The sequence below is a fragment of the Mesorhizobium sp. ES1-4 genome, assembly GCF_020164745.1.
Taxonomy (GTDB): Bacteria; Pseudomonadota; Alphaproteobacteria; order Rhizobiales; family Rhizobiaceae; genus Mesorhizobium.
The window spans coordinates 1-109,955 of the sequence record NZ_JAIUGV010000007.1; the positions used below are offsets into that span (position 1 = coordinate 1).

The following is a 109,955-nucleotide window of genomic DNA, read 5'->3' on the forward strand; positions in this document are numbered from 1 at the left end:
CCACTCCGTCTCGGCTTCGCCGAGCCACCTCTCCCCCCTCCGGAGGGAGAGGAAGGAACGCGCTTGGCGAGGTCGCGGCTTTCCCCTCTTGTCTGCCAGCCGTCTCCGCTGCAAGGGATCGGTGGGACTTCGAGTAAGAGCGACGCGTTTGCCCGGGGCTTCGCGTTTCACCAGCGGCTTCCCCCACTCCGTCTCGGCTTCGCCGAGCCACCTCTCCCCCCTCCTGAGGGAGAGGAAGGAACGCGCTTGGCGAGGTCGCGCCTTACTCCTCTTGCCTGCCAGCCGTCTCCGCTGCAAGGGATCGGTCGGATCTCGAGTAAGAGCTATGCGGCTGTCTGCGGCTTCGCGTTTCACCAGCGGCTTCCCCCACTCCGTCTCGGCTTCGCCGAGCCACCTCTCCCCCCTCCGGAGGGAGAGGAAGGAACGCGCTTGGCGAGGTCGCGCCTTTTCCTCTCCCCCGTCGATCGGGGGAGAGGTGTCGAGCGCAGCTCGACGGAGTGGGGGTCGACCCGTGGCGCGATCGTTCTACTTCATCGACCGGAATCCGTTAGGGTGCCGCTTATGGGTGCTGTCCCGCCAGGTTGCCAAGAGTCGCCAGGCACAAAAAAACCCGGCTCAAGGCCGGGTTTTTCAAGCGATCCCTGTCAGCCGAGCCTCAGCTCACCTTGGTCTGCGAGGCGGCCTGGTCCTCGGCGATCTTCTGCTGGAACATCTGGGCGAAGTCGATCGGGTCGAGCATCAGCGGCGGGAAGCCGCCATTGCGCGTCGCCTCGGCGATGATCTGGCGGGCGAAGGGGAACAGCAGGCGCGGGCATTCGATGAACAGGATCGGCAGCATGTGCTCCTGCGGGAAGCCCGAAATGGCGAAGACGCCGCCATAGACCAGCTCGACGTTGAACAGCACTTCCTGGTCGAAGGAGGCCTTGGCGTTCAGCGTCAAATTGACGTCGAACTGCTTGTCGGAGAGCGGATTGGCGTTGACGTTGACGTTGATGGCGATGCCGGGGGCCTTGTCGCGGCCGCGCAGCGAGTTCGGCGCGCCGGGGCTTTCGAAGGAAAGGTCCTTGACATACTGGGCCAGGACGTTGAGCGACGGCTGCGCCGCGTTGCCGTTTCCGTTGGCGCCGACCGGCGCGTCGTCATTGCTGGCCATGAGCCTGATATCCTTTTGCCTGGGCAGCGTTGCTGACCGAATTGAAATCGGGCGTTCGCTACCATGGCCGGCATGACAAGACAAGGTTTGCCGCCTTTTGGCCGGAGAGGGCCGAGACTGTATCGAGATTCAGGTCAGGCCGAGTCGAAAATGGTGGTTTTCGAGAACCGGAGCGGAGCGTACTTTTTGTACGTGAGCACCGGAAGCGCAGGAAGCCGCCATTTGCAGGCCGGCCTCACCTGAATACCGATACAGTCTCAGTCGTCCTTCAGCCGCCGCCACGGCGAATTATGGTCCGGGCCGCGCCTCAGGTCTTCCTCGCGCGAGTAGTCGCCGTCGTCGAGGTCGATGACCTTGTCGCGCTGCCGGCGGAAGCCGCCGGTGGAGAAACTGGTGGCGACGACGATGCGGCCCTTGAGCCTGCTCCAGGCAAGGTCGCGCACCGGCGGCAGGAAGAGGAGCAGGCCGATGATGTCCGTGATGAAGCCGGGGATGATCAGAAGGATCGCCGCGACCACGATCATGGCGCCGTGGGCGAGCTGCCGGCTGGGGTCGCGGCCGGCGTCCATTTCGGAACGGATGCGGGTCATGACGCCGAAGCCCTGGTGCCGCAGCAAAAGCACGCCGGCGAAACTCGAGGCCAGCACCAGGCCGACCGTCGCCAGCGCGCCGACCTCACGGCCGACGACGACGAAACCGGCGATTTCCAGCAGCGGAAGCGCAAGCAGAAGGAGGGGAAGCAGCGAAATGCGCAAGTCTTTACCGACCATTCGATTGTTTGTCGCGCCGGCGACCAATCGCCGCTGGCATCGAGGCTGTTAGATAGGTATGCCTGCCTTGGATTTGAATGATTGCGCCTTGCGTTCTATATGCTTTGAATGGTGAACGCTATGCGACCGCGGCCTGTTGGCTGGACGGTCCGGCCTAGAGGCAGGGATTGATTGGCGGAAAATATGGGCTTCTTCGACTTCGGCACGATTTTCTTCCTGATCGCGGCGGTGGTGATCTTCTTTCAGCTGCGCAACGTGCTGGGCCGCCGGACCGGTAGCGAGCGGCCGCCCTTCGATCCCTATACGGCGGCGCGTACCGACAAGGACGCCACGCAGAAGCCCGAAAATGTGGTTTCGCTGCCGCGCAAGCGGGCTCCCGGCGAGCCTGCGCCGGCCGACGCCTATGCGGCGATCGACGCCTTTGCCAAGCCCGACACCGATCTCAACAAGGGCCTGCGCGCCATCAAGGACAACGACCCGTCCTTCGACCCGAAGGGGTTCGTCGACGGCGCCAAGATGGCCTATGAGATGATCGTCATGGCCTATGCCGACGGCGACCGCAAAACGCTGAAGAACCTTCTGTCGCGCGAGGTCTTCGACGGCTTCGTCGCCGCGATCGGCGAACGCGAGGCCAAGTCGGAAAAGATCCAGTCCTCCTTCGTCGGCATCGACAAGGCCGATATCGTCTCGGCCGAGATGAAGGGCGGCGAGGCGCATGTGACGCTGCGCATCATCAGCGAGCTGATCTCGGCGACGCGCGACAAGGCCGGAACGGTCATCGACGGCGATCCGGAAACCGTGGCCGAGGTCAAGGATGTCTGGACCTTCGCCCGCGACACGCGCTCGCGCGATCCGAACTGGAAGCTCGTCGCCACCGAAGAAGAAGACTGAACCCTGGAACAGGCGGGCTCCGGTGTCGCTGTCGCCTCTCCTTGTCGAAAGGTCCTTCGGCGATCTACCCGGCTGGGGTGACGACGACCATCTGCCGGCCTTCGAGGCTTTTCGCCGGTCCGCCTTCCATGTGCTGGTGAAACCCTATCGCGGCGGTGCGCTCGGCGTCGATTTCAGCGCCTTCGCCGAGCCCTATGCGCAGGCACGCGCCGGCGCCCCGGCGAACCGGTCGGAGGCCCGCGCCTTCTTCGAACGCCACTTCGTCCCCATGCTGGTCCGGGCGGAGGCCAACGCCGGGCTCGTCACCGGTTTCTACGAGCCTCAAGTCGAGGCCTCGCCGGTGCGCACGGACCGTTTTGGCGTGCCGCTGCTGTCGCGGCCGGCCGACCTCATCGATGTCGACGACGCCAACCGACCCGCCGGGATGGATCCCTATCTCGCCTTCGCACGCCGGACGCCGGACGGGCCGGCCGAATATTTCGACCGCGGCGCCATCGAGCGCGGCGCGCTCGCCGGCCAGGGGCTGGAGATCGCCTGGCTGGCCGACAAGGTCGATGCCTTCTTCATCCATGTGCAAGGGGCGGCACGGCTCGCCATGACCGACGGGCGGCTTTGCCGCGTCACCTACGCCGCCAAATCCGGCCAGCGTTTCACCGGCCCGGGAAAGGTGTTGAGCGAGCTGGGCGAAATCCCGCTGGCGGAGGTGACGATGCAGTCGATCCGCGCCTGGTTGAAGGCGCATCCGGAGCGCGTCGACGAGATCCTGTGGCGGAACCGCTCCTATATCTTCTTCCGCGAGGCCGCCGTGGATGATGCATCGCTGGGGCCGATCGCGGCCGCCAAGGTGCCGCTGACGCCGGGCCGCTCGATGGCCGTCGACCGGCTGCTGCACACATTCGGCACGCCTTTCTACATCGACGCGCCGACGCTCACGGCATTCGACGCAAGACCGTTCCGGCGGCTGATGATCGCGCAGGATACCGGCTCGGCCATCACCGGGCCGGCGCGCGGCGATCTGTTCGCCGGCTCCGGCGATGCCGCCGGCGAGATCGCAGGCGTGGTGCGCAACGCCGCCGACTTCCATGCGCTGGTGCCGCGCGCGCTGGCCGGGGGCGCACAATGAGCAAGCGCGGGGATAAACTCAGCGAGGACGACCGGGTGCTGTGGAACCTGGTGGCGCGCACCGCCAAGCCGCTCAAGGGCCGCGCCGCCATCGACATTCCGGAGCTGGCCGCCGACGCCAAGCCACCAACGCCGCCGCAACCGGGCCAGCCCACGGCCAATGCGGCGGGCGTGGCAAGGCCGAAGGTCCAGCATGTCACCCACCGGCTCGACGAGCCGACGCTGGACAAGCTGTCGAAAGGCCGGTTGCCGATCGAGGGCCGCGTCGACCTGCATGGCATGACGCAGGACGAGGCCTATTCGCTGCTGTTCTCGTTCCTGCACCGGGCGCATGCCGGCGGCATTCGCTATGTGCTGGTCATCACCGGCAAAGGGTCGTCCTCGGGCGGCGATGGCGTGTTGCGGCGCGCCGTGCCGGCCTGGCTGTCGACACCGGCGTTCCGGCCGCTGGTCTCCAGCCACGACCATGCCGCCCGCAACCATGGCGGCTCCGGCGCGCTCTATATCAGGCTGCGGCGGGTGGCGAGGCCGGGCGCATGACGCCGTTCGGCGAGAGGCTGCGGGCGCTGAGGACCGAACGCGGCGTCAGCCAGAAGGACATGGCGGCGGCGATCGGCGTCAGCCCCGCCTATCTCTCGGCGCTGGAGCATGGCCGGCGCGGCGCGCCGACCTGGACGCTGATCCAGAAGATCATCGGCTATTTCAACATCATCTGGGACGATGCCGAGGAGCTGGCGCGGCTCGCCGAAGCCTCGCACCCGCGCGTGAAGCTCGACACGGCGGGCCTGTCCCCCGCCGCCACCGAGCTTGCCAATCTGCTGGCCGAAAACATCGAGAAACTCGACGAGGCGGAACTGCGCCGCGTCACCGCGTCGATCCGCAAGGCGCTCAGCCAACCGAAGTAACTGGCTTTATGCGGATTCCGGGCGTCCCCCGATTGCAAGACGGTGCCCGCCGGCCGCAGCCAGCGGGCAGCCGGAGCGAGATCAATACTTGCCGGCCGTGCGGCCGTTGGGGTTGCCGCCATTGTTGCCCGGGCGGCCATTGTCGTGGTGGTCGCGGCCGTTGCCGCCGCCGAGGCAGTCCGAGGCGCCTGCAGTGCCACAACAACGGCCGGCCCAAAGGTCGTTGAGCGTGGTCTTGACGCAGCTCGTGTCGGTCTGACCAGCCAGAGCGGATCCGGTCAGGGCCGATACCGCGACGGCGGCGAGGAGGGTGTTGCGCAGGAAAGCAGTCATTTGAAGTCTCCATGGTTTGTTTCTGTCGTCCACGGCTGTGTGTCGCCGGGCGGGACGAATTGGTTCACGGAGAGATGGAGACGATTTTCGGGAGGGCCCCAAAGGGAGCGGTGAGTCAAATGCAGTGCGGCTATGGCAGAGGCCCAAGAGATTGGCGGAAGCCTCCACGGTTTCGTCATCCACGGGCGGAGCGGGAGCGAAGCGGACGCGCAGACCCGAGGATCCATGCCGCGACCTGCGAACTCCGCAGCGGTGCAGAATGTAGTGATATAGCCGCACCCAATCCTAGGCCGCCGTGTTTTTTGTTGGTGTCACGGCATGGATCCTAGAGCGGTTCAGCGTCTGATAGAATCGCTGAACCGCTCTAACTCTTTGTTTTCACGCAATTCCGGACGGAAAACCGCTACGCACTTTTCCTGGAATTGCTATAGGGTCTCCGCGACGTCGCTTCGCGACTGCTGCGCCCTAGGATGACGAAGCGCTGGGGCGGCGCCGCCTCAAGCGGTCTCCCACTGTCGGCCCTTACTCCACCGACCCCACCAAAACCTGCTGGCCGCCGCGGATCGAGACCCAGCGGCCGGTGTTGTCAATTGCCTGGCGCTTGAGGAAGCGGTAGCCGGTCTCGTCCCAGGGCTTGACCTGGTCGTTCAGGTTGTCGAGCACGTAGTCGCCCCTGTCGGTGCGCACCGTCAGCACGGCGTGGCCTTCACCGTCGGGCTTGCGCACCACGGTTATCAAGAGATCGGCGAGCGACACGCCCATGCGGGACAGCTGGCGCCGCTTTTCCAGCACGTAGTCCTCGCAGTCGCCGACGCCCTTGTCGGGATAGGCCCAGACCTCGTCCTCGCCGTAGATGTCCATGTCGCTCATCGGCTTGACGGCGGCATTGACCCTGGCGGTGATGTTGACCAGCTTGCGCATGAACCCTTCGGTCAGGGCCGCCGGCGCGAGGTTGGCCGGGCGGATCGAGCATTCGCCGGGACGCTGCTTGCAGAAATCATAGTGGCCGATCGGCTGCGAGGTGAGGCCTCCGGTCGCCATGGCGCCCGATGCCCAGGCCGGTGCCATCCAGCCTCCCATTGCCGCCAGCCCGGCTGCCGCGCATACGCGCAGCCTTCGCATGGTTGAGGAATTCATTGTCCCCGCTCGCCCTGTTGTTAACGAAACGTTAAGGGCGATTTACACTCCGTGTCAATTGAGACGTCGGGCTGAATTGCAGCATGGTTACCCGCGGGGGCGCACAGCGGCACTTGTGCAACAGAATCGGACCGGCGGCCCGGTTCCGTTCAAAGCCGGCTAGCGCTTGGCGGTGCGGACCAGCTTCGGCTTCACCGCGACGCGGTTCTGGCGGCCATAGCTGGTGATGAAGTCGACGATGCGCGGCACGATCTCGGAGCGGAAGCGCGAGCCGTTGAAGACGCCGTAATGGCCGACCGCAGGCTGCATGTAATGCGCCTTCCTGTCGGCGGGGATGTTGACGCACAGATCCTGCGCCGCCTTGGTCTGGCCGAGGCCCGAAATATCGTCGTTCTCGCCCTCGACCGTGAACAGGGCAACGTTGCGGATTGCGGACGGATCGATCCTGGCGCCGCGATGCATCATCTCGCCCTTGGGCAGCGCATGGCGCACGAAAACGGTGTCGACGGTCTGCAGGTAGAACTCCGCCGTCAGGTCCATCACCGCCAGATACTCGTCATAGAAGTCGCGGTGCTTCTCGGCGCTGTCGCCGTCGAACTTCACAAGGTGCATGAAGAAATCCTTGTGGGCGATGATGTGGCGGTCGAGGTTCATGCTCATGAAGCCCGAAAGCTGCAGGAAGCCGGGATAGACCTCGCGGCCGAAGCCCGGCACCGGCCAGGGCGCGCGCATGACGACGTTGTCGCGGAACCAGTCGATGCCTTTTTCCTCGGCGAGCAGATTGACCGCCGTCGGGTTGCGGCGGGTGTCGATCGGCCCGCCCATCAGCGTCATCGTCGAAGGCACGAAGGGGTCGCCCTTCGCCTCCATCAGCGCCACGGCGGCAAGCACCGGCACGGAAGGCTGGCACACCGCCATCACATGGGTGTCCGGACCCAGCGTGTGCAGCATGTCGATGATGTAGTCGATATAGTCGTCGAGATCGAAGCTGCCATCTGCCATCGGCACCATGCGGGCGTCGACCCAGTCGGTAATGTGGACATCGGCATGGGGCAGCATGGCTTCCACCGTGCCGCGCAGCAGCGTGGCGTAATGACCCGACATCGGCGCCACGATCAGCAGTTTCGGGTCGGCCTTGCGCCCGGCGGGAACGGCGCGCTCGAAATGGACGAGATTGCAGAACGGCTTCGACCAGACGGTCCTTTCGGTGACCGCGACGGTCTTCCAGTCGACCACGGTCTTGGCCAGGCCGAATTGCGGCTTGCCGTAGCGGCGCGTGGTGCGCTCGAACAGTTCGGCGCCGGCGGCGATCGATCGGCCCCACGGGGTGTGCGAAACCGGGTTGAGCGGATTGGAGTAGAACAGCCGGACCGCATCGGCATAGAGCCGCGCCGGCTGCAACGCCGCATGGTTCATCTCGTAGAGCTGGTAGAACATCCGTTACCCCGCTGCTGCCTGCGACCGAAGGGACGACGAGCAGCGCCGAGCCTTGAATGTCTCGCGGGGAGGTTAACAACTAATTGCTGCGACGCAATACGTCACGTCGCGTGAGCAATGCTTCTTTCGTGCAATGCCTTGGAAACCGGCCCCGGACGGCGCAGCCGGCTCAATGTGCGCTGCCGAAATGTGTAGGATATGTGTCAGGCCCGACCATGATTCGCTGAATAGTCCCGTTTGCTCCGCTGAACCGCGGTCCGGGACGGATCATGGCCAGGAGACGTTTGATCAGACGCGCGCCATGCAGACCGACGTCTGGCCGGAGTCGACGAAGCCGAGCTGGCTGGCGGCGCCTCTCGACAGGTCGAGCACGCGGCCCTTGATAAAGGGACCACGATCGTTGATGCGCACGACGACGCTGCGGCCGTTGTTCTTGTTGGTCACCCGCAATCTGGTGCCGAAAGGCAGCGTGCGGTGGGCGGCGGTCATCGCCGAGGGGTTCATGCGCTCGCCAGACGCGGTTCTCGAGTGCAGCGCGTACCAGGAAGCACGGCCACATTGGCCGGCGGCGGTTGCGGAAGCGGCGGAGGCGCCGGCCATCAGGCCAGCAGCGATCGTTACCGCGACAAGCGCGGTCTGTTTTGGTGTATTCATGCTTTGGGGAGGGCTCCGTTTTTGACAGACCCAGCCGTTAGGTCGAGAATAAGGCGGGAAATGCGGCAGTGATCTGGCGGTTCCGTGGCGTGTCCACACGTTTGGAGTCACCGGGTAACAGTCTGTCAGAGAGTTTTTGGCGCGCCGGCACTAATTTTGGATCCTGTTTCCAATCGGCATGAAGGACTTTCATGACAAGATCGGGCAGTGATCTTCAAGTAGAAGTCCGCACGATCTGGACGCTTCCTTAGGCTCTTTCATCGTGGCGATAGCGCCGCAATCGATCGACTTGAAAAATGGGATTCGACAATGAGACTGAGCAAAACTCTGCTGGCCAAGAATCTGCTGGCGTTGATCGTGCTGGCTATCGGGGCTGTGTGGTCGCTGCAAGGCATCGGCGTCGTCGGCGGCAGCTTCATGACCGGCCAGTCGCAATGGCTCTATATCGGCCTCGCCGTCATGGTGGCTGGCCTGGCTGGGCTGGTGTGGGCGAACCGCTCGCGACGATAAGCTTCGAGCAGGAGGTGGCGAATCTTCCCGCATCGATGCTTCTGGTTCCGTCAGGCCTCTCAACCCCGTCGGGCAGCGTGGCGTGCTCGCTTCCGTGATCGCACCATTGTCGGCTGGGTGCGGTCTGGTATTTATCCGCTGCAGCCCTATGTGGACGGAATAACTTCCGTTCTTAACTATAAAGTCGCAGGACTAAGGTCTTGCCGCCTGTTGGGCCTAGGTCCGAGGGGCCTTCAAACGTTCCGGGCTTGTCCATTGGACGTTCCGTACTTTAGTCAATTGAGATATATGTGTGGCTGGACACCAACCTCTTGCAAGGAGGCGCGCTGTTCCAGCCTGCGGCGTCCTGATTTGCCTCGGAATCCGCGTTTCGAGCCAGATTTCTATTTAACTCCCAGAGGCCGCTTTCGCCCGGATTGCGATTTCAAGTTGGCCATGAGCTAACCGGCGGGGAAAAGATGGCCGGTGCGGGGATGCTTGGGTTGGAAGCGGGTCGCACCGGCCATGCGGGTTAGGCTTCGATTGGGATCGTCCCCGCACGACCAAGCTATACGTATATTAGCTATCTCTCAACTAAGACTGAAGTCCCTCCCACCACAAGCCGGTGGGATGGCGCCCGGCCACCCTTTCGAAGAAAATGCCAAGTGGTTTCGAAGAGGCGATATGGTTCGTTGAACGTCCGGCCGGCGGGCAAGCAATTGCGAGGCCGTTGAAACCGGCGTTCCACGGCGCTCACCTTCCTCGTTGACGGGATTCAACCGTGGAATTTCATTCCCCGTCTGGCCGCCGGATTGGCACGATCTATCTTCTTTCCAACTGCGATCGGCTGGAAAAGACGCTAGGTTGACCCACGGAGGCTCCGACATGAGCGAGCACAGAAAAGCCACGGCCGACAGCGCCGTCTCGGACAGCACCCGCTTGGAGAGCGCCCCCTCGGGCAGCGCCCCCTCGGAGAGCGCAATGTCGCGCCTGCGCCCGCCCTATGCCTCCGTGCTCGACCTGATCGGCCAGACCCCCATCGTCGAGCTGACCAAATTCGACACCGGAAAATGCCGGCTGTTCATCAAGATCGAGAGCCAGAACCCCGGCGGCTCGATCAAGGACCGCATCGCGCTGTCGATGATCGCGGCCGCCGAGAAGGATGGCAGGCTGAAGCCCGGCGGCACCATCGTCGAGGCGACCGCCGGCAACACAGGGCTTGGCCTTGCGCAGGTCGGCATCCCCAAGGGTTACCGCATCATCCTGGTGGTTCCCGACAAGATGTCGCGTGAAAAAATCCAGCACTTGCGCGCGCTCGGCGCGGAAGTGCGCATGACGCGCTCCGATGTCGGCAAGGGTCATGCCGAATACTATCAGGACATGGCGCAGAAGATCGCCGCCGAACTGCCCGGCGCCTTCTACGCCAACCAGTTCGCCAACCCGGCCAACCCGCTGGCGCATGAAGCGACGACCGGCCCGGAAATCTTTTCGCAGCTTGACGGAGATGTCGACGCGGTGGTGGTCGGCGTCGGCTCCGGCGGCACGCTGACCGGGCTTGGCCGCTACTTTGCCAAGGTGTCGCCGAAGACGGAGATGGTGCTGGCCGACCCGGTCGGCTCGGTGCTGGCGCCGCTGATCAAGACCGGCAAGATGGAAGAGGCGGGCAGCTGGACCGTCGAAGGCATCGGCGAGGACTTCGTGCCGCCCAATGCCGACCTGTCGCTGGTCAGGAAAGCCTATTCCATCAGCGACAAGCAGAGCATGCTGGCGGTGCGTGATCTGCTGTCACGCGAAGGCATCCTGGCCGGCTCCTCGTCGGGCACGCTGCTGTCGGCGGCGCTGCGCTATTGCCGCGAACAGACAGTGCCCAAGCGCGTCGTCACCTTCGTCTGCGACAGCGGCAACAAATACCTGTCGAAAGTCTTCGACGATATCTGGCTGGCCGAGCAAGGTCTGGCCGACCATGAACAGCATGGCGACCTGCGCGACCTCGTCATGCGCTCGCCCCGCACCGGCGACATCGTCTATGTCGGTCCTGACGAAAGCCTGCTCAACGCCTATGGCCGCATGCGCCGCTCCGATGTCTCGCAACTGCCGGTTCTGGACGAAGGCAAGCTGGTCGGCATCGTCGACGAGAGCGATATCCTCGCGCATGTCGACGGCCCCTATGACGGGCGCTGGGAGCGCTTCAACGGCCCGGTGCGCTCGGCGATGACCTCCAACCTGCACACGCTGCAGGCGAGCCAGACGCTGGACACGCTGCTGCCGGTCTTCGACCGCAACGAAGTCGCCATCATCTTCGACGGCGACGAGTTCGTCGGCCTGATAACCCGCATCGACCTGATCAACCATCTGAGGCGCCGCGCAAAATGACCACATCCGGCAAGAACCGCCTGGCCTTCTCCACCCGCACGATCCATGGCGGCCAGAGCCACGACCCGCTGACGGGCGCGGTGATGGTGCCGATCTACGCCACCTCGACCTATGGCCAGCAATCGCCCGGCGTGCACAAGGGCTTCGAATATGCCCGCAGCCAGAACCCGACGCGCTTCGCCTTCGAGCGCGCCGTGGCGGACCTGGAAAGCGGCTCGGCGGCCTTCGCCTTCGCCTCGGGGCTGGCGTCGATCGCCACAGTCCTCGAATTGCTCGATTCCGGCGCCCATATCGTCGCCACCGACGACATCTATGGCGGCTCGTTCCGGCTGATGGAGCGGGTGCGCAAGCGCTCGGCCGATCTGCGGGTGAGCTTCGTCGACTTCACCGACCTCGCGGCGGTCGAGGCGGCGATCCGACCGGAGACCAAGATGCTCTGGGTCGAGACGCCGACCAACCCGCTGCTGCGCATCGTCGACCTCGAAGGCGTTGCGGCCCTGGCGAAGCGCAGGGGTATCCTCTCGGTCGCCGACAACACCTTCTGCAGCCCCTATATCCAGCGGCCGCTGGAACTCGGCATCGACATCGTGGTCCACTCGACGACCAAATATCTCAACGGCCATTCCGATATGGTCGGCGGCGTCGCTGTCGTCGGCGACAACAAGGATCTCGCCGACCGGCTGAAATTCCTGCAGAACGCCATCGGCGCTATATCCGGCCCGTTCGACAGTTTTTTGGCGTTGCGCGGCTTGAAGACCCTGGCGCTGAGGATGGAGCGCCATTCCGCCAACGGCCTGAAAATCGCGCAGTGGCTGGAAGCCCGCAGGGACGTGCGCCGGGTCATCTATCCGGGCCTCGGCAGCCATCCGCAGCACGCCATAGCCGTCCAGCAGATGCATGCCTTCGGCGGCATGATCACGGCCTTGCTCGATCGCGACCTTGCCGGCACGAAGCGCTTCCTCGAGCGTACGCGTCTGTTCACGCTGGCCGAGAGCCTCGGCGGTGTCGAGAGCCTGATCGAGCACCCGGCGCTGATGACGCATGGCTCGATCCCGGCCGAGAAGCGGGAAGAGATCGGCATATCGGATTCGCTGGTGCGGCTGTCGGCGGGGATCGAGGATGGCGACGACCTGATCGCGGACCTGGAGCAGGCGTTGGGGGGTTAAGCGCTATCAATTCGTCGAGGTCCGCGCTGCCCCTCACCTGCCTGCCGGCACCCGCTCCCCGTAAACGGGGCGAGGGCTCTGTCGTCGATGGTTTCGCCAATCGCCGGCGTTGCGGGATAGGCGCCGACGTTGCGACCAGCCCTTTCCCCGTCACTATACGGGGAGAAATGTCCGGCAGGACAATGAGGGGCGGCGCCGACGCCCGGTGATCACACTCCAGTCCCGGTTGACCCTGAACCTCATCTGCCCGAATTGTAGCGCCCCAACCCCCGGCCCCGGACGCCATGGCGACGCGCGAACCACCCAAACCCACGGACGCACCCCTCACCTTCGCGGTGCTGGTCTTCCCCGGCTTTCCGATGATGGCGTTCAGCTCCGTCATCGAGCCTCTGCGCGCGGTCAATGTCTTGGCGAAGCGGGAATGCTACCGATGGATCATCGTCGGGGCGACGGAAGGGACGGTCGAGGCTTCCAACGGCGTCGTCATCCAGCCGGGTTTTTACGCCGAGGCAGCGCCCAAGGTGGACCGCATCGTCGTCTGCTCGGGCGGCGACGCCGATCATCTCGTGGCCGAGGACGCGGCGAGCTGGATCCGCCGCAGCCTGCGCGCCGGCGCCCATATCGGCGCGGTGGCGGACGCGGCCTTCTTCCTGGCGCGGGCCGGCCTGCTCGACGGCCATGCCTGCACCTTGCACTGGACCAGCCAGGCCGCCTTCACCGAGGCCTTCCCCAACATCGAGCTCAGGCGCGATCTCTATGTCATCGACCGCAAGCGTTTCACTTCGGCCGGCGGCGTCGGCAGCCTCGACATGATGCTGGAGATCATCACCCGCGATTACGGCGCCGAGCTTGCCGCCGGCGTCGCCGAATGGTTCGTGCACAGTCCCTTGCGATCGAGCGTCGACCGCAAGCTGATGCCGTTGCGCCTGCGCACCGGCGTCCAGAACGAATTGGTGCTGTCGGCCATCGCCATCATGGAGGACGCGGTGGAGGAACGGCTCGGCATGGCGGAACTGACCCGGAAGCTCGGCGTGTCGTCCGACAAGCTCGAACGGAGCTTCCGCACGGAGCTCAGCATCTCGCCCAACGGCTACTACCGGCGGCTCCGGCTGAAGCGCGCCGCCGATCTGCTGGCGCATTCGACGCTCGCCGTGCGCGACGTGGCGCTGGCCTGCGGCTTTGCCTCGATGTCGAGTTTTGCCCGCGCCTTTCGCGAGGAGCACGGGCATGCGCCAAAGATGGCGCGGCGGCGTTAAGGGGCCGCGTTCTACGAGGCCCCCTCATCCGGCCGCTACGCGCCCACCTTCTCCCCGGCGGGGAGAAGAGGTTGGCGCCGGCGCTGGTAGTCTCCTCCCCCTCGGGGAGAGGTCAGCCGAGTGAAGCGGAGGCTGGGTGAGGGGCAGCGCCATACGTTCCAGAGCGGCATCCCGCACAACACACGCGGTTTTCCGCACAATGCTTCCGTCCCACCTACGCCATGGTCTGGACTTGCAACCGATCCAAGGTCAGGTACCCATGAGCATCGTCGTATTCGACCCCGACAGCACCGAGGACGTCGACTTCAAGGACCGCATGCGTCACCCCGCGGCCGCCGATGCGGCCGGCGGCATGTGGCTTTCCGACACCGAGCCGTCCTTCATCGATGCCGACGCGCTTCGAAAAGGTCGGCTGGCGAAGCTACGCGGCTGGATGCGCGAGGCCGGCTATGGCGGTGTCGTGCTGTTCGACCCCTACAACCAGCGCTATGCCACCGGCTCGCGCAACATGTTCGGCTATTTCCTGCGCAACTCGACCCGTTATTTCTTCATTCCGACCGAAGGGCCGATCGTGCTGTTCGAATATCCGCAGAGCTACCATGTCTCCATGGTGCTCGACACGATCGACGAGGCGCGTCCTTCCAAGCTCGTCTGGTCGTCCGTGTCCGGCCGCGACGACGAGACCGCCGGCCCGTTCGCCGACGAGATCGCCGAGCTCCTGAAGAAGCACGGTGGCGGCTCGATGAAGCTCGGGCTCGACCGCTGCAGCCATCTGCAGGCGCTGGCGCTGGAAAAACGCGGCTGCGAGGTTCGCGACTGCCAGGGTGAAATCCTCGCGGTGCGCGCGGTGAAGACGCCGGAGGAAGTGAAATGCCTGCAGGTGTCGATGGCCGGCGCCGAGGCCGCCGTCTATGCCGTGCGCGAGGCGATCAAGCCCGGCGTTTCCGAAAACGAGCTGTTCGCCCTCATGTATGGCGAGGTCATCCGCCAGGGCGGCGAGTTCATCGAGACACGGCTGCTCACCTCGGGCCAGCGCACCAATCCGTGGTTCAACGAGGCCAGCGGCCGCAAGATCAGGCCCGGCGAATTGCTGGCGCTCGATACCGACACGATCGGCTGCTACGGCTATTATTCGGATTTCTCGCGCACCTTCCGCTGCGGGCCAGGCAAGCCGACGCCTTACCAGAAGTCGCTCTACCGCATGGCGCACGACCAGGTTCAGCACAACATATCGATCGTGAAGCCCGGCATGGCCTTCCGCGAGATCGCCGAAAAGGCCTGGAAGATCCCGGAGCGCTTCGTCGACCAGCGCTACACCTCGGTCATGCACGGCGTCGGCATGCATGGCGAGACACCGTTCATCGCGCATGCCATGGATTACGAGACCTATGGCCGCGACGGCCATATCGTGCCAGGCATGGTGGTGAGCGTGGAAAGCTATATTGGCGAGAAGGGCGGCCGCGAGGGCGTCAAGCTGGAGGACGAGATCCTGATCACCGACACCGGCACGGAGCTTCTGTCGCGCTTTCCCTATGAGGACGAGTTCCTGGAGAAAGAGGTTTGACCTCCGCTGCTCCACTAGGTGACGTTGCCTTCACGGCTGGCGCGAACGCCCATCGCTTCGTCATCCTAGGGCGGAGCAAGGAGCAAAGCGACGCGGCGCAGACCCTAGGATCCATGCCGCGACTCCAACGTGTCGCCACTGAGCAGAATTCTGCTCCGCTGTACCCTTCGACAAAGATCACGGCATGGATTCCAGGGTCTTCGCGACGCCGCTCCGCGGCTGCTGCGCCCTGGAATGACGAAGTCGCGGGGCCTTTTCGGACGATCGTCCAAGCCTGCGCCAACAGGCCGAGAGAAACAGCGTTAGCCGGAAAGCCCCACGCATGAAGGCTCCCATCTCCATCAAGCACCGCACTGTCGCTGCCGTGTTCATCGACCTGCAGGAAGAGCACCGGCAGGACCCGCGCTACCTTGTCGAGGGCTACGGAGAAATCCTCGCCAACGTCCAGCGCCTGCAGGCGGCGGCGCGCGAGAACCATGTGCCGCTCCATCACTGGGCCTATATCGTCGATCTGGACAGCCAGAACCGGCCCTTTCATCCGGTCGGCGAAGATGGCAAATCGGCCTTTTCCGACAAGAGCGACCCGCTGACCCAGATCTGCCATGAGGTGGCGCCGGCCGAAGGCGAGGCGCTGCTGATCAAGGCCGAGGCCAGCGCCTTCCGCTCGGGACCGGCGGCCGATCGGCTGAAGACTTCCGGCATCGAATGGCTGGTTGTTGCCGGAGTCTGGACCGAGGCCTGCATCGACGCCACCGTGAAGGACGCCGTGAGCAAGGGCTTTCGCGTGCTGCTGGTCAAGGATGCCTGCGGCAGCGGCAGCGCGGCCATGCACCAGACCGCCATCCTCAACCTTGCCAACCGGCTCTATGGCGGCGCCGTCATCGACACCGACGGCGCCTGCCGGCTGCTGGCCGGCGGGACGGTCACCGTCTGGCAGGTCGAAGGCTCGGTACCCCTGCGCTTCACCTTCGAAAACGCCGCCCGTCTTTATGCCGGGCTTTGACGTGCCCGCAGGATCGAGATGAACAGCCGCGGCAAATATGGACCATGGCTCGACCCGGCGCTATGGGCCTATATCGACAGCGTCAACGCCTGGTACCCGCCCGAGATCGCCGGCCTGCCGGTCGACAAGCAGCGCGCGGTTTACAACCGCATGTGCCGGGCCTTCCGCCAGGACCGTCCGCCCGGGGTCAAGGCCGTCGACGCCCTGGTCACCGCTTCCAGAGCCCTGGTCGCCGCTTCCAGACATGACATACCCATCCGCCGCTACCGGCTCGCCGGCGCGACGCCGCGTGCAAGGGTGCTCTACTTCCACGGCGGCGGATTCATCCTCGGCGGGCTCGAAAGCCATGACGACATCTGCGCCGAAATCTGCGCCGGCACCGGCTACGACGTGCTGTCGGTGGACTACCGGCTGGCGCCGGAGCACCTTCACCCCGCCGCCTTCGACGATGCGCTGGCGGCTTTCGAATGGGCCGCGGCAGGCAGCGACCTGCCGCTCGTGCTGTGCGGCGAAAGTGCCGGCGGCAATCTGGCGGCGGCGGTGGCGCAAGCCGCGCGTCACCATCCGCGCGCCGCGATCGGCCAGGTGCTGATCTATCCCGGTCTCGGCGGCAACGAGGCCCTGGGCTCCTATGTCGAGCACGCCGATGCGCCGCTGCTGTCGACAGGCGATGTCGCCTTCTACCGCGACGTCAGGTCGGCCAGGAAGCAATCGCCAGACGATCCGACCTTCTCGCCGTTGCGCGACACCGACTTCTCCGGCCTGCCGCCCACGGTGATCGTCACCGCCGAGTGCGATCCGCTGTCGTCGGACGGCGAGGCCTATCGCGACCGCATCCTGCAAGCCGGCGGCAAGGCCTGGTGGCATGAGGAGCCCCGGCTCGTGCACAGTTTCCTGCGCGCCCGCACGACGGTGCCGGCCGCGGCGGACGCCTTCGCGCGCATCATCGCGGCGGTCGCCGCGCTGGGCAGGGGCGAGTGGCCCTACTGAGGGCGCTTTTCTCCGGACGGGCCTATGAGGACAGCGCCCGGTCGACTTCCTGGGGGAAGGCTTTCAGCCACAGCGCCTTTTCGCCGAGCGTGGCGACCATGGCGGCGTGTGCCGCGCGCTCTGCTTCTGTCAGGCGCGGCAGCAGCGGCGCAGGGCGCTCGGCGACGATGATTTCGATCTGGCGGACATTCTCGCCGCCCCTGGCGGCCCCGGCAGTGCTGTCGAGAACGAGAGCGGCCTGCTTGCCGCCGATCAGCTCGATATAGACCTCGGCCAGCAATTCGGAATCGAGCAGGGCGCCGTGCTTGGTGCGCTTCGTATTGTCGATGCCGTAGCGCCGGCACAGCGCGTCGAGCGAATTGGGGCCCATCGGGTGTTTGCGGCGCGCCAGGGCCAGCGTGTCGACGACAAGCCCGTTATCGACGGGTGGGTGGCCGAGCCGGCCGAATTCGACATTGAGGAAACCGATGTCGAACGTGGCATTGTGGGCGACCAGCTTGGCGCCTTCCGTGAACTTCAGCCATTCCTCTGCGATTTCGGCGAAGCTCGGCTTGCCCGCGAGATCGGCGGCGCTGATGCCGTGCACGGCCTGCGCCTCGGCATGGATCGCGCGCCCCTGAGGGTTGATATAGTAATGGAAGGTCCTGCCGGTCGGGAAACGATTGACCAGCTCGACGCCGCCAAGCTCGATCACGCGGTCATCGCGCGAATCGAGGCCGGTGGTTTCCGTATCGAAAATGATCTCACGCATCGAATCAGGCCGCTCCTTGGGAGCAGAATCGACAGACCGGAACAAAATGGCAATGGGCAATGCCTCTTTTCCTTCTCCCTTGTGGAGAAGGTGGATCGGCGCGTAGCGCCCGCCGAGACGGTTGAGGGGTGAGCTACGGAGCACCGGATTCGCCAAGCTGGAGCACCCCTCTCCGACCTCGCTTCGCGAGGCCACCTTCTCCACAAGGGAGAAGGGAAGGGGTTAGCGGCCAGAACCTCCCTTGAGTTCGGCAATGATCGCCGCTACCTGCGCCCGCGCGGCGTCCAGCCCCTGGCCGGTGTCGACGACGAAATCGGCAAGCCTGCGCTTTTCCGCATCCGGCACCTGCCTGGCCAGGATCGACGCCAGTTTTTCTTCCGTCATGCCGGGCCGTGCCAGTACGCGTTCGCGCTGGACTTCGGCTGGCGCGGTGACGACGACGACCTTGTCGACGCGGCCACGGCCGCCGGTTTCGAACAGCAGCGGGATGTCGAGGACGACGATCGATTCGCCAGCGTTACGATGCCTGGCCAGGAAGGCGTCGGCGTCGGCGCGGACCAGCGGGTGGACGATCGCCTCGAGCTTTTTCAAGGCCGCGGCATCGCCGAGCACACGGGGGCCGAGTTTTGCGCGGTCGACGCTTCCGCCAGTGGTGGTGCCGGGAAAGGCGGCTTCGACCAGGGGGGTCGCCTTGCCGGCATAGAGGCGGTGCACCGTCTCGTCGGAATCGTGCACCGGCACGCCGGCCTCGGCGAACATCCTGGCCGTCGTCGACTTGCCCATGCCGATCGAGCCGGTAAGGCCGAGCACGATCATTGTTGCGGCGCCAGGGATTTGGGCACGAGGTCGGCAACGACGAGCGCGCGAAGTTCCGGTGTAACCTTCGGCCTGACGCCGAACCAGCGCTCGAAGCCGGGCACCGCCTGGTTGAGCAGCATGCCGAGCCCGTCGACCGTCTTCAGCCCCCGTGCCCGCGCGGCGGCGAGCAGCGGGGTTTCGAGCGGCACATAAACAATGTCGTTGACCACGGCGTGGTCGGGCAGGAGCGCCGGGTCGGCGGGCAGGCCCTCATTGCCCAGCATGCCCAGCGCGGTGGTGTTGACCAGCAGCCCGGCGTCGCGCAGCAGTTCGGCGGTGGCGGCCACTTCGTGCGCCGAGACGCCGGCGCCGAAGCGGTCGCGCAACTCGATCGCCCGGGCGAGCGTACGGTTGACGACGCGGATGTCCTTGAGGCCGCGCTGTTTCAGCGCGTGGATGACGGCGCGGGAGGCGCCGCCGGCACCCAGCACCACGGCCGGGCCGTTGGACGCCCAGCCCGCGGCATGGTCGTCGAGATTGGCGGCAAAGCCATGGCCGTCGGTGTTGCCGCCCCACAAGGTGCCGTCCTCGAGCCACAGCGTGTTGACGGCGCCGATCTCGTCCGCCGCATGGTCGCGGCGCGCGACCCGGGCAAAGGCCGCCTCCTTGTGCGGGATGGTGACGTTGCCGCCGCGATAGCCATTGGCCTGCAGATTTGCCAGGAAATCGGCGAAGTCCCGTGGCGGCACGTCGATCGCCCGGTAGCTGCCGTCAATGCCATGCTCGGCCAGCCAGTGGCCGTGGATCATCGGCGAGCGCGAATGTTTTATCGGGTGGCCGGTGACAAAGGCCTTCCTGGCGGTTTCAGCCATCGATGGCACCCAGTGCGCGGAGCTCCGCCAGCAGCGGCAGCAGCGGCAGGCCGACAATGGTGAAATGGTCGCCTTCGATCTTTTCGAACAGCTGGATGCCTTCGCCTTCGACCTGATAGGCGCCGACGCTGGCCAGCGCCTTGGCGCCGACCCGGGCGAGGTGACGGCCGATGAAGGCGGGGTCGAGCTTGCGCATGGTCATCGAGGCGATGCCGACATGGCGCCACAGCACCTGGCCGTCACGCGCCAGCACGGCGGCGCTGTTAAGCTGATGGGTCTTGCCCGACAGCGCCAGGAGATGGCGGCGCGCGCCTTCCATGTCGGCCGGCTTGTGGAACAGTTCGTCACCGAGCGACAGCGTCTGGTCGCAACCAAGCACCAGCGCGCCGGGCCTGCGCTCGCTGACTTCGGTGGCCTTGGCTTCGGCGAGGATGAGGGCGACATCCTCCGGCGAAACGCCACTGCCCTGCAAAGGCGCCTCGATCGTCCGCTCGTCGACATCGGCGGGAACCGCCTCGACGTCGACGCCGGCATTGAGAAGCATCGCCTTGCGGAAGGGACTGCTGGAAGCGAGGATGATTTTTTCGGTCATTTTTGCACCCGAGATTACCCGTCGTTGAGATTGTGGCCCGAGCAGAGAACCGTTGCACTCCACGGCAACTGAAACGGCATGGATCCTAGGGTCTCCGCAACGTCGCTTCGCTCCTTGCTCCGCCCTAGGATGACGAGGGCGGAGGATTCGCGGCCAATCACCATGTTGTTGGACTGGCAGTTATGTCGTTGCTCACAGAATGCCAATAACGGCAAATTGCAAACCTTCTAGATTGGCCGAGACAATCGTCCCTTCGTCATCCTAGGGCGGAGCAAGGAGCGAAGCGACGCAGCGCAGATCCTAGGATCCATGCCGTGACCTTCGATCTTCGCGGCGTTGAACGGCGGAGCGAAGCTCACCCGCTCCTTGGCTTTCATCTATCTGTTCTTCCCCCGCAGGGCAACGATGGCCGCCGCCGTCTCCTCGATCGAGCGGCGGCTGACGTCGATCATCGGCCAGCCATGGCGCGTACAGATCTGGCGGGCATAGGCGAGCTCTTCGTTGATGGCGGCGCGGTCGACGTAGTCGGTCGCGACATAGGTGCTCGAATTGCCGAGGATGCGGTTCTGGCGCACATGGGAGATGCGCTCGGCGGTGGCGATCAGCCCGACGACCAGCGGCGTCCTCGCGTTGACCAGGCTCTCGGGCACCGGCACGCCGAGCACGATCGGGATGTTGGCGGTCTTGATGCCGCGGTTGGCCAGATAGATGCTGGTCGGCGTCTTCGAGGTCCGCGATATGCCGATCAGCACGATGTCGGCATCGTCCATATTGGCCGGCAGCTGGCCGTCATCATGTTCCATGGTGAAGTTGAGCGCATCGATGCGCCGGAAATATTCGGCGTCGAGAACATGCTGGGCGCCGACGCGGCGGCCGGCTGGCGTCCCCAGATAGGACTGGAAGACGGTCAGCACCGGTTCCAGCACCGACACGCAGGGAAGGCCCATGGCCGCGCAGCGTTCGTCGATGCCGCGCGCCAGCTTCTGGTCGACCACCGTGTAGAGGATGATGCCCGGCTCCTCCTCGATATCCTCGAACACTTTGGCGATCTGCTTTTCGGTGCGGATGAGCGGATAGATGTGTTCGATGGCGCGCGCATCCTTGTACTGGGCCGAAGCGGCGCGGCCGGCGGCGAGCAGCGTTTCGCCCGTGGCGTCGGAAATCAGATGCAGATGAAAGAAGCTCTGGGGTTTGTTCACAGGGGTCACCTGGGGCTGTGGGCGGATGTGGATAAGGCCTGACAGGCGGGCCTGCCGGTCAGGCGCGACTGTATCAGATGCCGGTTTGTCCACAATTCGATGTGCTGTCAGCTTCGCCGGACGGCTGGGGACAAGTCCGTGGACGGAGAATTTTACCTTTTGTCCATCCACAGGCAGGTCTCGAGGGCTGTCGATCTAGCGCATTGACTCCCCTGCGGGATTCCGGATTGTCCCCAGAACCCCGCAAGCCGCGATGATGAATGCGCGACAATATGCTTGCTGGCGTTTTGACGGACAAAGCGGGACAGGTGACAACCACCACAACCAACAGACTCTTAGAATCAGAAGACTCTTTTAAAATAAGATATTTGATTAAAGGGAAGCCGGGAGAGGCGAGCGCTCGATGCCTGCAAGACGGATCATGCTGGATGTGCTGAAGGGCAAGACGGTGTTTCCTCCTCCGCTCTGGATGATGCGCCAGGCCGGGCGCTATCTGCCGGAATACCGTGAAACGCGGAGGCGTGCCGGCTCGTTCCTGGACCTGTGCTATGACCCCGACCTTGCCGTCGAAGTGACCCTGCAGCCGATCGAGCGCTTCGGCTTCGATGCTTCGATCGTGTTCTCGGACATCCTTGTCGTTCCCCATGCGCTTGGCCGCGATGTGCGCTTCGAGGAAGGGCGCGGACCGCTGCTGACACCGATTTCGGCGGCTGAGATCGCGGACTTGGGAAGCGAGATGTTTCACGTGAATCTCGAACCGGTCTATGAGACGCTTCGCCGGCTGCGGGCGAAATTGCCCGACGAGACGACGCTGATCGGCTTCTGCGGTGCGCCCTGGACGGTGGCGACCTATATGATCGCCGGCCACGGCACCCCGGACCAGGCGCCGGCGCGGCTGTTCGGCTACCGCGAACCGGAAGCGCTTCGACGGTTGCTCAAAGTGCTCGCCGACCATTCGGCTTCCTATCTGATCCGACAGATCGAGGCTGGCGCGGATGTCGTGCAGATATTCGATTCCTGGTCGGGCGTGCTTGACGACGCCTCGTTCGAGCAGTTCTGCATCGAGCCGGTGGCCGAGATCGTCAGCCAGGTTCGGGCCGTCCATCCCGGCGTGCCTGTCATCGGCTTTCCAAAGGGTGCCGGAGCGCGATACCAGGGCTATCGCGACAAGACCGGCGTGACGGGACTGGGCATCGACTGGACGGTGCCGCTCGAGGCCGCGAAGGCGTTGCAGCGGCAAGGCGCCGTCCAGGGCAATCTCGATCCGTTGCGGCTCGTGGCTGGTGGCCAGGCGCTGGCCGACGGTGTCGGCGCGATCCTTCAGGCGCTGGGGGACGGGCCGCTGATCTTCAACCTCGGCCACGGTATTACGCCGGAGACGCCGGTGGCGCATGTCGAGGCAATGGTGAAACAGGTTCGGAGCGCTGCACGCTGATGACTGACACAGGCAACACCAACAGCACCAGCCAGGCGATGATGCGCATGGTCGCTGGCATCGCTGTCTTGGTCGTTCTCACCGCGCTTTTGTTTTTTCTCGCGCCGGTGAGCTTCTATCCCTGGGCAAAGGCGATCCATATCCTCGCCGTCATCTCCTGGATGGCCGGCATGCTTTATCTGCCGAGGCTGTTCGTCTATCACGCCGAGGCCGAGAAGGGCTCGGTTCAATCCGAGACATTCAAGGTGATGGAGCGGCGTCTGCTGCGCGGCATCATCAATCCGGCGATGATCCTCACCTGGGTGTTCGGGCTGTGGCTGGCCTGGAAGATCTTTGCGTTCCAGGGCGGCTGGCTTCATGCCAAGATCGGCCTGGTGGTGATCTTGTCGGGCGTTCACGGCTATCTGGCCGCCGCGGTGCGCAAATTCGCCGAGGACCGCAACGAAAGATCGGCAAGGCACTGGCGGATCGTCAACGAGATCCCCACATTGCTGATGATCGCAATCGTGATCCTTGTCGTGGTGAAGCCTTTCTGAGGGTTTGCCAGGCCAGCTCAAAAGGCGGCTTGCTCTTTCAGCCGACCGACGATACAAGACGGGTCTTCCTTCCCGTCATGCGCCGCCCATCATTGCTTTCGGCCGCGCCCGGCATTTGTCGCATCCCGCCGATTTTTCCCCAAAGCCTACCCAGAGTCCGTCTAATGCAAGAAATGAAACTCACCGAGTTCAAGAACAAGAAACCGCCAGAGCTGATCGCTTATGCCGAATCGCTCGAGGTCGAGAACGCCAGCGTCATGCGCAAGCAGGAACTGATGTTCGCCATCCTGAAGAAGCTCGCCGCCCAGGACATCGAAATCATCGGTGACGGTGTGGTCGAGGTGCTGCAGGACGGTTTCGGCTTCCTGCGCTCCGCCAATGCCAATTACCTGCCAGGTCCCGACGATATCTATATCTCGCCGTCGCAGATCCGGCGCTTTTCACTGAAGACCGGCGACACGGTCGAAGGACCGATCCGCAGCCCGAAGGAGGGCGAGCGCTATTTCGCGCTGCTCAAGGTCAACACGATCAATTTCGACGATCCCGAGAAGATCCGTCACAAGATCCACTTCGACAATCTGACGCCGCTCTATCCGACGTCGCGGCTGAAGATGGAAGTCGACAACCCGCCCAGCAAGGACATATCGCCTCGTGTGATCGATCTGGTGGCGCCGATCGGCAAGGGCCAGCGCGCCCTGATCAACGCACAGCCGCGCACCGGCAAGACGGTGCTGTTGCAGAACATCGCGCACTCGATCACCGCCAATCATCCGGAATGCTATCTGATCGTGCTTTTGATCGACGAGCGCCCGGAGGAAGTGACCGACATGCAGCGGTCGGTGAAGGGCGAAGTGATCTCGTCGACCTTCGATGAGCCGGCGGTGCGCCACGTCCAGGTCGCCGAAATGGTCATCGAGAAGGCCAAGCGCCTGGTCGAGCACGGCCGTGATGTCGTGATCCTTCTGGATTCGATCACCCGCCTCGGCCGCGCCTACAACACCGTCGTGCCGTCCTCGGGCAAGGTGCTGACCGGCGGTGTCGACGCCAACGCGCTGCAGCGCCCGAAGCGCTTCTTCGGCGCCGCCCGCAACATCGAGGAAGGCGGCTCGCTGACCATCATCGCCACGGCGCTGATCGACACCGGCAGCCGCATGGACGAAGTCATCTTCGAAGAGTTCAAGGGCACCGGCAACTGCGAAATCCAGCTCGACCGCAAGGTGGCCGACAAGCGCATCTATCCGGCGATCGACATTCTCAAGTCCGGCACCCGCAAGGAAGACCTGCTTGTGTCGCGCCAGGACCTGCAGAAGATCTTCGTGCTGCGCCGCATCCTGGCGCCGATGGGAACCACCGACGCGATCGAGTTCCTGATCGACAAGCTGAAGCAGACCAAGACCAACAGCGATTTCTTCGATTCGATGAACACGTAATCGGAGGGGCCTCTGGCCCCTCCTCGTCCTGGATTTGCGCCGCGTCGCCGCGCCTTCGGGCGATCACGTCCGTCGCAAAAGTCCTTCCAACTCATCCGGATTGGTAACCACCGGCAGGCAGACCTGGCCGGTGCACAGCCAGGCGCCGCACCGGTTGGTCGGGGGCAGGATGCCGCCGGGCAGCAAGGGTCGATTCGCCGCCGCACCGATCGGCACGACAATGTCGACGCGACGCGGGTCAGGATTTCGATTCGCGACCGGAACGAGCGTTTTATGCTCCGGGCCGTCGACGACGACCAGTTTCAGCGGCTCGATGGCAACGGCGCAGGCATTGACGATGCCCGCCTGGCCGTAGGCCTGGTGCGCGGCGCGACCGGCGGCATGCTCGGCGGTTTTCCACGCCCTCTCCTGCAAATCGGGATTGCCGGTAATCGAGGCGAACCGGATCTGCGCCTCGATGATCTGGCTGGTGGCCGACGGAATGGCCTCGTCGACGTCGCCCCTGATGCGGATCGGTACGTCGGTGCTGTCGGAGGCGGTCAAATAGTAGCCGGCACCCGCCGCGTCGGCGTGCCACTGGTCGAGCTGGTCGAGAAATCGGCCCGCCTTGTCGACATAGCTCCAATCGCCCGTCGCTTCGAACAGGGAGATCGCGGCGTTGGTCATGGCGGCATAGTCGCTCGACAAAGCGGGAAACAATTTCCTGGCGCCCAGCATGGAATGCGGCAAGCGATCGTCCCGGCTGGCGGCGCAAATATGGGAAAAGGCCTCGGCGGCGGCCTCGATCCAGTCATGGCGTGCCAGCGAACGGCCGGCTTCGGCGAGCGCCGCGATCATCAGGCCGTTCCAGTCGGTAAGGATCTTCGCGTCCAGGCCCGGCCTGACGCGTTCCTCCCGGGCAGCGAGAAGCCTTGCCTTGAGCGGGACCAGCTGCTCGCGCTCGACAATGCTCAGCGATTGCTGGGAGAGGCTCTGATGGACAATCGGCCTGCCCTCCCAGCCAGACGGGCTTGAAAGCATGAAGTACTTGAAAAACAACGCTGAATCGGCGCCAAGGACGTATTCGATTTCCTGCGTGCTCCAGGTGTAGAACAGCCCCTCCTCGCCATCGCTGTCGGCATCGAGGCTGGCAGCAAAGGCGCCGCCATCGACGCGCATTTCGCGCAGCAGCCAGTCGACCGTTTCTTCGATTCGTATCCGGAACAAATCATTGCCAGTCGCAGCGAGAGCCCAGTTGCAGAAGCGCATGAGCTGCGCATTGTCGTAGAGCATCTTCTCGAAATGCGGCACCAGCCATTCCGCGTCCGTCGAGTAACGGCTGAGCCCGCCGCCGATGTGGTCGTAGATGCCGCCGCTCAGCATGTGTTCGAGGCTGGTGAGCACGTCGTCGCGATGCGCGGCATTGCCGTCGCGCAGCCAGGACAGCCACAGCGTTTGCATGAACGGCGCATTCGGGAATTTCGGTGCGCCGCTCAGGCCGCCGTGATCGCGGTCGATCATGCCACTGACGCGGCCGGCGAGATCGGACAGCATAGCGCGATCAAGAGGCGCCTTGGAATGGCTGGCCGAAAGCCGCGCCTCGACGTGCGAGGTCAGACCGTCGGCGCTCTGGTTCAGGCTCGCCCGCTTCTCGCGCCAGGCCTTGTCGACCGCTTCCATCACCTGGATGAATCCCGGACGGCCGTAGCGCGGCTCGCGCGGAAAATAGGTGCCGCCCCAGAACGGTTTGCCGTCGGGCGTCAGGAACATGGTCAGCGGCCAGCCGCCCTGCTCGCCCATGGAGGACAGCGCCGCCATGTAAATCTGGTCGATGTCGGGCCGCTCCTCGCGGTCGACCTTGATATTGACGAACAGACGGTTCATGACGGCGGCGACGTCGTCGTTCTCGAAGCTTTCATGGGCCATGACATGGCACCAATGGCAGGCGGCATAGCCGATGGAGAGCAGGATAGGCCTGTCCAGCGCCTTTGCTTCATCGAGCGACGCCGGCGACCATCCCCGCCAATGCACGGGATTGCCGCTGTGCTGCTGCAGATACGGGCTGGCCTCGTCGGCAAGCAGGTTTTGCGCGGGCAATGTCACAATGGCCAACTTTCGGCGCTCGGGTTGGATGATGTGGCGGAAGCTAGGGCGGTTCGGTAGAGCGGGCAAATGATTTCAGGTGATTCGATCGTGGCGCTGTCGAGCGGCCGGCTCCCGGCTGGGGTCGCCGTGCTGCGGATCTCAGGCCCGCACACTCGATTCGTTGTCGAAACGATTGCTTGGGGCATGGTTAAGGAACGCATGGCGGCGCTGCGCAAATTCAGGGCGCCAGATGGGACAGTGCTCGACAACGGGCTGGTTGTCTTCTTCCCGGGTCCGGCCAGTTTCACCGGCGAGGATGTCGCTGAATTCCATGTTCATGGCGGGCGCGCCGTGGTCGCCCGAATGCTGGAAACGATCGCCGGATTCGACGGCGTCAGGCATGCAGAACCCGGAGAATTCACACGCCGCGCCTTTCTCAACGGCAAGGTCGACCTGGTCGAGACGGAGGCGCTGGCGGACCTCGTCAACGCCGAGACCGAAGCGCAGCGGCGCTTCGCCATCCAGAATGCCGAGGGCGCGCAAAGCGAGCTTTACCTCGGTTGGCGTCGGCGCCTGATCCATGGGCGCGCCATGATCGAGGCCGAGATCGACTTCGCCGACGAGGATGACGTGCCGGGCTCCGTTTCGGAGGCGGTTTGGTCCGACGTGAGGATGTTGATCGGCGAGGTCGACGCTCACATACGCGGGTTCCACGCCGCCGAAATCATTCGTGATGGCTTCGAGGTCGTCATCCTCGGCGCGCCCAACGCCGGCAAGTCCAGCCTGTTCAACGCCTTGGCGCGGCGCGATGCCGCTATAGTAACGGATGAGCCCGGCACCACCCGTGATTTGCTGGAGGTGGTGCTGGACCTCCAGGGGTTGCGTGTCAGGCTCACCGACACGGCCGGGTTGCGGGATGCAGCTGGCAAGGTCGAGGCGATCGGCATCGAGAAGGCGAGAGCCAAGGCGGATCGCGCCGATCTCCTGCTGTTGCTTGAGGACGCGGCCAACCCCAGCGACGCCGGTCCGCTGAGCGTGGCGGCGCCGGCATTGCGCGTCGGCACCAAGCTCGACCTGCTTGAAGGCCAAGCGGCCCGTGATGCGGCGGCACGCTACGAGTTTTGCATATCGGTGGTCGACGGGAGAGGCGTCGACGGATTGCTGGCGGAGATCGGGCGTCGCGCCACCCTGGCGGCCGGTGACACCGGCGATGTCTTGCCGTCCAGGCTGCGTCATGTCGAGTTGCTGGGTGCCGCGACGCGTCATCTTCATAGCGCGGCCGATGATCGGCTTGCCCAGGAGTTGCGCGCCGAAGAGCTGCGCCTGGCCGCGGAGCGCCTGGGGCGGATCGTCGGCGCGGTGGACGTCGAGGACCTGCTCGATGTGATCTTTTCCCAGTTCTGTATCGGCAAATGACTCACGTGAAACACGCGTGGTCGCCGGCAGGATCTCGGGCTGACTCACGTGAAACATCCGAGGGGCCGTGACTCACGTGAAACACGGTCAAGTTGAGCCTTCGCTGTTTCACGTGAAACGTACGGAGGAAGTTTTCTTGACAGCGCCGCCTCGCGGGGACATGTGTCGCTCATCTTCTTTGAGTCCGGGACCTGCATAAGATGACCGATCACTATGATGTGGTTGTGGTGGGCGGCGGCCATGCCGGCTGCGAGGCGGCCAGTGCCGCCGCGCGCGCCGGCGCCAGGACCGCCCTGGTGACCCTGCGTTTCGACACGATCGGGGTGATGTCGTGCAACCCGGCGATTGGCGGGCTCGGCAAGGGACATCTGGTGCGTGAGATCGACGCCATGGACGGGCTGATGGGCCGCGTGGCGGATGCCGCCGGCATCCAGTTTCGTCTGCTCAATCGCCGCAAGGGTCCGGCGGTGCGCGGACCCCGTACGCAGGCGGACAGGAAATTGTACCGGCTGGCGATGCAGGAAGCGATTCGGGAGCAAAACGATCTCGATGTGGTTGAGGGCGAAGTTCTCGATCTCGAAATCTCCGATGGCAGAATCGTCGCGGTTCTCCTGGCGGACGGCAGCCGGCTTGCCTGCGGCGCCGTGGTCTTGACCACGGGAACCTTCCTGCGCGGGCTCATCCACATCGGCGAAAAGAAGATCGTCGCCGGGCGCATGAATGAGCGGGCCAGCTTGGGCTTATCGGCGACAATGGACCGCGCCGGCTTCAAGCTCGGGCGACTCAAGACCGGCACGCCGCCGCGGCTGGACGGGCGAACCATCGACTGGGCTTCGCTGGAAAGCCAGGCGGCGGACGACGATCCGGTGCCATTCTCGCTGATGACCGACCGTATCGTGACGCCGCAGATCGATTGCGGCATTACGCGCACGACCACGGCCACGCATGAGCTGATCCGCGCCAACCTTGGCCGCTCGGCCATGTATTCAGGCTCGATCGAAGGGGTCGGGCCGCGTTACTGCCCGTCGATCGAGGACAAGATCGTCAAGTTCGGCGACCGGGACGGCCACCAGATCTTTCTCGAGCCGGAAGGGCTCGACGACCACACCGTCTATCCCAACGGCATTTCGACGTCGCTGCCGGAAGACGTTCAGCTCGACATCCTCAAGACCATTCCCGGGCTGGAGCGCGCGGTCATGTTGCAGCCCGGCTACGCCATCGAATATGATCATGTCGATCCGCGCGAACTGCATCAGACGCTCGAGACCAAGCGCGTCGCCGGACTTTTTCTCGCCGGGCAGATCAACGGCACGACCGGCTATGAAGAGGCCGCCGGGCAGGGCTTGCTTGCCGGCCTCAACGCAGCCCGGCGCGCCACGGGCGGTAAACAGGTCGTGCTCAGCCGCACCCAGGCCTATATCGGCGTAATGGTCGACGATTTGACCAGCCGCGGCATCAGCGAGCCGTACCGGATGTTCACGTCGCGGGCCGAATTCCGGCTGTCGCTGCGCGCCGACAACGCCGATGAACGGTTGACGCCGCTGGCACAGACCCTGGGGATCGCCTCGGCACGGCGGATGCAGCGGTTTGGCGACGCCATGCGGCGGCTCGACGAAGCGCGCCAGCTGGCGCTTTCGCTGATGATGACGCCGAACGAGGCGGCGCGGCACGGCCTGGAGATCAATCGCGACGGCGTGCGCCGCTCCGGCTTCGAATTGCTGGCCTATCCCGGTGTCGATATTGGCTGGCTGGCCGGGGTCGACCCGAAATTCCTCGACATCGACGCCAAGACCGCCGAACGTCTCGAAACGGAAGCGAAATATTCGGTCTACCTCGATCGCCAGAGCACGGACGTCGCGCAGATACGCCATGAAGAAGGCCGGCTAATCCCGGAGGCCGTCGATTTTGCCAGCGTGCCCGGGCTGTCCAACGAGCTGAAGCAGAAAATGCAGGCGAGGCGGCCGCGCTCCATATCGGATGCGCAGCGCATGGAGGGCATGACGCCGGCGGCGCTGGCGATCATCGTCGCGCATGTCCGCCATTGGGAATCCGCGCGGATGGCCGCGCAAAAGGACGTCGCGTGAGCCCTTTCTCCCGCGAAAGCCTGCAGGACGCCGCCGGCCCGGTTTCACGTGAAACATTCGATCGCCTGGTGGCGTTCGAGGAGATGTTCCAGAAATGGAACCGCAGCATCAATCTGGTGGCGCAATCGACCTCCGGTGATGTCTGGCGACGCCACATCCTGGACAGCGCGCAGCTGGCACGGATCGAGCCGAAGGCAACGGATTGGGTCGACATCGGCTCCGGTGGTGGATTTCCCGGGCTTGTGATGGCCTTTCTGCTCGCCGAGCGCCCGGCGGCCAGCATCGATCTGGTGGAAAGCAACCGCAAGAAGGCCTCGTTCCTGCAGACCGTCATCGGTCAGTTCGGCCTGCCGGCGCGGGTCGTGGCGCGCCGCATCGAGGACAGCCATGCGCTTGTTTCGAAGCCGCAAATCGTCACGGCGCGCGCACTGGCGCCGCTTTCGGTCCTGCTCGACCTTTCCGCGCCCTGGCTGACAGGGGGCGCGCGCGCGCTGTTCCACAAAGGCCGGGATTATCGCGCCGAAGTGCAAGAAAGCGTTAACCGCTGGACCTTCGATCTGGTAGAACATCCAAGCGTGACCGACGCCAGTGGCGTCATCCTTGAACTGTCCGATCTGAGACCTGTCTGATCTCGATCCATCAGACCATTTGGCGACCCCAAAAGAATGAATTTCTGGCACAAACCCATGATGAAGACCCGAATCATCACTGTAGCCAACCAGAAGGGCGGTGTCGGCAAGACGACCACCGCCATCAATTTGGCCACCGCGCTGGCGGCGATCGGCGAGAAAGTGCTGATCGTCGACCTGGATCCGCAAGGCAATGCAAGCACCGGCCTCGGTATCGACCGCAAGGACCGGACGGTATCGTCCTATGATGTGCTGACCGGCGAACTGGAACTGGAAGCCGCTGCCATTCCGACCGCCGTGCCCGGCCTGTCGATCGTGCCCTCGACGCTCGACCTGCTCGGCATCGAGATGGAGATCGCCTCTGCGCCGGACCGGGTGCTGCGGCTGCGCAACGCTCTGCGCGCCGCGGCCGGCCGTTCGGCCAGCTTCGGCTACGTGCTGATCGATTGCCCGCCCTCGCTCAATCTTTTGACGTTGAATTCGATGGCGGCAGCCGATTCCGTTCTCGTGCCGCTGCAATGCGAGTTCTTCGCGCTGGAAGGCCTCAGCCAGCTGCTTGAAACCGTCGAGCAGGTGCGCCGCTCCATCAATCCGGATCTCACCATCCAGGGCATCGTGCTGACCATGTATGACGGCCGCAACAATCTCGCCAACCAGGTGGTGCAGGATGTGCGAGAGCATATGGGCGACAAGGTCTACGAAACCATCATCCCGCGCAATGTGCGGGTGTCGGAGGCGCCCTCCTACGGCAAGCCGGCGATCCTCTACGACCTGAAATGCTCCGGCAGCCAGGCCTATCTGCAACTGGCCTCGGAAGTGATCCGCCGCGAGCGCAAACTGCGCGCCGCCTGATTCCCTCGGATGCACAGCCAGCAACCGATTCGATGCCGAAACGACCTGAAATAGACGTGGAATGAAGATGAGCGAAGATCTCTCGAGGAAAAGACTGGGGCGCGGACTGGCGGCACTGATCGGCGAGATCGATCGCCCGGCAGCACCCGAAAAGCCCGGCATGAGCGCCGACGGCAAGATACCGATCGAGTTCCTGAGCCCCAATCCGAAGAATCCACGCCGTCATTTTGGCGATGCCGAGCTCACCGATCTCGCCCAGTCGATCCGCGAGCATGGGGTTGTGCAGCCGGTCGTGGCGCGGCCGTCGCCGACGCAGGCGGGACGCTACGAACTCATCGCCGGCGAGCGGCGCTGGCGCGCGGCGCAGCGTGCCGGGCTGACCGACATCCCGGTCATCATCCGCGAAGTCAACGACCGCACGGCGCTCGAACTGGCGATCATCGAGAACGTCCAGCGCGCCGATCTCAATCCGGTCGAGGAGGCGCAGGGTTACCAGCAGCTCATCGACGACCATGGCTACACCCAGGCCGATCTCGGCCAGGTCATCGGCAAGAGCCGCAGCCATGTCGCCAACACGTTGAGATTGTTGAAGCTGCCCGACGTGATCCGCGACATGCTGGTCGACGGCGCGCTGTCGGCTGGCCACGCCCGCACGTTGGTGACGGCCGAGGACCCGGCCGGCCTTGCCAAGCGCATCGTCGAGGAAGGACTGTCCGTGCGCCAGGCCGAAGCCCTGGCGCAGATGCCGGCTGGCAGTGCCGCGAAAGAGGCCAGGCCCACGCCAAGTCCGGAACAGAAGGATGCGGATACGCTGGCCCTTGAAAAGCTGCTGACAGACACGCTCGGCATGATCGTGTCTGTCGACCACAAAGGCAAAGGCGGCGTGCTGCGGGTTGCTTATCGCAGCCTTGAGCAACTGGATGAGGTTTGCCGTAGGTTGAAGGCCGAGCGGTAGGGCGTGAAGCCGAGTATTAGCCGGCTAATCTGTTGCGGAGGACCGTGCGGGCCGGCAGTTGCCGGCCCTTTCTCATCTCAGCGTTGGCGATTGGCGAAAATCTCCCTCCTTGAGGGGGAGATGGCCGGCAGAGGCCAGAGGGGGTCGGTTCGACGGGGCGCGGCCTCTTGCGGCAGATGGAGAGTTAGCGCCCCACGCGCGGCGACCCCCTCTGTCGCCTTTGGCGACATCTCCCCCTCGAGGGCGGAGATTACCGCCGCGCTTTTGCGACGATCGCCCGTGCTGCTACCGCTGGGCCAGCCTAGCGCTCTCAATTGCAATCCCCAGCAGCGCCTGCCTTGCCAGCGCCACCGACAGGTCCGGCCGCCGACGCGTCTGCAGAACGGCCGATTGCAGCCGGGTCAGCGCGCGGCCGAGCGCTTCGCTGTTCCAGCGCTCCAGCGTCTTCTCCACCAGCTTGCGGCGCGAGAAAAAGACCGGCGGACGCGCGGCGGCAACGACGGAAGCGGCGTTGCGACCACCGGACTCCATCTGGCCGCGCATGACCTGAATCTGCTGTATCTGGCGCATCGCCGAGGACAGCACCAGGAAAGGCGCGCCGCCACCCTGGCAATGGCGGGTGAAGGCGGTGTCGAAGTCGCCGATCTTGCCTTCGAGCAGAGCGTCGACGGCGTCGTCGAATGAGGCGCCCGAGACGTCGCCTGACATGGCTCTCACCTCGTCCAGGCCAATCTCCTTCTGGCCGTGGGCGTAGAGGATCAGTTTCTCGATTTCGCCACGCGAGGCCAGCCGGTCGCCGCCGAGATTGCGGCGCAGAGCCTGCCTGGCCTCCATCGTCATCGACATGCCCGCCTTGCGCAGTTCGTCGTCGATGACGGTGTCGATGTCCCTGGCCTCGTCGGCATAGCAGGGCAAGGCGATGGCGTTGTCGGCGCCCTCGACCACCGCGCGCAGCCCGACGCCCTTCTTCAAATCGCCGGCCTCGATGAGGATGATGGCGTCGCGCGCGGGCTCCGCCGTCAGCGCCTTGACATCGTCGGCAAGCGCCTTCTGGCCGGTGGCGTTGCGCACCCACAGCAGCCGCCGATCGGAAAACATCGGCACGGTGCGGGCCTCGTCGAGCAGCCGGCCGCCGTCACGGTCGACCTCCGAACCTTCGAGCCGGACCACGGAGAACGGATCGTCGAGCGGCAGGCCGGTCTTTTCGGCGAAGGCTTTCGCCCGCTCCGAGACAAGGCCGCGATCGGGGCCATAAAGCAGGACGATCGAGATGCGTGGATCGGGCTTCGCGAGCCAGGAATCGACCTCGAATGCTTTCTTCTGTGTCATGAAGGCTGGTTAGCATGATGCGGGGAGGGAGTGAACGTCCTCCAGTTCGGGTTTCTGTCCTTCAGGACGATGGCATGATCGGCGGGGAAGCGCGGATTCGGCAATCTTGGCGCCCTTCCTCTCCCCCGTCGATCGGGGGAGAGGTGGCGAGCGAAGCTCGACGGAGTGGGGGTCGACTTCTCGTCGAACCAATGCTTCCGCGTGATTGTTTTTGCCTGAGCTTTCTTTTCTTGCTCACATGCGGGGGCTGCGCGTTGGCGAATGCCTTCCCCCACTCCGTCGCTGCTTCGCAGCGCCACCTCTCCCCCCTCCGGAGGGAGAGGAAGGGCGCCAAGTTCGCGAACTCCCGCTTTTCCTCTCCTTCCGCAGGCGCCAAGCGTGGCGAACCCCAACTCCAGCCACCAATCGCCTTATCTGGCAACAAACACGGCGCAACCTTGCGCCAAATTGCGTGTCGCCGCTCAACATCGACAAGAAATTTCGCCGACATATCTTCATCTTGAGCGCGGGAGGCCGGCGCGGCCGGCAGCGATAGCCGAATGGCCTGCTTGCCGAATTCGCACTGGTCTGGGCGCGCGGATGTGCAAGTATCCGCACCCGGGCAACGTTGGAGGACTCAGAGGTCATGGCCGATGCTGGGATGTTGCGTTTTCACGTTCCGGAGCCGGAAGTGCGGCCGGGCGGCACGCCTGATTTTTCCAATGTGCCCATCCCCAAGGCCGGCTCGGTGCCGCGCCCCGAGATCGATGTCGATCCGCGCTCCATCCGCGACATGGCGTTCTCGATCATCCGTGTGCTGAACCGCAATGGCGAAGCCGTCGGGCCCTGGGCCGGCCTGCTTTCCAGCGACGAACTGCTGGAGGGCTTGCGCCATATGATGACGCTGCGGACCTTCGACGCGCGCATGCAGATGGCGCAAAGACAGGGCAAGACCTCATTCTACATGCAGCATCTGGGCGAGGAGGCGGTGAGCTGCGCTTTCCGCAAGGCGCTTGCCCCCGGCGACATGAACTTCCCGACCTATCGCCAGGCCGGCCTGCTCATCGCCGACGGCTATCCGATGGTCACGATGATGAACCAGATCTATTCCAACGAGGCCGATCCGCTGAAGGGCCGGCAGTTGCCCATCATGTATTCATCGAAGGAGCATGGCTTCTTCTCGATCTCCGGGAACCTGGCGACGCAGTACATCCAGGCGGTCGGCTGGGCGATGGCCTCGGCGATTTCCAATGATTCGCGCATCGCCGCCGCCTGGATCGGCGACGGCTCGACGGCGGAATCGGACTTCCATTCAGCCCTGGTCTTCGCCTCCACCTACAAGGCGCCGGTGATCCTGAATGTCGTCAACAACCAGTGGGCGATCTCGACCTTCCAGGGCATAGCGCGCGGCGGCTCAGGCACGTTCGCGGCGCGGGGCCTCGGCTTCGGCATCCCGTCGCTGCGCGTCGACGGCAATGACTATCTGGCGGTGCACGCGGTGGCCAAATGGGCGGCGACAAGGGCGCGCAGCAATCTCGGGCCGACGCTGGTCGAATATGTCACCTACCGCGCCGGCGCCCATTCGAGCTCGGACGATCCTTCCGCCTACCGGCCGAAGACGGAGTCCGACGCCTGGCCGCTCGGCGATCCGGTCGTGCGGCTGAAGAACCATCTCATCAAGCTCGGCGTCTGGTCGGACGAACGGCATGCGCAGGCGGAAGCGGAGATCCTCGACACGGTGATCGCCGCGCAGAAGGAGGCGGAGAGCCACGGCACGCTGCATGCCGGCGGCAAGCCGTCGACGCGCGAGATGTTCGAAGGTGTGTTTGCCGAGATGCCGCCGCACCTCAGGCGCCAGCGCCAGCAGGCGGGAGTCTGATCCATGCCAAGACGGACCATGATCGAGGCGATCCGCGACGCCATGGACGTTTCGATGGAGCGCGACGACAAAGTCGTCGTATTCGGCGAGGATGTCGGCTTTTTCGGTGGCGTCTTCCGTTGCACGCAGGGCCTGCAGGCCAAATATGGCAAGAGCCGCTGCTTCGACGCGCCGATCAGCGAATCCGGCATTGTCGGCTCGGCCATCGGCATGGCCGCCTACGGATTGAAACCATGCGTGGAAATTCAGTTTGCCGACTACATGTATCCGGCCTACGACCAGCTGACGCAGGAAGCCGCAAGGCTGCGCTACCGCTCGAACGGCGATTTCACCTGCCCGATCGTGGTGCGCATGCCGACCGGCGGCGGTATCTTCGGCGGCCAGACGCACAGCCAGAGCCCGGAAGCGCTGTTCACCCATGTGTCGGGCCTGAAGACGGTGGTGCCATCCAATCCGCATGACGCCAAGGGCCTGCTGATCGCGGCGATCGAGGATCCCGACCCGGTGATCTTCCTCGAGCCGAAGCGCCTCTACAACGGCCCGTTCGACGGCCATCACGACCGGCCGGTGACGCCATGGTCGAAGCACGAACTCGGCGAGGTCGCCGATGGCCACTACACCGTTCCGCTCGGCAAGGCTGCCATCCGCAGGGCGGGCGCGGCGGTCACCGTGCTCGCCTACGGCACCATGGTCTATGTCGCGCAAGCCGCGGCCGCGGAGACCGGCATCGATGCCGAGATCATCGATCTCAGGACGCTGCTGCCGCTCGACCTCGACACCATCGTGGCGTCGGTCGAGAAGACCGGGCGCTGCGTCATCGTGCACGAGGCGACGCTGACCTCCGGCTTCGGCGCCGAACTGTCGGCGCTGGTGCAGGAGAACTGCTTCTACCATCTGGAAGCGCCGGTGGCCCGCGTCGCCGGTTGGGACACGCCCTATCCGCACGCGCAGGAGTGGGACTATTTTCCCGGGCCGGCCCGTGTCGGCCGTGCCCTTATCGAAACATTGGAAGCCTAGAGTGAGGGAGGCCTGAGATGGGCGAACACATCATCAAGCTGCCCGATGTCGGCGAGGGCGTCGCGGAGGCCGAACTCGTCGAGTGGCATGTCAAGATCGGCGATATCGTGCGCGAGGACACCGTGCTTGCCGCCGTCATGACAGACAAGGCGACGGTCGAGATCCCGTCGCCCGTCGATGGCGAGATCCTGTGGCTCGGCGCCGAGATCGGCGACACGGTGGCGATCGGTTCGCCGATCGTGCGGCTGAAGGTTGCCGGCGAGGGCAATGTGAAGGCCGCCGGCAAGGCGGCCGAACGAGCGGTCGAGGCTGAAGCTCCAGCCAGGCCGGCGAGTGCAAAATCCGAAACCGCGCAGCTCCCCAAGGCAAAACCCGCCATGGCGCCGGTGGAACCCGCACCGTTGCCGGCTGCCGCAGCGAAGACCACGACACGGCCCTTGGCCTCCGGCGCCCCTCGTGCCGAGGGTGAGAAGCCGCTGGCCTCGCCAGCCGTCCGTTTGCGCGCGAAGGAGGCGGGCATCGATTTGCGGCAAATCGCTGGCAGCGGACCGGCCGGCCGCATCGGCCACGAAGACATCGACGCGTTCCTGGCGCGCGGGCCGCAACTGGCCAAGGCATCGGGGCTCGCCCGCAACGATACGGTCGAGGCCATCAAGCTGGTCGGCCTCAGGCGCAAGATCGCCGAGAAGATGACGCTGTCCAAGTCGCGCATCCCGCACATCACCTATGTCGAGGAGATCGACGTCACGGCGCTTGAGGAATTGCGCGCCGCGCTCAACAAGGAAAAGCGTGCCGGCAAGGGAGGAGCGGAGAGGCCGAAGCTGACGCTGCTGCCGTTCCTGATGCGGGCGATGGTCAAGGCGATCGCGGACCAGCCCCAGCTCAATTCGCTGTTCGACGACGAGGCCGGCATCATCCACCAGCATGGCGGCATCCATATCGGCATTGCCGCGCAGACGCCGTCGGGGCTGGTGGTGCCGGTGGTCAAGCATGCCGAAGCGCGCGATATCTGGGAGTGCGGCGCCGAGCTCGCCCGGTTGGCCGAAGCGGCCAAGTCGGGAACCGCGACCCGCGACGAACTGTCCGGCTCGACCATCACCATCACCTCGCTCGGCGCCATGGGCGGCGTCGCGACGACACCGGTCATCAACCATCCGGAAGTGGCGATCATCGGCGTCAACAAGATGATGGTGCGGCCTGTGTGGGACGGCACGCAGTTCATCCCGCGCAAGATGATGAACCTGTCGTCGAGCTTCGACCACCGCGTCATCGACGGCTGGGACGCGGCGGTGTTCGTGCAACGGATAAAGGCGCTGCTGGAGACACCGGCGCTGATTTTCGTGGATTGAGGGGGGATGGAGCCAGGTTCAAAGACCCCCTCACCCGGATCGCCAACCGAATTGCGACGGGCAATTCGGGGCAATCCGACCTCTCCCCGAGGGGAGAGGAGATTCGCCTGTGCCAGCCTCTTCTCCCCACCGGGGAGAAGGTGGCCGCGAAGCGGTCGGATGAGGGGGCCTTCATCGCCGAAAGGACTGCCAAGATGAAAGAAATTTCCTGCAAGCTGCTTGTCATCGGCGCTGGCCCGGGCGGCTATGTCTGCGCCATCCGTGCCGGGCAGCTCGGCGTCGACACGGTCATCGTCGAGGCCGGCAAGCCCGGCGGCACCTGCCTCAATGTCGGCTGCATACCGTCCAAGGCGCTGATCCATGCGGCGGAGGAGTTCGAGAAGGTGTCTGATATGGCCGGCGGCAACAGCCCGCTCGGCATTTCGGTCGCGGCACCGGCGCTCGACCTGGCCAGGACCGTCGCCTGGAAGGACGGGATCGTCAGCCGGCTCAACAGCGGCGTCGCCGGCCTGCTGAAGAAGGCGGGGGTGAAGACCGTGCATGGCTGGGCGACGTTCCGCGATGGCAAGACCGTCGAGGTCGAGACCGAGACGGGCGTGCAGGTGATCCGGGCCGAGACGATCGTCATCGCCACCGGCTCGGCGCCGGTCGAACTGCCGTTCCTGCCGTTCGGCGGACCGGTGATTTCGTCCACCGAGGCCCTTGCGCTGGGTGAAGTGCCGAAGAGGCTTGCTGTCGTCGGTGGCGGCTATATCGGGCTGGAGCTCGGCATGGCCTTCGCCAAGATGGGTGCAGAAGTGACCGTGGTCGAGGCCTTGCCGCGCGTGCTGGCGCAGTATGATGCCGAACTGACCCGGCCCGTGGTCAAGCGGCTCTCCGCGCTCGGCGTCGAGGTGATGACAGGCGCCAAGGCCAAGGGCCTGTCGACGAATGCCGATGCGCTGCTCGTCGAGACGTCCGACGGCAAGACTGCCAAGGTCGCCGCCGACAGGATCCTGCTGACCGTCGGCCGCAAGCCGGTGACCGAAGGCTGGGGCCTCGACCGGATCGATCTCGACAGGGCCGGAAAGTTCATCCGCATCGACGACCAGTGCCGCACCTCGATGCGCGGCGTCTTCGCCATTGGCGACGTCACTGGCGAGCCGATGCTGGCGCACCGGGCGATGGCGCAAGGCGAAATGGTCGCCGAAATCGTCGCCGGACACAAGCGCAGCTGGGACAAGCGCTCGATCCCCGCCGTCTGCTTCACCGATCCCGAGCTGGTGACGGCGGGGCTGTCGCCGGAAGAGGCCAAGGCCCTCGGTGGCGAGATCAAGATCGGCATGTTCCCGTTCGCCGCCAACGGCCGCGCCATGACGAAGCTCGGCGAGGACGGGTTCGTCCGCGTCGTGGCGCGTGCCGACAATCATCTGGTGCTCGGCATCCAGGCAGTCGGTCAAGGCGTGTCGGAGCTGTCGGCGGCCTTTGGGCTGGCGCTGGAGACGGGCGCGCGGCTGGAGGACATAGCCGGGACGATTCATGCCCACCCGACGCAGGGCGAAGGATTCCAGGAAGCGGCGCTGAAAGCGCTCGGCCACGCGCTGCATGTTTGACGGCGGCGATGTCTTGCAGGTCCGTCCTCGGAGCGCGTGATCTCCCCCCTCGAGGGGGAGATGGCCGGCAGGCCAGAGGGGGTTGGTTCGACTGGATGCGACTTTCTTGCGACCGATAGAGGCTGGCGCTCCACGCGCGGGGACCCCCTCTGTCGCCTTCGGCGACATCTCCCACTCGAGGGGGGAGATTACACAGCTCAGCTCGCTAGCCGGCTCACCATCTCGTGCTGGGCGTAGGCGCGGCCGAAGCGATTGGCGAGGAAGGCGTCCAGCGCGATCTCTTCCTGCTTGACGAAGCCGGCCGCCGGCAGCGAGCCATCCGCCAGCATGTCGAGCACGGCACAGATGCCGGAGGCCGTGGTGATCTGGATGGCGCTGCGCACCGTCTGGCCGACGCGCCGGGAATAGATCTTGTTGGCGTAGGTCTCCTGCAGCAGGCGGCCGTTCTTGCGGCCGGAGACGGTGACGAAGACGATGACGACGTCCTGCAGCGTCGCCGGCAGGGCGCTCTCGAAAATGTCCTTCAGCACCTCGCGGCGGCGGCGCAGGCCGAGGTCGTTGAGCAGCGCCTTCATGATCGCGGCGTGGCCGGGATAACGGATGGTGCGATAGTTCAGCGTGCGCACCTTGCCCTTCAGCGTCTCGGCCAAGGTGCCTAGCCCACCCGAGGTGTTGAAAGCTTCGTAGGTGACGCCGTCGAGCGAGAACTCCTCGCGCTCTTCGAGCGGCGGCACTTCGACCAGCTCGCCCTCGACGATTGCCTCGCAGGGCTCGCAATACTCGTTGATGACGCCGTCGGTGCTCCAGGTCAGATTGTAGTTCAGCGCGTTGGACGGGTATTGCGGCAGTGCGCCGACGCGCATGCGCACGCTTTCCAGCGTGTCGAAGCGGCTGGCGAGATCGTTGGCGACGATCGAGATGAAGCCCGGCGCCAGCCCGCATTGCGGGATGAAGGCGCTCTTGGCCGTGCGGGCCAGTTCCTTGACGCGCCTGGTCGACACGACATCCTCGGTGAGATCGAGATAATGCACGCCGGCGCTGGCCGCGGCTTCGGCGATGCGCGTGGTGAGATGGAAGGGGGCGGCACTCAGCACCGCGAACTTGCCGGCGAGCGCTGCTTCAAGCGCGCCGATCGCGGCGATGTCGAGTTCGAGCGTATCGACGCCATCGGGCACTTCGGCGGCGGCGAGCTGCGCCGCCGAGCGGTCGACCAGGGTGACGTGGTAGTCGCCGGTCGCGGCGAGCATTTCGGCGATTGTGGAGCCGATCTTGCCGGCCCCGACGATAATGATGTTGTTCATGGTCAAATTTCCCTGCGATCCGCGTTTGCGGGAATCATCGCAGCTTGCCTGTCGAAAGGAAGCGTGGAATCCTGCAAAACGAACCCTATCTCTAGGCGATTTGCCGAAAGGATTCGTCGAAATGCTCAGTGAAGCCGAACAGGCCCTGCTTTCGCTGCTGCGCGCCAACGCGCGCGCCTCGACGGCCGAGCTGGCGCGGCGGCTCGGCGTGTCGCGCACGACCGTGCAAAGCCGGATCGAGCGGCTGGAGCAACGCGGCATCATCACAGGCTATGGCGTCAGGCTGGCGCCGGACTATGAGCAGGGGCTGGTCCGCGCGCATGTGCTGCTCACCGTCACGCCCAAGCTCGCAGACAGAGTGGTGCGGGCCCTGCAGGCGCTGCCTCCGGTCAGGACGCTGCACTCCGTCAGCGGCAATTTCGACATGATCGTCATTGTCGACGCGCCATCGATCCGCGACCTCGACACGCTGCTCGACCAGATCGGCGCCATGGAGGGAGTCGAGCGGACCTCATCGTCGATCATCCTGTCGACGCGGATCGACAGGTGACGGTGACACCGCCGATCTCGCGCCTTGCCGGGAGATTGGCCGTTACGGCGGCTTTCGCCAACTTCCGAAGTTAATCCGTCGCCAACGGAAAACTCACCACCACGGCCAGCCCAGGCCGGCAGTCCTCGAGCGTTATGGTCGCGCCGTGCAGGTCGGCAATCGCCCTCACCAGGCTGAGGCCAAGACCGCTGCCTGGCGTCGAGCGGCTGTGGTCCAGCCGGTAGAGCCGCTGAAACACTTTTTCGCGCTCGCCGGTGGGAATGCCGGGGCCATTGTCCGCCACGCTGGCAAGGACGCGACCGTCCCGACGCGTCGCCGACAGTTTTATGGCCGTGCCTGGCGGGCAATGGCGCAGCGCGTTCTCCACCAGATTGGCGAACATCTGCGTCAACAGCTCCCGATCGCCGTGGATGCGGTCGGCGGTTTCCTCCAGCCGCGGTGGCAGCAGCGACTTGCCGTCATCCTCGGCCACATCGGTATAGATCTCGGCGATGGTCCGCAGGATCTCGCCGAGGCCGAGATCGGTGAAGCGCGCCTTGCGCGCCCCGGCCTCGATCTGGGCGATCCGCAACAGCGCATCGAAGGTCTCGTTGATCTGGTGGCCCTCGGAACGGGCATCGGCCAGATCGTCGGAGACGTCGTGATGCCGCGCCGCCTTGTCGGCGGCGCCTTCCAGGATCATCTGCAGGCGGTTGAGCGGCGTCTTCAGGTCGTGGGCGATGTCGGCGCTGACCTGCTTCATGCCTTCGACCAGCGACGACAGGCGGTCGAGCGCGGCGTTGACTTGGCTGGAAACCATGTCGATGTCGTCGCCGTTGCCGGTCAGCGGAATGCGGGTGTCCAGCCGGCCATGCGAGACGTCGACCATGGTGGCGGCAATGCCGTCGAGACGGCGCTGGACGCGCGAGGCGAGCAGGGCGCCGCCGGTAACGGCCAGGCCGGTGATGATCAGGGTCGCCCAGCCGAAGCTCATCATCGCCACCGTTTCCAGCTCCTCCGTCTCGGAAAGGCTGATGGCAACCGTCAGATTGTTGCCGCCGATGGAGCCGGAATAGGCCCGGTATTCGGTGTCCGGCGGTACGCCGGGCAACACGGCGTTGAATGCCGAGAACCCGTCGGGCAGTCCCGCGGCGGTGAAGTTGCCCGCCAGGTGGTTTCCTGCCGCGTCGGTCAGCGAAAACAGCTGCTCCTTCATGGGGCTGAGCTTTGCATGGCTTTCGACCGCGGCGACCAGATCCTCCAGATCGTCCTCGGCATAGGTCGCGGCGACGATCGAGTAAGTCTCCTTGATGGTCTCGTCGAGCCGCTCGGCTAGATCGGCGCTCATCATCTGGTAGACGATCGCGCCCGACAGGATGAAGGCCAGCATGAACAGGAAGGCGAACGTCAGGGCAAGCCGGAACGGCGTGCTGCGCAGCAGGCGGGCCCATGTTCCGCTCATGGCTCAAGCGGCGCGTGCAGGCTGTAGCCGGTGTTGCGGATGGTGTGGATGAGCTGGGTGCCGAACGGCTTGTCGACCTTGGCGCGCAGCCGGCTGATATGGGTCTCGACGACGCTGGTCCTGGGGTCGAAATGAAAATCCCAGACACGCTCCAGAAGCATGGTGCGGGTGATGACGCGGCCCTCGCCGCGCATCAGCACCTCGAGCAGGCTGAACTCCCTCGGTTGCAGGTCGATCGGCTGGCCCTGCCTGACGACGCGCCGCATGATCAGGTCCATCTCGAGGTCGGCAACCCGCAGGACGGTCTTCTGCTCCTGCGCGGCCGGCCGCCGGCCGAGCGCGTTAATGCGGGCAAGCAGCTCGGAAAAGGCGAAGGGCTTGACCAGATAGTCGTCGCCGCCGGCCTCGAGACCCTCGACGCGGTCGTCGATGCCGCCGACGGAGGTGAGGAAGATCGCCGGAGTGCGCACGCCGGCGGCGCGGACAGCTTTCACCATCGACAGGCCGTCGAGGCCCGGGATCATCCGGTCGGCGACGATCACGTCGTAGCCGCCGCTTGTCGCCGCGAAAAGCGCGTCATGCCCGTTGCGCAGGAGGTCGCAGACATGGCCGGCCTCGGTCAGGCCCCTGACGATATAGTCCGCTGTCCTTTGGTCGTCCTCGACGAGAAGTAGCCGCATCGCTGTTCCAGTTGATTGCCGATATCGCGGACAGGCTACCATCGGCAGGGGTCCGTTCCTAGCATGGTCACCAACTGGCCAGGCCGAGCGACGCGTACGGAGAGGCTCGGTCCGATTCCATCGGCATTTCGTCCAGCTCATCGGACGCGGTCGTTGAGGCTGGCCGCCAGATGGCGGGTCGGCTGTCCCAACGACAGGCAAGCGATTTTGCTCCAGCCTGTATGGCGGCATACAAATTCGTAAGGATGGCGGCGGCTGGCGCAAAAGGGCTTTACGAAAGCCTCGCGGTGCGCTGATAGAGGTGTCCGCCTTGTATCCGCCATCAATGGCGTGCCCCAGTGGCCGGCCCGCAATCGGGAAATACGAATGACCTACGCTTCCCTCAAGCCGATTTCAAAGGCTTTCGTCCAGCGCAAGCGGCTGATTTTCATCCGCGTCGCGGCGGCTCTGGCGGTGCTGCTGCTGTTCCTGACCAAACCGGCGCTCAGCGAAGGCTCGAACGGGCACGAAGCGCTCGAACTGGTCGGCTTCTGCCTGGTGCTCGCCTGCGTCGCCGGCCGTCTGTGGAGCATCCTCTATGTCGGCGGCAAGAAGAATGAGGAGCTGGTTTCGACGGGGCCGTTCTCGATGAGCCAGAACCCGCTCTACTTCTTCTCGACGGTCGGTGCGGTCGGCATCGGCCTGCTCTATGGCTCGCTGGTGGCGGCCGCCGCCCTTGGCGTTGCCAGCTTCCTGATCTTCCGCGTCACGGCGCGCAAGGAAGCCGCATATCTCCTGGGCAAGTTCGGCCCGGCCTACACGGCCTATATCAAGGCCACGCCCCGGTTCTGGCCGAACCCGCTGATCTACCGCGACAATGACGAACTGCAGTTCTCGACCCGCGCGCTCAGGCGCACCTTTTTCGACGGGCTTTATTTCCTCGCCCTCTTCCCGGTCATCGAACTCGTCGAGTATTTCCGGGAAAGCGGACTGCTGCCGACTTTCTTCACGCTCTACTGAGCGTCGAGCGGCGCATGGCAGACATGAGGTTACCGCTCAGCCGGTACCCCGGCTAGGCGCCCAACGGGTAAGGCATGTAGCCGACGAAGCCGGCAATCTTCCAGCGGCCGTCGATTTTCCGGCAGAAATACAGCGTCTGCCACTTCAGCCGGTCGACGCTGCCATCCGCCTTGGCGACGGAGCCGTCGAACTTCTTATGCAGCACGGCGCGGTCGCCGTCGACATCGATGTCGCGCAGATTGGTGACACGAAACAACGCCTCGCGCAGCGGCTCGGCGAACTTCGTCGCCGCCGTCTCCCCGGCCTGGCGCAGCCACTCGTCGCGATAGATTTCCAGCCTCGGGAACTGCAGCCGCCAGGCATCGGCATTGGCAAGGAAATGGGCATGCATGCCGAAGAAGCTTTCGGCGATGAAATCATTCTCGACCATCGGCCAGTCCTGGCCGATGAAAGCGTCGATGTCGCGCCGTACCAGCATCTCCCAAAGCGCGTGGCGGTCGGCGTCGCCTGAGGGAAACGGGTTCTTGTCGAAGGTCATTGTCGGGGTCTCCGGTCTCGCAAAGGCATCTGTCCGTCGTGGCATCGGGCGCGCACGATGCAAGCGCTTCTGTAGTAAAGCAACACGGATTTCGAAGAATGTTGCTTTCCGACAGGAGCCTCTATCGGCATCGCCCCGATGGCGGTAAATCTCGTTCCGAGGCCGGTACCGCCACGGTGTCCCGCCACCTATCGGAGGAGATCATCCCTTGCCCAAGCAGACTTTTGGAATGTCCCATGTGCCGCTGTCACCCGCCGTGCGGGCCGGCGACTTCGTCTTTGTCTCCGGCCAGGTTCCGGTCGGCGGCGACGGCATCGTCGTCAAGGGCGGCATCACGGAACAGACCGAGCAGGTGCTTGCCAATGTGAAGGCCGCACTGGCGCTCGCCGGCTGCACGATGGACGACGTGGTCAAGACCACGGTCTGGCTGGAGGATGCGCGCGACTTCGGCGTCTTCAACACCGTCTATGCCAGGCACTTCCCGAAAAATCCGCCAGCCCGCACCACGGTCGAGTCGCGGCTGATGATCGACATCAAGATCGAGGTCGAGGCGGTCGCGTACAAACCGGCCTGAAAGACGACGTAACAAGGCGGAGGCATCTCCATGCAATTCGACCTCCTGCTGAAGGGCGGACGGCTGATCGATCCGGCGTCCGGGATCGACGCGCCGCGCGATGTCGCCATCGCCAATGGCCGTGTCGCGGCGATCGACACCGACATCCCTCCGACCAGCGCCGCGCAGGTGGTCGACGCGACGGGCTGCATCGTCGCGCCCGGTCTCGTCGACCTGCACAGCCATGTCTACTGGGGCGGCACCTCGCTCGGCGTCGACGCCGACCGGCTCGCCGCCAAGAGCGGCACCACCACCTTCATCGACGCGGGCAGCGCCGGCGCCGGCAATTTCCTCGGCTTCCGCCGTCATGTCATGGAGCGCTCGAAGGTGCGCATCCTGGCCTATGTCAACATTTCCTTTGCCGGCATCTTCGGCTTCTCGCAGACGGTGTCGGTCGGCGAATGCAGCGACCTGCGGCTGTGCGAGCCGCGCGAGGTGGTGGCGGCGGCGCGCGAGCACGCCGACGTCGTGGTCGGCGTCAAGGTCCGTTCCGGCAAGCACGCCGGCGGCAGCAGCGGCATCGCGCCGGTCGATCTCGCGCTGGAGGCCGCCGACAAGGCCGGCCTGCCGCTGATGGCGCATATTGACGAGCCGCCGCCCGGCCGCTCGGAAGTGCTGCCGCGCCTGCGCAAGGGAGATATCCTGACGCACTGCTTCCGGCCGTTTCCCAACGCGCCGGTCTTTGCTTCCGGCGCGGTGCGGCCCGACATGCGGCTGGCGCGTGAGCGCGGCGTCATCTTCGATCTCGGCCATGGCATGGGGTCGTTCGATTTCGACGTCGCCCGCGCCATGCTGGCCGAGGGACTGGCGCCCGACGTCATTTCGAGCGACGTGCATCTCTACTGCGTCGATGGGCCGGCCTTCGACATACTGGTGTGCATGTCGAAGCTGATGGCGCTCGGCATGCCGCTGGTCGAGGTTCTGCGCGCCGCCACGCAAGCGCCGGCGCAGGCGATCGCGCGGCCCGATCTGGGCACGCTGGCGGTCGGCACTGCCGGCGATGTCGCCGTGCTGCGGCAGCGTTCGGGCCGCTTCACCTTCGTCGACGCGGTCGGCGCCTCGCTGGCCGCCGACCAGCGGCTGGTCTCGGAAGGCATCGTCATCGGCGGGACCTGGTGGCCGAACGAGGCGGTGAACGATGTCGGCGAGACCGAACGTTTCGAGGCGCATGCCGCGCACACCCATGTCGAGGTGGCGGCCCGGCATTTTGGGCATGGGCAGGATTAGCGATCCCCGCCGGCAAGGTCGTGCCTGGCTTGCGGCGTATGCGCGTTTGGCGAATGGCTTCCCCCACTCCGTCGCTGCTTCGCAGCGCCACCTCTCCCCCCTCCGGAGGGAGAGGAAGGGAGCCAGCGGCATAAGCTCGCGCCTGTCCTCTCCCCCGTCGATCGGGGGAGAGGTGTCGAGCATAGCTCGACGGAGTGGGGGGTCGAACTTACCCGGCGTTGCTGACCGCCCCGTAAACCGGCGTCTCGATCCCCTCCATCCGCGCCTTGATCTGCAGCGCGACGTATTTCGAATAAAACCGCGACAGCGCCAGGTTGCCGCCGTGGAACCATAGCGCTTCCTGCGCCGTCGGCTTCCACATGTTGCGCAATTCGCCTTGCCAGGGGCCGGGATCGCCCTTGACGCCGGAGCCGAGGCCCCAGCAGGGGCCGACCTTGTCGGCCACCTCGCGCGAAACGAGCGCCGCCACATTCTCGTTCATCGACTGGTAGCCGGTGCAGGCGATGATGGCATCGGCTTCAAGCTCGCTGCCGTCCTCGAACAGGATGCCCTTGGCTGTGAGGGATTTTATGGCGACGCCGCTGCGGATGCCCACCTTGCCGTCGATGATCAGGTCCGAGGCACCGACATCGATGTAATAGCCCGAGCCGGTGCGGTAGGCCTTCATCAGCAGGCCGGTGTCGTCGTCGCCGAAATCCAGCGCGAAGCCGGACGCGGCGAGACGCTCGTAGAAATCGGCGTCGCGCGCGCGGATGACGTCGTAGAGCGCGCGCTGCTCCTTCGGCACCAGCGCGAACGGCGTCGAGGCGACGATCATGTCGGCCTTTTCCGTGGTGATGCCGCGCGCCAGCGCGTCCTCCGAAAAAATCTCGAAGCCGACTTGCATCAGCGTGTCCGACTTGACCACGGTGGTCGGCGAGCGCTGGATCATGGTGACGTCGGCGCCGCTTTCCCAGAGATCGACGCAGACATCGTGCCCGGAACTGGCCGCGCCGATGACGGCGACCTTCTTGCCACGGAATTTGTCGCCACTCGAATACTGGCTGGAATGCAGCAGCTCGCCCTTGAACCGGTCCGCGCCGGCGAGGTCGATCTTGCGCGGCGGGCCGTAGGCGCCGGTGGCGAAGACGATGTGCTTCGGCTTCAGCGTCATCTGGCGGCCGCCCCGGTCGACCACCACGGTCCAGACCTTCTCCGCCTCGTCATAGCTGGCGCTGAGGCATTTGGTGGCGACCCAGTAGTTCAGCTCCATGACGCGCGTGTACATTTCCAGCCAGTCGCCCATCTTGTCCTTGGGCGTGAAGACCGGCCAGTTGTCGGGGAATGGAATGTAGGGCAGATGATCGTACCAGACCGGGTCGTGCAGCACGAGCGTGCGGTAGCGGTTGCGCCAGGAATCGCCGGGGCGCGCGTTCTTCTCGACGACGATGGTGGGTACGCCGAGCTGACGCAGCCGTGCACCGAGCATGATGCCGCCCTGGCCGCCGCCGATGACGAGGCAGTAGGGCTGCTCGGAGGTGCCGAGCTCTCGCGCCTCGCGCGCCCGTGCCTCCGACCAGGTCTCGCGTTCCGGGTCCGCCTCGTGGCGCACGCCGAGCGGCCGCGCCGCGCCCTTGCGCTCCTCGAAGCCTTTCAGGTCGGTCATCGCCGTGAACAATGTCCGGCAGCGTCCGTCGCGCAGCCGCATGATGCCTTGTCCCCGGGCCACTGCCGTCTCGAAGGTGAACCAGGCCTCGATGGTGCCTTCATCCGAGGTCGCCTCGCCGGAAAGCTGCCAGGCGGCGGGTTTCGTCGTCGCCAGCGTTGCGGTCAGCATATCGGCGATCGCCTCGCGGCCTTCCATCGTGGTGACGTTCCAGGTGAAGGTCAGGAGGTCGCGCCAGTAGCAGTCGTCGACGAACAGGTTGGTCGCGGCTGACACATCGCCGGCTTCAAGCGCCCGCGAAAAGGAGCCAAGCCATGCGCCCGCTTGTTTGGATGGTGACATTTCCAGCATTTCTTCCCCTCTTTCCTTTCACATTGCGCCGTCCGGTCTTCCCTTCTCCTTGTGGGAGAAGGTGTCGCCGAAGGCGACGGATGAGGGGTGCTCCAGGGAACGCCAGCGTCTCACTCCGCTGGAACACCCCTCATCCGTCTCGGCGCTGCGCGCCGATCCACCTTCCCCCACAAGGGGGGAAGGAAGAGGCGCCGCGCCTGGTCGTCAATCCCCCAGCGGTTCCATCTCCTTGCCGGTACGATGGATCTGGGCGTTGTATTTGATGCGGCGCACCGTCTCGCGCGCCGAACCGTCGAGCTTGTAGGCCGAGGCCACCGCCAGGAGGTCGATCATCGCCAGGAAGGCGAAGCGCGATGCGGTCGGTTTCAGCGTGTCGGGATATTCGGGCACGGCAACCGTCAGCCTGACGTCGCAGGCGCGGGCGAGCTCGGTATCGGGCGCCGTTACGCAAATAGCGTTGGCGCGGTAGTGCTTGGCGAGTTCGACGGCCTCGATCACCTCGCGCGTGCGCCCGGTCGCCGAAATGGCGATCACCAGGTCGCCGGGCTTCAGCGTCGAGGCGGTCATGCGGCCCTGGCTCCCTCTTGGTCCGCGACAGGACGTCCCGGACTGGCAGCTTCTGTCATAAAATCGGTCGCTCCATGTGGGTGACACCCGACGTCCCGGCGGGGCAAGGCGCGTCGTCCGGTTGCTTCCTCAGGAAACCCAGAGGAACACGGTTATGGTAATCAGCCAAGAAGATCGTGTCGCGCAAATCAGGCCGCCAGCCCACAAGATTTAGGAACGGGAAGGCTTGCTGGGGACAAGGCGGTCGAGGAGTTCGGGTCGGTAGTTTGAGTCCAGTAAACTGATCGCCGGACGGGGCAGGCGGCGCGGGTAGCGACACCGAGGGTGATGTGGAAACACCGACGCTCGTTGCGTCTCGGAGCGGTTGAGCGTCGGTGGAATCGCTGAACCGCTCCAACTCCTGTTCCCACCGCGCCTGGAATTGGGCTATGCCGCAGCCCTCCTGTCGTGGCGACCTTCCCTGATCTCCTCGGTGAGCTTCTCGCAGAATGCGTCGAGGTCGCCCGGGTTCCGGCTGGTGACGAGCCCCTGATCGGCGACGACGGCGCTGTCTTCCCAAAGGCCGCCGGCATTGATCACATCGGTCTTGACCGACTTGTAGGAGGTGACGCGGCGGCCCTTGGCGATTCCGGTCTCCACGAGAAGCCAGGGGGCATGGCAGATCGCGCCGACGACCTTGTTGGCGGACCAGAAGGATTTGACGAAGTCCAGGGCCTTCTGCTCGACCCGCAACAGGTCTGGGTTGATGACGCCGCCAGGCAGGACGATGGCATCGTAATCGTCCGCCCGCGCTTCATCCAAGGTCCTGTCGACCGGAACGGCCCTGCCCCAATCCTTGTGGTCCCAGCCTTTGATTTCGCCGCTTTCGAGCGACACGACATCCACCTGCGCGCCCGCCTGGCGCAATTTCTTCAATGGAACCTCCAACTCGGATTGTTCGAACCCGTTGGTTGCCAGAATGGCGACACGCTTGCCGGAAATGTCTTGCATCGTCTTCTCCATCTTTTCGGATTGATGAAGGCAAACGAGGCCCGGCGGGGAAGCGTTCCTCCTGTAACGTTTTGTGATTTCCGGGGATGTTTGGGGCTGGGTTTCGGGCGAGGCGTCCAGAAAGCGAAAAAGCCGCAGCGGACCGCGGCTTTTCGAAGGGGCGTGCACTCGCCTGCGCCGCGCTTCGCACCAAGGGCGTGCATGACCTCGCGGTGGAGGATCCCAGCTACCGCGACTGGTTGTCTGTCAACAAGTCGGGCCCGCGCCACCTACCGGTGTCGCTCGATGAGGAAGGCCTCGACGTGTCGCATCTGACCGCTTCCGGCGCAGGCGGTGTTCGTCACGCCGGCTCACGGCTGTCCGAACCGCAATCGCGTCAGGCCATCGTCAGGCCCCCGTCGACCAGGTAACGGCTGCTCGTCACGTAAGCGGCTTCGTCCGAGAGCAGGAACAGCGCGACGGCGGCCGCGTCCGCCGGTGCGCCCACACGTCCCAGCGCCGTTCGGCCGATAACGTCCTCCTCGACGGCGGAGCGGATCCTTCGGCATGAAACCCCGGAACCCGGTGGCAATCGCACCAGGGACCAACGCTTTCCACCCCGATGCCGCGCGACCCAAGCGCCAATGCCCAGCATCGACACAATGAGACCAGCGCCCCCTTTGTTGTCGGCGGCACACTCGGATCAGCGACAGACACGATAGCGGATGTGTATCGCCTCGGGCGTGTTCATTACGCGAACAAGCTCCAATTCGATTTCTATCGGCAGAACATCGAAGAGACGGCGGCCGCGACCGAGCAGCACGGGGATCAGGTGAATCTGGATTTCATCCAGCACCCCGGCCCGGAGAGCTTCTTGCGCTGTGTATCCGCCCCGCACCTGCACATCGCGGTCGCCCGCCGCCGCCTTTGCCTGCGCCATCGCACTTTCGATGCCATCGTTTACATAGGTCACCAAGGGATATCCCCAACGCGCTGCCGGGGGTGGCGGCCGATGGCTGGGCACAAAGATCGGAACACCGCCGTGACTTCCGCCCCAATGGTCCATGAGTTCGGCGGTCCGCCGCCCCGCGAGAACCGCACCTGCTGCCTTCCATTCGGTCTCGAAACCGCCGACTAGCCCAGCCAACTGTAAGGAATCGTCCTTTGTGCTAGCCCATTTGTGCAACCGCTCGCCATCGTCGCCTCCAAGGTAATCATCGCTGTCGGCGATGTATCCATCGAGTGACATTGACATGTCGAGTATTGAGACGGACATCTTCGGTCTCCTGTGTCTTCATTCTTGCGCAGATAGCACCGCTCAAGGTGCGCTCGAGGAGACGCCAATGTACGCCAAGGACGTCCCCGCCGGGACCACCTTCTATCACGGCACCAAGGCCGACCTTGAGGTGGGCGACCTGATCGCGCCCGGCTTCGGAAGCAATTTCGTCGGGCGCGGGCTCAAACATGTCTATTTCAGCGCCACGCTTGACGCAGCGACCTGGGGGGCGGAGCTCGCAAAGGGCGAGGGCCGGGGCCGCATCTTCATCGTCGAGCCGACCGGCCCGTTCGAAGACGATCCGAACCTCACCGACAAGAGGTTTCCCGGCAACGTGACCGCATCGTACCGCTCGGTCGATCCGTTGCGGATCACCGGTGAGGTCAAGGACTGGGTCGGCCATTCGCCTGAGCAGCTCCAACACATGAAGGAAAGTCTCGCCCGCATGGGGCAAGAAGGCAGCGACACGATTATCGAGGACTGAGCGCCTGCGCCCTAAATCCGTCAGCGTCCTAGCGCCTGTTTCGACAGCGCCAAAAGTTCGTCCTCGTCTTTGATGCCGGCCATGTAATTCGCGATGATGCGGGAGGCTACGGCGTCACCGTCTCCGGGCGTTTGACCCTCCACTTTGAGGCGGTCAAAGACGCGCCCGAGCAGAGCCAGTTCAGAAGTGTTGAATATACCTGCGTCAGTCGCCTTTCCCCGAATTGGCATCATCATCCTCCCGGAAATCCTGGAATGAAGCGTGCCGCAAATCCTCCTCGCCGCGCAAGTGCTTTATCCGGCCGACAATCCCGGGCTTGACCCGTTGCGTCGCCGGCCGCTTCATGCCCTTGGGCGCCGGGCCGGCACGCTCCTGAACGCGCTTCCACAGCCGTTCGCGGACCGCACGGCCGGAGTTGACGAAGGCCGATCCGACATACTGCCCCAGTCAAGCGCTCTAAATGGCCCGCACCCCTCGGGGAGGCGCGGGCCGACCAGAGGTTGGGTCTTTGGTCAGCGACAGCCCTGTTGCAGCGCCGTCGCCGAGGGTGTCAATCTGCGGCGATCGACAAGGTTCCGCCCTGCGAAAAATGCCCGCCACCGGAAAAGTCATGGCAGCGGGCCAGTCAACAGTCGTGGGATACGCACTGTAATGGGAGAACAGTGCAACGGCCGAAGTTTTTCAACGCAAAAATGTTCCATGGAGGCGTCCCGATTCGCCGTGCCTGGACGCATGCTGCCGAGCGAGGCCAGCCTTCGCATGCCGCTCCTACCGGTGCGGGCGGTCCGCTGCCACAACGTTGTAGAGCACAATGCACGCCAATAGCGCGACGACCCCACCTATGAGGTCGTTCCCGCTCAAACCGGAAAAATAGGCGAACTCAAACGCCAGCACGGTCATCGCTCTGTCCTTGGCTATCCACCCAGAGCAACCGTTAGAGAGCGGCAAATGTTCCGCGTTCTGGACTCTTCCTCAAGAATCGCACCACTCGCGCGACGGGTTTTCGTTTGACCAGCAGGCAGTCGCGTTCTTAAACCCATGCCCCTTTTTCAGGTGGATCGCCCTTGTTTGCGTCACACGTACATTTTTCTCGGCTGGGATCGCCCGCCAGGGCTGGCTGGCTTCCAGCAGCCACTGAGAGCGGCAAAGCACAAGCTAGCCTGCGCAAGCCGACACTGCCCAACTTTGTTTAGGAGGAATCACGAGTGAGGCTGTGGGGCAAGGGATGCGTCGGCCCTACTTCGACTGCTGCCCTGATGCTGCCCCGAAAACGAAAAGGCCGGATCAATGTCCGGCCTTTCTTCGCAAATGCTTGATTCCCCGGAGGAAACTGGAGCGGGTGAAGCGATTCGAACGCTCGACCCCAACCTTGGCAAGGTTGTGCTCTACCCCTGAGCTACACCCGCTCACACGGCGTCTTGGCCGCAAGCCGGGCCTATATGGCTGAAGAGCGCGGCGATTGCAACAGGGAAATAGCAGGCTTTTTGCGACCTCCCGGGCGATGCCGGCAAACCGCCGCGAGGCGAGGATTTCATCGCACGTTGCGCGATGGTCTTGTGTCGGCCGTCTCATTGGCCGTAAACGGCAAGGCCAGGAAACGGACGAGAAGACGATCAATGCCGAAGACCGAAGCTGAACTGATGGCCTTTCTCGCCGAACTCGGCATCGCCGTTTCGACGATACGCCATCCGCCGCTCTACACGGTTGCCGATTCGCAGGCGCTGCGCGGCGAAATTGCCGGCGGGCACACCAAGAACCTGTTCCTGAAGGACAAGAAGGACAATTTCTTCCTGGTCACCGTCGGCGAGGACGCGGTCGTCGATCTCAAGCAGATCCACCAGCTGATCGGCGCCTCCAGCCGGGTTTCCTTCGGCAAGCCGGAGATGCTGATGGAGCTTCTGGGCGTCACGCCGGGCGCCGTCACCGTCTTTGGCGTCATCAACGACAGGGAAAACAGGGTCAAGCTCGTGCTCGACAAGGATCTGATGGCGCATTCCGTCATCAACGCGCATCCGCTGACCAACGAGGCAACGACATCGATCGCGGCCGCCGACCTCATCAGATTCGTCGAGGCAACCGGGCATGATGCTGCTATCTTGAAAGTCTCGGCATGATCGCCACATGGATGGCGAAACCGATTTCCAATAAGACATGGCGCCAAGCCGCGGCCGGCGGCGCGACCGAAAGGGTGACGAGATGAGCGACAACAATCCGTTTGGCGGATCATTCGGGAACAATGGCGGCCAGTATGCCACCACGGTGCAGTTTGGTGGAACCGAGCCGGCGAAGGCCGCGCCCGGCAACGCGCCGGCCGGACCCGCCGGCGATGTCATCAAGGACACCACGACCGCGGCCTTCGCCGCTGACGTCATCCAGGAATCGCGCCGCCAGCCGGTGCTGGTCGATTTCTGGGCGCCTTGGTGCGGGCCTTGCAAGCAGCTCACCCCGCAGCTGGAAAAGGCGGTCAAGGCCGCCGGCGGCAAGGTCAAGCTGGTCAAGATGAACATTGACGACCATCCCTCGATCGCCGGCCAGCTCGGCATCCAGTCGATCCCGGCCGTTATCGCCTTCAAGGACGGCCAGCCTGTCGACGGCTTCATGGGCGCCGTACCCGAAAGCCAGATCAACGAATTCATCGCCAAGGTCGGCGGCAAGAGCAATGGCGAGCCGCCGGTGGCCGAGGCCCTGGCAGCCGCGGCGGAGGCGCGCGACGCCGGCGACATGCAGACCGCGGCCGACATCTACGACGCCATCCTGGCGCAGGCGCCGGAAACGGTCGAGGCGATTGCCGGGCTGGGCGACCTGTTGTTCGAGGCCGGCGATACCGAGGGTGCCGAGGCGCTGCTGGCGACAGCGCCGGAGGCCAAGAAGGATGCACCGCCACTGGCTGCCGTGCGGGCCAAGATCGCGCTCGCCGCGCAGGCCGCGGCGCTGGGCAATCCGGCCGAGTTCGAGCGGCGGCTTGCGGAGAATCCCATGGACCACCAGGCGCGTTTCGATCTGGCCATGATCCAGAACGCCAAGGGCGATCGCACGGCGGCCGCGGACAATCTGCTGGCCATCATCAAGGCCGACCGGAGCTGGAACGAGGATGGCGCCAGGACCCAGTTGCTGCAGCTGTTCGAGGCCTGGGGCATGACCGACGAGGCGACGCTGGCGGCGCGCCGCAAACTGTCGGCGTTGCTGTTTTCCTGAGCCGGTTACCGGTTGTTTTGTCGCACGGGCTTGCGGCGTCGGGCCAGAGCGCCAGATAGGAGAGCGCCAGGTAGGATTGGGCGGTGGTGACGCTTCGCAATTGGACGCGATCGGAGGAATGAGGTGCAAGCGGGAAACGCGCATTACCGGCTCGCCAAGGATCTGCCGTCGACGATCCCGCTCTTTCCGCTCGAGGGCGCGCTCCTGCTGCCGGGCGGCCGCATGCCGCTCAACATCTTCGAGCCGCGCTACCTCCAGATGGTGGACGAGGCGGTCGCCGGCTCGCGTCTCATCGGCGTCATCCAGCCCGGTCTCGACGGCGCGCTGCGCGAGGACGGCGAGCCGGAGCTCTGCAATGTCGGTTGCATCGGTCGCATCATCGCCCTTTCGGAGACCGGCGACGGCCGCTACCTGATTTCGCTGCAGGGCGTGTGCCGTTTCCGCGTCGCCCATGAGCTGACGGTCAAGACGCCGTTCCGCCAGTGCAAGCCGGCGCCGTTCCTCGCCGATCTCGACGAGGATGGGGCGGCTGAGGAAATCGACCGGCCGGCGCTGCTGCGGGCGTTTCGCGCCTATCTGCAGGCCAATGATCTTGAAGCCGACTGGGAAAGCGTCAGCCGGGCCGAAAATGCCATGCTGGTCAACGCGCTGTCGATGATGGCCCCCTACGGGCCGGCCGAGAAGCAGGCATTGCTGGAAGCCGCGGACCTGAAAACGCGGGCCGAGACGCTGATCGCCATCACCGAGATGACGCTGGCGCGCGAAAACGAGGATTTTGGCTCGAGCCTGCAGTAGGATGTGCCGATATTCAGGTGGCCTGACCTGGATCTCACCACGTCTTCGACGTGAAACCGAAAGAGGACCTGATGGCGGACGGGCGTGATGGAAAGAAAACCAGCGTCGACCCGAAGCTGCTGGAACTGCTGGCCTGCCCGCTAACCAAGGGACCGCTGGCCTGGGACCCCGAGCGCGGCGAACTTGTCTCACGGGTCGCCAAGCTCGCTTATCCGGTGCGCGACGGCATCCCGATCATGCTTCCTTCGGAAGCGCGGGCGTTGTCGGCCGAGGATGTGCTGGCTCCGCCGAAGCTGGGCGGGCCGGGCTGAGGTGGCGTCATGGATCGTCACCTGCCGATCGTGACCGGATCACGAAGGCGCGTGGTGGGACAGGCCGCGCCCTACTGAAAATTACGCCCTTTGGGCATGACCCTTTCCGCTTCTTCCGACAGCCTCGCGAGGTCCTGTCCGACTTTGCGCATCGCGGGCCGGCTGGAGCGATCCGGGTCGTTTGCCTTGGCGGAGCGGCCGGAAGGATCGGCGGCGACCGGTGCGGCCGCACTGACCTTTTCCAGCAGCACGGTCAGCCAGGGCGTCAGATCCTCGATCTTTTCCGCGACGATGTGGACGACACCTGATTCCGACTGCAGTTTCCCGCTGACCTTGACGAAGCGCGCGCCCATGACGATGGGGCGGAAGCGGGTGAAGGTCCTTTCCCAGAAGATGACGTTGGCGACGGCCTTGTCGTCCTCCAGCGTGAGAAAGATCGCGTTGCCCTTGCCAGGGCGCTGGCGCACCAGAACCAGACCGGCAACGGAGACCCGCCTGCCGTCGCGTACGGATGGCAGGCTGGCATTGGGCGTGACGCCGGCGCGGTCGAGTCGCTCGCGCAGGAAGGCGACCGGATGCGCCTTCAGCGACAGGCCGAGCGAGCGGTAGTCGTGGATGACATGCTCGCCGAGCGGCATTTTCGGCAGCTTCGTCTCGGGCTCCAGCTCGCGCAGGCGAAGCGCCGGCTGGTCGAACAGCGGCAGTTTTTCGGCGGCACTCTTGCCGTCGAGGGCGCGGACCTCCCACAGCGCTGCGCGGCGGTCGAGGCCGATCGACCGAAAGGCGTCGGCCTGTGCCAATTTTTCGATTTCGTCGACATCGAGGCCGGAGCGCAGCCAGACATCCCTGACGGTCGAGTAGCCGGAACCGCGCCGCTCGACGAAAGCGTCCATGCGTTCTTTCGACAAGCCCTTGATCTGCCTGAAGCCGAGCCGGAGCGCATGGCTGGTCTCGATGACGCCGCGCATATCGGCATGGCGCGGCAGGATGCGGGCCGGATCGAAGGGCGCCTCTTCCAAGGTGCAGTCCCAGACGGAGAAATTGACGTCGGCCTCGCGGATGTCGACGCCATGGTCGCGCGCATCGCGCACCAGCTGCGCCGGCTGATAGAAGCCCATCGGCTGCGAGTTCAGGATCGCGGCGCAGAACACGTCGGGATAGAAGGTCTTAAACCAGCAGGAGGCATAGACGAGCAAGGCGAAGGAGGCGGCGTGGCTTTCGGGGAAACCGTATTCGCCAAAGCCCTCGATCTGCTTGAAGCAGCGTTCGGCGAAGTCCTTCGTGTAGCCCTTGCCGACCATGCCGTCGATCATGCGCTGGCGGTAATTGCCGATGGTGCCGGTGCGCTTGAAGGTGGCCATGGCGCGGCGCAGTTCATCGGCCTCTCCCGGTTTGAAACCGCCGGCGACGATAGCGATGTTCATCGCCTGCTCCTGGAACAGTGGTACACCAAGCGTCTTGCCGAGGATCGCTTCCAGCTCCGGCTTTTGATACTCGGCCTTTTCCTTGCCTTGCCGGCGACGCAGATAAGGGTGGACCATGTCGCCCTGGATGGGGCCGGGGCGTACGATCGCCACCTCGATGACGAGGTCGTAGAATTCGCGTGGCTGGAGACGCGGCAGCATCGACATCTGGGCGCGCGATTCGATCTGGAAGACGCCGAGCGTATCGGCGCGGCAGATCATGTCGTAGACATGTCGGTTCTCCGCCGGGAGAGTGGCCAGCACATAGGGCCGGCCAAATTCATCCCGTGCCCGCGGATAATGGTCCGTGAGCAGAGTGAAGGCGCGTTGCAGGCAGGTCAGCATGCCGAGCGCGAGCACATCCACTTTCAGGATCTTCACCGCGTCCAGATCGTCCTTGTCCCATTCGACCATCTTGCGCTCGTCCATCGCCGTCTTGACGATGGGCACGATCTCGTCGAGCCGGTCCCTGGTGATGACGAAGCCGCCGACATGCTGAGAGAGATGGCGGGGAAAACCCATGATCTCGTTGGCGCGTTCCATCACATGCCGCGATATGGGATCGCTGCGATCGAGGCCGCCGGCCCTGGCTTCCTTCTCGCCGAGTTCCGAGGTCGACCAGCCCCAGATGGAGCCGGAAAGGGATGCCCGGACATCCTCGGACAGGCCCATCGCCTTCGACACTTCGCGCAGCGCCGAGCGGCCGCGATAGCTGATGACGGCTGCGGCCAGCGCCGTGCGCTTGCCGCTGTATTTCTCGTAGATGTACTGGATGACGGTTTCGCGCTTTTCGTGCTCGAAATCGACGTCGATGTCCGGCGGCTCGTTCCTTTCCTCGGAAATGAAGCGCTCGAAAAGCGAATTGATTTTCTCCGGCCCCACTTCGGTGATGCCGATGCAGAAACAGACGACCGAGTTGGCGGCCGACCCACGCCCCTGGCAGAGAATATCCTTGCTTCGCGCGAACTTGACGATGTCGTGGACGGTCAGGAAGTAACGGGCATAGTTGAGGCGCTCGATCAGAGCGAGCTCTTCCTCGATGCGCTTGATCACGGAGTCGGGCACACCCGCCGGGTAGCGGTTGACCGCTCCTTCCCTTGCCAGCCGCTCCAACTCGGCCTGGGGGCCGAGTCCCGATTCCGTCGGCTCGTCGGGATAATTGTACTGGAGGTCACTGAGCGAGAAGGTCAGCTCTTCGCCGAAACGCAGCGTCTCCGCCAGCGCCTGCGGATGCCTGCGGAACAGGCGCGCCATCTCCAGCGGCGGCTTCAGATGGCGTTCGGCATTGGCGGTCAGCTCCAGCCCCGCCTCGGCGACCGGAACATTGAGTCGGATGGCGGTCAGCACATCCTGCAGCGGGCGGCGTTCTGCCGTGTGATAGAGAACGTCGTTGGTCGCCATCAGCGGGATGCCGGCGCTCCGGGCCATCGCCGCCGCCTGCTCGATCCGGAAGCGGTCATGGCCGGCATAGCAGGGCGACACACCGAGCCGCAGGGCCGGGCCGAAACGGTCCTTGAGCTCACGGAGCAAAGCCAGGCTGTCCTGCGCACCCAGTGCCAGGTCGGGCAGGACCGCCAGCGACATCCGGTCTCCCCATTCGAGCAGGTCGTCGCGCCGCAGCAGGGTGGCGCCCTTTTCGGTCTCCTCACGCAGATTGGCCTGGGTGAGCATGCGGCACAGATGTCCCCAGCCCGTACGGTCCCTGGGATAGGCGAGGATGTCGGGGGTGCCGTCGCCAAAAACCAGCCGGCAGCCTGGATGATAGGAGAGCTTTTCGACCTTGGCCTGCTGCCAGGCGCGCACCACGCCGGCCACGCTGTTGCGGTCGGCGAGCCCGATCGCGGAGAAGCCCAGCAGCTTGGCCGCGACCACCAGTTCCTCCGGCTTGGAGGCGCCGCGCAGGAAGGAGAAATTCGACTGGATGCCGAACTCGGCATAGGGGATGACGGTCAGCGCGTTCATGCGAAGACCCCGTGCATGAACCAGCGCGGCGGGATCTGTGAGGCGCCGCCGTAAAGGCCTTGCCGGTAGAGCCAGTAGCGGCGGCCATCGGCATCCTCGATGCGGAAATAGTCGCGTGTCGACGCCGCCGGGTCGCCTGGCGCCTGGCGCCACCATTCGGCGGCGATGCGCTCCGGACCTTCGGCGCGCATCACACGGTAAAGCGCGCGGCGCCAGCGGAAATGCAGCGGCGGTCCCTCCGGCATTTCGGTGGCCGGCACATCGATGGGCTCGGGTGCGCGAAACAGCCGGATCGGCCGCTCCGGCGGAAAGATGGTTTTGGGCGCCTGCATCCTGTCCGGCTTCCTCGGCGGCGTGGTCCGGCGCGGCGCCTCGGTAAAGGGGACGATGGCGACGGCGCGTTCGGGCAGATGGCTTTCCACAGGGACCGGCCGCAGGACCGCGCCTTCGCCGAGGCGGGCGCGGATACGGTCGGCGAACAGGGCGATGTCGGCGCCGTCATCGGCCGCTTCACCGGTCAGATCGGCCTGCTGCATGTCGAAAGCGGCAACGGCCAGCACCGAGAGGCGCACCAGATCGAAGCCATAACCGGCATCGATATGCTGCTCGAGCGCTGCCAGCCTTTCATGGAACAATTTCCGGATCAGCAAGGGTTCGCGCATCGGCCGCGAGGTGCCGAGCGCAATGCGGCTGACGGCGCCGTCGACGCGAAAGAGCAGCAGCGCCAGCGTCCGGGCGCCTTCGCCGCGGCGTTCGAGGTCGGTCTTCAAGGTCGTCGCCAGCATGCCCACCAACCGCTCTATCTCCTCGGTCAAGGTGACCGGCTCGGCGAGATGGCGTTCGACCGAAAGCGGCGCGACGGGAAGGCGCGGCGAGACCGCCTCGTCGAGACGGCCAAGCGCTTGGTCGAGACGCAGGAGCAAGGTGGCGCCGAACCGGCGGGCGAGCGGCGCGCGCGGCGCGGCCATGACGGCGCCCGCCGTGCGCAGCCCCACACTTTCCAGGCTGGCGCGGGTTTCCGGCGCGATGCGAAGGGCGGCCAACGGCAAGGTGGCAAGCAAGGCTTCCTCCTCGCCCGACCCAACGATACGGTCGCCGCAAAAGCGTGCCGCCGCCCAGGCGGCTCCCGGGGTCGCGGCAAGCCCGGCGCGGACGTCGAACCCCTGCTGGAAGAAGCGGGATTGGATTTCATCCAGCATGGCGCGTTCGCCGCCGAACAGATGGGTGCAGCCGGTGACGTCGAGGAACAGGCCGTCGATGCCGTCCAGCGCCACCAGCGGCGTGTAGCGGTCGCACCAGTCGGCAAGGCCTTCGAGCAGGCGCCGGTCGGCCTCCGGATCGGCTTCGACGATGTCGATCGACGGATGCATGGCGCGCGCATCGGCAATCCCCATGTCGCGCTTCAGGTGCAGCGCCTCAGCCCGCTCGTCGAGGGCCGAGATGCGCTGCGCGTTGCCCTGGCGGTGGCTGATCACGAGCGGCGGGTGAGATGGCGGCGGATGATGCGACGGCCGGGAACGCCAGGATTTCCCCAGCCGCTGCCGCAGGATCCTTTCGGTCGCGAGATAGGGAAACCACAGCGACAGGATTCTCTGCCCGCTCGCGGTCTCCACCGTTTCTTTCGCCGCCCCTTCTTTCATCGAATCTGCGTTCATCGGGGTTCCACTCCAGTGTGAATTGTCCAGGCACGGCCGTGCGGCTCTTGCCGATGCTGATGGTGAAGGCGGGATGGCCGATCGAGCCGGCGAGCGGCCCGGCGACCGTGGCGCGCGGCACGGCCGGCGCCGACGAGACATTCAGCCGAACAGGCGCCGCCGTCGGTTCGGGCCCGGCCGCCTGCCGCAGCAGCAGCACCGGCCGGCCGGCCCCTTGCGCCCGCGCATGCAGGCGGCGCGTGGCGGTCAGGTCCAGCCGCTGCGGATTGCCCCGGATTTCCAGGATCACGGCGGCAAGCGCGGTCATCCTCGCGGCCTCCTCGGCAACCCACAGTGCATCGACAAGCCTGGGCGCCTCGGAAAACAGCAATTGCCCGGGCTCGATGCCGAAGGCGGCATGCAGTCCCCTGGCGTAGGGAAAGCCGGCCTCGTGGAAAATTTCCGATGTCCCGATCCACAGGATGGGCAGCCCCCGCGCCCGGTTGAGGATCAGGCTGACGAGCGACAGGGCGAAGCCGGCGACGGCTCCCGCGTCGCGGGTTTCCAGGCCATGGATCTCGGTCAGGGCGGCTTTCGGCAGGCCGCCGCCGAGCGCGGCATCGAGCCGTTCGACGCCGATGGGCAGGAAAGCATCCGGCAAGGCCGCGGCAAGCCCGCGCCGGACGATCGTCAGATCGCTGCCGCGGCCAGTGCCGGCGCCGGCATCAAGGGTCGCCCCCGCCGGCGCCTGCAGGCGCTCGGGCAGCGTTCCCTCGATCTTCGCGATCTGGCGGCGCAGGGCAAAAACAGTCTCCCGCGCCACGGCGGTCATCGCCATGACGTCAGCTTCCACTCACAATTGTTCCTGTTATGTTCCTATAGATTCCAGAGCGACCCGGAAGAGTCAAGCAGAGTCATAAGGAATTTATTCCTCCCTGCGCGCGAAAAACCGGCGCATACGCGTCATTTGCCTCGACCGGTGCGAAAGCCTATATGCCGGGATCAAAGGACAAAGCATGGCACGCATCTACAAGACCCGTACCTGGCACGGTGAACTTGCGCCCTCGATGGAGGAATTGGAGTTCCTGGCCCTGGAAGCCTACGCCCATCTGCCGGAGGATTTTCGCAAGCTGACCGGCGAGATCGTCATCCAGATCGCCGAATTCCCGACCGACGAGATCATGGACGATCTGTCGCTGGAGACGCCGTTCGACCTGCTCGGCCTGTTCGAGGGACGCGGCATCGCCGAACGCTGGAACCCGCAAACCGGGGAAGGCCCGAATCGCATCACGCTCTACCGCCGCGCCATGCTCGACTACTGGGCCGAAAACGAGGAAACGCTGGGCGACATCGTCACCCACGTGCTGATCCACGAAATCGGCCACCATTTCGGCCTGTCGGACGATGACATGGAGAGGATCGAAGAGGCGGCGGAATAGGGCCTGATCGCAGCGTGGGCCGCGAGTCCTCGTTATGGTGATCAGTCGGCCAATGACGGGTCACCGTCTTGCACAATTATACAAGTTTTGATATAAGCCTGCCAATGCCTGTGACGAAGCGCCTGGAGTTTCTTGGAGATTCCCTTGCCCAGCTCCGGAATTTTCCAGAGGCGGCGCGCAAGGAAACAGGCGTTCAGCTGCATAAGGTGCAGCTCGGACTTGAGCCAAGCGACTGGAAGCCAATGACGACCGTCGGCCCGGGTGTGCGGGAAATTCGCGTCCGCGATGACGCCGGCGCGTTCCGGGTGCTTTACGTCGCGAGCATAGGAGACGCCGTCTATGTGCTGCACGCCTTTCAGAAGAAGACGCAACAGACGGTGAAACGCGATCTGGATCTTGCCACATCCCGGTTCAGGCAGATCTAGTGGAGGTAGGACAATGGAACGTCAGAGTTTTGAAAACGTGTGGGACGCGCTGGAGGATACTCCGGCCGAGTCCGCCAACATGACCATGCGCTCCAACTTGCTGATCGCGATCGAACAGCGGGTGCGGAGTTGGGACGTTACTCAGGCCGAAGCAGCCAACCGGCTCGGAATTACCCAGCCACGCCTTAGCGACCTCCTGCGGGGCAGGATCGCGAATTTCAGTCTGGACACGTTGATCAATCTTGCCGCACTGGCCGGACTTGTCGTGCGCCTTGATATCGCCGATGCTGCCTGATGCTCTCCTCGGCAGCGGCTACCAGTCGCTGAGCTTGGTGTCCGGCCCGTATTCCTGGCCTTCGACATCCTTCACCACGGCCTGGCCGCAGCGCATGGTCTTGGCTTTCTTGTCATAGGCGTAGGTCGGCGAGCCGAACAGGTGCCAGCCCTTGTTGAGCGCCGCGGTCACCTTGTGGCAGAAGCTGGCGTCGTCCGGGGCGGTCAGAAAGCGGTAGAGCTTCATCGTCCAATTCCTGTCATGCATCCGTAGTCGGCGAATATCATGCGCCGATGGCGGCCGCCTTCGCCAGCAGTTTTTCGGCCTGCGCCAGGTGCAGCCGCTCGACCATCCTGCCATCCAGCGAGATCACGCCCTTGCCGCGGTTTTGCGCGAGCGCGAAGGCATCCTTCACCGCGCGCGCCTCGGCCAGTGCCTGCGGCGATGGGGCGAAGGCGCGGTTGGCGGCCTCGACCTGCGATGGATGGATCAGCGTCTTGCCGTCAAAGCCCATGGCCGCGGCCTGCGTGCACTCGCGCGCAAACGCGTCCGGGTCGCGAAAATCATTGAACACCCCATCAAGCATGTCGAGGTCGCCGGCGCGCGCCGCCAGCAGCATCTGCATCAGCCATGGCAGGAGATAGACGCGGTCCGGCATCGCCAGCACGCCGGTATCCTTGATCAGGTCATTCGTTCCGGCAACGAAACAAGCCAGCCTTGAGGCGGGGTCGCGCCCAAGTTCGGCGATGGCGCCGATGTTGAGCATGGCCTTGGGCGTCTCGATCATGGCCCATAGTTTCACGCTGTCGGGGGCAAAATTGTCGTCCAGCACATCGCCGACCTCAAGCACGTCGCGCGGCGTTTCGACCTTGGGCAGCAGGACGCCGTCCGGCTCGGCTTTCGCTACGGCCGCAAGATCCTCGGCACCCCATTCGCTGGACAGCGCGTTGACACGCACCACCATCTCGCAGCGCCGACCATTGTGGCCGGCATCGGGGCGATCGGCGAAAATGCCGGCCAGCTTTTCGCGCGCGGCGATCTTGTCGGCGGGAGCGACGGCGTCCTCCAGGTCGATGATGACGGCGTCGCAGCCAAGCTGCGCGATCTTGGCCAGCGCCTTGTCGTTGGAGGCCGGGACATAGAGCACGGAGCGGCGCGGGCGGTAGGATTCGGTCGTCATGATCCGATCTATGCCGGTTGCGACCGGGAGAGGCAAGCCGCCATCCCCTGCACGAAAACTGCACACGGCTGCGGAAAACCTCCTCGGATCCGCCCTGCCGCCTCCCCGCCGGCCTGCGAGACAGGCGGCATGCACAAGCCAGTCAAACTCCCATGGTCCCTGCCTTACCGGCTGCGCCGCGAAGGCTGGTGGCTGGCCGACCCGCCACGTGCGAAGCCGGCGGCGACCGTCATTCCTTTCGGCCGCAAACGCCCACCGACAACCCGGCTGAAAGCCATGAGAAAGATCAGGCCATGACATCATTGTTCACTGCCGCGCCGGGCCACGGCAGCCGCTTCGGCGTGGCCGTGCTACTGGTCGTGCTGGCGGACTTCCTCTTTTATGGCCAGCCCGCCGGCATCACGGTCTTCCTGTTCGCCATCCTCATCGCCGCCGCCGTCGTGGCCGTGCATCCCACGGCCTTCAGCGACGGCAGGGTCTGGCTCAGGCCCGCCGCCCTGCTTGTCGCACTGCTGCCGCTCGCCGAAAATGTCAGCACCCTGTCCGTTTCGATCGCACTGGCAGCACTGGTGGCGTTCGCGCTTTCGCTGGGCGGTCGCTTGGGACGCAGCATGGCGCGCATTGCCGGCCAGATCGGGCTGTTCTGGCTGGCGGCGCCATTTCGGTTCGCCAATGATTTCATCCGTTGGCGCAAGGCGGCACGCCGCTTCAGCGGGCGCCGCGTCCGGCTGTCGGCAATCGCGGTCTGGATCATGCCGCTTGCGCTGGGCTCCGTCTTCCTGGCGCTGTTCGGCGCCGCCAATCCGATCATCGAATACTGGCTGGCGCTGATCGACCTGACGAAGCTGCTCGATCTCATCCAGCTGTCGCGGATCGCCTTCTGGCTGTTCGTGCTCGCCGCGGTCTGGGCTTTCCTGCGGCCTCGCCTGCCGCGCTTTCGCCGGCGTGTCCCCAGCCCTCCTCCCGCCGATGCTCGACAGGCGGCCAGCCCGGATGCCGTCGAGACCATAGTGTTCGGCAAGGCCGCCATCCTGCGCGCACTGATCGTCTTCAATGCGCTGTTCGCGTTGCAGACCGCGCTCGACGCCACCTATCTCTGGGGCGGCGTCGCCCTGCCCGACGGCTTGAGCTACGCGGCCTATGCGCATCGCGGCGCCTATCCGCTCATCGTCACCGCGCTGCTTGCCGCCGGTTTTGTCCTTGCGGCACTCAGGCCCGGAAGCGAAACATCCGCCGATCCGCTCATCCGCCGGCTGGTCTATGCCTGGGTGGCACAGAACATCCTGCTCGTCGTCTCGTCGATCCTGCGTCTCGACCTCTATGTCGGCATCTATGCGCTGACATACTGGCGCATCGCGACTTTCGTCTGGATGGGGCTGGTGGCGGCCGGGCTTGCGCTGATCATCGCCCGCATCGCGCTCGGAAAATCCAATGAATGGCTCTCGTCCGCCAATCTTCTGACGTTATCGGCGACGCTTTATGCCTGCTGTTTCATCGATTTCGCGGCAACGATCGCCACTTATAATGTCGACCATTCCCTAGAAATGACCGGACAAGGCATCCCCCTCGACGGCTGGTATCTGCGCTCGCTCGGCCCAAGCGCGTTTCCGGCGCTCGATCGCTTCCTCGATCATCAGGGCGGGACGGCCCAAGCCGGCGCTGTCCGCGAACTTGCGAGACTGCGCGGCGTCGACGAGGGATGGTACCGCAACGCCCTGGAAAACTGGCGGGCCTGGAGCTTTCGCGACCGGCGCCTGCTCTTCTATCTCGACACCAGGGCCTTGCCTGTGATTCCCTCCGTTTCCGAACCTTACCCGCCGGGCCGCTGATCCATGCCGCATCACATCCTCGTCGCCGACGATGACCCGCATATCCGCGAAGTGATCTGCTTCGCGCTGGAGAAGGCCGGCATGAAGACGGCTGCGGTTGCCGATGGCGCCGCCGCCTTGCGGGCGATCGAACGGCGCCCGCCCGACCTTGTCGTGCTCGACATCGGCATGCCGGAAATGGACGGGCTGGAGGTCTGCCGGCGGCTGCGACACACCTGCGATGTGCCGGTGCTGTTCCTGTCGGCGCGCGACGAAGAAATAGATCGCATCCTTGGCCTGGAAATGGGCGGCGACGACTATGTGACAAAGCCGTTCAGCCCACGCGAGCTGGTCGCCCGCGTCAACGTCATCCTGCGCCGTGCCCGCCCGGCGCCGCCCGAGCCGGCCGACGACAGGCAATTCGCCCATGGCAAGCTCGCCTTGGCGCCGGCCAGTCACAGCGCCAGCTTCGACGGCAGGCCGCTAGCCCTGACAGGCATCGAGTTCTCGATCCTGAAAGGGTTTCTGGCACGGCCGACGCATGTGCTCGACCGCGACGCGGTGATGGCCAGTGCCTATGCCGGCAAGATCCATGTCGCCGACCGCACCGTCGACAGCCATATCCGCAACATCCGCGCCAAGCTGGCGGCGGTGGGTTGTCCCGAGGTCATCGAGACCGTGCACGGCGTCGGCTTCCGGCTCGGCCGATGCGGCTGACGGCTTCGCGCAAATGGATCGGCCGCAAATGGCGGCCGCGCCTTGCCACCGTCGTCGTCGCCATCCTGATCCTGGTAATGGCCTTGCCGCTGGTCGGCCTGTTCTTCTTCCGCCTCTACGAGAACCAGCTGATCCGCCAGACCGAGGCGGAGCTGATCGCGCAAGGGGCGGCCATCGCAGCCATCTATGCACAGGAGGTGCGCGACGCCGGCATTTCGCCGGACAAGCTCGGCGCCCCGATGCCGCAGGCTGGCGGAAACGCGAGCCGCGCCCCCGATCCCGACGGGCGATACCGGCCGATCGAGCCGGGCCTCGATCTCGCTTCGGATTATGTGCTTCCGACACGGCCAGCGGCCATGCCCGCCACCGCCGATCCCGCCTTCGCCGCGATCGGCGCGCGTCTGTCCGGCATTCTCGACGCCACGCAAAAAACCACGCTGGCCGGCTTCCGGCTGCTCGATCCTCGGGGTGTCGTCATCGCCGGGCGCGACGAGATCGGCCAGTCGCTGGCCGAAGTCCAGGAGGTGCGCGCCGCGCTTGACGGCCGCTATGCCAGCGCGCTCAGGCTGCGCATTTCCGACCAGCCGGCGCCGCCGCTCTATTCGGTCAGCCGCGGCACCAGAGTGCGTGTCTTCGTTGCTTTGCCCGTAGCCGTCGACCGCCATGTCGCCGGCGTGGTCTATGTTTCGCGGACGCCCAACAACATCGTCAAGCATCTCTATGGCGAGCGTGGCAAGGTGACGTTGGCGGCCATTGCCATCCTCGGCGGCACGCTGCTGATCGGCCTGGTGTTCCTGCGCACCGTCAGCCGGCCGATCTATGCGCTGATCGACCGCACCCAGCGCATCGCCGCCGGAGAACGCGACGCGATCCGGCCGCTCGACCATCACGGCACCTACGAAATGGCCGAACTTTCCGCCGCTTTCCTCGAAATGGCCGAAAAGCTGCAAGCGCGCTCTGACTCGATCCAGACTTTCGCCACTCATGTCTCGCACGAACTCAAGTCGCCGCTGACGGCGATCCAGGGCGCGGCCGAGCTGCTGCGTGATTCCGGCTCTGCGATGGATGATGACGAGCGGCGGCGCTTCTCCGACAATATCGTCACCGATGCCGGGCGGCTCAACCTGCTGGTCCGGCGGCTGCTCGACCTGGCGCGCGCGGAAAATCTCGCGCCTAGCGGCGAGAGCACGTCGGTGAAGGGGGCGCTGGCTCTGCTCCCCGTCGACACCAGGCTGGCGGTGCGCGTCGAGGTGGGCGGCGATCTGGCGTTGCGCATATCGGCCGAGAATGCGGCAATCGTGTTTGGCAATCTGATAGACAATTCCGCCAGGCACGGCGCGACGCAGGTCTTGATCACCGCCGCAAGCGCTGGCGGCAAGGCGACGGTGCTGGTCGGCGACGACGGCGCGGGCATTTCACCGAGCAACCGGGCGCGCATTTTCGAGCCGTTCTTCACGACGCGGCGCGAGTCCGGCGGCACCGGCATGGGCCTCGGTATCGTGCTGGCCCTCCTGAAAGCGCATGATGGTACGATCCGGCTGGTTGACAGCGCGCGCGGCACGCGCTTCGAGATTGTCTTGCCTGTCGCGTAAGGACACCGGCAGTGGATCGGAGAAAAAAGTGCGCTACGACATCGTCATCATCGGCGGAGCCATCGTCGGGTCCTCGGTCGCCTACTATCTGCGCGAGGAAGGGTTTTCCGGCTCGATCGCGCTGATCGAGCGCGACCCGCAATTCGCCCATGCGGCGACGACGCTGTCCATGGCCTCGATCCGCCAGCAATTCTCGATTCCGGAAAACATCCGCCTATCGCAATTCACCCTGAAACTGTTCCGGCGGCTGAAGGAAGAATTCGGCAGCGATGCCGATATCGGCTTTCGCGAGGGCGGTTATCTCATCCTCGCCGGCGAGGCCGGGCTGCCGATCCTGAAAGCCAACCATGAAGCGCAGGTCGCCGAGGGCGCCGACATCCTGCTCGAGGACGCGGATGCACTGACGCGCCGCTTCCCCTGGCTGTCGGCCGAAGGCATCGCCGCCGGCGCCTATGGCCGGACGGGCGAGGGCTGGTTCGATGCGCATGCCATGCTGATGCTGTTCCGCAAGGCGCTGCGGGAGAAGAAGATCGACTTCATCGGCGCTTCGGTCGCCAGCGTCGAGCGGCAGGGCGACCGCGTCACCGGCGTCAGCCTCGACAATGGCGATCGGATCGAGGCCGGCATCGTCGTCAACGCCGCCGGGCCGAACGCCGGCAAGGTCGCCGCCCTTGCCGGGCTGGCGCTGCCGGTCGAGCCGCGCAAGCGTAACGTCTTCGTCTTCGAGGCGCGCGAGAAATATGCCGACATGCCGCTGCTGGTCGATCCCTCCGGCATCTATGTCAGGCCGGAAGGCTCGGTCTACCTCACCGGCGGCGCCGAGCCGGAAGAGGGCGACGGCCCGGCCGACCCCGGGGATTTCGATGTCGACTGGCCGCTCTTCGAAGAGGTGATCTGGCCGGTGCTGGCAACCCGCATCCCGGCCTTCGAGGCCATCAAGCCGACGCGCGCCTGGGCCGGCCACTACGATTACAACACGCTCGACCAGAACGCGGTGATCGGCCCGCACCCCGAGGTGACGAATTTCCTGTTCGCCAACGGATTTTCCGGCCACGGCCTGCAGCAGGCGCCGGCGGTCGGCAAGGCGCTGGCCGAGTTGATCGTGCATGGCGGCTACCGGACGATCGATTGTTCGGCATTTGGCTATGGCCGGGTGGCGGAGGGACGGGCGTTTCGGGAATTGAATGTGATTTGAGACGCCCTTCTTCCTTCTCCCACAGGGGAGAAGGGAAAACCGCGTCTAGGCAACCATCGCGTCGACAGCGAGCGCATTGCCAAGCGCATTGCCCGCGGCCGTGTTGTCGAAAATGCCCCAGACCTCGGCACCGGAAGCCGCCGCCGCTTCGACTTGCCGGCTGATTCGGTCGAGGCTTTCGGCATCGTAGTCGGAGTAGTAGACGCGCGGCGCGCCGTGCCAGCGGAAATAAGCCAGGCCTGGCCAGCCGCCTGGCACCGCCGCCGTCGGCACCGCGGCCGGATCGGCGGCGACGCGCGCGATCCGGCGATCGGCCAGAAGCGCCTCCGCCTCCGGTTCGAACCAGCTGGCATGACGCGGCTCGCAGACCAGCCTGGCTTGGGTCCGCTTGCGCAGCATGTCGAAGAAACCGCTCGCGACATCCGGCTCGAAGGGCAGGCTCGGCGGCAGCTGCACCAGAAGCACGCTCAGCTTTCCACCGAGACCTTCGACCTGTCGGAGAAAGCTTTCCAAGAGGTCGCCGCAGTCGACGAGGCGGCGCTCATGAGTGATGGCCTTCGGCACCTTGACGGCGAAGCGGAAGTGCTCCGGCACGGCGCCTGCCCAGCGCTCATAGGTCTCGCGGCGGTGCGGCTTGTAGAAGGATGTGTCGATCTCGACGATCGGAAAATGCCTGGAATAGCGTTCGAGATGCGATCCGGGTTGCGGAAAATCTTGCCTGTATCGGGTCGGAATGCCCCAGCCGGCCGTGCCTATGAAAAATGCCTGTTTTCCCATGCAAAAATGCCTGTTTTCCCATGCATGGGATGTGGGCAGGGTAAGGTGTGGGTCAAGGCGGACAGGGGCTGCGCGAAGCTTTGCCATCATCGATCCGCTGCTCATGCGCAGCCGGTCTTTCAGCGTCCACATGCGCTTGCAGCCAGGCCAGCACCCGCGCCCAGCCCTCGGCATGTTCGGTCGCCGCATTGCTCAGTCCCGCAAAGCCGCCATGGCAGACGGTGAGGCGCGTACCCCTGCCAACCTGCTGCAGCAGCCAGGCTACCGTGGTTTGCCTCCGGCCAAGCGTGGGATGGTCCCAGTCATAGGTCCGCGTCTGCACGATGCGGCGCGGCGCTTCGATGTCGAGGAATTCGCCGCTGGCCGGCATGGCCTTGCCGTCCGCCGTGCGGACAACAACGGTCCAATGGCCACCGACGCGAAGGTCGGCCGACCAGTCAACCATCCGGTAGGTATCGGCGGACCCCCACCATTGCTCGACTTCCTTGCCGACCAGGGCCCTGAAGATACGCTCCGGAGGCGCTTCGATCTCTACGGAGGCCATGACGGTATCGCCGTTGGTCATGCTCTGCACCCTGGGAATGTGCATCATGGATGCCTCCTAATTCGTTTCGCTATCGAAACAAGGCTTTCATCCTTTTGATGGCGGGCGCTCAAAACCCTTGCCGGTCTCGAGCAGGCTCTTGAGGCTGGCCAGCACCAGCGGCCAGCCCTTGGCGACATTGCCGATCAGTCTGTGCGGCCCGCCGGCCTCATGGGTAACGGCAAGCTTCGTCAGTTCGCCGTCCTGTTCGATCGTGAAGGTGCAACGCGTGTAGCCGTCTTCTTTCACCTCGGGCATCCATTCGTTGCGCCATTTGATGACGAGGCGCCGCGGCGGGTCGATCTCGAGGATCTCGCCGCTGTCGGCGACGCGTCCGTCCGGGAAGATCAACTTCCAGCTCGAGCCTACTTTCCACTCGCTCTCCTGGTAGGAGCAGAGGAAGAACTGGCGATTGAACTCCGGGTCGGTCAAGGCTTTCCAGAGCTTTTCGGGCGTGGTGCGGATATAAGTCACATAAACGAAGCTGTTGCTCATCAGTCTTCCCTTTCGAGGCGTCTCTTCAGATCGCTGAGGGCGGTCAGCCGCCCCCGCTCGAACTTGCCGATCCAGCGTTCGGCGATCTCGTTGATCGGAACCGGGTTGAGGTAGTGCTCCTTCTCTCGGCCCCGGCGGATGCTGGTGACGAGGTTCGCCTCTTCCAGGATCGCCAGGTGCTTGGTCACCGCCTGGCGGGTCATGGCCATGTCCGCGCCCAGGGCATTCAGCGTCTGCCCGTTCCTGGCATGAAGGCTGTCCAGCAATTGCCGGCGTGTCGGGTCGGCCAGGGCGCGAAAGACGGCATCCATGCTCATGGCGTTAATATGCAACCTTTTGGTTGCATGTCAAGACGCAAGTTCGCACCCATCGACGACTGGGCAGCGTAACGGGAGAAGAAATCAGCGCGTGCGTGAGAACCAGAAGGCGTCGGGCATGCGCTTCATGCCGATGCGCTCGTAGAAGCCGACCGCGTCGGGCACGGAAACCAGGCTGATGGCGACGGAGGGGCCGAGCTGCTGCCGCGCCTCGTCCATCAGGCCCTTGCCGACGCCAAGCCCTTGCGCCCTGGCCGAGACGGCGAGATCGGAGATGTAGCAGACCCAGGAAAAATCCGTCATCGCCCTGACGACGCCAATCAGCGGCTTGCCTTCGATGTCGAGGCGGGCGGTCACCACCAGATCGGCTCCCGACAGCATCGCCCGCAACCGGGCGGCGTCATCGACGGGACGGATCTCGCCGAGGCCGGAGTCCACCAGCACGCGGCGGAAGTCGTCAACGTCGAGCCCGGGTTCGCGTGCGTAAAGGACGTGTGCGTTTTCCGACATGCCGCCAGACTGCACCATCGGGTAGCGAATTCGAAGCCGTTTCGTCGGCACCTTGGGCGGGCGCGCGCCAACAGTCACCTTTTATTTGCCCGCAGCTTTGTGTAAACCGGGCTCAGCAAAAATCCCCCGCAACGAAAACACGGGCCAAAGCCATGGAAAAATTCACCAAGCTCACCGGCGTCGCCGCTCCCATGCCGATCGTCAATGTCGACACCGACATGATCATCCCGAAGGATTATCTCAAGACGATCAAGCGCACCGGGCTCGGCACCGGCCTGTTCGCCGAGATGCGCTACAAGGACGACGGTTCGGAAAATCCGGACTTCGTGCTCAACAAGCCGGCTTACCGCAAGGCGCAGATCCTGGTCGCCGGCGACAATTTCGGCTGCGGCTCGAGCCGCGAGCATGCGCCGTGGGCGCTGCTCGACTTCGGCATACGCTGCGTCATCTCGACCTCGTTCGCCGACATCTTCTACAACAACTGCTTCAAGAACGGCGTGCTGCCGATCACCGTCAGCCCCGAGGACCTGGAGAAGCTGATGGACGACGCTTCGCGCGGCTCCAACGCGACTTTGTCGGTCGATCTCGAGGCCAAGGAAATCCGTGGTCCCGATGGCGGCGTGGTCAAATTCGACCTCGACGACTTCAAGCGGCACTGCCTGCTCAACGGGCTCGACGACATCGGCCTGACCATGGAGAAGGCCGGCGCCATCGCCTCGTTCGAGAAGCGCAACGCCGAACAGCGCCCCTGGGCCTGAGCGGCCGATAGGCCCGGCCCTTCCGGGCCGGGTGGCGACTGACGGAGGGACGGTGATGAGACAGCAGCTTCTTGCCGGGGTTTGCGGGCTGGCCTTGTTGGCGGCGCCCGCCGCGTTTGCGCAGGCGCAGACCCAGACGCCCGCCGCGCAACAGGCGGCCCCTTCGGCGGAGAAGCCGGCCGCTGATGCGGATACCGCAAACGCCGCCGATGACGACAGCCAGGCGCCCGTGCCGTTCGAGGGCGGCCAGCTGACCATCACCCAGAAGGAACAGTACGGCGAAAAGGTGCTAGCCTATAACGGCAAGGAGCTGGCGAGCAACTATGATGTGTTCTTCGACAAGATCGTCGAGGTCGGCGGCATCAAGGTGGCCTTGTTCGATGTCGGCGACGGCGGCAACCAATGCGGCCCGGCGACAGTGATCGTCTGGAAGCCGGAAGGCGGCGGGATCCAGAGCACCAAGGTCGAGCAGGACGAGTGCGGCTCGCCGCCATCGGCGGTGTCCGACAACGCCATCTATTTCGTGCCCTATTTGCTGCCGGGGGAAGGGAAGCCGGCTTTGCAATGGTCGCCGACCGACGGGCTGACCATTTCGGGCAATCTCACCTACATGCCGGAACCCGGCACCGACTGGAAGGACATCGATCCGGAAAAGTACCAGAACATCATCGACGCCTTCCACAACGAGGCCGTCTACAAGGAAGCCGAAAAGCTGCTGGGCAAGGACATGACCGACATGGCGACCAGCCTGCTGGTCGGCGGCGGTACGGAAAAGACCGCTTCGGGCGCCTTCTACGCCAGCGGCTGCGTGCCGCATGATTGCGGCGGCAATGACGGCTTCATGGCGGTCGACCCGGCCCAGCACAAGCTCTACTTCGCCCGCCGCGGCGACAATGGCCAGCCGAACGCATGGCCGGCGGCGGCGACATGGCCGGCCGACGTCAGGGAAGCGCTGGACAAGGCGCTGGGGACAGCGAATTAGCTTTTTTCGCGCACGCGACGATCACCACGCCGTCGTCATCCTGGGGTCTTCGCCGCGTCGCTTCGCTCCTTGCTTCGCCCAGGATGACGACGGAGAGATTCCGGCTAGTCGCCAAGGTCAGCACCCTCCCAGTTTCACGACAGCAATCGCCTATCTGTGGCCCATGGCTGGGCTATGTCATCCCTGCTAAACGCACGGACGAATGCGAGGATACTCATGCGCAAGCTCATCTCCACCGGCTCGCCTTTCGAAAAGACCGCCGGCTATTCGCGCGCGGTGGTGCAGGGCGACTGGTGCTTCGTGTCCGGGACGACCGGCTACGACTATGCGACAATGACGATGCCGGAAACGGTCGAGGCGCAGACGCGCAACTGCCTGGCGACGATCGGCAAGGCACTCAAGGACGGCGGCTTCGACATGGCCGATGTGGTGCGCGCGCATTACTACATCACCGACCAGGCCTTCGTGGACGTGGTCTTCCCGATTCTCGGCGAAACGTTCGGCGACATCAGGCCGGCGGCGACGATGATCGTGTGCCAGCTCAACAAGCCGGAAATGAAGATCGAGATCGAGGTTACGGCGCTGCGGCGCACGACCTGAGGGGGATCAAGGCCATGAGGGTCCGGCGCATCGTAGCCAACATCGAAACACGAGACGCGGCGGCGGCGAGACGCTTCTACCATGACGTGCTCGGTCTCGACCTGCTCATGGATCACGGCTGGATCACCACCTACGGTTCCGGGGAAACCATGCAGGTGCAGGTCAGCGTCATGGCGCAAGGCGGGTCCGGTACGCCTGTGCCGGATCTGTCCATCGAGGTCGACGATGTCGATGCGGCGCTCGAAGCCATGAAGGCCGCCGGTTTTACCATCGAATACGGGCCGGCCGACGAACCCTGGGGCGTGCGGCGCTTCTATGTGCGCGATCCCCTTGGCCGGCTGGTCAACATTCTCGCGCATCGGTGACCGTCGTCAGCGGGGCGCAGTCGCGACGGCTGAATGTGCTGGCGTGAAGGATCGCGGCGATAGGTTCTTCGCCGTCCCCTTGCGCTGCAACCGCTTGGCGTTTAGCAAGGCCGCGGTTCAAATCTTTCTGGGACGGTTTTCTCCATGGCAACGAAGCATCTTTTCCTGCTCCCCGGCGACGGCATCGGCCCCGAGGCCATGGCCGAGGTCAAGAAGCTGATCGCGGCCATGAACGCAAAGCTCGGCGGCGGTTTCGTCACCGACGAGGGCCTGGTCGGCGGCTGCGCCTACGATGCGCATGGCGCGGCGATTTCCGATGCCGACATGGAAAAGGCGATGGCCGCAGACGCGGTGCTGTTTGGCGCCGTCGGCGGGCCGAAATGGGATGCGGTGCCTTACGAGGTGCGCCCCGAGGCCGGCCTGCTGCGGCTGCGCAAGGATATGGAGCTGTTCGCCAATCTGCGCCCGGCGATCTGCTATCCGGCGCTGGCCGCGTCCTCTTCGCTCAAGCAGGAAGTCGTCGAGGGCCTCGACATCCTGATCGTGCGCGAGCTGACCGGCGGCGTCTATTTCGGCGAGCCCAAGCAGATCATCGATCTCGGCAACGGCCAGAAGCGCGGCATCGACACGCAGGTCTACGACACGTTCGAGATCGAGCGCATTTCGGGCGTCGCCTTCGAATTGGCGCGGACCCGCAAGAACCACGTCACCTCGATGGAAAAGCGCAACGTCATGAAGTCGGGCGTGCTGTGGAACGAGGTCGTCACCCAGACCCACAAGGCGCGCTATGCCGACGTCAAGCTCGACCACATGCTGGCCGACGCCGGCGGCATGCAGCTGGTGCGCTGGCCAAAGCAGTTCGACGTCATCGTCACCGACAATCTGTTCGGCGACATGCTGTCCGACATCGCCGCCATGCTGACCGGCTCGATCGGCATGTTGCCGTCGGCCTCGCTCGGCGCGCCCGACGTGAAGACCAAGAAGCGCAAGGCGCTCTACGAGCCGGTGCACGGTTCGGCGCCCGACATTGCCGGCCAGGGCATCGCCAACCCGATCGCCATGATCGCCTCCTTCGCCATGTGCCTGCGCTATTCCTTCGGCATGGTCGAGGAAGCCGATCGTCTCGAGGGCGCGATCGCCGCCGTGCTCGATGCCGGTCTGCGGACGAAGGACATCATGTCCGAAGGCATGACCGAGGTCGGCACGGTCGAGATGGGCGACGCCATCATCACTAAGTTCCTGGCTTAGAGCAGTTCACCGTTTCACAGAAACGGCAATCTGGTCTAACTCCTTGTTTTGACGAAATTCCGGACGGAAAACCGTTCACACCTTTCCTGGAATTGCCCTAGCCGAAGGCAACTCGGCCTCAGCGGACCTCGCCGGCCAGTCGCTGCAGCAGGCCGACGAGCCGAGCCTCGTCCACCGGTTCGAAAAAGGCCGCGTCGGCGGTCTCGACGGCGACGATCGCTTGCTGTGCGGCGGCCGCTCCGGCGGCGGTGACGCGGATCACCTTGGCGCGGGAATCCCTGGGGTCAGCCTCGCGCGCTATCAATCCCTTGGCCTCGAGCCTGGCAACCACATCCGACGTCATCTTCACTTCGGCCCCCGCCTGGGCGGCGAGTTGCACCTGGTTGGGCGGCTCGCCATCGCGGCCGAGCCACATGGCCGAGGCCAGCAGCACGAACTGGACATGCGTCAGGTCGAGCGGCGCCAGTGTCGCCGTCATGACGCGCTGCCAGCGCATGGTGGTTCGCCAGAGCAGCAAGCCGGGGCTCTCCGAAGGTCCGCCCTTGAAGCGTGTGCCCAAATTCTCCCCGTCAGCCACGGCTCGCCAACCCCTTTGCCTCTTCGAACAGCCTGGCCATTGAGGCGTCGAAATCGCCGCTGATCTGCGGCCCGAGCTCCGGTCCGACCTCGGCGGCCGACGGGCCCGAGATTTCGAGCCTATGGGTCACCTGCGTGCCGCCTTCGACCGGCACCAGCGTATGCCGGAACAGCAGCGTCGAATCGCCGAACGAGGTTTGGTCGGCATAGGTGACGTTTTCCACGAGATCGACGATGGTGGATTCGAAAGTGTCCTGGCCCACCGGGGTCACCGAGACACGGGTGCCCTTGGCGAATGGCCCGTGCAGCACGAAGGTATCCGACCCTTCATAGGTCAGGCGTCCTTCATGCAATGCCTTGAGCGCATTCCAGATAGCGCGAGCCGGTAGCGGCGAAATCGCGGTGTACTCATTGCTCCACATAATCTGGCCTCCATCCCCGACCGATAATCGCTCTGCGCACAGATTATCTGTGCGCAGACTATAATGCAAGCGGAATCTTAACTCCGACTCTGAACGGCGGATCAGCCGCCCCGGCCCCCATTCCTGTAGCGATATGCTTAGTGCTACAATAGGTTGTTTGCGATTGCATATGCACGCGAAGCTAGATTCTGATCCCCGCCGGCACTGGCCCCCATTGGTTTTCGCGTCCCTGCGTCGGGATCAGCGCGAAGACAAGGATGATCAGGCCCCCGATGCTCGGGATGAGGATCAGCAGGTAGAGCCAGCCAGACAGGCCGATATCGTGCAGCCGGCGCACGGTCATGCCGAGGCCGGGCAGGAATGTCGCCAGCAGGTACAGGCTGAGCAGTCCGATCGTCACGGCCGGCACTGCGGCATCGTCGAAGTGACCCATCTCGACATCGGTCAGAACACCAATGCCCGCCACCACCAGCAGGGCGATGAACCAGAACAGGCAATAGCCCCAATATTCCTTGCGGCGAGCACGCCCGGTGAAGTTGAGATAGTTTTCCGTCACGGCACGTTGGAAATAGCTCCACAAGCCGGTGGCGTCGGAAGACCTGGCATCTGTAGGCCGACCAAAATGCTGCCGCGGCGCGATTGGGACCGCGGCGGATGCGGAAGCGATGGCCGGCGCGATGGCGGCTGTCATTGTGCCGGCCGGGGTTGCCGCCCGGGCAGCAACGGCACCGGCAGCATGGGCGGCGATCGAAAAAACGTCGCGCGCCTGACCGCCGCCCGGCCGGAATTCGACCGCCATCCCCTTGAGTATGGCGGTCTCCCTGCGAAGGCTCTCCCGGGTGAAGGTATAGCGGTTGCCATCGGCTCCGGCGATGAATCCGAAGCCCTGGTCCTCGTCATAATGAAGCACTTCGCCCTGCATCGCCGCCCCCTGTCGCCACGTCCCCCCAAAGGTGTGGCACAGGGCCGAGCCAGCGGGCAAGACCGTGCGACATGGCTACCATGTGCGCGGCAAATCAAGCATAAGGCCTTGGGTGCAGCCGACTTCGCCAAGGCAGACAATGACGGTCGACCATTCCTATGCCAGCGGTATACCCGGGAACGGGGACGCCGCAGCGCCTTCGAACCCGGCCGCCCCTGTCCTGGCCATCGACGCCACCGGGCTGATGTTCTGGCCACCCGGCAAGGGCCTCGCTGGCATACCGCGCGTGGAGAGCTTTCTCGTCAATGCGGCGCTGGCGGATCCGGATCCTTGCGTGGAGGCGGTGGTTTTCAGGCCGAACGAGGGCAAGTTTCAGCCGCTTGCCCCTTATGAACTGGAGCATGTCGCGGCGGGCCGGATTTCACCGCAGCGCGTCAAACGGTGGCCGGGAACGCACACCGCCCTGTCGCAGGCTTTCGCGGCGGTGAGGCAACGGCCATGGGACAAACGCGAGACGGACCGTCATCTTGCCAGGACGGTGACCAACGGCCGCAAAGGGGCAACCTACCACGCGGCGCGGCTGCTGATCCGCGCCTATCGCCTGTACCAGCGGGCACGAAACCGGTTCGGCGCGGAGCCCGACGCGCCGGGCAACAGCACCGAGGCGGAGCCGGGCCTGGTGCTGATCAGCCATCACATCCTGACCCAGGAGGATCGATCCGCGTTTTCAAGCGCCGCCGGCAAGCTCGCCTTCCTCTGCCATGACCTCATCCCGACATTGCGCCCGGACCTGCTCGGTTCGGGCATCGGCGAGACCCGGTTCGGCTCTTATCTCGAACAGCTGGTGCGCACCGGCGCGCCGGCGTTCTGCGCCTCCGACGAGGTTGGCGCGACACTGACCGATCACATGCGCGAGGCCGGCATCGCCGCGCCGGTGGTGTACCGGTTTCCGATGCCCTCCATCCTGCACGAGACCGCTTCGCGCATGGGCGCGACCTCGCGCATCGAGAGCGGCGAACCGTTCGTGATCTATTGCTCGACCATCGAGGTGCGCAAGAACCATATCCTGCTCGCGAAGATCTGGCAGCAGGCGCTGGAAGAAGGCGTAAAACTGCCGAGGCTTGTCTGCGCCGGGCGCTGGGGCTGGATGATCGAGCCGCTGCGCGCCTATCTGAAGGATCATCCCGAGCTGCTGCGGTCGGTCACGTTCACCGGGCCGGTCAGCGACGAGGAGCTCATCCGGTATTACCGCAGCGCCTCCTTCGGCGTCTTTCCCTCGCATATAGAGGGCTGGGGCTACGGCGCCTCGGAATGCCTCGATTTCGGCGTTCCGGTCATCGTTTCGACCGCGCCGTCGCTGATCGAGGCGAGCGGCGGTTTGATGCCGGCGATCGACCCCAACGACCAGGCCGGCTGGTACGCCGCCATCCGCAAGATGGCGGAAGACCACGCCTGGCGATCCTCGCTGGCGGAGCGCATCGCAAGACAGCATCGGCCGACGCCGGCATCGGCAAGCTGGGCCGCCATCAAGGCCGGTTTGAAGGAGAGCGCCTCCGTGGCGAGCACGAAGGCGTAGCAAGGGCCTGGCCTCCCCCAGCTTCGCGGGGGTCGAGGAGACCCTGTCCTACGAAGGGCGCTTCTTCGGCTTCTTGTGCTTTGGCGGACCGGCATTGTCGAATTTCGGCTTGCCCGGCTTTTTCGCCCACGGCTTTGCCTCATGCGCGGCTGCCGGGCGCTGGTCGGCCGAAGCCGGTGCACGCTTCTCGAATTTGCGCTTCGGTGCGTTCGGGTCGAACGGCGCCTTGCCGCGATGCGGCTTCTTGTCCGGGCTCGGCGGCTGATAGCCGGCGCGCGACAGGTCCGGCGTGCCTTCCAGCCGCTTGACCACGATGTTGCCCTGCAACTTGCGGTCCGGCCCGATCGCGGCGAGAAAACGCTCCGCCCAGTCGGCGGCGATCTGCACGAACGTCTCTTCCGGCTGCATCTTGATGGCGCCGATCTCGCGCTTGGAGATGCTGCCGGCGCGGCACAGCATGGGGATCAGCCAGCGCGGCTCGGCGTTCTGCCTGCGCCCGACCGATAGCGAGAACCAGACGCTGGCGCCGAAATCGTCGCGCCGGCTGGGCGCCTCGTCGTGATGCGCGAACTTTTCGCCCGCCGGTCTTTCCCGCGAAGGTGTGAAAGGCGCGACGTCCATGAGGTCCTCGGGCGCCGAGCGGCTGGACCGGCATTGCCGTACGAAGGCCGCCGCCACCTGTTCGGCGCCGTGCCTGGCCAGAAGCGCATCGATGAATGCGCGCTCGTCATCCTTCACCGGTTCGTCGAAAGCCGGGTCTGCAAGAATGCGCTCGTCGTCGCGCCGCATCACGTCGTCGGCCGAGGGCGGGCTCGCCCATGTCGCCGTCAGCTTGGCGCTTTGCAGCAGCCGCTCGGTGCGCCTGCGGGCGCTGTTCGGCACGATCAGCGCGCTGACGCCCTTGCGCCCGGCACGCCCGGTGCGGCCGCTGCGGTGCAGCAGCGTTTCGGGATTGGTCGGCAGGTCGGCGTGGATCACCAGCTCGAGGTTGGGCAGGTCGATGCCGCGCGCCGCGACGTCGGTGGCGATGCAGACTTTGGCGCGGCCGTCGCGCATCGCCTGCAAGGCATGGCTGCGCTCGTTCTGGCTGAGCTCGCCCGACAGCGCGACGACAGAGAAATTGCGGTTGTTGAAGCGCGCGGTGAGATGGTTGACGGCGGCGCGCGTGTTGCAGAACACCAGAGCGTTCTTGGCTTCATAAAAGCGCAGAACGTTGATGATGGCGTTCTCGCGGTCGGCCTGGGCGACATTGAGCGCCCGATACTCGATGTCGAGATGCTGCTTTTCCTCGCCGGCGGCCGAGATGCGCACGGCGTCGCGCTGGTAGCCTTGGGCGAGCGTGGCGATGGAGCGCGGCACAGTGGCCGAGAACATCAGCGTGCGGCGCTCGGCCGGCGCGGCGTCGAGGATGAATTCGAGATCCTCGCGAAAGCCGAGGTCCAGCATCTCGTCGGCCTCGTCGAGCACCACTGCCTTCAACGCCGACATGTCGAGCGAGTTGCGGGTGATATGGTCGCGCAGCCGGCCTGGTGTGCCGACGACGATATGGGCGCCGCGCTCCAGCGCGCGCCGCTCGGTGCGCATGTCCATGCCGCCGACGCAAGACGCCACGGTGGCGCCGGTCAGCTCGTAGAGCCATTCGAGCTCGCGCGTCACCTGCAGCGCCAGCTCGCGCGTCGGCGCCACCGCCAATGCCAGCGGGGCCGCTGCCGGGCCGAAACGTTCCGCCCCGTCGAGCAGCGTCGGTGCCATGGCGAGGCCGAAGGCCACCGTCTTGCCCGAACCGGTCTGCGCCGACACCAATGCGTCGGCCTGGCCGAGCTCCAGCACCGCCTTCTGCACCGGGGTCAGTTCGGAATAACCGCGTTTTTCCAGCGCTTGTGCCAGCGCAGGGACGATACCTTCGAAGTTGGACATCTCGTTCTTTCGGAATTCAGGGTTCCGCGCTCATCATGGAGCGCATACCGGGGCTGGCGCAGCGCCAGCCATACAATCTTGGCTGTTCGTACTTCCTGCAGCCCTTCTTGTACAGGGCAGGAGACACCGGTTCCACCTTCTCCCCTTGTGGGAGAAGGTGGATTGGCGCGCAGCGCCAAGACGGTTGAGGGGTGCTGGAAGGATCGCCGTCGGTGCCAAGCTGGAGCACCCCTCATCCGACCTCGCTTCGCGAGCCCACCTTCTCCCACAAGGGGAGAAGGGAAAACCGCGCCGTGCCGCCGATTGACTCCTGCGGCAAACCGCGTAAAAGCCCGCTTCGAACGGGATCAATTTCGATGCGCGGCCTTTTGATGGCTCCTCTTGCATTCGACCTCCCTGGCCACAATCATCTGGCCGGGCGTATCGACGCGTCGCCTCGTTCCAGCAAAACTACGGCCAAGAAAACCACCACCAAAACGGTGTGATTCCCTTGGCCTAACCACCCTCTCCCGGGTCCGGCCCGGGGGACGGGACCCGCATCTGGCCGGCGGGTTTTCTCCAAAACCAAGCGGAGAGGGACAGGAGATTTCTATGAGTTTCAAGGTTGCAGTCGTTGGCGCCACGGGCAATGTGGGCCGGGAAATGCTCAACATACTGGAAGAGCGCGGCTTTCCGGTGAGCGAAGTGGTGGCGCTGGCCTCGCGGCGCAGCATGGGCACGGAAGTGTCGTTCGGCGACCGCACGCTGAAGGTCAGGCCGCTCGACCAGTATGATTTCTCCGACACCGACATCTGCATCATGTCGGCCGGCGGCAATGTCTCCAAGGAATGGTCGCCGAAGATCGGCAAGCAGGGCTGCGTCGTCATCGATAATTCGTCGGCCTTCCGCTACGACCAGGACGTGCCGCTGATCGTGCCGGAGGTGAACCCCGACGCGATCGCGCTGTTCACGCGCAAGAACATCATCGCCAACCCGAACTGCTCGACGGCGCAGCTCGTCGTGGCGCTGAAGCCGCTGCATGATGCGGCCACCATCAAGCGCGTCGTCGTCGCCACCTACCAGTCGGTGTCCGGCGCCGGCAAGGAAGGCATGGACGAGCTCTTTACCCAGACCCGCGCGGTGTTCGTCGCCGACCAGGTCGACGTCAAGAAGTTCACCAAGCGCATCGCCTTCAACGTCATCCCGCACATCGACGTCTTCCTCGACGACGGCTTCACCAAGGAAGAATGGAAGATGGTCGCCGAGACCAAGAAGATGCTCGATCCCAAGATCAAGCTGACGGCGACCTGCGTGCGCGTGCCGGTGTTCATCGGCCATTCGGAAGCGGTCAACATCGAGTTCGAGAAGCCGATCACCGCCGATGAGGCACGCGACCTCCTGCGCGAGGCGCCGGGCTGCCAGGTCTTGGACAAGCGCGAGGACGGCGGCTATATCACGCCGCTGGAATCGGCCGGCGAGGACGCTACCTTCATCTCGCGCATCCGCGAGGACTCGACCGTCGACAACGGCCTGTCGATGTGGATCGTCTCCGACAATCTGCGCAAGGGCGCGGCACTGAACGCCGTGCAGATCGCAGAACTGCTGGTCGAGCGTGGGCTCATCCAGCCGAAGAAGAAGGCGGCTTAATCCCGCTCACGGGCCGTATCGCCGCTGCCGCGGCGGGCCGTCCGCGAGGGCGCCGGACGACCGGCGGCCCGCGGTCGCGGGCTCGGCCTTCGGTCGTCAGCTCCCTTCTCCCCGTTCACGAGAGAAGGTGCCGGCAGGCGGATGAGGGGCAGCGTTGGCCATGCCAATTTGGCGCTGCCGACCCATGCGATTGGCTGTCAAAGTCGCTCAGCGCCGATTTCAACTCGCGCTATCAATACTCAGTTCGCGCAACACCTCCATCGCCTCCCCTGCCCTGTCGGCCGGCACGAACAGATGGTCGTGATAAAAGGCCGAAACCGGATTGACGCCCATGCCGGCGGCGGCGAGGCGCGCGGTGATGGCGGCGAGGAAGCCGACGGCTTCCAGCGACGAGTGTATGTTCAGCGTGATCATCCGGCAACGGAACGTCCCCGCGAGGCCGGCGGCCTCCGCCTGATCTTCCGTCACGATCAAAGTCAGGCCCTCCCGCTCGCGAACCGCATGACGGGCTCAAGCCCGGCCGGCACCGGTACGTCAGGTGCCAGCGTAGCGAAGACATGCACATCTGGAAGCAATTGCGGCGTCATCGATGCCAGAAGCCTTCGCAGGTCTGTCTCGCCGGTCATTCTTGTCTCCGACTTGCGATGTCGTCTCAGGGCAAACAGCGTCGATTTCAGTTTAACGCCTTCGGGTGGGACCACAACGGTCGCCTGGGCGATGCGCGGCGCCCGGCCGTTCGTCGCCAACCGATGGGCCTTTTCATGAATTTAGACAGGCTGATCGGCAAGGATTTCGAGGCTGGCCTCGACAATCTGCAAGCGTCTCGTAGAACGCTAAATCACCAACAGCCTCAATGCTATAGAAGGAACCGAGCGCTGCCGGCGCCGGCGCTCGAAACGCCAATCTTCATTGTCTTCGGGATCAAATTAGCCGTCTGTGAGTTTAAGCCATGGCGGCGAGGACGGCGACCCGCATGTGAGAGGAACGACAAATGAAGAAAATCTTGACCATTCTGGTGCTGACGACGGCGCTCGGCGCGTGTTCGCAGACGGAAAAAGGGGCTGCCGTGGGCGGCCTTGGCGGTGCCGCGATCGGCGCGGCGGTGGCTGGTGACCCGGTACAGGGCGCGGTTGTCGGCGGTGCGGTCGGTGCCGTGGCCGGCGCGCTGATCGGCCGGGCCAGCGAACCGGGCCAGTGCCGCTATCGCGACCGCTACGGCCGTACCTATATTGCAAGATGCCCAAGCGGTTATTGATCGGCTAGAGCGGTTCAGTGTGTGGTAGAATCCCTGAACCGCTCTAACTCTTTGCTTTCACGCAATTCCAGACGGAAAACCGCTACGCACTTTTCCTGGAATTGCTATAGGACTGCAACAACAAAACGGCGGGCACAGGCCCGCCGTTCGGTTTCCACCAGGAATGGGAAGCGATTACTCGGCGGTCGCTGCTTCCTCGGCCGGTGCGGCGGAAGCGGCTGCGACGGCGGCAGCGGCGTCATCCTGCGCCTTCTTCAGCAGGGCGGCGCGTTCCTGCGCCTTCTTGCCGGGCTCGGCCTTCTTCGGGTTGGAGCGGGCTTCGCGCTTGGCAAGGCCGGCCTCGTCGAGGAAGCGAAGCACGCGGTCGGTCGGCTGGGCGCCGTGCGACAGCCAATGCTTGACGCGGTCGGCGTCGACCTTGATGCGCTCGCCGTCCTTCGGCAGCAACGGGTTCCACGAGCCGAGCGCCTCGATGAACCGGCCGTCGCGCGGTGAACGGGCGTCGGCGACGACGACGTGGTAGTAAGGACGCTTCTTCGAGCCCGCACGGGCCAGTCTGATCTTCAGTGCCATTTCTTTTCTCCTAAATGCTCTGATTTCGTTGATGAGATTGTGGCTGGTTGTCAGCCGGTTTTCGTCACGCCGTTGGCAGCGAGTTTTTTGTCCCGCCGCTGCTCGAAGCGGCGATCTGTTCGTGGTGCCGGATCACTTCGCGGACGACGAAGTTGAGGAATTTCTCCGCGAAATCCGGATCGAGATGCGCGTCCTTGGCCAACTGGCGAAGACGGGCGATCTGCTGCTGCTCGCGCGCATGATCGGCCGGCGGCAAGCCATGTTTTGCCTTGAGCACGCCAACCGCCTTGGTGCAGCGGAAGCGTTCGGCCAGCATGTGGATGAGGGCCGCGTCGATGTTGTCGATCGAAGCGCGGTAGCCGGCCAGTATGGTGCGGGCGTCGGCCATGTCCTTTTCTTCGTTCATAGCGTGCTCACTTTTTCTTGCCGAGACCGGGCAGGCCGCCACCGCCGCCAAGGCCAGGCAGCTTCATGCCGCCGGGCAGGCCCGGCAACCCGCCGCCCGGAAGACCGCCGGGCAAGCCCTTCATGCCGCCGAGGCCGGCCGCCTGCGCCTGCTTCTGCAAGGCTTCCAGCTGCTTGGGGTCCATCTTCGACAGATCGGGCATGCCGCCCATTCCACCGGGCATCATGCCGCCGCCCAAACCGCCAAGTCCCATCTTGGAGGCAAGACCGCCCATCATGCCGCGCATGAGGCCGCCGCCCTTGCCCTTGCCGCCCATCGCCTTCATCATGTCGGCCATGCCGCGATGCATCTTCAGCAGCTTGTTGATCTCGGCGGCATCGGTGCCGGAGCCGGCGGCGATGCGCTTCTTGCGCGAGTGCTTGAGCAAGTCCGGGTTGGCGCGCTCGGCCTTGGTCATCGAGGAGATGATGGCGAGCTGGCGGCCGAACATCTTGTCGTCGAGGCCGGCGGCGGCCATCTGGTCCTTCATCTTGCCCATGCCGGGCATCATGCCCATGATGCCGCCCATGCCGCCCATCTTCGACATCTGCTGAAGCTGCTGGGCAAGGTCGTTCAGGTCGAACTTGCCCGACTGCATCTTCTTGGCCATCGCCGCCGCCTGCTCGGCATCGATGTTCTCGGCGGCTTTTTCGACCAGCGAGACGATGTCGCCCATGCCCAGGATGCGGTCGGCGATGCGCTTGGGGTGGAATTCCTCCAGCCCGTCCATCTTCTCGCCGGTGCCGATCAGCTTGATCGGCTTGCCGGTGACGGCGCGCATCGAAAGGGCGGCGCCGCCACGGCCGTCGCCGTCCATCCGGGTCAGCACAAGGCCGGTGATGCCGACGCGCTCGTCGAAGCTCTTGGCCAGGTTGACGGCGTCCTGACCGGTCAGGGAGTCGGCGACCAGCAGGATTTCGTGCGGGCCCGACACCTTCTTGATGTCGGCCATCTCGACCATCAGCGGCTCGTCGATATGGGTGCGGCCGGCGGTGTCGAGGATGACGACGTCATGGCCGCCGAGCTTGGCCGCCTGCACCGCGCGCTTGGCGATATCGACCGGGTTCTGGCCCGATATCACAGGCAGCGTCGCGACCTTGACCTGCTCGCCGAGCTGGCGCAGCTGCTCCTGCGCGGCAGGACGCCGCGTGTCGAGCGAGGCCATCAGGACCTTCTTGTTCTGACGCTCGGTCAGCCGCTTGGCGATCTTGGCCGAAGTCGTCGTCTTGCCGGAGCCCTGCAGGCCGACCATCATGACGACGACGGGAGCCGGCGCATTGAGATCGATGGCGACGCCTTCGGCGCCGAGCATGTCGACCAGCTCGTCATGGACGATCTTGACGACCATCTGTCCCGGCTTGATCGACTTCAGCACCGCGGCGCCGACCGCCTTCTCGCGCACCTTGTCGGTGAAGGACCGCACCACTTCCAGCGCCACGTCGGCCTCGAGCAGCGCACGGCGTACCTCGCGCAGCGCCGCCGAGACATCAGCCTCCGACAGCGCGCCGCGGCCGGTCAGGCCGTTCAGGATGGAGCCAAGGCGCTCTTGTAGGGACTCAAACATTGATCGACCCACCGCGCGAGAGCGCCTTGGATTCATAGTGATCCCTGTCGGGCCGATGGCCCTCCACGCCTCTTGTGCGCTCCTGTAGCGATTCAAACATTCTTTGTCCTTTCCCTGACACCCGGATGGTGCCCGAGAGGTAATGCGTTCGCGCCCAGTGTCCAAGCAAAAGCCAGTCCAAGCAAAAGCCCAAAACCAAAAAGCACCCGGGGGCGCTCAGCGCTGCCGGGTGTGGCCTCCAGGATCTGTTTACAGCACTTGGCCCCAAAGAGGCTTCGGCGTCCTGGTCGGCTTGCTCGGAGGGATACTCGTCGCGGAATTCGGGGCGTGTAGACAGGAAATCGGCGCGAGAGTCAAGGCAAGACCCGCGCGGGTAGTGGGTCAGTTTGAAATTTGCAGCGGGATGTTCATTCCGATTGGATTGAACCTGTGCCCATCGGCGCGAAGAAGCACGTCCACCTATATCTCTGATACGCTTCGAACTTCATATGGGGGATGATCGTTCGATAGAACGTCATTAGGCGCTCACAGAGATGGTACCGATCATCGGGCGCTTCCTGGACGCGCTCCCGAGGGATAAACCACTCTGCTTCTTCTGTGTCATTCATGTAGGCAGGACGAGGAAGCCTGACGTAATAGCCGTCTCTAGTCTCCCTTACGTCGCTGGAATCGATTGGCCGGCAATCTTTGTTGCCGCAGCAGTTATAATGACGAACGGGATCAGTTTTGCCGGTATACCAATCATGGGCGCCTGCATCGCCGGGCAGCACAAGCCACGCCAATGCAATGTGTCCTAGCAACTGTCTCATGGAACCAGCCCCTCACCATTTTTCCTATAGCATATTAGTGAGTGCTAACCATAGCGCTGAAAGTCTCTGGCTGCTGCTACCCCGCAATTCGCTTTTTGTAATGGCCGCGCACCATTGGCTTCTCCGCTTCCTTCGCCTCAATGAGCGCAACGATGTCGCCGATTTCCCAAAGCCTGTCAGGCACGCCAGCAGCCATCGGAACGACCTCGCATCCTAACGGCTTGCTGTGTCATGAATCCAATATGGCATCGCAAGGTGTCAAAGGCCGGATTTCAAACTGACCCACTACCCCCCCGCGGCGCCGTTTCCGGGCCGCGATCAGATCGTATCGGCGCCGTTCGGAACCTCGGCCGAGACCCTGAGCGGCGAGCGCGGATGCAGCAACAACACAATCGTCAGCAGGGTGCTGACGATGCCGATCATGGCGATAAGAACCGCGTCCGTCGTCGTCCAGCCCGGACCTTCGAGCGGCGTGGCGGTGAACAGGGCGAAGGAATTGTAGCTCTCCTGATGCGAGATCAGCAGGAAGCCGGTCAAATTGTTGCCGAGATGGGCGCCAAGCGCCGCGCCGAGATTGCCGGTGGCATAGACCAGGAGCGTCAGAAGCAGCGCGAAAGCAGCGATCGAGACCAGCACGCAAGCGTTGATTGCGGCCGACGAACCGCCGCTCCAGTGCAGCGAGGTGAACAGCAGGCCGGGCAGCAGCGCCCAGATGAAAGGACTCCGGAACCGGTTGGCCAGGCCGCGCAGCAGGTAGCCACGGAACAGCATCTCTTCGGACGACGTCTGCAACAGGGTGAGCGCAACGATCGGGATCAGGAAGAGCAGCCAGGACGACAGGCTGATCGAGCCGCGCGCGATCCCCGGCTCCAGCCAATAGAGCAGGACCTCGGACAAGGCCGAGGTGATCAGCACCGCGATCAGCCCCTTGAGGAAGTCCGATCTCGATACACGGCGGTCCGCGCCGAGAAGGGCCGATAGTGGCTCACCATGCACCCAGCGCATGGCGATCCACAGGCCGATCCAGATGCCGGCAAAAGAGGCGAGCGCGCTGAGGACGCCGATGGGCGAGGCAAGGAAACCCTGCATGGCATAGGGCGAAACCGCGGCCTGCCAGGCGAAGTAGACATAGGCGCCGCCGAACAGCACGGCGGCGGTGGTGGCGCCCCAGAGCAGGACGACGATAGCCGTTCCCAACAACAGACGGAGCAAATTGGTCCCGGCATTCGGCGTGTTGCGGTAGCGCTCGAAGGCGGTGTCGTCGATTTTCACGCTTGTCCCCGATCCCGAGTCCATCGCTCCCTTATCTAGCCGATGGCCCCGGAAATCGGAATCGATATCGCCCAAGGATATCGACAAGGATACGCGGCTCCAGGCGCTGGCCAACCCGCCGCGATCGCCTATCCAGGGTGTCGCCAGCGGCCGCGACGGCGACCGCCGGCCATGGTGTTAGCGCACCACGTACATGATGCGCCGCGTCTGCGGATCGATCAGCGCCCGTTGCCCGTTCACATAGACATAGCGGTAGTTGTAATCAGGAATTTCGCGCAGTTCGACCGTGTCGGGCAGGGTTGCGCCGGTCACCACCTCGCCATCGAGATAGACGGGGTCGAGGCGATGCGTATCGATATAGGTCCGAACTTCGGCGGGAGGCGCGGGAAAGTCACCCACGACCGGATCGCCGGAGACGATCGCGCCGGTGTAGTCGGTCGAATAGTTACCGATGTCGTCTGGCGGCGACACGACGGCAACGCTGGAGCCGTGCGGACGCTGCGTCAGCACCACCCGGGTGCCGCTGAAATCGGCGGTGACGTAGTCGGAATAAACCCAGCCCTGGCCGCCGGCTTCGGCGATCGTGCACCATTTGCTGTTTTCGATGCAGCCATTGAGCGTCGCCGACTGGCCCGCGGCGAGCACGCCGATCACCGGGTACTGCGGGCCTGGGCCGGCGCGCACGTTGAGATCGGTGACGGCTGAGACCGCGGTATCGGCAAGCGCGGCGCCCGACATCAGGGTCAGCATCCCGGCGGCGGCGGTGAACAATAGGGGTTTCATGGCTTCTCTCCGTTTCACAGTCCCTCGGCGGTGAAAACGGGGCAGCGGCGCATGCGTTCCGGCTAAAACGCGCGAGCCAACTCACGATTTGTTCCCGCGTCTTTCGGCAAACCAGTCAGAAGGTCGTGAACGAAGGCCAGTTTTTGCGCCGTCACGTCCGAGATGACGAAGGGGTAGAGGTCGGGCAGGCCCATGCAGCGGTTGATCGAATTGGAGGCTTCCGACAGCACCAGCCAGCGGGCAAGGATCCTGTCGAAGGGTTCGGGCGTGTTTGCAGGCGCCGAAGGCGCTGCCTGCAGCCCGCCGCCGGTGTCGCCCTGTGGCAGTTCGTTCGCCTCCACCGTCTCCAGCCGGCCGAGCGGAAAGTTCAGCGCGTGCACCATCTCCAGCGTGTCGGTGATGTGCAGGTGGTGGGCCCAGGTCTCGGCCCAGTCCTCCCATGGGTGCGAGGTGGCGTAGGCAGAGATGTGGTCTTGCTGCCAGTTGGGCGGGGCGCCGTCGGCGTAGTAAGCCTTCAGCGCCTGTTCGTAGTCGGCACGCTCGTCGCCGAACAAAGCCCGGAAAGCTTCCAGCCGTCGCGGATCGTCGCGGATCAGGCGGTCCCAGTAATAATGGCCGAGCTCGTGGCGGAAATGGCCGAGCAGCGTACGGTAGTTCTCACCCATCTCGACGCGACGTTTTTCACGCTCGGCCGAATCGGCTTCGGCGACATTGAGGGTGATCAGGCCATTGTCGTGACCGGTGAGAATCCGTTCGCCGCCGGGGCCGCTGCCGATCGGATCGGCGAGGAAGTCGAAGGCCAGCCCGATCTCGTCCGTCGGGTGCTGCTTGGGCGCCACCGGCAGGCCGAAGGCGAGCAGCGAATAGATGGCGCGCTTCTTCGCCGCCTCGACGCGGATCCAGCGGCCACGGTTGCCGTCGACGGAGAGATCGGGGATCAGCTGGTTCAGCACGCAGGCCCGGCAAAAGACCTGCCCCGGTTCGGCCATCCAGTTGCAGGCGCATTCGTCGGCGTTGGTGCACTGGATCGCGCCTTCGGCGCCGGACAGGACAAAGCGCGCGCCCTCGGGATCATAGAGCACGAGACTGCCGCAGTTCAGGCATTGGGCGTTCTCGAAATAGAGACGGTGGCCGCAATGCGGGCAGTCGAAGAGTTTCATATCGGTCTCAATTCATCAGGAGGACACGGGATGATCCGGCCAAACGCGAACCACAGGCCGGTGTTCCTCGTTGCGCAAGACTATTTCGCCTCGCCGGCCCGGCCTCTTCCATGTCGCCATAATAATCACTTGATCGTAGGCAAATTCCCCGGCATTCGCCAGCATCGCGCCACGGACGGTGACAAATGCGTGTTTCGCTGGCAAATTCGCAATCGGGACGTGAATCAAGGCAATCAGGAGAACAACATGGCATTGCTTGCCAAGGGTAGGATTTTAGCGGCCGCGGTGGTGGCGGTGCTAGGGCTGGCGACGGGTGCGCAGGCGGCGGCCAGCTGCGGCAAGACCGGCGCCGGCTTCGACGCCTGGAAGCAGGATTTCGCCGCCGAGGCCAAGTCCGAAGGTGTCGGGTCGAGGGGCCTGGCCGCTCTCGCCGGCGCGACCTACGCAACAAGGACGATCGCCGCCGACCGTGCCATCCACAAGGCCTTCAGCGGCTCGGTGGACGATTTCATGAAGCGCCGTGGCGGGGCCGTGATCATTTCCAGGGGCCGTGCGCTGAAGAAGTCGAACGCGGCGCTGTTCAACCAGATCGAAGCCAACTACGGCGTGTCGCCGGGCGTGCTGCTCGCCATCTGGGGCATGGAGACAGGCTTCGGCGCCTCCATGGGCAACCAGAATACGGTCTCCGCCATTTTGACGCTTGCCTATGATTGCCGCCGCCCCGACTACTTCCACCCGCACGCCATCGCGGCCCTGAAGCTGGTCGACCGCGGGGCGTTGAGCTCCTCGTCGGTTGGCGCCATGCATGGCGAGATCGGCCACACCCAGTTCCTGCCTGGAAATGTCTTGAAGTATGCGGTCGGCAGCGGAAACCTGCGCGACAAGGCCACCGCGTTGGCCTCCACCGCCAACTTCCTCAAGGGCCATGGCTGGCGGGCTGGTGCCAGCGCGCAGTCGAATATGGAGGCGATCGCCGGCTGGAATTCCGCGAGCGTCTACCAGCAGGCCATCGCCCGCATCGCCACCGCGATCGACGCCGACTGATCGAAATTCCGTCTGGAATTGTGTCCAAACGATATCATCGATGGCAAGCCCGGCCAGGGCTCTCTTCGAGCGTTTGCGCTGCCCCTCATCCGCCTGCCGGCGATCGTTGCTCGAAAAGCCAAGCAGTTGGCTTTTCGTCCGCTGCGCGGACCACGCCTCACCTCCCCGTATGGTGACGGGGAGAAGGGATTTGCGGCGATGTTGGCGCTCGTTCTGCAGCGCTGTCGATTGACGAAAGCTTTGATTTTAGCGTTTTTCTCCCCGTCCAGCAGCGCCAGGTATCGGCCGAGATGGCGCGTCCGGCTATTTACTGCGGTTGCGCGCGGCCAATGTGCGCAGCCTCAGCGCATTGAGGCGGATGAAGCCGGCGGCGTCCTTCTGGTCGTAGGCGCCACGGTCGTCCTCGAAGGTGACCAGGGCGTCGGAATAGAGCGTCTTCCCAGACTTGCGGCCGGTGACCATGACATTGCCCTTGTAGAGCTTCAGCCGCACCGTGCCTTCGACGTCTTCCTGGCTCTTGTCGATCATCGCCTGCAGCATCAGGCGCTCGGGCGAGAACCAGAAGCCGTTGTAGATGAGCTCCGCGTAGCGCGGCATGAACTCGTCCTTGAGGTGCGCGGCGCCGCGGTCGAGCGTGATCGATTCGATGGCGCGATGGGCGACGATCAGGATGGCGCCGCCGGGCGTTTCATACACGCCCCGCGATTTCATGCCGACGAAGCGGTTCTCGACCAGGTCGAGCCGGCCGATGCCATTGTCGCGGCCGAGATCGTTGAGCGCGGCCAGCATGGTGGCCGGCGACAGCTGCTTGCCGTTGAGCGCGACCGGATCGCCCTTCAGGAACTCGATCTCGATCTCGGTCACGGCATCCGGCGCGTCCATCGGCGACACCGTGCGCTGGTGGACGAATTCCGGCGGCTCGCTCCACGGATCCTCGAGCACCTTGCCCTCGGAGGAGGAGTGCAGCAGGTTGGCGTCGACCGAGAACGGCGCATCGCCCCTCTTGTCCTTCGGCACCGGGATCTGGTGCTGTTCGGCGAAGTTCATCAGGTCGGTGCGCGACTTGAACGACCAGTCGCGCCACGGCGCGATGACCTTGATGTCGGGGTTGAGCGCGTAAGCCGAAAGCTCGAAACGCACCTGGTCGTTGCCCTTGCCGGTGGCGCCATGCGCAATGGCGTCGGCGCCGGTTTCGCGGGCGATCTCAACCAGGTGCTTGGAGATCAGCGGCCGCGCGATGGAGGTGCCAAGCAGATAGGTGCCTTCATAGACGGTGTTGGCGCGAAACATCGGGAAGACGAAGTCGGACACGAATTCCTCGCGCACGTCGACGACGCGGATATCCTTGATGCCCATCATCTCGGCCTTGCGGCGCGCCGGCTCCAGCTCGCCGCCCTGGCCGAGATCGGCGGTGAAGGTGACGACCTCGGCGCCGAGCTCGGTCTGCAGCCATTTCAGGATGATGGATGTGTCGAGGCCGCCGGAATAGGCGAGCACGACTTTCTTGACGTCTTTGAGCTTGGACATTTGGCGGTTCCGCGACAGGAGTTCTCGGCGCGCGAGGTATCACGCCGCTTCAAGGCTGCGCAAGAGATGAACACGAGGCAGGTGGGTGACACCACGATCGGCCGGGCTGGATCAGCACTCTTGCCGTCGGGTCGCTGGCAAGAAAGGGCGGCATCCTCTATAGGCTGATCTCCCCAAGCCAAAGGGCCCCCGCCATGTCCTTCATTCCCGACACCACGACGCTGATCCAATTCGCCATCGCCACCGTGATCCTGGCGATCACGCCAGGCCCTGACATGACGCTGTTCGTGTCGCGCACGCTGAGCCAGGGGCGCGCCACCGGCTTCGCCTCGATGGCGGGCGCGCTGTGCGGCACGCTGATCCACACCACGCTGGTGGTGGTCGGCGTCTCGGCGCTGATCGTCGCCTCGCCGATGGCGTTCTTCGCGCTCAAGATCTTCGGCGCCGGCTATCTGGTCTTCCTCGCCTGGCAGGCGATCGCCAAGGGCTCGGCGTTTTCGCCGGAGAAGAAGAGCGGCCCGCAAATTTCCCTGCTGCGCAGTTGGGCGGCGGGGCTCGGCGTCAACCTGCTCAACCCGAAGATCATCCTGTTTTTCATGACCTTCCTGCCGCAGTTCGTCTCCGCGCACGACCCGCACGCGCCGGGAAAGCTGTTCTTCCTCGGCGCCATGTTCATCGTGCTGTCGATCCCGGTGACGGCGCCGATGGTGCTGGCGGCGGAAAAATTCTCGGCGGCGATGAAGGCCAGCCCACGCGTCACGCGCGTGGTCGACTATCTCTTCGCCGGCGTGTTCTCGGCCTTCGCGCTCAAGATCCTGACGGCCCAGGCGAAATAGACGCTTTCCCGTCCTGCCACCAGCTTCCGGCCCAGCGCCCGGCGCTCAGCCAATAAAAGATGCCGCCGACCATGCCGCCGCCAATGACGGCCATGATGGCGCCGGTCCCGGTGACCGCGAAGGGGGAATCGCCGGCGTGGTCGACGAGGCCGAGGAAAACCCCCGCCACCACCGCGCCCGCCAGCGCGTAGAACAGCCAGTCGCGCCGGCCGAGGATTTCGGCAATCAGGATGACGACGGCGGCCGGCATGAAGCCGAAATAGGCAACGAACAGGGCGACGAAAGGAATTGAAAAATAGAGCGATGCCGTCGCCGCCGGATGGGCTTGCGCCGGCGCGTAGCCGAACGAGGCCAGGAACAGGATGTTGAGGAAGGCGCTCGCCGCCAGCGAGGCGACGGCATAGCCGAACAGGATGATGGCAAGGCGGACGATGTAGGCGACGAGGCGGTTCATCGGGGATCACGGCCCGCGCGATGACCGGACTTGCGCCCAGCCAGAAGCCAGTAGACCCAGCCGGCGGCAATGCCGGCCGCGGCCAGAAAGCCGAGGAAGCCCGGGTTGAAAACGAAGCCTCCGGCCGAGCCCGGGACAAAAACACCGAAGGCGATCGACGTGATCGCACCGGTGACGGCAAAATAGAACCACCCTCGCAGCGCCAGCCGCTCGGCGACGAAGATCGCGGGGCCGACGATCAGCAGCGCGCAGATCGCCACGGTCAGCACGGCAAGCGGAAAGGAGGCCAGCCAGTCGAATGTGAAAATGATCGACCAGTTGCCGTCCTCGATTCCGGCCAACAGAACGATCAGCAGCACAGGCACCAGGATCGAGGTCAGCACGGCGGCGACATAGCCGACCGCGATCACCGTTAAGCGCTTCGAGCAGGCGACGAGACGGCTCACGCCTCGCCGTGCCCCGCAATCATCATGGCTTCCAGCGCAAGGCGGTCGACCTTGCGCATGCGCTCCGATTCCGACTTCAGCTGGCCGCAGGCGGCCAGGATATCGCGGCCGCGCGGCGTGCGGATCGGCGAGGCATAGCCGGCATTGTTGATGTAGTCGGCGAACTTCTCGATCGTCTCCCAGTCCGAGCACTGGTAGTTGGTGCCCGGCCACGGGTTGAACGGGATCAGGTTGATCTTGGCCGGAATGCCCTTGAGCAGCTTGATCAGGCCCTTGGCGTCCTCGATGGAATCGTTGACGTCCTTCAGCATCACATATTCGAAGGTGATGCGCTTGGCGTTCGACAGGCCGGGATAGGCGCGGCAGGCGGCGATCAGCTCCTTGAGCGGATATTTCTTGTTGATCGGCACCAGCAGGTCGCGCAGATCGTCATTGGTGGCATGCAGCGAAATCGCCAGCATGACGCCGATCTCCTCGCCGGTGCGCAGGATTTCCGGCACGACGCCGGAGGTCGACAGCGTGATGCGGCGCTTCGACAGGGAAAGGCCGTCGCCGTCGGAGGCGATCAGCAGCGCCTTCTTGACCGCCTCGAAATTGTAGAGCGGCTCGCCCATGCCCATCATGACGATGTTCGACACCTTGCGGCCCTCGGCCGGCACGATGGCGCCGTCGGGCGTGTCGCGGTCGGGGAAATCGCCGAGCCGGTCGCGCGCGGTCAGCAACTGCGCCAGGATCTCCTCCGTGGTCAGGTTGCGCACCAGCTTCTGCGTGCCGGTGTGGCAGAACGAACAGGTCAGCGTGCAGCCGACCTGCGAGGAGATGCAGAGCGTGCCGCGGCCTTCCTCGGGGATATAGACGGTTTCGATCTCGACCGGCCGGCCGGCGCCGCGCGGCGGAAAGCGGAACAGCCACTTTCGCGTGCCGTCGGCGGAAATCTGCTCCTCGACGATTTCGGGCCGGGCGACGGTGAAGTGCTTGTCGAGTTCGGCGCGCAGGTCCTTGGAAATGTTGAACATGCCGGCGAAATCGGAAACGCCGCGCACATACATCCAGTGCCAGAGCTGCTGGGCGCGCATTTTCGCCTGGCGCTCCGGCACGGTGCCCGAGGCAATAAGGGCCTGCGCCAGCTCGGCGCGCGTGAGCCCGATCAGCGATGGTTTTTCGGAGGGCGCAGCGCGGGCGCGCAACGCGTCACGGGCGCCTTCGGCGGTGAGGTCGAGTGAAAAGGTCATGGTCGCACTGATGTAAGTGGTTTGCGGCCGATTTCATGCATCGTGCCGGACGTCAATCGCGGCGCATAGCACAGCTTGGCGGCAGAGTCATGCTGCGGATGATCGGCCAACCTGTCCCGTCGCTCGGCGGCGTCGGACGAAGTGCGCCTGCCTGGTGCTGTCCCTGGCGCGCGATCGATCACATATTCGTGTCGGCGTAACGGCTGGCGAGCTGTCCGCGAACACTGAACGGGGCGACTGTGCCCCTGCACAATGGGAGTATGCGGAATGAACTCGATCAAGCTCGCCGTCATTGCCGGCCTCGCCGCTCTTTGCGCCTCGCAGGCATTCGCGGAGGATACGATGGGCACCATGACCATGATGAAGGGTGGCCAAGTGACCGCGATCATGCCCGACGGGCACATGGGCACCATGATGCCGGACGCCAAGATGAGCGCCGACATGATGAAGATGGCCAAGCCGATCAAGCATTGCATGATGATGATGACCGACGCCAAGGGCAAAACCTACATGGTCGACACGTCGACCAAGAAAGCCCAGGCCGAATGTGAAAAAATGGCCATGTGACGATCTCGCCAGTGCTTGCCCGCCGGCCCGGAGGCCGGCGGGACGGGCAGCTTTGATATCTGGGCGCCCATGATGCCGTCCGCGAGCTTTCGCACCTCACGGCAAATCCGACCTGACTCATGATCGCGGGCTCCTTGCTGAAGAGGACACAACCGCGATGCGGCTTTTTGATCCGTCCGATCAGCAGACTCGCACTTGATCGACATCATGTCTGTGTTAGGGCTGGGTTTTCCCATGAGGACAGAGATGGCCGGCCAATCGCGAAGACATCCCATGCTGCGGCGTTCGCGCGCCATGTGGGCCTCGCGCCGCGTCTGGCAGCCGCGTCTGGTGTTCTGGGCGGGTGCGATTTCGATCGGCCTGATCAGCGTGTTGTTTGCCATACTGGCCGACAAGGCACAGGCGCTGTTCCACGTGGTGATCGGCAATGACGGCGGCTGGCGGTTCTATCTGCCGCTTGCGATCACGCCGCTTGGTTTTGTCTTTTGCGCATGGCTGGCGCACGCTTTCTTCCCGGGCTCGCAAGGCAGCGGCATTCCGCAGGCGATCGCCGCCCGGCACCTGCGCGACGACGACGACCGCAGCCATATCCTGTCGCTCAGATTGGTGGCGGGCAAGATAGCCCTCACTCTTGTCGGCCTGTTCTGCGGCGCTTCCATCGGCCGCGAAGGGCCGACCGTGCAGGTCGGCGCCTCGCTGATGCTGCAGGCAGCGCGTTGGGGCGGCATGGCGCATGCGCGCGGCCTGATCCTGGCGGGATCGGCCGCCGGCATCGCCGCCGCCTTCAACACGCCGCTTGCCGGCATCGTCTTCGCCATCGAGGAGATGGGCCGCACCTATGAGGCGCGCACCAACGGACTGGTGCTGACGGCGGTCATCCTGGCCGGCCTTGCCTCGCTCGGCTTGCTCGGCAACTACACCTATTTCGGCGTGTCCAAGGACACGATCTCGTTTGCCGCCGATTGGCCGCTGGTGATCGCCTGCGGCGTCATCGGCGGCGGCTTCGGCGCATTGTTCTCGTTGCTGGCCCTCAAGGGAACACGCAGGATCCGGCGCTGGCACGCGCTGCAGCCGCTGTGGCGCGCCCTGCTGGTGGCGGCGGTCTGCGGGCTGGCGGTGGCGGTGATCGGCATCGTCTCGGGCGGGCTGACCTTCGGCACCGGGTATGCGCAGGCGCGCAGCGCGGTCGAAGGCGCGCCGCTGCCCTGGTTCTTCTTTGCCGAGAAATTCGCGGCCGGGCTGCTGTCGATGATCTCAGGGATACCCGGCGGCATCTTCGCGCCCTCGCTGGCGGTGGGCGCGGGCATCGGCAGTTCGCTCGGCCTGGTGTTCGGCAGCAGCGCCGGCGTCGCGGCCCTGCTCGGCATGGCCGGCTATTTCGCCGGCGTGGTGCAGGCGCCGATGACGGCCTTCGTCATCATCCTCGAAATGACCGGCAATCATGACAATGTCATCGGCCTGATGCTGGCCTCGATGCTGGGCTACGGCACGGCGCGCCTGATCTCGCACGAGCCGCTCTATCACGCGCTGTCGCGCGTCTTCATCGCCGAGGCGATCCGGCGCCGGCGGGCAGAGGCCCTGCCGGAATCAGCCCATGCCTGAAAAGCAAAAGGCCGGGCGTCGCGGCCCGGCCTTTTGGTTTCACAACGAAGCGACAGCCTAGAGTGGTTCAGCGTCTGATAGAATCGCTGAACCGCTCTAGCTCCTTGTTTTCACGCAATTCCGGACGGAAAACCGCTACGCACTTTTCCTGGAATTGCTCTAGTTGCACTTGGCGATCGAGGACAGCGCCGCCGAAATGCCCTTCAGCGAAAAGACATAGCTCGTCGGATTGCCGCGGCCCGACTTCGCCGATACCTTCATGTCGGTGCCGGACTTCATGGCGGCGATCAGCACCGGCTCCTCGGCGGCGTTCTCGACCCATGCGGATTTGCCGCGCGTGAACATCGAGAAGGTCTTCTTGTCGATGGTGACGATGGCCTTGGAACCTTCCTGGAAATTGTAGCCGGCGATGAACTGCGGCTCATAGGATATCTGCTGGCCCGGTCGCTGGCTGACGAAGAAGAACATGTCGCCATGGTCGAGCGTCGACGGCTGCTTGTCGGTCGGCACGGTCAGCACATAACAGACCTTGCCGCCAGACGCCTGGTAGCTGTAGGTGCCCCAGGCATTGTGCTGGCCGATCTTGGTCGCCTGCTGCGCCAACGCCGGCGCTGCCGAGGCCGCCAGGACCAGGCTCGAAACTAGTGCAATCAATCCGCGCATCGCTTTTCCCATATTCCAAATGGTGCGGAGGCGGGCCGCATGGCGTCCTGCCGTCGCTTCATTTTGATTTAATCTGGGTTACCAAACGGTGAATTTCCCAAGAGAAAGGGACCTTCACCCCAGGAAACCGCCGCCATCTCCGCACCGCCGCCTTATTCAGCGGCTGGCACGGCGTCCCTTCGGGGACTTGGAGGCCACGAAAACGGCAAGAGTTTGACTTTTAACCCGTTCGCTCAACGCCTCCGCCCGGAGGTCGGGCCGATGCGGCGGGATTCGGCTGGCGGGCTTCAGCCCTTGTCCGCGATCGCGTCCCTGGCGGCCTGCCGATGCGCCGGCGTGATATGGGCGCTGACGGCGGTGATCGCGGCGGTCAGCACCGCGATATCGTCGGTGAAGCCGAGACCGAAGATGAAGTCGGGAATGAGGTCGACCGGCAGGACGAAGTAGCCGAGCGCTGCCACCAATATGCCCTTGGCGCGCAACGGCGTGTCCTTGTCCATGGCACAGTAGTAAGCGGCGACGACGTCTTCCATGAACGGAATCTGCCGGGCGGCCTTCTTGGCGGTGCGCCAGAATTTCTCGCGCACTTCGCCCTCCCCGCCCAGCTTGTCGCCGAAGCCGAAGAAGTCAAAACCGGAACCCTGCGCCATCAATCTCTCCTTGCGGGTCCCGTGCGCATATCTACGCACGCCCGCCGATCAAAATGTGGTGAAAGCCGGACCCCGCTGCAAGATGCCGGCGCCGATTTGCCGGGTCCGCACCGGCCCGTGCGCATGGCCAAGCCGCGTTCAGCCGCCGAAATAACGGTTCATCTTTCTGGCCAGTTCGATATCGAGCGCCGTGACGCCGCCGGCGTCATGCGTGTTCAAGGTCACGTCGACGGTCTTGTAGACATTCGACCAGTCGGGATGATGGTCCATCTTCTCGGCGGCCAGCGCCACCCGGGTCATGAAGGCGAAGGCTTCGGAGAAATTGTTGAAGGTGAAGGTGCGGCCGATCGAGGCGCCGTCCTGCGCCAGCGTCCAGCCGGCAAGCCCCTTCAGCGCTGCCTCGGCGGCTTGCCTGTCCAGTTTCTCTCTCGTCATGTCCGTTTCCCGTGCTATTGCGCTGAAGACGCAACCATAGCGCCGGATCGATGATCGCGAAGCCCATAAATTCCATTCTTTTCGTCTGCCTCGGCAACATCTGCCGGTCGCCGCTGGCGGAAGGCGTCCTTCGCGCCGTGCTGGCGGAGCGCGGATATGGTTGGGATATCGTGCTCGATTCGGCCGCGACCGGCGGCTGGGAGGTCGGCTCCGCTCCCGATCCGCGCTCGATTGCCGTGGCATCGCGCCACGGCATCGATATCTCGCGGCAGCGGGCGCGCAAGATCACGCCGGAAGACTTTCACCGCTTCGACCTGATCTTCGGCATGGACCGGTCCAACGTCGCCGACCTGAAGGCGCTGACGCCGGCGGCGGTGCGCGACCGCATCCACCTGTTCCGGGAATTCGCCGAGGGAAGGCCGCGCGATGTGCCGGATCCCTATTATGAGGACCAGGAAGCGTTCGCCGAGGTCTACCGCATGATCCGCGAGGCGTCGGAGGCGCTGGCGGCGCGGCTGGCGGCGCGCGTATCGACGCCGGACAGCGGCCAGGCTTCCTCAACGATATAGGGACCGCCGCCGACCGAATCGCGCGACGACATCAGCACGAAGCGGCCGATGCGGAAGGGCAGCGTCGAGAAATTGCCGCGGGCCGACAGATATTGGGCGACGTCGAGCGGGCTCGAATTGCGCAGGCGCGCCAGCGTCACATGCGGCATGAACTTGCGCGGATCGGCGGGGATGCCGAGCCGTTGGCAGATGCGCTCGATCTCGGCCTGAAGGGCCGCCAGATCGGGCGAGGGGGAAGCGCCCGCCCACACCGCGTGCGGCTTTTTCTGGCCGAAAGCGCCGACACCCGACAGCGTCAGCGAGAAGGACGGGCGGTGCACCCGGTCGAGCGCGTTGGCGATCTCGTCGGCGACGTGGCCTTCGACATCGCCGATGAAGCGCAACGTCAGATGGTAGTTTTCGACGTCGATCCAGCGGGCGCCAGGCAGGCCGCCCCGGAGCATGGACAGCGAAAGGGCGGCGTCACGCGGAATTTCGAGGGCGGTGAAAAGACGCGGCATGAAGAGCCTCCCTTCCTCGAATCGAACTGTCATCCCTAGCGAATCATCGATGATCAAATGGAGCAAGTGGTTTGTTGGTCGCAGGCTTTGCTAAAACTTTCCCTAACGGAAAGCGGCTTTGTCGGACTTCATGAACCTCCCGGCGCCGCCGCGATGGCTTTTTCCACCGTCGGCAGGATGCGCTCGACCATCAGGTCGACCCCTTCGGCGTTCGGATGCAAGCCGTCCTCGAGTTGCAAAGCGGGATGGCCGGCGACGCCGTCGAGAAAGAACGGGTACAGCGTAACGCCGTATTTGGTGGCGAGTTCCGGAAAGATGGCGTCGAACGCGTTCTGGTAGTCGGCGCCGAGATTGGGCGCCGCCCGCATGCCGGCCAGAAGCACGGCGATCTTGCGCTCCTTGAGCTTGCCCAACATCTCGTCCAGGTTCTTCTTGGCGATCTCGGGCGCAACGCCGCGAAGCATGTCGTTGGCGCCGAGTTCGAGGATGACCAGTCGCGTTCCGTCCGGCACCGACCAGTCGAGCCGCGCCAGGCCGCCGCTGGTGGTGTCGCCGGAGACCCCGGCATTGGCGACGGTGACGTCATGGCCCCTGGCGCGGAGGGCGGCCTGCAATTTGTCGGTAAAACCCTCGCCAGGGCCAAGGCCGAACCCCGCCATCAGGCTGTCACCGAAGCCGACGATCTTGTATGGCGCGGCGTGCGCCGGCGAAATGACGCCGCAAATGGCGAGGAAAAGGATCAGGCCTGCGGCAAAGCGGCGTTTGAAAGACATGCGGCGCGCCCCATATGACAGAGAATTCTTCCGGCGACGGCTTCCGACAGGCAGAGCCTCCCTTTCCATATAGGACGCTTTCATTTTGACAGAAGCCGTCATCGCGCTGAAAGACGTATCCCTGACGCTTGGCGAAGGGGCTTCGTTGGTCCATGTGCTGAAGGGCGTCAGCCTTGAGGTGGCGCGCGGCGAGGCCACGGGTATCGTCGGCCCTTCGGGATCCGGCAAGTCGACATTGCTGATGGTGCTGGCAGGGCTGGAAGGGGTCGATTCAGGTACGGTCCGAATCGCCGGCGAGCTGCTCAACGGCAAAACCGAGGACCAGATCGCTTCGTTTCGTGGCCGAAACATTGGCATTGTGTTCCAATCCTTCCATCTCATCCCCAACATGACGGCGCTGGAAAACGTCGCGGTGCCGCTGGAACTGGCCGGCCACGCCGATCCGTTTTCGGTGGCGGAACGGGAACTGGCGGCGGTCGGCCTCAGCGACCGCGTCACCCATTATCCCGGCGAACTCTCGGGTGGCGAGCAGCAGCGCGTGGCGATAGCGCGGGCGCTGGCACCGTCGCCGCGCATCCTCATCGCCGACGAGCCGACCGGTAATCTCGACCAGGCGACCGGGCGGCAGGTCGCCGATCTGTTGTTCGCCAAGGCCGCCGAGCGCGGCATGACGCTGGTGCTGGTCACCCATGACCCGGCGCTCGCGGCGCGCTGCTCGCGCCAGGTTTCGATGCGCTCCGGCCGCATCGAAGCACCGGCGCCGGTCAAGGTCACCGCCTGATGCCGCTGGCGCGGACCTTGAGGCTTGCCATCCGCTTTTCGCTGCGCGAGATGCGTGGCGGCCTTTCCGGCTTTCTTATATTCCTCGCCTGCATAGCGCTCGGCGTGGCGGCCATCGGCGGCGTCAATTCGGTGGCCCGCTCCATCACCGCCGGCGTCGCCGACCAGGGCCAGGTGCTGCTCGGCGGCGATCTTCGCTTCGAGATCAACCAGCGCGACGCCAGCCCGGCCGAACTCGGTTTTCTCGACGGACTGGGCGTCGTCTCGCATACCGCCGGCATGCGCTCGATGGCGCGTCTTGCCGATGGCACGGACCAGGCGCTGGTCGAGGCCAAGGCGGTCGACGAGGCCTATCCGCTCTATGGCGCGCTGGAGACCGAACCGGCGCTGTCGAAGCAGGAACTGTTCGGCCGGCAGTTCGGCGTTTTCGGCGCCGTGGCACCAGACCTTCTGTTCGAACGGCTGCATCTCAAGATCGGCGACCGGCTGAAGCTCGGCACCGCCACATTCGAACTGCGCGCCAGGCTGGTGACCGAGCCCGACGCTGTCTCCGACGGGTTCGGCTTCGCGCCAAGGTTGCTGATCTCGACCGAGGCCCTGGCGGCAACTGGGCTGGTCCAGCCGGGCAGCCTGGTCGAGAACGCCTACAAGGTCCGGCTGCCCGCCGGTGCCGACGAGGCGCGGCTGAAGGCTGTCCAGGACCAGGCGGCCAAGGATTTCCCAGAGGCAGGCTGGTCGATCCGGACGCGCGGCAACGCCGCACCGGCGCTGTCCTCCAACATCGAACGCTTCTCGCAGTTCCTGACGCTGGTCGGCCTCACCGCGCTGGTGGTCGGCGGCGTCGGCGTCGCCAATGCCGTGCGTGCCTATCTCGACGGCAAGCGCGGCGTCATCGCAACCTTCAAGAGCCTGGGTGCGTCCGGCGGCTTCGTCTTTGCCGTCTACCTCGTGCAGATCCTGATCATCGCCCTGCTCGGCATCGGCGCCGGCCTGGTGCTGGGCGCGCTGATGCCCTTTGTCGCGAGTGCCGCCCTGGAGTCGGTTATTCCGGTGCCCGCGCAGGGCGGCTTCTATCCCGGCGCGCTCGCCATGGCGGCCCTGTTCGGCCTGCTGGTGACGCTCGCTTTCGCGTTGCTGCCGCTTGGCCGTGCTCGCGACGTGCCGGCGACCGCGCTGTTCCGGGAGATGGGGCTGGAAGGCCGCGGCCTGCCGCGCCCCGTCTATGTCATTTCGGCGCTCGGCATCGCGCTTGTCCTGGCGGCGCTAGCGATCCTGTTTTCGGGCGACCAGCGCATATCCTCGATCTTCGTCGGCGCCACCATTTTTGCTTTCCTGGTGCTGCGTGTCGTCGGCGGACTGGTGCAGTGGGCAGCCAGGAAAAGCCCGCGCGTGCGCTTTGTCGCGCTCAGGCTTGCCATTGGCAATATCCACCGGCCCGGCGCCCTGACGCCGTCCGTGGTGCTGTCGCTGGGGCTTGGACTGACGCTCCTGGTGACGCTGGCGCTGATCGACGGCAATCTCCGGCGCCAGATCTCCGGCAACCTGCCGGAGCGGGCGCCGAACTTCTTCTTCGTCGACATCCAGGGCAGCGAAGTCGATGCGTTCTCCTCGCTGATCGCGAAGGAGGCGCCGCAGGGAACGCTGGCCAAGCTGCCGATGCTGCGTGGCCGGGTGATGGCGCTCAACGGCATCGATGTCGACAAGGTCAAGGTGCCGGCCGAGGGCGCCTGGGTGCTGAAGGGAGATCGCGGCCTGACTTACGACACCAGGCAGCCGGAAAACGCGACGCTGACCGAGGGCAAATGGTGGCCGGACAATTACGCCGGCGAGCCGCTGGTTTCGTTTTCCGACAAGGAAGGCAAGGAAATCGGGCTGAAGCTCGGCGACACCGTCACCGTCAATGTGCTCGGCCGCAATGTCACGGCGCGGATCGCCAATTTCCGCCAGGTCGAATGGGAGACGATGGGCATCAATTTCGTCATGGTTTTCTCGCCGAACACATTCGCCGGCGCCCCGCATGGCTGGATCGCGACGCTCACCGAAAAGAAGGCATCGACGGCCGACGATGCGCGCGTCCTCAACGCCGTCACCCGCGCTTTCCCGGCCGTGACGACGGTGCGGGTCAAGGACGCGCTCGACATCGTCAACCGGCTGGTCGGCCAGCTCGGCACGGCGATCCGGGCGGCGGCAGGCGTGGCGCTGATCGCCTCGATCCTGGTGCTTGCCGGGGCGCTCGCCGCCGGCAACCGGGCGCGCATCCATGACGCGGTGGTGCTGAAGACGCTGGGCGCGACGCGCACGACGCTGATTTCGGCGTTCTCGCTGGAATACATGCTGATCGGGCTCGCCACCGCCATCTTCGCGCTCGCCGCCGGCAGTGCGGCCGCTTGGTTCGTCGTCGCGCGCATCATGGCCCTGCCGTCGCATTTCATGCCGCAGGTAGCGGTCGCCACGATCGCCTTTTCGCTGGTGATCACTGTCGGCATCGGGCTCGCCGGCACATGGCGGGTGCTCGGTCACAAGGCGGCACCCGTGCTGCGAAACCTCTGATTCGCCAGCCCGGCGCGGCCTGTCCGGGTTAAATCTTGGTAAGAATGCCCTCCGAAACGGCTGCGAAGCAGCATTTTTGGCCCGTCACGAACCGTTACACCCGGTTACGGTCTTGTTCTCGACGCGAATAACCATCATATTTCGGCTCAGGCATGCTGGAGCCCCGCCAGCGGCGCCTGGGTCCGCAAGAGGCCCGACACCGGACGGGGCAGAAGCAACAGAGGATTTCCAATGGCTGATCCCATTCGCAATTATCAGACGTCGGCGGTGCCCGGCGTCCGCGCCGACATCGACCAGGGTCTGCGCGCGTACATGATCAAGGTCTACAATCTGATGGGGCTTGGCCTGCTCATCACCGGCCTTGCCGCCATCGGCACCATCATGCTGGCCACCACCACCGACCCGGCCTCGGCCGTCGCGACGCTGCCAAGCGGCGAGATGCTGACCTCGTTCGGCTATGCGATCTTCGGCTCGCCGTTGCGCTGGGTTGTGATGCTGGCGCCGCTGGCCGCCGTGTTCTTCCTGTCGTTCAGGATCCAGTCGATGAGCGTCGCCGCCGCGCAGACGACGTTCTGGGTCTATGCCGGCCTCGTCGGCCTGTCGCTGTCGTCGATCTTCCTGGTCTACACCACGGCAAGCATCTCGCAGACCTTCTTCGCCACCGCCGCCGCCTTCGGCGCGCTGTCGCTGTTCGGCTACACCACCAAGCGCGATCTGTCGGCGATGGGCTCGTTCCTGATCATGGGCGTGTTCGGCATCATCATCGCGTCGGTGATCAACATCTTCCTGCAGTCGTCGGCGCTGACCTTCGCCGTTTCGGCGATCGGCGTGCTGGTGTTCGCCGGTCTTACCGCCTACGACACGCAGAAGATCAAGGAGATGTATTTCGAGGGCGATGCTTCCGACGTCGCCGGCCGCAAGGCCATCATGGGCGCGCTGTCGCTCTACCTCGATTTCATCAACCTGTTCATGTTCCTGCTCCAGTTCATGGGCGACCGCCGCTAAGCGGTATTGGACCATCAACTTTCACCAGGGCGGCCCAACGGCCGCCCTTTTCTTTTGTGCGGGCCTCTGCTGCTATCGAGGCATATAAGTGGTTTGCATAAAGAATGAGCAACATCGTGATCCGGCCGGCGACCCCGGCCGACCTCGACATCATCACCGAAATCTATGCCGACGCGGTCGTCAACGGCACGGCGAGCTATGAGCTGGAGCCGCCCGGGCGCGCCGAGATGGGCGCGCGGTTCGCCACGCTCGCGGCCGGCGGCTTTCCCTATCTGGCGGCGGAGAAGGATGGCGCCATGCTCGGCTATGCCTATGCCGGCCCCTTCCGGCCGCGCCCGGCCTATCGGTTCATCGTCGAGGACTCGGTCTATGTCGGGCCTGATGCCAAGGGCCAGGGCGTCGGCCTCAAGCTGATGCGGAGCCTGATCGCGGCGGTCGAGGCGGCGGGCTTTCGCCAGCTCGTCGCGGTGATCGGCGATGGCCACGCCGACAGCGCCTCGGTCAGGCTGCACGAGAAGCTCGGCTTCCGCCATTCCGGCCGCCTCGAAGGCTCCGGCTACAAGCACGGGCGCTGGCTGGACACGGTGTTCATGCAGCTGTCGCTGAACGGCGGGGCATCGGTGCCGCCCGATCAGGCTTCTCTGCCGGAGCGGAAGTTCCGGGAGGGGGAATTGAAGAACTGACGAATTGAGGAACTGAAGAACGAAAAAAGAAAAAAGGGGGCGACGACGTCTGAGTATCTTCCTCCTCAATTCCTCAATTCCTCAATTCCTCAATTCCTCAATTCCTCAATTCCTCAATTCCCCAGTCAAACCTGAACCAGCTTCAGCTTGCTGTCGAAGACGCCGAGCACGCGGCCAAGCTCCTGGCCGCGTTTGAGGATGCGCCCGCCCGCGGCGATGACCGCGAAAGCGCCCTGTTTGCGCGCCAGCTTGGGATCCTTGACGATCTGGAACAGCGGCACTTCGCTGGCCCGGCGGAAGACGGAAAACACAGCGCGGTCGGTGAGATGATCGATGGCGTAGTCGCGCCATTCATTGGCGGCGACCATGCGTCCGTAGAGCCTGAGGATCTGGTCCAGTTCACGCCGGTCGAAGCGGACCGGCTGATCGAGACGCTCGCGTCGCGCCTCGTGGAGCGGGATCAATATTGCGGATGCGTCTCCATCCCCCATCCCGCTGCCGTCATCAGTCATGCCTCGATCCCTCGAAAATGAATCTTTGCCAACCAAAGTTGGCCTCTTCGCACCGCAATTGCAAGGGCCGGCGAGCGAAGGCGGCGGCGAGCCGTTTCCGTCGCGTCCAGTCACGTTTATGAAACGCATGTTGGAATTGGTGATGCTTCGCCACATTTCTGCCTCTTTTTATCCGCGCTCATGCCCCAATGTCCGACGAATTTACCGGCGTTGCCTGAGACGGTTCGGTCCGGCACCGGCTCGTAAACCCCAAGCCCCCCGCCCACGGGTCTGCGTCGGATCGAACCAACCTCGGTGTTTTCTTCGGAAAAACCAGGTGCGACGATCCCAAAACCTAAATGACCGGCGTCAGAAGCAAGCTGACGTCGGTTTTTTCGTTTTTGGAGCTTTTACCGAACCGTGGCGAGTGAGCGCGGAGCCCGAAATGGGCCTGCCTCCACATCGCTGATTCAATTCCGTCGACCGCACTTGCCATTTCCCGTCTCACTTAATAGGGTGTTAAGTGAGACGGGAACGGGCAATGCCACGCGCATCGGACTCCACCGCAGAACAGTTGAATGACGAGGCGGCCGCGCCTGAGACCGGCGGCGTCGGGTCTCGCATCAAGGCGCTGCGCGCGGCGCGGCGCGTCTCGCTGCGCCAGCTCGCCGACATGACCGGGACGACGGCGAGCTTCATCAGCCAGCTCGAGCGCAATCTGTGCGGCGCCAACACCGGCACGCTGCTCAAGATCGCCGCCGCTCTCGACCTCGGCATCAACGATCTGTTCGAGGACAATGCCCGCCCCCTGCACAAGGTGCTGAAGCGCGAGGACCGGCCGGTCGTTCCGGTCGGTATCCACGCCCGCAAGATGCTCCTGTCGCGGCGGCCGATCCACCAGTTCGAGGTCTATGCCGGCCATTTCGAGGTGGGCGGCTCGACCGGCGACGACGCCTATGTCCATGGCGGCAAGCACGAGAT

At 64.7% G+C, this 109,955-nt stretch carries 112 protein-coding genes, 1 tRNA gene and 1 pseudogene (1 of these 114 running past the window's edge); 58 read left to right on the top strand and 56 right to left on the bottom strand.

The annotated features are described in order from the left end of the window. Positions 1 to 655 precede the first annotated feature (655 nt). Both secB and LB556_RS14530 read right to left on the bottom strand, forming a co-directional pair. The gene (gene secB / locus LB556_RS14525; protein ID WP_224568129.1) at positions 656 to 1,153 is read right to left on the bottom strand and encodes a protein-export chaperone SecB; all 498 of its coding nucleotides are present in this window, start codon (positions 1,151 to 1,153) and stop codon (positions 656 to 658) included. 257 nt (positions 1,154 to 1,410) lie between these two features. Then, entirely contained in the window at positions 1,411 to 1,908 is a 498-nt protein-coding gene (locus tag LB556_RS14530) for an FxsA family protein (protein ID WP_318011289.1), read from the bottom strand. 198 nt (positions 1,909 to 2,106) lie between these two features. On the opposite strand from LB556_RS14530, the gene LB556_RS14535 reads away from it, so the two are divergent. Genes LB556_RS14535 through LB556_RS14550 form a run of 4 tightly spaced genes read left to right on the top strand, consistent with a single transcriptional unit; the run spans position 2,107 to position 4,841 of the window. After that, positions 2,107 to 2,814, top strand: coding sequence for a Tim44/TimA family putative adaptor protein (locus LB556_RS14535; protein WP_224568698.1), 708 nt, complete (start codon positions 2,107 to 2,109; stop codon positions 2,812 to 2,814). Positions 2,815 to 2,836: 22 nt separating this feature from the next. Next, complete coding sequence (locus LB556_RS14540) at positions 2,837 to 3,937, top strand: murein transglycosylase A (RefSeq protein WP_224568133.1); 1,101 nt, start codon at positions 2,837 to 2,839, stop codon at positions 3,935 to 3,937. Then, positions 3,934 to 4,476 carry a Smr/MutS family protein gene (locus LB556_RS14545; RefSeq protein ID WP_224568135.1) on the top strand — a complete coding sequence of 181 codons (543 nt, stop codon included), beginning with the start codon at positions 3,934 to 3,936 and terminating at the stop codon, positions 4,474 to 4,476. Before LB556_RS14540 ends, LB556_RS14545 begins: the two co-directional genes overlap by 4 nt. Continuing rightward, positions 4,473 to 4,841, top strand: a complete 369-nt coding sequence (locus LB556_RS14550) for a helix-turn-helix domain-containing protein (RefSeq protein ID WP_224568137.1) — start codon at positions 4,473 to 4,475, stop codon at positions 4,839 to 4,841. Before LB556_RS14545 ends, LB556_RS14550 begins: the two co-directional genes overlap by 4 nt. A gap of 81 nt (positions 4,842 to 4,922) precedes the next feature. On the opposite strand, the gene LB556_RS14555 is transcribed toward LB556_RS14550, so the two are convergent. From LB556_RS14555 to LB556_RS14570, 4 genes are all read right to left on the bottom strand, one after another. Next, positions 4,923 to 5,174, bottom strand: a complete 252-nt coding sequence (locus tag LB556_RS14555) for a hypothetical protein (protein WP_224568139.1) — start codon at positions 5,172 to 5,174, stop codon at positions 4,923 to 4,925. 522 nt (positions 5,175 to 5,696) lie between these two features. Next, positions 5,697 to 6,311, bottom strand: coding sequence for a transglutaminase-like cysteine peptidase (locus LB556_RS14560; protein WP_224568141.1), 615 nt, complete (start codon positions 6,309 to 6,311; stop codon positions 5,697 to 5,699). A gap of 159 nt (positions 6,312 to 6,470) precedes the next feature. Then, a complete protein-coding gene (locus tag LB556_RS14565; protein WP_224568143.1) occupies positions 6,471 to 7,748 on the bottom strand; it encodes a polyhydroxyalkanoate depolymerase in 1,278 nt (425 codons plus the stop codon). A 288-nt stretch (positions 7,749 to 8,036) separates the two neighbouring features. After that, positions 8,037 to 8,402 carry a septal ring lytic transglycosylase RlpA family protein gene (locus LB556_RS14570; RefSeq protein WP_224568145.1) on the bottom strand — a complete coding sequence of 122 codons (366 nt, stop codon included), beginning with the start codon at positions 8,400 to 8,402 and terminating at the stop codon, positions 8,037 to 8,039. A 309-nt stretch (positions 8,403 to 8,711) separates the two neighbouring features. Here LB556_RS14570 and LB556_RS14575 point away from each other — a divergent pair, with 309 nt between their 5' ends. The 7 genes from LB556_RS14575 to LB556_RS14605 all read left to right on the top strand — a co-directional run bounded on the left by LB556_RS14575 (position 8,712) and on the right by LB556_RS14605 (position 17,243). Then, complete coding sequence (locus LB556_RS14575; protein WP_224568147.1) at positions 8,712 to 8,912, top strand: hypothetical protein; 201 nt, start codon at positions 8,712 to 8,714, stop codon at positions 8,910 to 8,912. 960 nt (positions 8,913 to 9,872) lie between these two features. Next, a complete protein-coding gene (locus LB556_RS14580) occupies positions 9,873 to 11,264 on the top strand; it encodes a pyridoxal-phosphate dependent enzyme (RefSeq protein ID WP_224568700.1) in 1,392 nt (463 codons plus the stop codon). After that, positions 11,261 to 12,430: a trans-sulfuration enzyme family protein gene (locus tag LB556_RS14585; protein WP_224568149.1), complete on the top strand. Its 1,170-nt coding sequence runs from the start codon at positions 11,261 to 11,263 to the stop codon at positions 12,428 to 12,430. Before LB556_RS14580 ends, LB556_RS14585 begins: the two co-directional genes overlap by 4 nt. Before the next feature lie 284 nt (positions 12,431 to 12,714). Then, positions 12,715 to 13,686: a GlxA family transcriptional regulator gene (locus LB556_RS14590; RefSeq protein WP_224568151.1), complete on the top strand. Its 972-nt coding sequence runs from the start codon at positions 12,715 to 12,717 to the stop codon at positions 13,684 to 13,686. A gap of 259 nt (positions 13,687 to 13,945) precedes the next feature. After that, positions 13,946 to 15,250: a M24 family metallopeptidase gene (locus LB556_RS14595; protein WP_224568152.1), complete on the top strand. Its 1,305-nt coding sequence runs from the start codon at positions 13,946 to 13,948 to the stop codon at positions 15,248 to 15,250. Positions 15,251 to 15,572: 322 nt separating this feature from the next. Continuing rightward, entirely contained in the window at positions 15,573 to 16,253 is a 681-nt protein-coding gene (locus LB556_RS14600; RefSeq protein ID WP_224568154.1) for an isochorismatase family protein, read from the top strand. A gap of 18 nt (positions 16,254 to 16,271) precedes the next feature. After that, positions 16,272 to 17,243 (top strand): alpha/beta hydrolase, encoded by a 972-nt coding sequence (locus LB556_RS14605; RefSeq protein WP_224568156.1) that lies wholly within the window; start codon positions 16,272 to 16,274, stop codon positions 17,241 to 17,243. Positions 17,244 to 17,265: 22 nt separating this feature from the next. On the opposite strand, the gene dnaQ is transcribed toward LB556_RS14605, so the two are convergent. From dnaQ to LB556_RS14630, 5 genes are all read right to left on the bottom strand, one after another. Further along, a complete protein-coding gene (gene dnaQ, locus LB556_RS14610) occupies positions 17,266 to 17,994 on the bottom strand; it encodes a DNA polymerase III subunit epsilon (protein WP_224568158.1) in 729 nt (242 codons plus the stop codon). Positions 17,995 to 18,216: 222 nt separating this feature from the next. Next, a complete protein-coding gene (gene coaE, locus LB556_RS14615; protein ID WP_224568160.1) occupies positions 18,217 to 18,810 on the bottom strand; it encodes a dephospho-CoA kinase in 594 nt (197 codons plus the stop codon). Beyond that, positions 18,807 to 19,664, bottom strand: coding sequence for a shikimate dehydrogenase (locus LB556_RS14620; RefSeq protein ID WP_224568163.1), 858 nt, complete (start codon positions 19,662 to 19,664; stop codon positions 18,807 to 18,809). Before LB556_RS14620 ends, coaE begins: the two co-directional genes overlap by 4 nt. Then, positions 19,657 to 20,256, bottom strand: a complete 600-nt coding sequence (locus LB556_RS14625; RefSeq protein WP_224568164.1) for a Maf-like protein — start codon at positions 20,254 to 20,256, stop codon at positions 19,657 to 19,659. Before LB556_RS14625 ends, LB556_RS14620 begins: the two co-directional genes overlap by 8 nt. Positions 20,257 to 20,633: 377 nt before the next feature. After that, on the bottom strand, positions 20,634 to 21,455 hold the full coding sequence (locus tag LB556_RS14630) for a pyruvate, water dikinase regulatory protein (protein WP_224568166.1): 822 nt from the start codon (positions 21,453 to 21,455) through the stop codon (positions 20,634 to 20,636). 403 nt (positions 21,456 to 21,858) lie between these two features. Here LB556_RS14630 and hemE point away from each other — a divergent pair, with 403 nt between their 5' ends. The 3 genes from hemE to rho all read left to right on the top strand — a co-directional run bounded on the left by hemE (position 21,859) and on the right by rho (position 24,856). Beyond that, positions 21,859 to 22,890, top strand: a complete 1,032-nt coding sequence (hemE, locus tag LB556_RS14635; RefSeq protein ID WP_224568168.1) for a uroporphyrinogen decarboxylase — start codon at positions 21,859 to 21,861, stop codon at positions 22,888 to 22,890. Then, positions 22,890 to 23,426, top strand: coding sequence for a protoporphyrinogen oxidase HemJ (gene hemJ / locus LB556_RS14640; RefSeq protein WP_224568170.1), 537 nt, complete (start codon positions 22,890 to 22,892; stop codon positions 23,424 to 23,426). The genes hemE and hemJ overlap by 1 nt, the downstream gene beginning before the upstream one ends. Positions 23,427 to 23,590: 164 nt before the next feature. Continuing rightward, positions 23,591 to 24,856, top strand: a complete 1,266-nt coding sequence (gene rho, locus LB556_RS14645; RefSeq protein WP_224568172.1) for a transcription termination factor Rho — start codon at positions 23,591 to 23,593, stop codon at positions 24,854 to 24,856. A gap of 63 nt (positions 24,857 to 24,919) precedes the next feature. On the opposite strand, the gene LB556_RS14650 is transcribed toward rho, so the two are convergent. Beyond that, a complete protein-coding gene (locus LB556_RS14650) occupies positions 24,920 to 26,938 on the bottom strand; it encodes a thioredoxin domain-containing protein (protein WP_224568702.1) in 2,019 nt (672 codons plus the stop codon). A gap of 69 nt (positions 26,939 to 27,007) precedes the next feature. Here LB556_RS14650 and mnmE point away from each other — a divergent pair, with 69 nt between their 5' ends. The 5 genes from mnmE to LB556_RS14675 all read left to right on the top strand — a co-directional run bounded on the left by mnmE (position 27,008) and on the right by LB556_RS14675 (position 32,856). Then, a complete protein-coding gene (gene mnmE / locus LB556_RS14655) occupies positions 27,008 to 28,336 on the top strand; it encodes a tRNA uridine-5-carboxymethylaminomethyl(34) synthesis GTPase MnmE (RefSeq protein WP_224568174.1) in 1,329 nt (442 codons plus the stop codon). Between the two features lie 200 nt (positions 28,337 to 28,536). After that, the gene (gene mnmG / locus LB556_RS14660; RefSeq protein ID WP_224568176.1) at positions 28,537 to 30,420 is read left to right on the top strand and encodes a tRNA uridine-5-carboxymethylaminomethyl(34) synthesis enzyme MnmG; all 1,884 of its coding nucleotides are present in this window, start codon (positions 28,537 to 28,539) and stop codon (positions 30,418 to 30,420) included. Then, a complete protein-coding gene (rsmG, locus tag LB556_RS14665; RefSeq protein WP_224568178.1) occupies positions 30,417 to 31,049 on the top strand; it encodes a 16S rRNA (guanine(527)-N(7))-methyltransferase RsmG in 633 nt (210 codons plus the stop codon). The genes mnmG and rsmG overlap by 4 nt, the downstream gene beginning before the upstream one ends. A 57-nt stretch (positions 31,050 to 31,106) precedes the next feature. Next, entirely contained in the window at positions 31,107 to 31,901 is a 795-nt protein-coding gene (locus LB556_RS14670; protein WP_224568179.1) for a ParA family protein, read from the top strand. A 67-nt stretch (positions 31,902 to 31,968) separates the two neighbouring features. After that, the gene (locus tag LB556_RS14675; RefSeq protein WP_224568180.1) at positions 31,969 to 32,856 is read left to right on the top strand and encodes a ParB/RepB/Spo0J family partition protein; all 888 of its coding nucleotides are present in this window, start codon (positions 31,969 to 31,971) and stop codon (positions 32,854 to 32,856) included. Between the two features lie 285 nt (positions 32,857 to 33,141). On the opposite strand, the gene holA is transcribed toward LB556_RS14675, so the two are convergent. Next, complete coding sequence (holA, locus tag LB556_RS14680; protein WP_224568181.1) at positions 33,142 to 34,185, bottom strand: DNA polymerase III subunit delta; 1,044 nt, start codon at positions 34,183 to 34,185, stop codon at positions 33,142 to 33,144. Positions 34,186 to 34,810: 625 nt separating this feature from the next. On the opposite strand from holA, the gene LB556_RS14685 reads away from it, so the two are divergent. The 4 genes from LB556_RS14685 to lpdA all read left to right on the top strand — a co-directional run bounded on the left by LB556_RS14685 (position 34,811) and on the right by lpdA (position 40,001). Next, positions 34,811 to 36,043 (top strand): 3-methyl-2-oxobutanoate dehydrogenase (2-methylpropanoyl-transferring) subunit alpha, encoded by a 1,233-nt coding sequence (locus tag LB556_RS14685; RefSeq protein WP_224568182.1) that lies wholly within the window; start codon positions 34,811 to 34,813, stop codon positions 36,041 to 36,043. A 3-nt stretch (positions 36,044 to 36,046) separates the two neighbouring features. Then, complete coding sequence (locus LB556_RS14690; RefSeq protein WP_224568183.1) at positions 36,047 to 37,060, top strand: alpha-ketoacid dehydrogenase subunit beta; 1,014 nt, start codon at positions 36,047 to 36,049, stop codon at positions 37,058 to 37,060. A 17-nt stretch (positions 37,061 to 37,077) separates the two neighbouring features. Next, a complete protein-coding gene (locus tag LB556_RS14695; RefSeq protein WP_224568184.1) occupies positions 37,078 to 38,409 on the top strand; it encodes a dihydrolipoamide acetyltransferase family protein in 1,332 nt (443 codons plus the stop codon). Between the two features lie 194 nt (positions 38,410 to 38,603). Beyond that, entirely contained in the window at positions 38,604 to 40,001 is a 1,398-nt protein-coding gene (gene lpdA, locus LB556_RS14700) for a dihydrolipoyl dehydrogenase (protein WP_224568185.1), read from the top strand. A 197-nt stretch (positions 40,002 to 40,198) separates the two neighbouring features. Here lpdA and LB556_RS14705 read toward each other — a convergent pair whose 3' ends face one another. Continuing rightward, positions 40,199 to 41,302: a saccharopine dehydrogenase family protein gene (locus LB556_RS14705; protein WP_224568186.1), complete on the bottom strand. Its 1,104-nt coding sequence runs from the start codon at positions 41,300 to 41,302 to the stop codon at positions 40,199 to 40,201. Between the two features lie 121 nt (positions 41,303 to 41,423). Between LB556_RS14705 and LB556_RS14710 the strand changes: the two genes are divergently transcribed. Beyond that, entirely contained in the window at positions 41,424 to 41,852 is a 429-nt protein-coding gene (locus tag LB556_RS14710; RefSeq protein WP_224568187.1) for an Lrp/AsnC family transcriptional regulator, read from the top strand. Positions 41,853 to 41,922: 70 nt separating this feature from the next. Here LB556_RS14710 and LB556_RS14715 read toward each other — a convergent pair whose 3' ends face one another. Continuing rightward, a complete protein-coding gene (locus LB556_RS14715; RefSeq protein WP_224568188.1) occupies positions 41,923 to 43,293 on the bottom strand; it encodes an ATP-binding protein in 1,371 nt (456 codons plus the stop codon). Continuing rightward, complete coding sequence (locus LB556_RS14720; protein ID WP_224568190.1) at positions 43,290 to 43,973, bottom strand: winged helix-turn-helix domain-containing protein; 684 nt, start codon at positions 43,971 to 43,973, stop codon at positions 43,290 to 43,292. The genes LB556_RS14715 and LB556_RS14720 overlap by 4 nt, the downstream gene beginning before the upstream one ends. A 366-nt stretch (positions 43,974 to 44,339) precedes the next feature. Between LB556_RS14720 and LB556_RS14725 the strand changes: the two genes are divergently transcribed. Then, a complete protein-coding gene (locus tag LB556_RS14725; RefSeq protein WP_224568192.1) occupies positions 44,340 to 44,972 on the top strand; it encodes a methyltransferase family protein in 633 nt (210 codons plus the stop codon). 52 nt (positions 44,973 to 45,024) lie between these two features. Here LB556_RS14725 and LB556_RS14730 read toward each other — a convergent pair whose 3' ends face one another. Then, positions 45,025 to 45,510, bottom strand: coding sequence for a hypothetical protein (locus LB556_RS14730; protein WP_224568193.1), 486 nt, complete (start codon positions 45,508 to 45,510; stop codon positions 45,025 to 45,027). Positions 45,511 to 45,739: 229 nt separating this feature from the next. Here LB556_RS14730 and LB556_RS14735 point away from each other — a divergent pair, with 229 nt between their 5' ends. Beyond that, positions 45,740 to 46,084, top strand: a complete 345-nt coding sequence (locus tag LB556_RS14735) for a RidA family protein (RefSeq protein WP_224568704.1) — start codon at positions 45,740 to 45,742, stop codon at positions 46,082 to 46,084. Positions 46,085 to 46,114: 30 nt separating this feature from the next. Beyond that, complete coding sequence (locus tag LB556_RS14740; RefSeq protein WP_224568194.1) at positions 46,115 to 47,350, top strand: amidohydrolase/deacetylase family metallohydrolase; 1,236 nt, start codon at positions 46,115 to 46,117, stop codon at positions 47,348 to 47,350. 208 nt (positions 47,351 to 47,558) lie between these two features. Here the strand turns inward: LB556_RS14740 and LB556_RS14745 are convergent, their stop codons facing one another. The 3 genes from LB556_RS14745 to LB556_RS14755 form a co-directional block, all read right to left on the bottom strand. Then, positions 47,559 to 49,346, bottom strand: a complete 1,788-nt coding sequence (locus LB556_RS14745) for an NAD(P)/FAD-dependent oxidoreductase (RefSeq protein ID WP_224568195.1) — start codon at positions 49,344 to 49,346, stop codon at positions 47,559 to 47,561. A gap of 204 nt (positions 49,347 to 49,550) precedes the next feature. Further along, positions 49,551 to 49,913: a MurR/RpiR family transcriptional regulator gene (locus tag LB556_RS14750; RefSeq protein WP_224568196.1), complete on the bottom strand. Its 363-nt coding sequence runs from the start codon at positions 49,911 to 49,913 to the stop codon at positions 49,551 to 49,553. A gap of 426 nt (positions 49,914 to 50,339) precedes the next feature. Then, positions 50,340 to 50,903, bottom strand: coding sequence for a type 1 glutamine amidotransferase domain-containing protein (locus LB556_RS14755; RefSeq protein ID WP_224568197.1), 564 nt, complete (start codon positions 50,901 to 50,903; stop codon positions 50,340 to 50,342). Between the two features lie 197 nt (positions 50,904 to 51,100). Between LB556_RS14755 and LB556_RS14760 the strand changes: the two genes are divergently transcribed. Continuing rightward, entirely contained in the window at positions 51,101 to 51,313 is a 213-nt protein-coding gene (locus LB556_RS14760; RefSeq protein ID WP_224568726.1) for a hypothetical protein, read from the top strand. On the opposite strand, the gene LB556_RS14765 is transcribed toward LB556_RS14760, so the two are convergent. Both LB556_RS14765 and LB556_RS14770 read right to left on the bottom strand, forming a co-directional pair. Next, positions 51,280 to 51,537 carry an SDR family oxidoreductase gene (locus LB556_RS14765; RefSeq protein ID WP_224568198.1) on the bottom strand — a complete coding sequence of 86 codons (258 nt, stop codon included), beginning with the start codon at positions 51,535 to 51,537 and terminating at the stop codon, positions 51,280 to 51,282. The genes LB556_RS14760 and LB556_RS14765 overlap by 34 nt on opposite strands. A gap of 48 nt (positions 51,538 to 51,585) precedes the next feature. Continuing rightward, entirely contained in the window at positions 51,586 to 52,158 is a 573-nt protein-coding gene (locus tag LB556_RS14770) for a dihydrofolate reductase family protein (RefSeq protein WP_224568199.1), read from the bottom strand. 67 nt (positions 52,159 to 52,225) lie between these two features. On the opposite strand from LB556_RS14770, the gene arr reads away from it, so the two are divergent. Beyond that, positions 52,226 to 52,642 (top strand): NAD(+)--rifampin ADP-ribosyltransferase, encoded by a 417-nt coding sequence (gene arr, locus LB556_RS14775; protein ID WP_224568200.1) that lies wholly within the window; start codon positions 52,226 to 52,228, stop codon positions 52,640 to 52,642. Positions 52,643 to 52,662: 20 nt separating this feature from the next. Here arr and LB556_RS14780 read toward each other — a convergent pair whose 3' ends face one another. The 3 genes from LB556_RS14780 to LB556_RS14785 all read right to left on the bottom strand — a co-directional run bounded on the left by LB556_RS14780 (position 52,663) and on the right by LB556_RS14785 (position 54,048). After that, on the bottom strand, positions 52,663 to 52,878 hold the full coding sequence (locus tag LB556_RS14780; protein ID WP_318011285.1) for a hypothetical protein: 216 nt from the start codon (positions 52,876 to 52,878) through the stop codon (positions 52,663 to 52,665). A gap of 532 nt (positions 52,879 to 53,410) precedes the next feature. Continuing rightward, positions 53,411 to 53,542, bottom strand: coding sequence for a hypothetical protein (locus LB556_RS31610; protein WP_263485280.1), 132 nt, complete (start codon positions 53,540 to 53,542; stop codon positions 53,411 to 53,413). A 431-nt stretch (positions 53,543 to 53,973) separates the two neighbouring features. After that, positions 53,974 to 54,048: transfer RNA gene (locus tag LB556_RS14785), tRNA-Gly, on the bottom strand. 210 nt (positions 54,049 to 54,258) lie between these two features. On the opposite strand from LB556_RS14785, the gene LB556_RS14790 reads away from it, so the two are divergent. From LB556_RS14790 to LB556_RS14805, 4 genes are all read left to right on the top strand, one after another. Beyond that, positions 54,259 to 54,756, top strand: coding sequence for a prolyl-tRNA synthetase associated domain-containing protein (locus LB556_RS14790; protein WP_224568202.1), 498 nt, complete (start codon positions 54,259 to 54,261; stop codon positions 54,754 to 54,756). Between the two features lie 82 nt (positions 54,757 to 54,838). After that, complete coding sequence (trxA, locus tag LB556_RS14795; RefSeq protein WP_224568204.1) at positions 54,839 to 55,837, top strand: thioredoxin; 999 nt, start codon at positions 54,839 to 54,841, stop codon at positions 55,835 to 55,837. Positions 55,838 to 55,960: 123 nt separating this feature from the next. Continuing rightward, positions 55,961 to 56,632: an LON peptidase substrate-binding domain-containing protein gene (locus LB556_RS14800; protein WP_224568206.1), complete on the top strand. Its 672-nt coding sequence runs from the start codon at positions 55,961 to 55,963 to the stop codon at positions 56,630 to 56,632. A gap of 71 nt (positions 56,633 to 56,703) precedes the next feature. Beyond that, a complete protein-coding gene (locus LB556_RS14805) occupies positions 56,704 to 56,943 on the top strand; it encodes a Trm112 family protein (protein ID WP_224568208.1) in 240 nt (79 codons plus the stop codon). A 71-nt stretch (positions 56,944 to 57,014) separates the two neighbouring features. Here the strand turns inward: LB556_RS14805 and LB556_RS14810 are convergent, their stop codons facing one another. Genes LB556_RS14810 through LB556_RS14820 form a run of 3 tightly spaced genes read right to left on the bottom strand, consistent with a single transcriptional unit; the run spans position 57,015 to position 62,840 of the window. Next, entirely contained in the window at positions 57,015 to 60,368 is a 3,354-nt protein-coding gene (locus LB556_RS14810) for an error-prone DNA polymerase (RefSeq protein WP_224568210.1), read from the bottom strand. Then, the gene (locus LB556_RS14815; RefSeq protein ID WP_224568212.1) at positions 60,365 to 61,843 is read right to left on the bottom strand and encodes a DUF6504 family protein; all 1,479 of its coding nucleotides are present in this window, start codon (positions 61,841 to 61,843) and stop codon (positions 60,365 to 60,367) included. Before LB556_RS14815 ends, LB556_RS14810 begins: the two co-directional genes overlap by 4 nt. Further along, the gene (locus tag LB556_RS14820) at positions 61,785 to 62,840 is read right to left on the bottom strand and encodes an ImuA family protein (protein WP_224568707.1); all 1,056 of its coding nucleotides are present in this window, start codon (positions 62,838 to 62,840) and stop codon (positions 61,785 to 61,787) included. The genes LB556_RS14815 and LB556_RS14820 overlap by 59 nt, the downstream gene beginning before the upstream one ends. A gap of 178 nt (positions 62,841 to 63,018) precedes the next feature. Between LB556_RS14820 and LB556_RS14825 the strand changes: the two genes are divergently transcribed. From LB556_RS14825 to LB556_RS14835, 3 genes are all read left to right on the top strand, one after another. Continuing rightward, positions 63,019 to 63,441 carry a metallopeptidase family protein gene (locus LB556_RS14825; RefSeq protein WP_027055474.1) on the top strand — a complete coding sequence of 141 codons (423 nt, stop codon included), beginning with the start codon at positions 63,019 to 63,021 and terminating at the stop codon, positions 63,439 to 63,441. Between the two features lie 104 nt (positions 63,442 to 63,545). Beyond that, complete coding sequence (locus tag LB556_RS14830) at positions 63,546 to 63,866, top strand: type II toxin-antitoxin system RelE/ParE family toxin (RefSeq protein ID WP_224568214.1); 321 nt, start codon at positions 63,546 to 63,548, stop codon at positions 63,864 to 63,866. Between the two features lie 13 nt (positions 63,867 to 63,879). Further along, a complete protein-coding gene (locus tag LB556_RS14835; RefSeq protein WP_224568216.1) occupies positions 63,880 to 64,161 on the top strand; it encodes a helix-turn-helix domain-containing protein in 282 nt (93 codons plus the stop codon). Between the two features lie 18 nt (positions 64,162 to 64,179). Here the strand turns inward: LB556_RS14835 and LB556_RS14840 are convergent, their stop codons facing one another. Further along, positions 64,180 to 64,386, bottom strand: coding sequence for a DUF1737 domain-containing protein (locus LB556_RS14840; protein ID WP_023769479.1), 207 nt, complete (start codon positions 64,384 to 64,386; stop codon positions 64,180 to 64,182). A 37-nt stretch (positions 64,387 to 64,423) separates the two neighbouring features. Further along, a complete protein-coding gene (locus LB556_RS14845) occupies positions 64,424 to 65,320 on the bottom strand; it encodes an HpcH/HpaI aldolase/citrate lyase family protein (protein ID WP_224568217.1) in 897 nt (298 codons plus the stop codon). A 293-nt stretch (positions 65,321 to 65,613) separates the two neighbouring features. Here LB556_RS14845 and LB556_RS14850 point away from each other — a divergent pair, with 293 nt between their 5' ends. The 4 genes from LB556_RS14850 to LB556_RS14865 are packed head-to-tail and all read left to right on the top strand — an operon-like array spanning position 65,614 to position 70,632. Further along, a complete protein-coding gene (locus LB556_RS14850; protein WP_224568220.1) occupies positions 65,614 to 67,149 on the top strand; it encodes a DUF4173 domain-containing protein in 1,536 nt (511 codons plus the stop codon). Positions 67,150 to 67,152: 3 nt separating this feature from the next. Beyond that, complete coding sequence (locus tag LB556_RS14855) at positions 67,153 to 67,845, top strand: response regulator transcription factor (protein WP_224568222.1); 693 nt, start codon at positions 67,153 to 67,155, stop codon at positions 67,843 to 67,845. Next, positions 67,836 to 69,437, top strand: a complete 1,602-nt coding sequence (locus LB556_RS14860; protein ID WP_224568224.1) for a sensor histidine kinase — start codon at positions 67,836 to 67,838, stop codon at positions 69,435 to 69,437. The genes LB556_RS14855 and LB556_RS14860 overlap by 10 nt, the downstream gene beginning before the upstream one ends. A 28-nt stretch (positions 69,438 to 69,465) precedes the next feature. Then, positions 69,466 to 70,632, top strand: coding sequence for an NAD(P)/FAD-dependent oxidoreductase (locus LB556_RS14865; protein ID WP_224568226.1), 1,167 nt, complete (start codon positions 69,466 to 69,468; stop codon positions 70,630 to 70,632). 45 nt (positions 70,633 to 70,677) lie between these two features. Here the strand turns inward: LB556_RS14865 and LB556_RS14870 are convergent, their stop codons facing one another. The 5 genes from LB556_RS14870 to LB556_RS14890 form a co-directional block, all read right to left on the bottom strand. Next, a complete protein-coding gene (locus tag LB556_RS14870; RefSeq protein ID WP_224568229.1) occupies positions 70,678 to 71,409 on the bottom strand; it encodes a DUF72 domain-containing protein in 732 nt (243 codons plus the stop codon). A gap of 52 nt (positions 71,410 to 71,461) precedes the next feature. Beyond that, entirely contained in the window at positions 71,462 to 72,001 is a 540-nt protein-coding gene (locus LB556_RS14875) for an SRPBCC domain-containing protein (RefSeq protein WP_224568231.1), read from the bottom strand. A gap of 39 nt (positions 72,002 to 72,040) precedes the next feature. After that, on the bottom strand, positions 72,041 to 72,487 hold the full coding sequence (locus LB556_RS14880; RefSeq protein WP_224568233.1) for an SRPBCC family protein: 447 nt from the start codon (positions 72,485 to 72,487) through the stop codon (positions 72,041 to 72,043). Continuing rightward, positions 72,487 to 72,804 carry an ArsR/SmtB family transcription factor gene (locus LB556_RS14885; protein ID WP_224568235.1) on the bottom strand — a complete coding sequence of 106 codons (318 nt, stop codon included), beginning with the start codon at positions 72,802 to 72,804 and terminating at the stop codon, positions 72,487 to 72,489. The genes LB556_RS14880 and LB556_RS14885 overlap by 1 nt, the downstream gene beginning before the upstream one ends. Before the next feature lie 84 nt (positions 72,805 to 72,888). Further along, on the bottom strand, positions 72,889 to 73,314 hold the full coding sequence (locus LB556_RS14890; RefSeq protein WP_224568237.1) for a GNAT family N-acetyltransferase: 426 nt from the start codon (positions 73,312 to 73,314) through the stop codon (positions 72,889 to 72,891). Positions 73,315 to 73,466: 152 nt separating this feature from the next. On the opposite strand from LB556_RS14890, the gene leuD reads away from it, so the two are divergent. The 5 genes from leuD (at position 73,467) to leuB (ending at position 77,267) form a co-directional block, all read left to right on the top strand. Next, positions 73,467 to 74,072 (top strand): 3-isopropylmalate dehydratase small subunit, encoded by a 606-nt coding sequence (gene leuD / locus LB556_RS14895; RefSeq protein ID WP_224568239.1) that lies wholly within the window; start codon positions 73,467 to 73,469, stop codon positions 74,070 to 74,072. A gap of 55 nt (positions 74,073 to 74,127) precedes the next feature. After that, positions 74,128 to 75,054 carry a hypothetical protein gene (locus LB556_RS14900; RefSeq protein WP_224568241.1) on the top strand — a complete coding sequence of 309 codons (927 nt, stop codon included), beginning with the start codon at positions 74,128 to 74,130 and terminating at the stop codon, positions 75,052 to 75,054. Between the two features lie 216 nt (positions 75,055 to 75,270). Further along, on the top strand, positions 75,271 to 75,654 hold the full coding sequence (locus tag LB556_RS14905) for a RidA family protein (protein ID WP_224568243.1): 384 nt from the start codon (positions 75,271 to 75,273) through the stop codon (positions 75,652 to 75,654). Between the two features lie 14 nt (positions 75,655 to 75,668). Continuing rightward, entirely contained in the window at positions 75,669 to 76,019 is a 351-nt protein-coding gene (locus LB556_RS14910; protein ID WP_224568245.1) for a VOC family protein, read from the top strand. A gap of 144 nt (positions 76,020 to 76,163) precedes the next feature. After that, positions 76,164 to 77,267, top strand: coding sequence for a 3-isopropylmalate dehydrogenase (gene leuB / locus LB556_RS14915; RefSeq protein ID WP_224568247.1), 1,104 nt, complete (start codon positions 76,164 to 76,166; stop codon positions 77,265 to 77,267). 118 nt (positions 77,268 to 77,385) lie between these two features. Here leuB and LB556_RS14920 read toward each other — a convergent pair whose 3' ends face one another. The 3 genes from LB556_RS14920 to LB556_RS14930 all read right to left on the bottom strand — a co-directional run bounded on the left by LB556_RS14920 (position 77,386) and on the right by LB556_RS14930 (position 79,187). Next, positions 77,386 to 77,844 (bottom strand): MarR family winged helix-turn-helix transcriptional regulator, encoded by a 459-nt coding sequence (locus LB556_RS14920; protein WP_411908594.1) that lies wholly within the window; start codon positions 77,842 to 77,844, stop codon positions 77,386 to 77,388. Next, positions 77,837 to 78,265, bottom strand: a complete 429-nt coding sequence (locus tag LB556_RS14925; protein ID WP_224568250.1) for a polyketide cyclase — start codon at positions 78,263 to 78,265, stop codon at positions 77,837 to 77,839. The genes LB556_RS14920 and LB556_RS14925 overlap by 8 nt, the downstream gene beginning before the upstream one ends. A gap of 181 nt (positions 78,266 to 78,446) precedes the next feature. Then, positions 78,447 to 79,187, bottom strand: a complete 741-nt coding sequence (locus tag LB556_RS14930; protein WP_224568252.1) for a DUF805 domain-containing protein — start codon at positions 79,185 to 79,187, stop codon at positions 78,447 to 78,449. Between the two features lie 139 nt (positions 79,188 to 79,326). Between LB556_RS14930 and LB556_RS14935 the strand changes: the two genes are divergently transcribed. Then, positions 79,327 to 80,763, top strand: coding sequence for a glycosyltransferase (locus LB556_RS14935; protein WP_224568254.1), 1,437 nt, complete (start codon positions 79,327 to 79,329; stop codon positions 80,761 to 80,763). 48 nt (positions 80,764 to 80,811) lie between these two features. Here LB556_RS14935 and LB556_RS14940 read toward each other — a convergent pair whose 3' ends face one another. Next, positions 80,812 to 82,680 carry a DEAD/DEAH box helicase gene (locus tag LB556_RS14940; protein WP_224568255.1) on the bottom strand — a complete coding sequence of 623 codons (1,869 nt, stop codon included), beginning with the start codon at positions 82,678 to 82,680 and terminating at the stop codon, positions 80,812 to 80,814. 591 nt (positions 82,681 to 83,271) lie between these two features. Between LB556_RS14940 and LB556_RS14945 the strand changes: the two genes are divergently transcribed. Beyond that, positions 83,272 to 84,306: an aspartate-semialdehyde dehydrogenase gene (locus LB556_RS14945; RefSeq protein ID WP_224568256.1), complete on the top strand. Its 1,035-nt coding sequence runs from the start codon at positions 83,272 to 83,274 to the stop codon at positions 84,304 to 84,306. Between the two features lie 219 nt (positions 84,307 to 84,525). On the opposite strand, the pseudogene LB556_RS14950 reads toward LB556_RS14945, so the two are convergent. Beyond that, positions 84,526 to 84,932: pseudogene (locus tag LB556_RS14950) on the bottom strand (ACT domain-containing protein). Positions 84,933 to 85,297: 365 nt separating this feature from the next. Between LB556_RS14950 and LB556_RS14955 the strand changes: the two are divergent. After that, positions 85,298 to 85,561: a YMGG-like glycine zipper-containing protein gene (locus tag LB556_RS14955; protein WP_224568258.1), complete on the top strand. Its 264-nt coding sequence runs from the start codon at positions 85,298 to 85,300 to the stop codon at positions 85,559 to 85,561. A 174-nt stretch (positions 85,562 to 85,735) separates the two neighbouring features. Here LB556_RS14955 and rpsP read toward each other — a convergent pair whose 3' ends face one another. From rpsP to LB556_RS14985, 6 genes are all read right to left on the bottom strand, one after another. Beyond that, a complete protein-coding gene (gene rpsP / locus LB556_RS14960; RefSeq protein WP_224568260.1) occupies positions 85,736 to 86,134 on the bottom strand; it encodes a 30S ribosomal protein S16 in 399 nt (132 codons plus the stop codon). A 64-nt stretch (positions 86,135 to 86,198) separates the two neighbouring features. Continuing rightward, positions 86,199 to 86,540 carry a chorismate mutase gene (locus LB556_RS14965; protein ID WP_224568262.1) on the bottom strand — a complete coding sequence of 114 codons (342 nt, stop codon included), beginning with the start codon at positions 86,538 to 86,540 and terminating at the stop codon, positions 86,199 to 86,201. Positions 86,541 to 86,547: 7 nt separating this feature from the next. Beyond that, complete coding sequence (ffh, locus tag LB556_RS14970) at positions 86,548 to 88,143, bottom strand: signal recognition particle protein (RefSeq protein ID WP_224568264.1); 1,596 nt, start codon at positions 88,141 to 88,143, stop codon at positions 86,548 to 86,550. 1,127 nt (positions 88,144 to 89,270) lie between these two features. Beyond that, positions 89,271 to 90,224 carry a CPBP family intramembrane glutamic endopeptidase gene (locus tag LB556_RS14975; RefSeq protein WP_224568274.1) on the bottom strand — a complete coding sequence of 318 codons (954 nt, stop codon included), beginning with the start codon at positions 90,222 to 90,224 and terminating at the stop codon, positions 89,271 to 89,273. Positions 90,225 to 90,401: 177 nt separating this feature from the next. Further along, entirely contained in the window at positions 90,402 to 91,007 is a 606-nt protein-coding gene (locus LB556_RS14980; RefSeq protein ID WP_224568276.1) for a DUF1236 domain-containing protein, read from the bottom strand. 62 nt (positions 91,008 to 91,069) lie between these two features. Continuing rightward, positions 91,070 to 92,167: a putative zinc-binding metallopeptidase gene (locus LB556_RS14985; RefSeq protein WP_224568278.1), complete on the bottom strand. Its 1,098-nt coding sequence runs from the start codon at positions 92,165 to 92,167 to the stop codon at positions 91,070 to 91,072. A gap of 246 nt (positions 92,168 to 92,413) precedes the next feature. Between LB556_RS14985 and LB556_RS14990 the strand changes: the two genes are divergently transcribed. Next, on the top strand, positions 92,414 to 93,211 hold the full coding sequence (locus LB556_RS14990) for a lytic transglycosylase domain-containing protein (protein ID WP_224568280.1): 798 nt from the start codon (positions 92,414 to 92,416) through the stop codon (positions 93,209 to 93,211). A gap of 303 nt (positions 93,212 to 93,514) precedes the next feature. Here the strand turns inward: LB556_RS14990 and LB556_RS14995 are convergent, their stop codons facing one another. Beyond that, positions 93,515 to 94,738, bottom strand: a complete 1,224-nt coding sequence (locus tag LB556_RS14995) for an argininosuccinate synthase (protein WP_224568281.1) — start codon at positions 94,736 to 94,738, stop codon at positions 93,515 to 93,517. Between the two features lie 194 nt (positions 94,739 to 94,932). Here LB556_RS14995 and LB556_RS15000 point away from each other — a divergent pair, with 194 nt between their 5' ends. Beyond that, complete coding sequence (locus LB556_RS15000) at positions 94,933 to 95,574, top strand: LysE family translocator (protein ID WP_224568283.1); 642 nt, start codon at positions 94,933 to 94,935, stop codon at positions 95,572 to 95,574. Here LB556_RS15000 and LB556_RS15005 read toward each other — a convergent pair. The 3 genes from LB556_RS15005 to rlmN are packed head-to-tail and all read right to left on the bottom strand — an operon-like array spanning position 95,546 to position 97,706. Next, positions 95,546 to 96,028, bottom strand: a complete 483-nt coding sequence (locus LB556_RS15005; RefSeq protein WP_224568285.1) for a hypothetical protein — start codon at positions 96,026 to 96,028, stop codon at positions 95,546 to 95,548. The genes LB556_RS15000 and LB556_RS15005 overlap by 29 nt on opposite strands. Beyond that, entirely contained in the window at positions 96,025 to 96,474 is a 450-nt protein-coding gene (locus LB556_RS15010) for a hypothetical protein (RefSeq protein ID WP_224568287.1), read from the bottom strand. The genes LB556_RS15005 and LB556_RS15010 overlap by 4 nt, the downstream gene beginning before the upstream one ends. Further along, the gene (gene rlmN / locus LB556_RS15015) at positions 96,471 to 97,706 is read right to left on the bottom strand and encodes a 23S rRNA (adenine(2503)-C(2))-methyltransferase RlmN (RefSeq protein WP_224568289.1); all 1,236 of its coding nucleotides are present in this window, start codon (positions 97,704 to 97,706) and stop codon (positions 96,471 to 96,473) included. The genes LB556_RS15010 and rlmN overlap by 4 nt, the downstream gene beginning before the upstream one ends. A 267-nt stretch (positions 97,707 to 97,973) precedes the next feature. On the opposite strand from rlmN, the gene LB556_RS15020 reads away from it, so the two are divergent. Both LB556_RS15020 and LB556_RS15025 read left to right on the top strand, forming a co-directional pair. Continuing rightward, positions 97,974 to 98,273, top strand: a complete 300-nt coding sequence (locus tag LB556_RS15020) for a hypothetical protein (RefSeq protein WP_224568291.1) — start codon at positions 97,974 to 97,976, stop codon at positions 98,271 to 98,273. 246 nt (positions 98,274 to 98,519) lie between these two features. Beyond that, the gene (locus tag LB556_RS15025) at positions 98,520 to 99,875 is read left to right on the top strand and encodes a chloride channel protein (protein WP_224568293.1); all 1,356 of its coding nucleotides are present in this window, start codon (positions 98,520 to 98,522) and stop codon (positions 99,873 to 99,875) included. Positions 99,876 to 100,034: 159 nt separating this feature from the next. On the opposite strand, the gene LB556_RS15030 is transcribed toward LB556_RS15025, so the two are convergent. The 3 genes from LB556_RS15030 to LB556_RS15040 form a co-directional block, all read right to left on the bottom strand. Then, a complete protein-coding gene (locus LB556_RS15030) occupies positions 100,035 to 100,538 on the bottom strand; it encodes an invasion associated locus B family protein (RefSeq protein ID WP_224568294.1) in 504 nt (167 codons plus the stop codon). 287 nt (positions 100,539 to 100,825) lie between these two features. Beyond that, entirely contained in the window at positions 100,826 to 101,188 is a 363-nt protein-coding gene (locus LB556_RS15035) for a YkvA family protein (RefSeq protein WP_224568296.1), read from the bottom strand. Positions 101,189 to 101,326: 138 nt separating this feature from the next. Then, the gene (locus LB556_RS15040) at positions 101,327 to 101,623 is read right to left on the bottom strand and encodes a 4a-hydroxytetrahydrobiopterin dehydratase (protein ID WP_224568299.1); all 297 of its coding nucleotides are present in this window, start codon (positions 101,621 to 101,623) and stop codon (positions 101,327 to 101,329) included. 50 nt (positions 101,624 to 101,673) lie between these two features. Between LB556_RS15040 and LB556_RS15045 the strand changes: the two genes are divergently transcribed. After that, positions 101,674 to 102,192, top strand: a complete 519-nt coding sequence (locus LB556_RS15045) for a low molecular weight protein-tyrosine-phosphatase (protein WP_224568301.1) — start codon at positions 101,674 to 101,676, stop codon at positions 102,190 to 102,192. Here LB556_RS15045 and thpR read toward each other — a convergent pair. Further along, a complete protein-coding gene (thpR, locus tag LB556_RS15050; RefSeq protein WP_224568303.1) occupies positions 102,096 to 102,692 on the bottom strand; it encodes an RNA 2',3'-cyclic phosphodiesterase in 597 nt (198 codons plus the stop codon). The genes LB556_RS15045 and thpR overlap by 97 nt on opposite strands. 128 nt (positions 102,693 to 102,820) lie before the next feature. After that, entirely contained in the window at positions 102,821 to 103,465 is a 645-nt protein-coding gene (locus LB556_RS15055) for an arylesterase (protein ID WP_224568305.1), read from the bottom strand. 85 nt (positions 103,466 to 103,550) lie between these two features. On the opposite strand from LB556_RS15055, the gene LB556_RS15060 reads away from it, so the two are divergent. The 4 genes from LB556_RS15060 to LB556_RS15075 all read left to right on the top strand — a co-directional run bounded on the left by LB556_RS15060 (position 103,551) and on the right by LB556_RS15075 (position 108,483). Continuing rightward, positions 103,551 to 104,246, top strand: coding sequence for an ABC transporter ATP-binding protein (locus tag LB556_RS15060; protein WP_224568308.1), 696 nt, complete (start codon positions 103,551 to 103,553; stop codon positions 104,244 to 104,246). Beyond that, positions 104,246 to 106,795: an ABC transporter permease gene (locus tag LB556_RS15065; RefSeq protein ID WP_224568309.1), complete on the top strand. Its 2,550-nt coding sequence runs from the start codon at positions 104,246 to 104,248 to the stop codon at positions 106,793 to 106,795. Before LB556_RS15060 ends, LB556_RS15065 begins: the two co-directional genes overlap by 1 nt. 231 nt (positions 106,796 to 107,026) lie before the next feature. Continuing rightward, positions 107,027 to 107,800, top strand: a complete 774-nt coding sequence (locus tag LB556_RS15070) for a Bax inhibitor-1/YccA family protein (protein ID WP_140703759.1) — start codon at positions 107,027 to 107,029, stop codon at positions 107,798 to 107,800. A 104-nt stretch (positions 107,801 to 107,904) separates the two neighbouring features. Further along, the gene (locus LB556_RS15075; protein WP_224568311.1) at positions 107,905 to 108,483 is read left to right on the top strand and encodes a GNAT family N-acetyltransferase; all 579 of its coding nucleotides are present in this window, start codon (positions 107,905 to 107,907) and stop codon (positions 108,481 to 108,483) included. A gap of 125 nt (positions 108,484 to 108,608) precedes the next feature. Here the strand turns inward: LB556_RS15075 and LB556_RS15080 are convergent, their stop codons facing one another. Further along, on the bottom strand, positions 108,609 to 108,995 hold the full coding sequence (locus LB556_RS15080; RefSeq protein WP_224568313.1) for a DUF2794 domain-containing protein: 387 nt from the start codon (positions 108,993 to 108,995) through the stop codon (positions 108,609 to 108,611). 520 nt (positions 108,996 to 109,515) lie between these two features. Between LB556_RS15080 and LB556_RS15085 the strand changes: the two genes are divergently transcribed. Then, positions 109,516 to 109,955: the 5' portion of a helix-turn-helix domain-containing protein gene (locus LB556_RS15085; RefSeq protein ID WP_224568314.1), read on the top strand. 220 nt of this gene lie beyond the right edge of the window; the window shows 440 of its 660 coding nt (coding positions 1-440); its start codon is at positions 109,516 to 109,518; its stop codon lies off the right edge, out of view.

What these genes read in the sequence shown, in the direction of transcription:
- secB (WP_224568129.1), bottom strand. Translation starts at nt 1,153, where the DNA reads ATGGCCAGCAATGACGACGCGCCGGTCGGCGCCAACGGAAACGGCAAC.
- LB556_RS14535 (WP_224568698.1), top strand. Translation starts at nt 2,107, where the DNA reads ATGGGCTTCTTCGACTTCGGCACGATTTTCTTCCTGATCGCGGCGGTG.
- LB556_RS14545 (WP_224568135.1), top strand. Translation starts at nt 3,934, where the DNA reads ATGAGCAAGCGCGGGGATAAACTCAGCGAGGACGACCGGGTGCTGTGG.
- LB556_RS14550 (WP_224568137.1), top strand. Translation starts at nt 4,473, where the DNA reads ATGACGCCGTTCGGCGAGAGGCTGCGGGCGCTGAGGACCGAACGCGGC.
- LB556_RS14555 (WP_224568139.1), bottom strand. Translation starts at nt 5,174, where the DNA reads ATGACTGCTTTCCTGCGCAACACCCTCCTCGCCGCCGTCGCGGTATCG.
- LB556_RS14560 (WP_224568141.1), bottom strand. Translation starts at nt 6,311, where the DNA reads ATGAATTCCTCAACCATGCGAAGGCTGCGCGTATGCGCGGCAGCCGGG.
- LB556_RS14565 (WP_224568143.1), bottom strand. Translation starts at nt 7,748, where the DNA reads ATGTTCTACCAGCTCTACGAGATGAACCATGCGGCGTTGCAGCCGGCG.
- LB556_RS14570 (WP_224568145.1), bottom strand. Translation starts at nt 8,402, where the DNA reads ATGAATACACCAAAACAGACCGCGCTTGTCGCGGTAACGATCGCTGCT.
- LB556_RS14575 (WP_224568147.1), top strand. Translation starts at nt 8,712, where the DNA reads ATGAGACTGAGCAAAACTCTGCTGGCCAAGAATCTGCTGGCGTTGATC.
- LB556_RS14580 (WP_224568700.1), top strand. Translation starts at nt 9,873, where the DNA reads ATGTCGCGCCTGCGCCCGCCCTATGCCTCCGTGCTCGACCTGATCGGC.
- LB556_RS14585 (WP_224568149.1), top strand. Translation starts at nt 11,261, where the DNA reads ATGACCACATCCGGCAAGAACCGCCTGGCCTTCTCCACCCGCACGATC.
- LB556_RS14590 (WP_224568151.1), top strand. Translation starts at nt 12,715, where the DNA reads ATGGCGACGCGCGAACCACCCAAACCCACGGACGCACCCCTCACCTTC.
- LB556_RS14595 (WP_224568152.1), top strand. Translation starts at nt 13,946, where the DNA reads ATGAGCATCGTCGTATTCGACCCCGACAGCACCGAGGACGTCGACTTC.
- LB556_RS14600 (WP_224568154.1), top strand. Translation starts at nt 15,573, where the DNA reads ATGAAGGCTCCCATCTCCATCAAGCACCGCACTGTCGCTGCCGTGTTC.
- LB556_RS14605 (WP_224568156.1), top strand. Translation starts at nt 16,272, where the DNA reads ATGAACAGCCGCGGCAAATATGGACCATGGCTCGACCCGGCGCTATGG.
- dnaQ (WP_224568158.1), bottom strand. Translation starts at nt 17,994, where the DNA reads ATGCGTGAGATCATTTTCGATACGGAAACCACCGGCCTCGATTCGCGC.
- coaE (WP_224568160.1), bottom strand. Translation starts at nt 18,810, where the DNA reads ATGATCGTGCTCGGCCTTACCGGCTCGATCGGCATGGGCAAGTCGACG.
- LB556_RS14620 (WP_224568163.1), bottom strand. Translation starts at nt 19,664, where the DNA reads ATGGCTGAAACCGCCAGGAAGGCCTTTGTCACCGGCCACCCGATAAAA.
- LB556_RS14625 (WP_224568164.1), bottom strand. Translation starts at nt 20,256, where the DNA reads ATGACCGAAAAAATCATCCTCGCTTCCAGCAGTCCCTTCCGCAAGGCG.
- hemE (WP_224568168.1), top strand. Translation starts at nt 21,859, where the DNA reads ATGCCTGCAAGACGGATCATGCTGGATGTGCTGAAGGGCAAGACGGTG.
- hemJ (WP_224568170.1), top strand. Translation starts at nt 22,890, where the DNA reads ATGACTGACACAGGCAACACCAACAGCACCAGCCAGGCGATGATGCGC.
- rho (WP_224568172.1), top strand. Translation starts at nt 23,591, where the DNA reads ATGCAAGAAATGAAACTCACCGAGTTCAAGAACAAGAAACCGCCAGAG.
- mnmE (WP_224568174.1), top strand. Translation starts at nt 27,008, where the DNA reads ATGATTTCAGGTGATTCGATCGTGGCGCTGTCGAGCGGCCGGCTCCCG.
- mnmG (WP_224568176.1), top strand. Translation starts at nt 28,537, where the DNA reads ATGACCGATCACTATGATGTGGTTGTGGTGGGCGGCGGCCATGCCGGC.
- LB556_RS14670 (WP_224568179.1), top strand. Translation starts at nt 31,107, where the DNA reads ATGATGAAGACCCGAATCATCACTGTAGCCAACCAGAAGGGCGGTGTC.
- LB556_RS14675 (WP_224568180.1), top strand. Translation starts at nt 31,969, where the DNA reads ATGAGCGAAGATCTCTCGAGGAAAAGACTGGGGCGCGGACTGGCGGCA.
- holA (WP_224568181.1), bottom strand. Translation starts at nt 34,185, where the DNA reads ATGACACAGAAGAAAGCATTCGAGGTCGATTCCTGGCTCGCGAAGCCC.
- LB556_RS14685 (WP_224568182.1), top strand. Translation starts at nt 34,811, where the DNA reads ATGGCCGATGCTGGGATGTTGCGTTTTCACGTTCCGGAGCCGGAAGTG.
- LB556_RS14690 (WP_224568183.1), top strand. Translation starts at nt 36,047, where the DNA reads ATGCCAAGACGGACCATGATCGAGGCGATCCGCGACGCCATGGACGTT.
- LB556_RS14695 (WP_224568184.1), top strand. Translation starts at nt 37,078, where the DNA reads ATGGGCGAACACATCATCAAGCTGCCCGATGTCGGCGAGGGCGTCGCG.
- lpdA (WP_224568185.1), top strand. Translation starts at nt 38,604, where the DNA reads ATGAAAGAAATTTCCTGCAAGCTGCTTGTCATCGGCGCTGGCCCGGGC.
- LB556_RS14705 (WP_224568186.1), bottom strand. Translation starts at nt 41,302, where the DNA reads ATGAACAACATCATTATCGTCGGGGCCGGCAAGATCGGCTCCACAATC.
- LB556_RS14710 (WP_224568187.1), top strand. Translation starts at nt 41,424, where the DNA reads ATGCTCAGTGAAGCCGAACAGGCCCTGCTTTCGCTGCTGCGCGCCAAC.
- LB556_RS14715 (WP_224568188.1), bottom strand. Translation starts at nt 43,293, where the DNA reads ATGAGCGGAACATGGGCCCGCCTGCTGCGCAGCACGCCGTTCCGGCTT.
- LB556_RS14720 (WP_224568190.1), bottom strand. Translation starts at nt 43,973, where the DNA reads ATGCGGCTACTTCTCGTCGAGGACGACCAAAGGACAGCGGACTATATC.
- LB556_RS14725 (WP_224568192.1), top strand. Translation starts at nt 44,340, where the DNA reads ATGACCTACGCTTCCCTCAAGCCGATTTCAAAGGCTTTCGTCCAGCGC.
- LB556_RS14730 (WP_224568193.1), bottom strand. Translation starts at nt 45,510, where the DNA reads ATGACCTTCGACAAGAACCCGTTTCCCTCAGGCGACGCCGACCGCCAC.
- LB556_RS14735 (WP_224568704.1), top strand. Translation starts at nt 45,740, where the DNA reads ATGTCCCATGTGCCGCTGTCACCCGCCGTGCGGGCCGGCGACTTCGTC.
- LB556_RS14740 (WP_224568194.1), top strand. Translation starts at nt 46,115, where the DNA reads ATGCAATTCGACCTCCTGCTGAAGGGCGGACGGCTGATCGATCCGGCG.
- LB556_RS14745 (WP_224568195.1), bottom strand. Translation starts at nt 49,346, where the DNA reads ATGCTGGAAATGTCACCATCCAAACAAGCGGGCGCATGGCTTGGCTCC.
- LB556_RS14750 (WP_224568196.1), bottom strand. Translation starts at nt 49,913, where the DNA reads ATGACCGCCTCGACGCTGAAGCCCGGCGACCTGGTGATCGCCATTTCG.
- LB556_RS14755 (WP_224568197.1), bottom strand. Translation starts at nt 50,903, where the DNA reads ATGCAAGACATTTCCGGCAAGCGTGTCGCCATTCTGGCAACCAACGGG.
- LB556_RS14765 (WP_224568198.1), bottom strand. Translation starts at nt 51,537, where the DNA reads ATGCTGGGCATTGGCGCTTGGGTCGCGCGGCATCGGGGTGGAAAGCGT.
- LB556_RS14770 (WP_224568199.1), bottom strand. Translation starts at nt 52,158, where the DNA reads ATGTCCGTCTCAATACTCGACATGTCAATGTCACTCGATGGATACATC.
- arr (WP_224568200.1), top strand. Translation starts at nt 52,226, where the DNA reads ATGTACGCCAAGGACGTCCCCGCCGGGACCACCTTCTATCACGGCACC.
- LB556_RS14780 (WP_318011285.1), bottom strand. Translation starts at nt 52,878, where the DNA reads ATGATGATGCCAATTCGGGGAAAGGCGACTGACGCAGGTATATTCAAC.
- LB556_RS31610 (WP_263485280.1), bottom strand. Translation starts at nt 53,542, where the DNA reads ATGACCGTGCTGGCGTTTGAGTTCGCCTATTTTTCCGGTTTGAGCGGG.
- LB556_RS14790 (WP_224568202.1), top strand. Translation starts at nt 54,259, where the DNA reads ATGCCGAAGACCGAAGCTGAACTGATGGCCTTTCTCGCCGAACTCGGC.
- trxA (WP_224568204.1), top strand. Translation starts at nt 54,839, where the DNA reads ATGAGCGACAACAATCCGTTTGGCGGATCATTCGGGAACAATGGCGGC.
- LB556_RS14805 (WP_224568208.1), top strand. Translation starts at nt 56,704, where the DNA reads ATGGCGGACGGGCGTGATGGAAAGAAAACCAGCGTCGACCCGAAGCTG.
- LB556_RS14810 (WP_224568210.1), bottom strand. Translation starts at nt 60,368, where the DNA reads ATGAACGCGCTGACCGTCATCCCCTATGCCGAGTTCGGCATCCAGTCG.
- LB556_RS14820 (WP_224568707.1), bottom strand. Translation starts at nt 62,840, where the DNA reads ATGGCGATGACCGCCGTGGCGCGGGAGACTGTTTTTGCCCTGCGCCGC.
- LB556_RS14825 (WP_027055474.1), top strand. Translation starts at nt 63,019, where the DNA reads ATGGCACGCATCTACAAGACCCGTACCTGGCACGGTGAACTTGCGCCC.
- LB556_RS14830 (WP_224568214.1), top strand. Translation starts at nt 63,546, where the DNA reads ATGCCTGTGACGAAGCGCCTGGAGTTTCTTGGAGATTCCCTTGCCCAG.
- LB556_RS14835 (WP_224568216.1), top strand. Translation starts at nt 63,880, where the DNA reads ATGGAACGTCAGAGTTTTGAAAACGTGTGGGACGCGCTGGAGGATACT.
- LB556_RS14840 (WP_023769479.1), bottom strand. Translation starts at nt 64,386, where the DNA reads ATGAAGCTCTACCGCTTTCTGACCGCCCCGGACGACGCCAGCTTCTGC.
- LB556_RS14845 (WP_224568217.1), bottom strand. Translation starts at nt 65,320, where the DNA reads ATGACGACCGAATCCTACCGCCCGCGCCGCTCCGTGCTCTATGTCCCG.
- LB556_RS14850 (WP_224568220.1), top strand. Translation starts at nt 65,614, where the DNA reads ATGACATCATTGTTCACTGCCGCGCCGGGCCACGGCAGCCGCTTCGGC.
- LB556_RS14855 (WP_224568222.1), top strand. Translation starts at nt 67,153, where the DNA reads ATGCCGCATCACATCCTCGTCGCCGACGATGACCCGCATATCCGCGAA.
- LB556_RS14860 (WP_224568224.1), top strand. Translation starts at nt 67,836, where the DNA reads ATGCGGCTGACGGCTTCGCGCAAATGGATCGGCCGCAAATGGCGGCCG.
- LB556_RS14870 (WP_224568229.1), bottom strand. Translation starts at nt 71,409, where the DNA reads ATGGGAAAACAGGCATTTTTCATAGGCACGGCCGGCTGGGGCATTCCG.
- LB556_RS14875 (WP_224568231.1), bottom strand. Translation starts at nt 72,001, where the DNA reads ATGATGCACATTCCCAGGGTGCAGAGCATGACCAACGGCGATACCGTC.
- LB556_RS14880 (WP_224568233.1), bottom strand. Translation starts at nt 72,487, where the DNA reads ATGAGCAACAGCTTCGTTTATGTGACTTATATCCGCACCACGCCCGAA.
- LB556_RS14885 (WP_224568235.1), bottom strand. Translation starts at nt 72,804, where the DNA reads ATGAGCATGGATGCCGTCTTTCGCGCCCTGGCCGACCCGACACGCCGG.
- LB556_RS14890 (WP_224568237.1), bottom strand. Translation starts at nt 73,314, where the DNA reads ATGTCGGAAAACGCACACGTCCTTTACGCACGCGAACCCGGGCTCGAC.
- leuD (WP_224568239.1), top strand. Translation starts at nt 73,467, where the DNA reads ATGGAAAAATTCACCAAGCTCACCGGCGTCGCCGCTCCCATGCCGATC.
- LB556_RS14900 (WP_224568241.1), top strand. Translation starts at nt 74,128, where the DNA reads ATGAGACAGCAGCTTCTTGCCGGGGTTTGCGGGCTGGCCTTGTTGGCG.
- LB556_RS14905 (WP_224568243.1), top strand. Translation starts at nt 75,271, where the DNA reads ATGCGCAAGCTCATCTCCACCGGCTCGCCTTTCGAAAAGACCGCCGGC.
- LB556_RS14910 (WP_224568245.1), top strand. Translation starts at nt 75,669, where the DNA reads ATGAGGGTCCGGCGCATCGTAGCCAACATCGAAACACGAGACGCGGCG.
- leuB (WP_224568247.1), top strand. Translation starts at nt 76,164, where the DNA reads ATGGCAACGAAGCATCTTTTCCTGCTCCCCGGCGACGGCATCGGCCCC.
- LB556_RS14925 (WP_224568250.1), bottom strand. Translation starts at nt 78,265, where the DNA reads ATGTGGAGCAATGAGTACACCGCGATTTCGCCGCTACCGGCTCGCGCT.
- LB556_RS14930 (WP_224568252.1), bottom strand. Translation starts at nt 79,187, where the DNA reads ATGCAGGGCGAAGTGCTTCATTATGACGAGGACCAGGGCTTCGGATTC.
- LB556_RS14935 (WP_224568254.1), top strand. Translation starts at nt 79,327, where the DNA reads ATGACGGTCGACCATTCCTATGCCAGCGGTATACCCGGGAACGGGGAC.
- LB556_RS14940 (WP_224568255.1), bottom strand. Translation starts at nt 82,680, where the DNA reads ATGTCCAACTTCGAAGGTATCGTCCCTGCGCTGGCACAAGCGCTGGAA.
- LB556_RS14945 (WP_224568256.1), top strand. Translation starts at nt 83,272, where the DNA reads ATGAGTTTCAAGGTTGCAGTCGTTGGCGCCACGGGCAATGTGGGCCGG.
- LB556_RS14955 (WP_224568258.1), top strand. Translation starts at nt 85,298, where the DNA reads ATGAAGAAAATCTTGACCATTCTGGTGCTGACGACGGCGCTCGGCGCG.
- rpsP (WP_224568260.1), bottom strand. Translation starts at nt 86,134, where the DNA reads ATGGCACTGAAGATCAGACTGGCCCGTGCGGGCTCGAAGAAGCGTCCT.
- LB556_RS14965 (WP_224568262.1), bottom strand. Translation starts at nt 86,540, where the DNA reads ATGAACGAAGAAAAGGACATGGCCGACGCCCGCACCATACTGGCCGGC.
- ffh (WP_224568264.1), bottom strand. Translation starts at nt 88,143, where the DNA reads ATGTTTGAGTCCCTACAAGAGCGCCTTGGCTCCATCCTGAACGGCCTG.
- LB556_RS14980 (WP_224568276.1), bottom strand. Translation starts at nt 91,007, where the DNA reads ATGAAACCCCTATTGTTCACCGCCGCCGCCGGGATGCTGACCCTGATG.
- LB556_RS14985 (WP_224568278.1), bottom strand. Translation starts at nt 92,167, where the DNA reads ATGAAACTCTTCGACTGCCCGCATTGCGGCCACCGTCTCTATTTCGAG.
- LB556_RS14990 (WP_224568280.1), top strand. Translation starts at nt 92,414, where the DNA reads ATGGCATTGCTTGCCAAGGGTAGGATTTTAGCGGCCGCGGTGGTGGCG.
- LB556_RS14995 (WP_224568281.1), bottom strand. Translation starts at nt 94,738, where the DNA reads ATGTCCAAGCTCAAAGACGTCAAGAAAGTCGTGCTCGCCTATTCCGGC.
- LB556_RS15000 (WP_224568283.1), top strand. Translation starts at nt 94,933, where the DNA reads ATGTCCTTCATTCCCGACACCACGACGCTGATCCAATTCGCCATCGCC.
- LB556_RS15005 (WP_224568285.1), bottom strand. Translation starts at nt 96,028, where the DNA reads ATGAACCGCCTCGTCGCCTACATCGTCCGCCTTGCCATCATCCTGTTC.
- rlmN (WP_224568289.1), bottom strand. Translation starts at nt 97,706, where the DNA reads ATGACCTTTTCACTCGACCTCACCGCCGAAGGCGCCCGTGACGCGTTG.
- LB556_RS15020 (WP_224568291.1), top strand. Translation starts at nt 97,974, where the DNA reads ATGAACTCGATCAAGCTCGCCGTCATTGCCGGCCTCGCCGCTCTTTGC.
- LB556_RS15025 (WP_224568293.1), top strand. Translation starts at nt 98,520, where the DNA reads ATGGCCGGCCAATCGCGAAGACATCCCATGCTGCGGCGTTCGCGCGCC.
- LB556_RS15030 (WP_224568294.1), bottom strand. Translation starts at nt 100,538, where the DNA reads ATGCGCGGATTGATTGCACTAGTTTCGAGCCTGGTCCTGGCGGCCTCG.
- LB556_RS15035 (WP_224568296.1), bottom strand. Translation starts at nt 101,188, where the DNA reads ATGGCGCAGGGTTCCGGTTTTGACTTCTTCGGCTTCGGCGACAAGCTG.
- LB556_RS15040 (WP_224568299.1), bottom strand. Translation starts at nt 101,623, where the DNA reads ATGACGAGAGAGAAACTGGACAGGCAAGCCGCCGAGGCAGCGCTGAAG.
- LB556_RS15045 (WP_224568301.1), top strand. Translation starts at nt 101,674, where the DNA reads ATGATCGCGAAGCCCATAAATTCCATTCTTTTCGTCTGCCTCGGCAAC.
- thpR (WP_224568303.1), bottom strand. Translation starts at nt 102,692, where the DNA reads ATGCCGCGTCTTTTCACCGCCCTCGAAATTCCGCGTGACGCCGCCCTT.
- LB556_RS15055 (WP_224568305.1), bottom strand. Translation starts at nt 103,465, where the DNA reads ATGTCTTTCAAACGCCGCTTTGCCGCAGGCCTGATCCTTTTCCTCGCC.
- LB556_RS15065 (WP_224568309.1), top strand. Translation starts at nt 104,246, where the DNA reads ATGCCGCTGGCGCGGACCTTGAGGCTTGCCATCCGCTTTTCGCTGCGC.
- LB556_RS15070 (WP_140703759.1), top strand. Translation starts at nt 107,027, where the DNA reads ATGGCTGATCCCATTCGCAATTATCAGACGTCGGCGGTGCCCGGCGTC.
- LB556_RS15075 (WP_224568311.1), top strand. Translation starts at nt 107,905, where the DNA reads ATGAGCAACATCGTGATCCGGCCGGCGACCCCGGCCGACCTCGACATC.
- LB556_RS15080 (WP_224568313.1), bottom strand. Translation starts at nt 108,995, where the DNA reads ATGACTGATGACGGCAGCGGGATGGGGGATGGAGACGCATCCGCAATA.